This is a genomic window from Azospirillum sp. (assembly GCF_035628975.1).
Lineage (GTDB): Bacteria > Pseudomonadota > Alphaproteobacteria > Azospirillales > Azospirillaceae > Azospirillum.
On record NZ_DASPIS010000047.1, the window covers coordinates 1 to 106,103 of the forward strand.

A 106,103-nucleotide genomic window follows, 5' to 3' on the forward strand; every position below is an offset into this window, starting at 1 on the left:
TCCTTCTCAGCGTCGCTCAGGCGATAGCGCGGCGGAACTGTCATTCCGCCTTTGGCTCATGTCAGCCCCCGCAACGCAACACCAGATCGTCACCCCACCCCCAATGCGCCCGACGCCGAGCCGGCCCGAGCCGGCATCACATGCGCAGCCAGCCCGGTGAGCAAATACTAGCATATTACCCTAACCCAAGATTGAGTGGTTCCACTGACGCACTACACACGTTTTATGAACTGGAGAAGGAGCGCGACAATGGGGATTTGACCGCAGATGAGTTCGATGAACTTGTCGCCTGCATGCCTGCCCGTGGATATATCCCTCGAGTGCGCTTCGAATATAGTGAGAAACAGTATCGGCCGGTTCGGCATCCCGGTGCGCATTTTCACATCGGTATGTCGGGGGAAGATCGCTGGTGCTCTGGACGAAAGCTGTCGCCAAAGAGCTTTGGTTTCCTGATGACAAAATTTTACTATCCAGATATTTGGTGGAGTGGATCGCGCTTCTCCAAGCCAGAAAATGAGCAGGAAACTCTAACTGCGCTATCTACATGTTTCGACGAGCGTCTGCTGACGTCTATCAAAGGTGATGGAGTTTCACTTTTTCTAACAGACTATGAAAAGATGGGCTTCCACATGTCGGCCCTGCTCGGACAACAAGGCATAAAGTTGCCAGCATAAGCGGGTGCTCGATGTGCGATAGCCATGGAATAGATGTAGAGAGGATTTTTGAGCCTTGGATTGCAGTTTCTGAACGAAGAAGATAGGCGCTAGGCGATTGCGTTTTTTGGACGATGGCAGTATCCGTTCCGACACGGAAGCGTGCGTCCCCACTTCCACGTTAAAGGGGCAAAGGCCTGGGCATTGCCTTGGCCGTATGCGACGGCAGGATCTTGCAAATCGATGATTCGCAACGGTCTCACCGAACGGCTCTCGGGCTTGAGCGTAGCGCTTGCCTAGAGTTTGCCCCTATTACCTTTTCACAAAAATCCCCCAAACCAGGACCAAATTCCTATACCCTCTCCGCCCAGGTCCCACCCCTTCGCGGAGCCCCACCATGCCCCTCGACAGCCGCACCTTCCAGAACGACCGTTTCCCCGCCTGGGCCGAAGAGCCGCCGGTGCCGTCCGAAGGCTCGCTGGTCCCCGGTTCGCAGTTCCATGACGAGCAGTGGATCATGGCCGCCGGCATGCTGGCGCGCGGCAACAGCTTCCTTCAGGTCTCCCGCGCCATGGGGTGCAGCCGCACCACGCTCTGGCGGGCCTATTACGGTTCCAAGGATTTTCGTCACAGGGTGTGGTGGGAGCGGCAGGCGCTGAACCGCGAGGCCGAGCTGCGCCTGTCCTCGCTGCGCATCCTGGTGGCCGAGCAGATCGAGCGGCTGGTCACCTCCGGCGATCCCACCACCGTCCGCTGGATGGCCGAACGGCTCGGCCTGTTTGACGGTCTCGACCGCCCGGCGTCCAGGCGGCAAGCCGCCGAACAGGCCGAGCCGCCCGCTCCCCGGCCCGCCCCCAGACCGGCCCCCAGACCCGAGGATCCGCCCGCCGTCACCATCCCCGAACTGGACGACGACATCCCCGGCGACCTGCGCGAGCGGATGGCGCCCGATCCCGCCATGGTCGCCGCCATACTGGCCCGGCCGGAGGGCGAAGGTCCGAAGGGCGTCTTCCCCTGGACCGTCAACGAGTACGAGCATTTCCCCAACCTCAACCCCGGCCCGGTCAGCCGCCGCGCCGCCGGTCCCTTCTCCCATCCCCTCTGACGGCTCCGCCGGCCGATGCAACATCCGCCTAAACCTGTTCCACGCCGTTCCAACCCCCGATGAGGCCGCCGATACCCCCACCCTGACCGGCCCCGCCGGACTGTCTGACCGGGATGCTTGATCGCGCCGCCGATCTGTCCGACCCTGCGTGTCCGTTCGAACACCCGAGGATCACGCGATGACCGCCGGCCCCGCCTTCACCACAGGCTTCACCTGTGTGCTCGACGCCCGTGCCAGGCTGGGGGAGGGGCCGGTCTGGTCGGTGGACGATCAGGCGCTCTATTGGGTCGACATCAAGGGCCGGGCGCTGAACCGCTTCGATCCGGCCACCGGGACCAATCTTGCGATGGCCCTGCCGGAGGAGATCGGCTGCGTCGCCCCGCGCAAGGGTGGCGGCTTCATCGCCGGCCTGCGCTCCGGCCTGTGGCAGCTGGACGGGGAGGGGAGACCGGTCGCCTGCCTCGCCGCCAATCCGGAGGACCAGGGCGCCAGCCGCTTCAACGACGGCAAGACCGATCCCGCCGGCCGCTATCTGGCCGGCACGCTGGACGAGCCCAAGGCCGGCGGCAAGGCGCATCTCTACCGCTACGACCGGCGCGGGCTGGCGGTGCTGGCCGGCGGGCTGCTGACCTCCAACGGTCTGGCCTTCAGCCCGGACGGGCGGATCCTGTACCATTCCGACACCCCGACCTTCACCGTCTACCGCTACCGCTACGATCCCGCCACCGGCGCCGTCTCCGACCGCGAGATCTTCGTCCGGCTGGAGCCGAAGGACGGCGACCGCGGCCGGCCGGACGGGGCGGCGGTGGATGCCGACGGCTGCTATTGGACCGCGCTCTACGAGGGCGGGCGGGTCGCGCGCTTCTCCCCCGCCGGCGAGCTGCTGTCGGAACATCCGGTGGCGGCGCGCTGCCCGACCATGGTGGCCTTCGGCGGTCCCGACCTGCGCACCCTCTACGTCACCAGCGCCAGCGCCGGCCGCCCCGCCGACGAGCTGGAGCGCCTGCCGCAGTCCGGCGGCCTGTTCGCCATGACGGTCGATGTGCCGGGCCTGCCGGTCCCGCCCTTCGACCCGGAAGCCTGAGCATGTTCCGGAAGTTCGTCTACCTGCTGGCCCTGGCGCGCGAGAAGCATTTCGGCCGCGCGGCGGAAAGCTGCCACGTCTCGCAGCCGACCCTCTCCAACGCCATCCGCCAGCTGGAGGAGGAGCTTCAGGTCCCCATCGTCGAGCGCGGCCAGAAGTTCGAAGGCTTCACGCCCGAGGGGCTGACGGTGCTGGAATACGCCCGCCGCATCGTCGGCGAGCGCGACAACCTGCGCCACGAGCTGCTGGCCCTGGCCCAGGGCGTCACCGGCCATCTGCGGGTCGGCGCCATCCCCTCCGCCCTGCCGGTGGTGCCGCATGTGCTGACGCCCTTCACCACCCGCTTCCCGCACATCCGCTCCACCGTCGTCTCGCTCAGTTCGCGCGAGATCCAGCGCGGCCTCGACGAATTCGAACTCGACGCCGCCATCACCTATCTCGACAACGAACCGCTGAACAACGTCCGCACCCTGCCGCTCTACACCGAGCGCTACCACCTGCTGGCCCACCGCGACGACTTGGCCGAGGAGCTGATCGCCGAGGGTGCCGTGACGTGGGAAACGGCGGCCGGTCTCCGGCTCTGCCTGCTGACCCCCGACATGCAGAACCGCCGCATCGCCGACACCGCCTTCCGCATGACCGGGCGGACGGTGCAGCCGGCGATGGAGACCAACTCCATCGTCACCCTCTACACCATCGTCCGCGCCGGCAGCTGCGCCAGCATCGTCCCCGGCCAGCTGCTGACCTTCGTGCCCCCGCATCCGGACATCGTCGCCCTGCCGCTGGTCGATCCGGAACTGAGCCACGTCGTCGGCCTCGCCTATGCCGACCGCGACCCGCCGCCGCCGCTGGCCAAGGCCCTGGCGGTGGCGGCATCCGACGCCGACATCGCCCAGCGGGTGGCGATCAGCGTCGCCGAGGCCATGATCCCCTGGCGGCTGGCGATCCGCTGAAGGGCCGTTCTTGATAGCGAAAAGCTATCAGCCCATCGGAAAATACAATTTGCTGGCATACCGTATCCTCCGCCACTCTGACGGTGTGGGGCGCTGAGAGACGCCCGGAAAAAGCCAACAGAGCCAAGCCAGAACGACGCCGACCCCAAGTGCGGCGCGGACGATCGCAAGGAGGGATACCCGTGAACGCAAGCCATCCGTGGAGCGCTGAGCGCGCCATGACGATTGTCGATAGCAATCGGCATCTGCGCGGCGCCCTGCTGCCGATCCTTCACGCGCTGCAGGAAGAGTTCGGCTATATCGACGAACAGGCCATCCCCCTGCTGGCGACGGAGCTGAACCTCTCGCGCGCCGACGTGCATGGCGTGGTGTCCTTCTATCACGAATTCCGCCGCGAAAAGCCCGGCCGCCACATCATCAAAGTCTGCCGGGCCGAAGCCTGCCAGTCGATGGGCGCCAACGCCCTGGTCGACCACATCAAGAGGCGGCTGCAGGTCGATTTCCACGGCACCACCGCCGATGGCGCCTTCACGCTGGAACCGGTCTTCTGCCTCGGCAACTGCGCCCTGTCCCCCGCCGTCATGATCGACGAGAACCTGCACGGCCGCGTCTCGCCGGACCGCTTCGACGAACTGGCGGCGGAGACGCGGACCAACCCGCAGGCCCACCAGCAGATCCCCCGCGCCCTCAGCCACTCCCACAAGGGTCACGCGCAATGAGCGGCCATCTGATCACCGTCTTCGTCCCGCGCGATTCCGCCGCCCTGTCCGTCGGCGCCGACGCCGTGGCCGCCGCCATCCGGGCCGAGGCCGCCAGGCGCGACCTGCCGCTGCGCATCGTCCGCAACGGCTCCCGCGGCATGCTCTACCTGGAACCGCTGGTCGAGGTCGAAACCCCGGACGGCCGCGTCGCCTACGGCCCGGTCACCCCGGCCGATGTCCCGGGCCTCTTCGACGCCGGCTTCCTGACCGGCGGGGAGCACGCGCTCGGCCACGGCCTGACCGAGGAAATCCCCTACTTCAAGAAGCAGGAGCGGCTGACCTTCGCCCGCTGCGGCATCATCGATCCGCTGTCGGTCGAGGACTACCGCGCCCATGGCGGTTTCCGGGGCCTCGAGAACGCGCTGGCGATGTCCCAGGCGGAGATTGTCAAGGTCGTGACCGACAGCGGCCTGCGCGGCCGCGGCGGCGCAGGCTTCCCCACCGGCATCAAGTGGAACACGGTGATGCAGGCCAAGGCGGACGAGAAATTCGTCTGCTGCAATGCCGACGAGGGCGACAGCGGCACCTTCGCCGACCGCATGATCATCGAAGGCGATCCCTTCTGCCTGATCGAGGGCATGACCATCGCCGCCATCGCGGTGGGCGCCACCTCCGGCTACGTCTACATGCGCTCGGAATACCCGCACGCCACGGCGACCCTGCGCCACGCCATTAAGCTGGCCTATGACGAGGGCTGGCTCGGCGACAACATCCACGGCACCAACCGCAGCTTCCATCTCGACGTCCGCGTCGGCGCCGGCGCCTATATCTGCGGCGAAGAGACGGCGATGCTGGAAAGCCTGGAGGGCAAGCGCGGCATGGTCCGCTCCAAGCCGCCGCTGCCGGCGCTGGAGGGACTGTTCGGCAAGCCGACCGTGGTCAACAACGTGCTGTCGCTCTGCTCGGTGCCGATCATCCTCGACAAGGGCGGCGAGTATTATCGCGACTTCGGCGTCGGCCGCTCGCGCGGCACGCTGCCCTTCCAGCTTGCCGGCAACATCAAGCATGGCGGCATCGTCGAAAAGGCCTTCGGCATCACCCTGCACGAGCTGCTCTACGACTTCGGCGGCGGCACCATCACCGGCCGGCCGATCCGCACGGTGCAGGTCGGCGGCCCGCTCGGCGCCTATCTGCCGCCGTCGCAGTTCGATCTGCCCAAGGATTACGAGGCCTTCGCCGCGCAGGAGGCGATGGTCGGCCATGGCGGCATCGTCGTCTTCGACGACAGCGTCGACATGGCCCAGCAGGCCCGCTTCGCGATGGAGTTCTGCGTGGCGGAATCCTGCGGCAAGTGCACCCCCTGCCGCATCGGCTCGACCCGCGGGATGGAGACGCTGGACAAGATCATCGCCGGCAAGAACGTCGACGCGAATCTCGAACTGCTCGCCGACCTCTGCGACGTGATGGTGGACGGCTCGCTCTGCGCCATGGGCGGCATGACTCCCTATCCGGTGCGCAGCGCGGTGAAGCATTTCCCGGAGGACTTCCGCAAGAAAACGCACGCCGTCCGCGTCACCCACATCGCCGCCGAATAACGAGCGACCCAGGAGCCCCCGAGATGACCCTCATCCACGAGACCGACTACGGCACCCCGGCCCGCGTCTCCGAGACCCTGGTGACGCTGGAGATCGACGGCCGCGCCATCACCGTTCCCGAAGGCACCTCCGTGATGCGCGCCGCGATGGACGCCGGCATCACCGTGCCGAAGCTCTGCGCCACCGACAGCCTGGAACCCTTCGGCTCCTGCCGCCTCTGCGCGGTCGAGATCGAAGGGCGCCGCGGCACTCCGGCCTCCTGCACCACCCCCGTCGCGCCGGGCATGAAGGTCCACACCCAGACCGACAAGTTGGCGAAGCTGCGCCGCGGCGTGATGGAGCTCTACATCTCCGACCATCCGCTCGACTGCCTGACCTGCGCCGCCAACGGTGACTGCGAGTTGCAGGACATGGCCGGCGCCGTTGGTCTGCGCAACGTGCGGTACGGTTTCGACGGCGAAAACCATCGCGCCGCCGCGAAGGACGAGAGCAACCCGTATTTCACCTTCGACGCCTCCAAGTGCATCGTCTGCTCGCGCTGCGTCCGCGCCTGCCAGGAAACCCAGGGCACCTTCGCGCTGACCATCGACGGGCGTGGCTTCGCGTCGTCGGTGTCGCCGGGCGCCAAGGAAAGCTTCATGGAAAGCGAGTGCGTGTCCTGCGGTGCCTGCGTCCAGGCCTGCCCGACCGCGACCCTGACCGAGAAGTCGATCATCGAGCACGGTCAGCCGGAACACAGCGTCATCACCACCTGCGCCTATTGCGGCGTCGGCTGCTCCTTCAAGGCGGAGATGCAGGGGACCACCGTGGTCCGGATGACTCCGTGGAAGAACGGCGGCGCCAACGAGGGGCATAGCTGCGTCAAGGGCCGCTTCGCCTGGGGCTACGCCACCCACAAGGACCGCATCATGAAGCCCATGGTGCGCGAGCGGATCACCGACCCGTGGCGCGAGGTATCGTGGGAGGAGGCCATCGCCTATGCCGCCGAGCGGCTGCAGGCGGTGCAGGCCAAGTATGGCCGGGGCTCCATCGGCGGCATCACCTCGTCGCGCTGCACCAACGAGGAGGTCTATGTCGTCCAGAAGATGATCCGGGCCGCCTTCGGCACCAACAACATCGACACCTGCGCCCGCGTCTGCCATTCGCCGACCGGCTACGGCCTGTCGCAGACCTTCGGCACCTCGGCCGGCACGCAGGACTTCCGCAGCGTCGACAAGTCCGACGTCATCCTGGTCATCGGTGCCAACCCGACCGACGGTCACCCGGTGTTCGGCTCGCGCATGAAGAAGCGTCTGCGCGCCGGGGCCAAGCTGATCGTCATCGACCCGCGCCGCATCGATCTGGTGCGCAGCCCGCATGTCCAGGCCGAATACCATCTCCAGCTCCAGCCCGGCACCAACGTCGCCGTGGTCAACGCCATCGCCCACACCATCGTCACCGAAGGGCTGGTGAACCGCCCCTTCGTCGAGGAGCGCTGCGACCCTGCGGCGTTCGCGAAGTGGGAGGCGTTTATCGCCGAGCACCGCAACTCGCCGGAATATCTGGAATCGCGCACCGGTGTCCCGGCCGATCAGGTCCGCGCCGCCGCCCGCCTCTACGCCACCGGCGGCAACGCCGCGATCTATTACGGCCTGGGCGTGACCGAGCACAGCCAGGGCTCCAGCACGGTGATGGCGATCGCCAACCTTGCGATGGCGACCGGCAACATCGGCCGCGAGGGCGTCGGCGTGAATCCGCTGCGCGGCCAGAACAACGTGCAGGGCTCCTGCGACATGGGCTCCTTCCCGCACGAGCTGCCGGGTTACCGCCATGTGTCGGACGACCTCGTCCGCCAGGAGTTCGAAGCCGCCTGGGGCGTCACGCTCGATCCGGAACCGGGCCTGCGCATCCCCAACATGTTCGACAGCGCGCATGACGGCAGCTTCCGCGGCCTGTTCGTGCAGGGCGAGGACATCGTCCAGTCCGATCCCAACACCACCCATGTCACCTCGGCGCTGGAATCGCTGGACATCGTCATCGTCCAGGACCTGTTCCTGAACGAAACGGCGGCCTTCGCCCACGTCTTCTTCCCCGGCACCTCCTTCCTGGAAAAGGACGGCACCTTCACCAACGCCGAACGCCGCATCAACCGCGTCCGCAAGGCGATGCCGTCCAAGGTCGGCAAGGACGAGCATTGGGTGGCCTGCGCGCTGGCGACGGCCATGGGCTATCCGATGCACTACAACAGCACGTCCGAGATCATGGACGAGATCGCGAGGCTGACCCCGACTTTCCGTGGCGTCAGCTTCGAGAAGCTCGACCGCGTCGGCAGCGTCCAGTGGCCCTGCACCGGCTTGGAGGACGACGACACCGGCATGGCGATCATGCATGGCGAGAGCTTCGCCCGCGGTCTCGGCCGCTTCGTGATCACCGAATATGTGCCGACCGACGAGCGGACCACGCGGATGTACCCGCTGGTGCTGACCACCGGCCGTATCCTCGCCCACTACAATGTCGGCGCCCAGACCCGCCGCACCGCCAACGTGGCCTGGCACCCGGAGGATGTGCTGGAGATCAACGCGGTGGATGCCGAGATCCGGGGCGTCAAGGACGGCGATATGGTGTCGCTCGCCAGCCGCATGGGGGCGACGACGTTGCGCGCCGTCATCTCCGACCGCATGCCGGCCGGCGTCGTCTACACCACCTTCCACCACCCCGTGACCGGTGCCAACGTCATCACCACGGAGAATTCGGACTGGGCGACCAACTGCCCCGAATACAAGGTGACGGCGGTGCAGGTCGCCCGCAGCAACCAGCCGTCGGACTGGCAGGTCGACTACGCGAAGAACGATGTCGAGCGCAAGCGCATCGCCGCCGCCAACGTCCTCGCCGCCGAATAACGTCCTGAGGAGTGGGAAGCATGACCGCGATGCCTTCGGGTTCCATCCGTCCTGACGACAGCCTCATGTGCTCCATCGCCGTCACCGGCACCGGCTTTCCCGCCGGTGTCGGGGTGGAGGAGGGCGCGGACGTCGAATGGCAGGTGCCGGAGGAAACCGCGGTCGCCTTCGAATACAACGGCCGCTCCCATGCCGTGATGATGGCGACCCCCGCCGATCTGGAAGACTTCGCGCTGGGCTTCAGCCTTGCCGAGGAGATCGTCGGGTCCGCCGCGGATATCGAGAAAATCTCCGTGCGGGAAACGCCGCTGGGCTTCGTCGTCAACCTGACGGTCGACCCTTTGCGTCTCCTGCGCGGAAGTCTGCGCAGCCGCTCCATGGAGGGGCGGAGCGGCTGTGGCCTGTGCGGCGTGGACAGTCTTGTCCACGCCGTTCGGGAGCCCCGCAAGATCGAAACCTCGCTGGAGGTGGACCCGGCCGCGGTGGCCGCCGCCTTCCGCGCCCTGCCGGATCACCAGCCGATGAACCGGGCCAACCGCTCGGTCCATGCCGCGGCGTGGTGCGCGCCGGACGGGACCATCCGGCTGGCCCGCGAGGATGTCGGCCGCCACAACGCGCTGGACAAGCTGATCGGCGCCGTCGTCCGCTCGGGCGCAGACCCGGCCACCGGCTTCGTGGTGATGACCAGCCGCTGCAGCTTCGAACTGGTGCAGAAGACCGCGGCGGTGGGCATCCCGCTGCTGGCGACCATCTCGGCCCCGACGGCTCTGGCGCTGGAACTGGCGCGCAACGCCAACCTGACGCTGGGCGCGCTGTCGCGCCGCGACACCGTCATCCTGTTCCGTTGATTTTCAACCCATTCCGGAGACACCGATGAGCCACACGAACCATGCCAAGGATCTGGTCCGGATGGCGAACCAGATCGCCGTCCATTTCGCCACCTACCCGCATGAGGAAGCGGTGACGGAGACGGCGACCCACATCCGCAAATTCTGGGATCCGCGCATGCGCGCCGGCCTGTTCGCCCATGTCCAGTCCGGCGGCGCAGGCGATCTGCACGAGGTCGCGCGCGGTGCGGTGGGGGTGCTCCAGGCGCGGTGAGGAGACACCGATGATAACGGACCAAATCCCCTCTCCCCCCGGGGAGAGGGGGATTCGCCCAATTTCACATTCCCGTCGGTGCCGGCAGCGGCTTGGCCGGGGCCGGCACCGAGGCGGAGGACAGCGGCGTCGGCGCATGGGCGGCCGGGACCGGCAGCGGCGCCGGCTTGGACAGCGGGCGCGGCGTCGACACCGGGGTGGCGGCAGTGTTGCCCGCCGGATTGGCCGACATCGCCGGAGCCGCCGAACCCGACTGGCCGGCCGGGGTGGAAAGGGTGGGCGGATCCTCGTAGATGTCGGGATGGACGCGCACCACGCCCGCGGTGTCGACCGAGGCGTTCCAGTAGACGAAGCGCACGGGGATGGCGTTCGGCAGCCGGATCGTCTTGGTCTCCCCGGTGTCGAGTTGCTGGCCTATGCTGGCCGGCGTGATCTTCGCCGCACCGAGCAGCGTTTCCGCCATCATCCGGGCATCCTCCAGCCGCACGCAGCCGGAACTGGCGGCGCGCAGGTCGCGGCTGAACAGCCGCGGGTCGTTGGTGCCGTGCAGGAAGATGCCGTCGCCGTTGGTCAGGTTGAAGCGGAAGCGGCCCAGCGCGTTGTCGTCGCCCGGCTTCTGGACGATGCGGACGCGGCCGGGATCGACCCCCCACCAGTTGACCGACTGCGTGTTGACCACCTCCGTCCCGTCCAGATAGACGGCGGCGTTCTTGATGCCGGTGGTGCCCTTCTTGCGCAAGGCCGGCAGCTTGTCCTCGCTCAGCACCGTCGGCGGAACGGTCCAGGTCGGGTTGATGGTGACGCTGGTGACCTTGTCCTGCAGCAGCGGCGTCTTGCGCGACGGCCGGCCGACCACCGCGCGCATGGTGAAGCTCGGGCGGCCATGCTCGATCAGGGTGACCGACTGACCGGGCAGGTTGACCAGGATGGTGGTCTCGGGGATGGAGGCCTGTTGCGCCCGCATCGCCGTCGCGGCACGGCGCAGAAGCGCGACGGTCTGGGCCGGCGTACGGTCCATCGCCTGGCGCGTCACCTCGCCCACCTTGCCGTCGGGCTGCAGCCCTTCCGCCAGCTGGAAGGCGCGCACGGCGGTCTCGACATCGTCGTTGAAGCTGTCGGTCCACTTGTCGGCGGGCAGGAAGCCCAGCTCGATCAGGCGGCGCGACACACGGCCGACCCGATCGGCCAGCGGCGAGCGCACGGTGATGACCACCGGCGGCGCCGGCTCCACCGGTTCCAGGCCGGGCAGGGTGGGGGCCTGGGCCTGCTGGACCTCCGCCGGCGGCAACTCCACCGCCGGGGCGACGCTCTCGATCATGCCGCCGTCGCCCTTCTTGACGACGGCGCCATAGCCGATGCGGGTGGCCTGCGCCTTGGGCGCATTCTGGATTTCCAACGCGCGCCGTTCCAGCGCCGCCGCCCAGCCCGCGACCAGCGGCGGCTTGGCAGCCTGCGCCCCTTCCTTCTGCGGTGCGGCCAGCGCCGGACCGCTCAGGATGACGCCGACCAGCCCGCCGACCATCAGCAGGGCGGCGGAGCGGCGGGAGATCAGGCGGCGGTGATCATGCATGGCGATGGGACCGGAACGTGAACGGATAGGATCGAGCGCTGTATCCTTCAGCCAGCCATCCGGGATCCGCAAGCGACATTTGGTGTCGTCAGCTCTGCTGTTCACACTGTTGCTCCCGTGCATCGCCGCGTCACTCGCGGGAGGCCATCGTCGTTACACGCGTTCATCAGACAGGTGGACGCCGCCGCACCGGATTTATTCCGAACCGTCGCCGGTGGTACCGCCGGAAATGCTGGGGCGTGGCCGTATGTGTCATTTGACGTAGATACGGTCTTTCGCATGCGCGGTAGCCTTTCTTCCGACGATGTGGCGAAGCCCCGGAGCAACCGGGGCGCCAAAGGAAGGGGGCAACTTCATGCGGACCAAGCAACTGACGTCGAGCTTCGGGATCAGCGCGCTGGCCGGTCTGGCCATGGGTGCGATGGCTGCGATGTCCGCGCCGGCGATGGCGCAGGACACGATCAAGGTGGGCATCCTGCACTCCCTGTCCGGCACGATGGCGATCAGCGAGACGACGCTCAAGGACGTCATGCTGATGCTGATCGACGAGCAGAACAAGAAGGGCGGCCTGCTGGGCAAGAAGCTGGAGCCGGTGGTGGTCGATCCCGCCTCCAACTGGCCGCTCTTCGCCGAGAAGGCGCGCGAGCTGATCAGCAAGGACAAGGTGTCGGCCGTGTTCGGCTGCTGGACTTCGGTCAGCCGCAAGTCGGTCCTGCCGGTGTTCGAGGAGCTGAACAACATCCTCTTCTACCCGGTCCAGTATGAGGGCGAGGAGTCCTCCCGCAACGTCTTCTACACCGGCGCCGCCCCGAACCAGCAGGCAATCCCGGCCGTCGATTACCTGATGCAGAAGGAAAAGGTCCAGCGCTGGGTGCTGGCCGGCACCGACTACGTCTATCCGCGCACGACCAACAAGATCCTCGAAGCCTATCTGAAGGGCAAGGGCGTCAAGCCCGAGGACATCATGATCAACTACACGCCGTTCGGTCATTCCGACTGGCAGTCGATCGTGGCGGACATCAAGAAGTTCGGGTCGGCCGGCAAGAAGACCGCCGTCGTCTCCACCATCAACGGCGACGCCAACGTCCCCTTCTACAAGGAGCTGGGCAACCAGGGCGTGAAGGCGCAGGACATCCCGGTCGTCGCCTTCTCCGTCGGCGAGGAAGAGCTGGCCGGCATCGACACCAAGCCGCTGCTGGGCCATCTGGCCGCCTGGAACTACTTCCAGTCGGTCGAGACTCCGTCGAACAGCGACTTCATCAAGGCCTGGAAGGCCTACACCAAGAACGACAAGCGCGTCACCAACGACCCGATGGAAGCCCATTACATCGGCTTCAACATGTGGGTGAAGGCGGTCGAGGCGGCCGGCACCACCGAGCCGGACAAGGTCATCGACGCCATGGTCGGCGTTGCCGTGCCCAACCTGACCGGCGGCTATTCGGCGATGCTGCCGAACCACCACATCACCAAGCCGGTCCTGATCGGCGAAGTGCAGGAGAACGGCCAGTTCGACGTCGTCTCCAAGACCTCGGGCCTCGTCCCGGGCGACGAGTGGTCGGACTTCCTGCCGGACAGCAAGGACCTGATCGCCGACTGGCGCAAGCCGATGTCCTGCGGCAACTTCAACGTGAAGACCGGCAAGTGCGGCGGCAAGGGGTCGTGAGGGTTAGCGTTCCCTCGCTGATCTGAGTGGTTGCGACGCTTGCCCTTTCCCCTTTCCCGCCGGGCGGGGGAGGGGAGAGAGCAAGCGTTTCGCGTTGTTAGCACCCCCTGCACCGAAGGACCCGCGATGCGACGCGCTCTCCGCTGGCTGATGGCGCTCTGTGTGGTGGTCGCCACATCGACCGCCGCATTCGCCGCCGACCTCCGTCCTCTCGTCCAGGCCCTGGGCAGCGGCGGCTATTCCGGAACCGAAAAGGCCCTGGCGCAACTGTCGGAGGCCGGCGACCCGGCCGCCGTGCCGGTGATCGAGGCGCTCCAGGCCGGCGACCTCTTCGTGCGCAAGGCCGACGGCACCGTCGTCATCGCCCGCAAGGCCGGCGACGCCTATACCCTGACCGATCCGCTGACCCGCGCCGCGCTCGGCGATGCGCCGGCCGCCGCGGTCGAGAAGATTCGCATCAACAATGCCCTCCGCCGCGCCATCAGCGCCTCTCTGGGCGCCCTCACCCTGATGAGCCCCGATGCCGGCGTCCGCCGCTCCGCCGCCGATGCGGTGTTCAAGAGCCGTGACGCCCAGGCGCTGGAGACGCTGAACGCCGCCATCGCCAAGGAGCAGGACAAGGGCGTGCGCGCCGCCATGGAGCAGGCACGCGCCGCCATCCTGCTGACCGGCGAGGCCGCGTCGAAGATGTCCGACGCAGAAATCCAGTCGGCGACCGACACGCTCACCGCCCGCGGCGACCGCGACGCGCTGGTGCTGCTGAACATGGTCGCCGGCTCCGGCGCGTCGGACGTCACCAAGCGGTCGGCCGCCGCCGCCGTCTCCACCCTGGAGCAGAAACTGGCCTTCTGGGCCGCTCTGCAGAATCTCTGGTACGGGCTGTCGCTGGGCTCGGTGCTGCTGCTGGCCGCCATCGGGCTCGCCGTCACCTTCGGCGTGATGGGCGTCATCAACATGGCCCATGGCGAAATGGTGATGATCGGCGCCTACACCACCTTCCTGGTGCAGGAGGCCTTCCGCGCCTACGCCCCCGGTCTGTTCGACCTGTCGATCCTGGTGGCGCTGCCCGCCGCCTTTCTCGTGTCGGGCGGTGTCGGCATCATCATCGAGCGCAGCGTGATCCGCTGGCTCTACGGCCGTCCGCTGGAAACGCTGCTCGCCACCTGGGGCCTGTCGCTGGCGCTCCAGCAGGCGGTGCGCAGCATCTTCGGCCCGACCAACCGCGAGGTCGGCGCGCCCAGCTGGATGTCCGGCGCCTTCGAACTGGGCGGCCTGACCATCACCTACGGCCGGCTGTGGATCGTCATCTTCGCCTTTGCCGTCTTCGCGGCCCTGCTGGTGGCGCTGAAGCGCACCTGGTTCGGCCTGTCGATCCGGGCGGTGACGCAGAACCGGCCGATGGCCAACGCCATGGGCATCCGCACCGCGCGGGTCGATGCGCTGACCTTCGGTCTCGGCTCCGGCATCGCCGGTCTGGCCGGGGTGGCGCTGAGCCAGATCGACAATGTCAGCCCGAACCTGGGGCAGGGCTACATCATCGACAGCTTCATGGTCGTGGTGTTCGGCGGGGTGGGCAACCTGTGGGGCACGCTGGTCGGCGCCCTGACGCTGGGCTCCATCAACAAGTTCCTGGAACCCTATGCCGGTGCGGTGCTGGGCAAGATCCTGGTGCTGATCTTCATCATCCTGTTCATCCAACGGCGTCCGCGCGGCCTGTTCGCGCTGAAGGGCCGCGCGGTGGAGGCCTGATCCGATGCTGCTGCGCTTTTTCCTGATGGGGCTGGACCGCAAGGCCGGGATCGTTCTGACGATCCTCGCGTTCCTGGCGGTGGCGGTCCCGGTGATGACGCTGTGGGTGCCGGCGGACTCGCCCTTCCACCTGTCGGTCTTCACCGTCTCGCTGCTGGGCAAATACCTGTGCTTCGCGCTGCTGGCGCTGGCGCTCGATCTGGTGTGGGGCTATTGCGGCATCCTGTCGCTCGGCCATGCCGCCTTCTTCGCGCTCGGCGGCTATGCCATGGGCATGTACCTGATGCGGCAGATCGGCCCGCGCGGCGTCTACGGCAACCCGGAGCTGCCCGACTTCATGGTGTTCCTGAACTGGACGGAGCTGCCCTGGTACTGGTGGGGTTTCGACCAGTTCTGGTTCGCGGCGCTGATGGTGCTGGTGGTGCCGGGCGCGCTGGCCTTCGCCTTCGGCTGGTTCGCCTTCCGCAGCCGCGTCACCGGCGTCTACCTGTCGATCATCACCCAGGCGCTGACCTTCGCCCTGCTGCTGGCCTTCTTCCGCAACGACATGGGCTTCGGCGGCAACAACGGCCTGACCGACTTCAAGGACATCCTCGGCTACGACATCCAGGCCGACACCACCCGCGTCGCGCTGTTCGTGGCGACGGTGGCGGCGCTGGCGCTCTCCTACATGATCGCGTCGGGGGTGATCGCGTCCAAGCTGGGCAAGGTGCTGGTGGCGCTGCGCGACGCGGAAAGCCGCGTGCGCTTCATGGGCTACGACACCGAAAGCTACAAGCTGTTCGCCTGGACCCTGTCGGCCTGCATGGCCGGCGTCGCGGGTGCCCTCTATGTCCCGCAGGTCGGCATCATCAACCCGTCCGAATTCGCCCCGGCCAGTTCGATCGAGGCGGTGATCTGGGTCGCCGTCGGCGGGCGCGGCACGCTGGCCGGCGGCATCCTGGGCGCGGTGCTGGTCAACATGGGCAAGAGCTATTTCACCGGCGCCCTGCCGGAGCTGTGGCTGTTCGCGCTCGGCGGCCTGTTCGTGGCGGTCACCCTGTTCCTGCCCAAGGGCCTGCTGGGGCTGTGGGGCCAGCTGACCGCCAAGCTGCCCCGCCGCAACAAGGCCTCGCCCCTTCCCAACGCCCAACCTGCAAACCAGACCGCTGGCCAGAAGGGAGCCTGACCCATGAGCGCGGAATCGACCCTTCTCTATCTCGACGGCGTGTCGGTCAGCTTCGACGGCTTCAAGGCGCTGAACAGCCTGTCGCTGGTGATGATGCCCGGCGAGATGCGGGCGATCATCGGCCCCAACGGCGCCGGCAAGACCACCATGATGGACGTCATCACCGGCAAGACCCGCCCCGACACAGGCACCATCCTGTTCGAGGGCCAGACCGACCTGACCCGCCTGCGCGAGGCGGCCATTGCCAATCTCGGCATCGGCCGCAAGTTCCAGCGCCCGACCGTCTTCGAACCCCACACGGTGTGGGACAACCTGGAACTGGCGCTGAAGGCGCCGCGCCGGCCACTGAAGACGCTGACCTACGCCATCAGCCGCGACGACCGCGCCCGGATCGAGGAGATCCTCAACATCACCCGCCTGTCGCCCTTGCGCGGCCGTCAGGCCGGCAGCCTGTCGCACGGGCAGAAGCAGTGGCTGGAGATCGGCATGCTGCTGGCCCAGGATCCCAAGCTTCTGCTGGTGGACGAGCCGGTCGCCGGCATGACCGACGCCGAGACCGAACAGACCGCCGAGCTGCTGTGCAGTATCGCCGGCAAGCATTCGGTGATCGTGGTGGAGCATGACATGAGCTTCGTCCGCGCGCTGGGCGTCAAGGTGACGGTGCTGGCCGAAGGCTCCGTCCTGGCGGAAGGCTCGCTGGATTCGGTCAGCGCCAACGCCCAAGTCATCGACACCTATCTCGGCCGCTGACGGGAGACCCCACGATGTTGGACGTTCGTTCCCTCGATCTGCATTACGGCGCCGCACAAGCCCTGCGCAGCGTTTCCATGAAGGCCGAAATCGGCAAGGTCACCTGTCTGGTCGGCCGCAACGGTGTCGGCAAATCCAGCCTGCTGCGTGCCATCGTCGGATTGAAGCCGGTGTCCGGCGGCTCCATCGGTTGGGACGGCGCCGACGTGACCAAGTTGGCTCCGGCCGACCGGGCGCGCCGCGGCATCGCCTATGTTCCGCAAGGGCGCGAGATCTTCCCGCTGCTGACGGTGCGGGAAAACCTGCTGACCGGCTACGCCCCGCTGCCGCGCTCGCAACGCTCGATCCCCGACGAGGTGTTCGAGCTGTTCCCGGTCCTGAAATCCATGCTGGACCGCCGCGGCGGCGACCTGTCCGGCGGTCAGCAGCAGCAGCTCGCCATCGGCCGCGCCCTGGTGACCCGCCCACGCCTGCTCGTTCTGGACGAGCCGACCGAGGGCATCCAGCCCTCCATCATCAAGGACATCGGCCGCGCCATCTCCTACCTGCGCGACAAGGGCACCATGGCGATCCTGCTGGTGGAGCAATACTTCGATTTCGCCCGCGACCTTGCCGACGACTGGGTGGTGATGGAACGTGGCGAGGTGATGCTGTCCGGCCCGCGCAGCGGCCTGGACGAGCAGGAGGTGCGCAAGTACCTGACGGTATAACACTGCTTGCGGTAATTTTCTGTGGGCGAGCTGCGGAATAACCGGACGGTCATTGCGTCTTTGATCCATCGGGCCTGCCATCCGGCGGGCCTGCTTTGGGAGGAACCGCGCAATGAAATCCGCAATCCGTGTCGCCGCAGTCGCCTTTCTGGGGATCGCCCTGTTTGGCGCGCCTGCCTTCGCTCAGGATAAAGAACCGGCCATGATGGGGAAGACCGCGATGGGTCCCGTCCTGACCGACGCGAAGGGAATGACGCTCTACGTCTTCGACAAGGACAGTGCCGGCAAGTCGGCCTGCAACGGGCCTTGCGCAACGAACTGGCCGCCGCTGATGGCTTCTGCCTCCGCCAAGCCGATGGGCAAATACACCGTGGTCACCCGCGACGATGGATCCAAGCAATGGGCGTATGACGGCAAGCCGCTCTACACCTGGGCCAAGGACGCCAAGCCCGGCGACACCACCGGTGACGGTGTGAACAACGTCTGGCACGTGGCGAAGCCGTAACATCCGTTCCATCATGGCGCCGCGGCGGCTGTCGCTCAGCGCCGCGACGCCGCGTTCGCCGGGAGTATACTTATCCGGTCGAGGTAATGCACAAACGTCGACTTGGCAGGCGGTGCTCTTTAAAGGTCGTTAAGGATCGAAACCGCATGATGGCGTCACCGTCATCTTGCTCATGGAGCAGCAGGCCATGTCGATCTACAACGCCACCTCTTTCGAAGCCGCCCCGTCCGCCGAGCCGAAAATCCGCAAGATGCGCGGTTTGCCGCGTCTGGCCGTGTGGACGGTGATGATCGGCGCGCCGTGGGTAGTGATCGTGCAGGCGGTGCGCCTGATCTTCTGAGAGTTCGTCTCAGACCGGCGCACCCCCCATCCTTCACGTGCTTACTGGGCCGGCGCCACCCAGGGTTCCAGCGCACCGACCTTCTTGGCCCGCTTCTCGTCGGCCGAGAGTTTGAAATTGTGACCGTAGGGCGCGCTCTCGAACGAGCCGTAGCCGGGATTGGCCAGCATCAGCCAGTCGCGCCCGAAACGCTCCTTCGCCGACTCATAGGCCTTCAGCCTCTCCGCGTCGCTGCCGTTGTAGGCGTCGCTGAAATCGCCGAAATTATCGCCGAACAGCAGGACGATCCGGTAATCCTTGGCGATGGCCGCGCGCCGCGTGCTCTTCGCCGAACCCCAGTCGGGCTTTTCCTTGGACATCAGGAAGGTATCGACGTTGCCGCCCATCGGGAATCCCAGCGCCTGCGCGTTGCGGCGGGTCGGCTCTTCCTGGTCGGCGCTGCGGTTGGTGACGTAGAAGACCTTGACGCCCTTCGACTCGGCATATTGGGTGAACTCCACCGCGCCCGGCACCGCTGTCGCCTTCTCCGCCTTCACCCAGGCGTCCCAGGTCTTGGGCGAGAAGTCGGTGCCGGTGGTCACGAGGCCGGTCTGATAGGCGGAGTTGTCCATCGCCGTCTCGTCCAGGTCCAGCACCACGGCCGGCGGCAGGTCCTGGTAATTGCCGGTCTGTTCGGTCGCCGCCGTCCAGGTCTTGTCGGCCAGCGCCTTGTCCAGCTGGATCCTGCCCAGCGCATAGACCGCCAGCGCGTTGGCCTTGTATTCGACCGAGCGCTGCATCCACAACTCGGCGTTCAGCAGGTCGTTCTGGGGCACCGGACCCTGTTGAGCCGGGCTCTGAGGAGCAGGATCGGCCGCCAGGGCAGGCCCGGCCAGAAGGGAGAGGGCAACCGCACCGGACAGCAGCGACCAGCGCCCGGAACAGGCGGATTTGCGCATCGACACACCCATCCATCAAGTGTCATGGAACCGTCATCGAAGCACAGTTTCGGGTGCTTGGCGATGGTCCAGTGACGCTTGCGTCAGGGTGTCCCGCTACCGTCCTCCAATCGGGTCCAGCGCAGCGGGATCGCGGCCTTCCGCCGCCACCCGCGCTCCACATGGAGGCTCCAGCTTCGCTGGGCATTGGGCAGGGCAGGGTCGGGGTGCCAATCGATGCCGACCGCCCCGGTCAGGTGCAGCACGTCGCCGCTGGCGGCCTCGACCAGCAGCAGCCCGGCGCGGGGGTTCAGCAGCATGTTGCCCAGCGTGTTGAAATAGCGGTTGCCGGCATAGTCCGGAATGATCAGCCGGTCGCCGTCGATTCGGATGAAACCCGCCGGCCCTCCCCGGTGCGACATGTCCAGCCGGCCGTCATGGCCAGCCGACGAGGCGGAGGCGACGAAGGCGGTGTCGGCCGTACCGATCAGGCGCCGGGCCTCACCGTCCAGGCCGACCAGCGCCTCCACCGCTCCGGCGGGGGAGGGGGGTACGGCCTCCGCCCGGCGGACATGGATGTATTGCGGGCAGTTGCCGAAGCTCTCCTCCACCGCGATGGCGAATGCCACCCCGTCGCGTGCCGCCACCCGTCCGTTCACCCGGTTGCGGCGGCGGGTGCCGAGGTCGATGCCCAGCGCCGCCACCGGATCCCCCACCGCCGGTCCGGTCGGCCAGGGCTGCCACGCGCCGTGGTCGGGCCGCACCCACAGCGTCCGCGGGTCGGCTGCGGCGACGAAGCCGGGGGCGCCGGTCAGCACCCCGGCCGCCGGGTCACCGGCCTCGTCCCGTGCGGCGACCAGCAGCCAGGGCAGCAGCGGATAGAAGTCCTGGTGCTGCGGGATCAGCCGGTCGCGGATCGGCGCCGACGGCACGCGGAACCCGGCCCGCGCCTGCGCCTCCCGCTCGCCGGGATGGAAGGGATCGGGGATGCGGTCCTGGTCCATGGCCGTGCTCCTTTGTTCGGAATGGCGGGAGAATGTTCAGGCGTGCTGCGGAATGGCGCTTGGAATGGCGCTCTGGGGCATCGGTGTCAGCGCCGGGATCGCTTCCACCCGTTCCAGCCAGCGGCGGACCGCCGGATAGGGATCGAGCGGGATGCGGCCTTCCGGGGCGCGGGCGACATAGGCGTAGCAGGCGATGTCGGCGATGGTCGGCCGCTCCGCCGCCAGCCAGTCGCGGCCGGCCAGATGACCGTCCATGAAGCGCAGGACGCGCTCCGCAATTCTCTGTGCATCGGTCAGCGAACCGGCCCCGCCCCACAGCGTCAGGATGCGCGCCAGCGCCGGCCCGAAGCGCAGGTCGCCGGATGCGATCGACAGCCAGCGCTGCACCTGCGCCGCCTCTTCCGGCGCCTTCGGTTTCCAATGGCCGGAACCGTCGTAGCGGTCGGCGAGATAGACGAGGATTGCGACGGAGTCCGGCAGGACGAGGTCGCCGTCGACCAGCACCGGGATCTGCCCGAAGGGATTCAGGGCGAGGAAGGTCTCCGATTTCCGCACCTCGGCATTCGCATCGACGTAACGGTATGGCAGGCCGAGGATGTTCAGGAATGCCTCCACCCGGTGGGCATGGCCCGACAGCGGCGTGCCGTAGAGCGTGATGGCGGGTTGGGTGCTGATGCTCATGACAGAGCTCCTCTCTCTCGGATCGCGGATGCCCATAGCCAACCACTTGCACCCCGGCGCAGGAATGCGCTTTGATCAAAAGGCACTCTTTCGGAAAACGGAATAATCGTGGACCGGCTGGACGAACTGGCGATCTTCGTCGCGATCCTGGAGGCCGGCAGCCTCGCCGGGGCGGCCAAGCGGCTGCGGCGGTCGGCGCCCGCCGTCACCCGCGCCCTGTCGGGGCTGGAGGAGCGGCTGGGCCTGCGGCTGATCGAGCGGACCACCCGCAACCTCGCCCCCACCGACGCCGGGCGTCGGCTGGCGGAGCAGGCGCGCCGGCTGCTGGCCGACTATGACGAGGCGCTGGCTGCCACCGGCACCGACCGGCCGTTGCGCGGGCGGTTGCGCGTCACCGCTCCGGTGATGTTCGGGCGCAAGCATGTGACGCCGCTGGTCCTCGACTTCATGCGAGCCTTCCCCGACATCCGGGTCGAGCTGGTGCTGTCCGACGGCAATCTCGACCTGATCGAGGAGGAGTTGGACGTCGCCATCCGCATCGGTCCGCTGCCCGACTCCGGCCTCGTCGCCCGGCGGGTGGGGCAGGTCGCGCGCTATCTGGTCGCCAGCCCCGGCTATCTGGAGCGTCGCGGCACGCTCTCGATGCCGGAGGATCTGGCCGGCCACGACATCATCCTGTCGACCGCCCGTCCCGGTCCGCCGGACTGGCGCTTTCTGGTCGACGGGCGGGAGCGGGTGGTGCGGGTCACCCCGCGGCTGGCGGTCAGCCACATCGAGCCGGCCCTGCTCGCGGCGCGGGACGGGCACGGCATCGCCCGGCCGCTGTCCTACCAGGCGGCCGACGACATCGCCGCCGGAACCCTTGTGCGCCTGATGCCGCATGCCGAACCGGCGCCACTGCCGGTCCATGTCGTGGTGCCGACGGCCCGGCTGATGCCCGGCCGGGTGCGCGCCTTCCTCGACCATGCGGTGCAGGGGCTGTCGGCGCTGGCCGTGCTGCACCCTTGACCGCGGGGCTTCGGCAGGAAGACCCTCAGGGATCGCGGACGACGCGGAATCCGTAGGCGGCAAAGCCGATTTCGGCCTCGTTCTCCCGCTGCACGGCGGAGCGGATGTAGCGCGGGTGGCTGTGCCACGACCCGCCGCGCATCCGCCGCCGCGGGCAAGCCTCTCCGGCCTCCGCGGACCCGTCCGTCGCGCAATCCTCCACCCACTGCCAGACATTGCCCAGCATGTCGTAAAGGCCGAAGCCGTTGGGCCGATAGCTGCCGACCGGGGCGGTGAACAGGGCGCCGTCGCGGCAGGCCGCCACCTCCCAGTCGGTGAAGCGGTCCTTGGCGGTCAGGTCGGCGCCGTTCGCCGCGCCGCATCCCGTCGCCGGGTCATCGCCCCACCAGCGGGCGGTCGCGGAGCCGGCACGGGCCGCATACTCCCACTCCTCCTCCGTCGGCAGGCGATAGGCGTGGCCGGTGCGGCGGCTGAGCCAGTCCACATAGGCCTTGGCATCGTACCAACTGACGCAGACCGCCGGGTGGGCGTTCGTCTGGTCGAATCCAGGCCGGCGCCAGGAAAAATGCCAGCGCGGCAGCAGTTCGGTTTCGCCGGCATAGCCGCGGCAGATGGTCTGCGACCGGTATCCGCTGTCCTCGACGAAGCGGGCGTACTCGCCACGGGTGACCGTGTATTTGCCGAGCGCGAATGCGTGCCGGATCGTCGCCGGCCGCTGTATCGCTTCTCCCGGAAAACGCTCCGCCTCCGTCTCCGGCGAACCCTGGAGGAAGCTGCCGGCCGGCACCGTCACCAGCACCGGCGCGTCGGGATGGTCCCAGATCTCGCGCGCCGCGCCTCCGGCCTGCCAGACTTGGAAGGCGGCCAGCCGTTCGGCGCGCCAGCCGGTCAGGTCCACCGGCTCGGCCCGGCGCCAGGCGGTCAGACCGGTCAGCAGAAGGATCAGGACGGCCACGGCGCCCAGCGAACCGGGCAGGGCGCATCTCATGGTGCGGATGTCTTTTGCAAGAGAGGTGCAGTGGGTCATCCCGTCATTTCCCCGGTGCAACCCGTTCCCGGCAACCGTGCGTCCGTGTCCTGGTCGGGGCACCTCCCGCCCGGTCCGGCAGCCGAGGGACCGTCCGCCTGTGCCATCGGGGTAGGTCGAAAGCGGTGGGGCGTCGAAAGCGTGGCCGCCCTGTTGGTGCGGGCAGACGTTCAACGGAACTTTGACACCACAGGAGCATACTCATGGCCGCCTATCCCGCGGATCTCACGCGCGCGCTGTTCGTCACCGGTCTGCGCAACGCCCATGCGGTCGAACAGCAGGCGCTTGCGCTGATGGACCGCCAGCTTGACCGTCTGGTGAATTACCCGGAAGTCTCCGACCATCTGCGCATGCACCGCGGCGAGACCGAGGCGCAGATCACCCGTCTCGACCAGATTCTGGACCAGTTGCAGGAAAGCCATTCCGGCCTGAAGGACACCGCCCTGTCGATCATGGGCAATCTGGCGGCGCTGGGCCACAGCTTCGCCGAGGACGAAATCCTCAAGAACTCCTTCGCCAACTACGCCTTCGAGAATTTCGAGGTGGCGAGCTACCGGTCGCTTCTGACCGTGGCGGATGCCGGCAACTTCGCCTTCGCCGTGCCGCTGCTGCAGACCTCGCTGCGCGAGGAGGAGGCGATGGCGTCCTGGGTGATCGAGAATGTGCCGACCCTGACCCTGAAATACCTGTCGCTGAAGGCCAGCGACCAGACCGCCGGCCGCTGACGCCGGACTCGATTTGCCCGCATGGAAACGGCCGGGGAAGACAGGCTCTTCCCCGGCCGTTTCCATTGCACCCCGCCCGTGGCGCCGGGGGGATCAGACGTCGTAGATGGGCCCCGGGGTCTTCTTGTTGGCGCCGCCGGCCTTTTCCTCCGATTTCTCGGTCAGGGTCTTGTCACGGTCCTGGTCGGTGCCGGCGGTGGACGGTTTGCCGGACTTGGCCGTATCGTTTTCCGGTTTCCCCTGCTTGGACGCTTCGTTCATCGTGGTTGCTCCCGGTTGTGACGATGCCTTCCCAACAGCGCAGGGGCGCAGCCGTTGCCAACGATCCGTCACCGGGCATCGCCGCACCGCAATGCAGCCTTCCGGCCTTGTCCGGATTTTGCCCGGTGACGAGCAGGCTTGCTTTGCCGTAAGAGACAGGACGGGTCTCAAAACGGATGGATCCCCCGTGCTCAGATCGGTTTCCCTTTGCCTGTTCGTCGCCGTGGCCGGCGGTCTTGCGGGCTGCACCTCCGACTATTCGCCCAACACCTACTCCTCCAGCGCGGTCCAGCAGGCTAACAAGGTGGAGCCGGCGGTCGTGGTCGGATTTCGTCAGGTGGCGATCAGCGCCAACGGCACGGTCGGCGCCGTCAGCGGCGGCGCGGCCGGCGGCATCCTGGGCGCGCAGGTCGGCTCCGGCGGCATGAACGCCGCGCTGGGCACCGTCGGAGGCACGGCGATCGGCGGACTGCTGGGCACGGCGATGGAGCACATCGCCGGCGACACCACCGGCTGGGAATACATCGTCCGCAAATCCAACGGCGACCTGCTGTCGCTGACCCAGAAGGAACCGCAGCCGCTGCCCATCGGCCAGAAGGTTCTGGTCATCACGGGCAGCCAGGCCCGCATCGTGCCCGACTATTCGTCGCCCGCCGAGTCCGCGACCGCCAAGGCCGATTCGGCCCAACCGAACTCTGCCAGGACAGACGCCGCGGCGGAGCCCCCGAAGCCGGAAACGCCGAAATCGGACATCAAGGCGGTGCCGCTCGCCCCGCCTGCAGCACCGGCTCCGTCGGAATCCGCCGCTGGCCCTGCGCCGTCCAGCGGCGGCGGTCCCATCCGCCTGACCGCCCCCACCGACAACGTTCCGGCGCCTGCGGCCTCCACCCCGTCCGCCGCCCCCGTCCCGGCGGAAGAGAAACCGGCCGAATAGCTCCATACTTGCCCGAATGGACGGGATGGCGCACAGTCCGGTGGTCCAATCGTAAGATCACCGGCCGAGGGTCCATGTCCGCCGTCGATTCCGCACACAGCGCCGCTCCCGCCCCTACTCCGGCCCCTACCCCGGCAATGACCAGGGAGGAGTTGGAGGAACTGATCCGCGAGGGGGTTCCCCTGGTCGGAAACTTCGGCATCGTCGTCGACAGCCTCGGCGCCGGCACGATCCGCCTGCGCCTGCCCTACAAGGACGATTTCGTCCGGCCCGGCGGCACGGTAACCGGTCCGGCCATGTTCGGGCTGGCCGATGTGGCGCTCTATGGCGCGGTGCTGAGCCTGATCGGGCGGGTGGAACTGGCGGTGACCACCAGCATGACCATCAACTTCCTGCGCCGCCCACCTCCCGTTGCCATCATCGCCGAGGCGCGCGTCCTGAAGCTGGGCAAGCGGCTGGCCTATGGCGAGATCCTGCTGTTCTCGGAAGGCGATCCGGAGCCGGTCGCCCATGTCACCGGCACCTATTCCATCCCCCCGCACGATCCCGTCACCGTTGCGGTATCTCATTACCGCGTAGATGGAGCCTCATAAAAACCTGTTTATTATCAATAGGTTTGGCGGAGCGGTACCTAATTACCGCTCTCGCAAGACATTGATTTCAAAGGGAAATTTTTCGGTTGACAGAGGTGTGCCGCTGCCCGTAGAAAGCCGTCCGCTTCGGCGCCCCGGATTCGGCGGCCTGCCGATCCGTATTCGAAGAAACGAGTGTGGCGATGAAGACCTTCAATCTGAAGCCGACCGAAATCGAGAAGAAGTGGTACGTCGTCGACGCCGACGGCCTCGTTCTCGGCCGGCTCGCCAGCATCCTGGCGAACATCCTGCGTGGCAAGAACAAGCCGACCTACACCCCGCACATGGATTGCGGCGACCATGTCGTCGTGATCAATGCTGAGAAGGTGAAGCTGACCGGCAACAAGCGCGATGCCGACATCTTCTACTGGCACACCGGCTATCCGGGCGGGATCAAGGGCCGTTCCAAGGGCCAGATCCTGGACGGCAAGTATCCGGAGCGTGTGATCGAGAAGGCCGTGGAGCGTATGGTTCCGCGCGGTCCGCTCGGCCGTCAGCAGATGACCCATCTCAAGGTCTACAAGGGCGCCACGCATCCGCACGATGCGCAGCAGCCGGTCGCCCTCGACATCGGCGCCCTGAACCCGAAGAATAAGCGGAGCGCGTAAGCATGGCTCAGGTCACCACCACCCTCTCCAGCCTTAAGGATCTGACGGGCGCCGCCGCCACCGCGACCGTCACCGAAGAGCTGGCCGCTCCGAAGCTGGACGCCCAGGGCCGCGCCTACGCCACCGGCAAGCGCAAGGACGCCGTCGCCCGCGTGTGGATCAAGCCGGGCACCGGCAAGGTCACCGTGAACGGCCGCGACCAGACGGTCTATTTCGCCCGTCCGGTGCTGCGCATGATGATCGCCCAGCCGTTCGGCGTGACCGAGCGTCTGGACCAGTTCGACGTCGTCGCCACCGTCGCCGGTGGTGGTCTGTCGGGCCAGGCCGGTGCCGTCCGCCACGGCATCTCCAAGGCGCTGACCTACTTCGAGCCGGCCCTGCGCCCGCCGTTGAAGGCCGCCGGCTTCCTGACCCGCGACGCCCGTACGGTCGAGCGTAAGAAGTACGGCCGCGCCAAGGCCCGCCGCAGCTTCCAGTTCTCGAAGCGCTAATCCCTACACGGGCCCGCGGCTTTACGGTACAAGCGAGGGGCGTCCCGAAAGGGGCGCCCCTTTCTTTTTGTCCCGATACCACCAATCAAGCGTTCCTCCCGTCAAGCGAAGGACATCGCCTCCATGGCCTCGATCAGCATTCCGGGCAGCACTCCCGGCGGTTCGAAAATCCGCGTCGGCATCCTGGGCGCTTCCGGTTACACCGGCGCCGAACTGGTGCGCATGCTGCTGCGCCACCCGAATGTCGAGATCGCCGCCCTGACCGCAGAACGACAGGCCGGCAAGCCGATGGCGGAGGTGTTCCCGCATCTGGGCGGCTATGGCCTGCCCGATCTGGTGAAGATCGAGCAGCTGAAGTGGGACGGCCTGGACTTCATCTTCTGCGCCCTGCCGCACGGCACCACGCAGGAGGTGATCGCCGGCCTGCCCAGCGGGCTGAAGGTGGTCGACCTGTCCGCCGATTTCCGTCTGAGCGACCCGGCCGAATACGCCACCTGGTACGGGCATGAGCACCGCGCCGTCGGCCTGCAGAAGGAGGTCGCCTACGGCCTGACCGAATTCAACCGCCAGGGCGTGCGCAAGGCGCGGGTGGTGGCGAATCCCGGCTGCTACCCGACCTGCTCGCTGCTGCCGCTGCTGCCGCTGCTGATGGAAAACCAGATCGAGCCGGGCGGCATCATCATCGACGCCAAGTCCGGCGTGTCGGGCGCCGGCCGCGACGCCAAGCAGGCCAACCTGTTCACCGAGGTGTCGGAGGGCTTCAACGCCTATGGCGTCGGCCACCACCGCCACATGCCGGAGATCGAGCAGGAGCTGCGGCTGGCCGCCGGCCGGCCGGTCACCGTCTCCTTCACCCCGCATCTGGTGCCGATGAACCGCGGCATGATGGCGACCATCTATGTCCGCATGGCCGATGGCGTCACCGCCGACGACCTGCGCACGACGCTGGCCGCCCGCTATGCCGACGAACCCTTCGTCGGGGTGACGCCGGCCGGCGTGGTTCCGGCGACGCGCCATGTCCGCGCGTCCAATCACAATCTGATCGGCGTGGTCGCCGACCGCACCCCGCGCGGCGCCATCATCGTGTCGGTGATCGACAATCTGGTGAAGGGCGCCTCGGGCCAGGCCATCCAGAACATGAACGTCATGATGGGTCTGGGCGAGACCACCGGCATCGATCAGGCGCCGCTTTTCCCGTAACAAGTCCGCACGAGGGGGCTGTGACAGCGTTGTGGCCCCCTATCCGCACTGTTGCACGGAGGCACCAATCGGGATTTGCTTTGCCCTGTCAATGCGAAATCAGGTGGTGCCTTAAGCCTTACGGTGCTTCAATCCGGCCCGTCATGCACGACTTCGGTACGACCTGATGACCGGCCTTGTCCGCGCCTTCAACGGCATCCTGCCCACCATCGACCCGACCGCGTTCATCGCGGAAACGGCGGCGGTGATCGGTGATGTCGTGATCGGGGCGAACAGCAGCATCTGGTACGGCTGCACCGTGCGTGGAGACGTCAACGAGGTCCGAATCGGCGCTCGCACCAACATTCAGGACGGCACCGTGATCCACGTGGCCTCTGAAGGGCAGGGCACCTACATCGGAGACGACATCACCGTCGGCCACATGGCGTTGCTGCACGCCTGCACGCTGGAAGACGGCTGCTTCATCGGCATGAAGGCCTGCATCCTGGATGGGGCCTATGTCGAGTCGCGGGCGATGGTCGCCGCCGGTGCTCTGGTGACGCCCGGAAAGCGGGTGACGTCCGGATTCTTGTGGGCCGGCAGCCCTGCTAGACCGGTTCGCGAGCTGACGGAGCGCGATCTCGCGGTTTTTCCGGTTCTCAGCCACCGTTACACGGATTTGGCGGAAACCTACCGGAAAAGCTGCTATGGAAGTGGAGCATAGGTCCAAGAACAGGTACGGTTCGGCCAATCGGCTGAGGTGTCGGAACACCACCGCACACCACATGTTGGGATGGTCGCTGCCGCGCTTGCACATGGGCGGATGCTTCGATTGATAGGTTCATCCCCCGCAGGCACTCTGATGGGGAAGGGTTCTGGAAGGGAGTGAAGACAATGAAGACTATTGTTCGCGCGGGTCTGGCTGCCATCCCGGCCGCCATCGTCGCTTTCGGTCTGTCGGCGGCCGCCAATGCCCAGGACGCGAGCCTGGTCGGCAAGGGCACCGAGTGGTGCAACCCGGTCATCGGCTGGGGCAACGTCGCCGCCCGCACCGGTGACGGCGGCTACGTCATCCATCAGGGCAGCTATCCGTGCCCGCCGGCCGCCGCTGCTCCGGCTCCGGCCGCCGTCGCTGCGGTCCAGAGCGAATATCTGGTGTTCTTCGACTGGGATAAGTCGACCATCACCCCGGCCGCCGATCGCGTGATCGGTGACGCGGTGTCGGCCATCCTGAAGAACGGTGGCGCCAAGATCCACGTCGTCGGCCACACCGACACGTCGGGCTCGCCGGCCTACAACCAGAAGCTGTCGCTGCGTCGTGCCGACGCGGTCAAGAAGGCTCTGGTCGCCAAGGGCATCCAGACTGCCAACATCACGACCGAAGGCAAGGGCGAGAGCCAGCTGCTGGTCCAGACCGGCCCGAACGTGCGTGAGCCGTCCAACCGTCGTGCGCAGATCCTGCCGCGCCTGCTGAACGCTCCGTCGTCCTAAGGACGGCAGGCAGGGGGCCGCTCCGGGGGTTTCGGATCGGCCTTCCCGCCAGCGGAAGACTCCGCAAGAAAAAGGCCGCGCCGGGTTCCCCCGGTCGCGGCCTTTTTCCGTTCCCGCCTGTTCTCAGGCCCCGGTTTGGGCCTGGGCTTGGTCCTGCTCCGGCTCCCCGGCGGTCAGCCGCAAGGGCACCACGCCCGCCCACACCGGGTGGTCCATATCCTCCGGATCGTCGCTTGGCGGGCCGGAGCGCCGCTTGGCCGACGCCTCGGCGATCGGGAAGGCCAGCACGGAAGTGGCCTTCAGTTCCTGCACATTGGGCGCCCGCACCTTGGCGCTGCGGCCGGGTTCGATCTTTTCCATCAAGGCATCCAGGGCGGCGCGCTTCTCCGCCTCCTCCATCACCAGCCGCGGCCGGCCGAACAGCATGACCGAGCGGTAGTTGACGGAGTGATGGAAGGCCGAGCGCGCCAGCACCCATCCGTCGATCAACGACAGGGTGATGCAGGCCTCGCCTCCCTCCTGCAGCCGTCGGATCATCCGGCTGGAGGATGCGCCGTGGATCATCAGTTCGTCCCCCACGCGCCAGGGAACCGTCGGGATCACCATGGGGGAGGGCGCGCCATGGCCCTTGATGGCGTCGTCGACGAAGCCGACGTGGCAGATCGGCGCCTCGTCGATGATGGCGTGGATCAGCGCGACGTCATGGCTGCCGCGGTCGCCCAGCCGCACAGGCCGGGTGCGCGGGGTCTGGGCCAGGGTGGTGGCGGAGTCGGCGGGGGTATCGGCGAGAAGGCTAGTCATGGTCGTGCTCAAGGTCGGGACTGTTGCGATGACCCAGAATTGCCCACAGAATGGCTCTCTCGAAAGGTCCGGAATGTCGATTTCATAGGGACCAATTTGCCTGCCCCTTTGGAGGATCGCCATGGCCCGTGCGGCAGTTCCGGTTCTGTCCAGCCTTGGACCGGTGGCGCTCGACCGTGACGGGGCGGAGCCGCTGCATCGCCAGCTCTACGGTGCGCTGCGCCAGGCGGTGCTGGACGGCCGGCTGCGCCCGGGAGAGAGGCTGCCGCCCAGCCGGGCGCTCGCCACCGACTGGGGGCTGTCGCGCAACACCGTGGTGACCGCCTACGACACGCTGCTGGCGGAGGGGTATGTCACCGGCCGGGTGGGGTCCGGCACCTTCGTCGCCGCCTCCCTTCCCGATGCGGCGCCCGGCAGCCTTCCCGCCCGCGACGAGGTCCGCCGGGGTGTCGGCCTGTCCTTCCGCGGCCGTGTGTTGGCCGAGGCGCCGGCCATCGCCCGCGACCGGGTGGGGCGGCCCTTCGCGCTCGGCACGCCGGATCTCGGCGTCTTTCCCTTCGCCCTGTGGGCGCAGCTTCTCGGCCGCTGCTGGCGCCAGGGCGGGCGGACGCTGGCGACCGAGCCGGACCCGCTGGGCTACGCTCCCCTGCGAGCGGAGATCGCCTCCTATCTGCGCGCCGTCCGCGCCGTCCGTTGCGATCCGGAGCAGGTCGTTATCGTTTCCGGCGCGCAGCAGGGGCTGGCGCTGTTGGCGCAACTGCTTCTCGACCCCGGCGATGAAGCCTGGGTGGAGGAGCCCGGCTGGCCCGGCAACCGCGCCGCGCTGCTGGGGGCCGGGGCACGGCTGGTCCCGGTGCCGGTGGACGGGGAGGGGATCGACGTCGCCGCCGGCATGGCCCGTGGGGCCGGCGCCCGGCTGGCACTGGTCACCCCCTCCCACCAATTCCCCTTGGGCGTGACCATGAGCCTTGCGCGCCGCCTGCGCCTGCTGGACTGGGCGGCGGCCCGCGACGCCTGGATCGTCGAGGACGATTACGACAGCGAGTTCCGCTATGCCGGCCCGCCGTTGGCTGCCCTCCAGGGGTTGGACGGCGCCGGCCGGGTCATCTATGTCGGCAGCTTCAGCAAGGTGATGTTCCCGGCGCTGCGGCTGGGCTATGTCGTGGTGCCGCCCGATCTGGTCGAACCGGTGCGCGCCGCGCGGCGCCATTTCGACGGCGGAACCAGCGTGGTGCCGCAGGCGGCGCTGCACCGTTTCCTGGCCGATGGCCATTTCGCCTCGCACCTGCGGGCCATGCGCTCCCTCTACGCCGCCAAGCGTACCGCCATCCTGGAGTCGATCGCAGGCGCCTTCGACGGCTTCGCCACGGCCGAGGCGGGGGAGGCCGGCATGCATGTGCTGCTCCGCCTGCCGCCGGACTGCCCCGACCATGCCCTGGCCGAGCGCGCTGCCCGCATCGGCCTGACCACGCCGGCCCTGTCCAGCTACCACCGTGCCGCCGACGGCATCGCCGGCAACGGCCTGCTGCTGGGCTTCGCCGCCCACGACCCGGCGACGCTCGACCGAGCGGTGCGCGATCTGGCACGGTTGGCGGCCGGGTGAGGTCGTTTTTACGACAGGTATTGGCTTTCCGGCACGCGGATGTAACCCTTTATGCTCTCATCGGGTGTCCGCACGCAGATCTGAACATGCGTCTTGGACATGATCATCGAGTTATCGAACACCGGAGGCTCTTCCTGATATAGGCCACGCACGGTGTTGAACGGCTGGAGAGGTTCCGGCCAACTGGTCGCCCGGTAATCGTGAAGTGCGTTGATTACAGCGCAATCAAGGGCATGGGAGGGTCCACGCATGGTGCGCCTGTTCTCCGGCAGAGGCGTGCCTGCTTTTTCATAGATACTGACCAAGCTTTCATAAGCGGGCTTCAGAAGGTCGATTGGTCCACGCGACATCAGGTCGAGACAATAGCCGAGATGGATGACAGCGCCGATGACGAACGCCTCACTGGCACCGTAGCGGTCAAGCGCCCACTCGTATCCCCGCCGTGGGTCGGCTTCCCAAAAATACACTCCTGACCCAAGCCAATCCCACTTGTTCCTGCTGTCCAGCAGATGGGGAACCCTCCCGGCGAGAATATCCTCACCGACTGCCCTTCGGCATCCGTGATAGCCGAGAACGAACGGATTGGAGAGATCGGTCATTGCGCAGGATCAGTCTGCGTCGCCTTGATGGTTTGCCGGAGGAGCGGAGATCCGTTCGATGAATCGGCGGGCAGCTTCCGGCGATTCCAACGCACGTTCCGTTGCCTGCCGGATCGCCTCCTTCATCGCTTTCAGATCTTCGTCGGTCATCGCCGTCCCCCTGTTGAAGGTCGCCATCTCGTTTTCTCCACCCAGGTCGCATCTGGAAACCGACCGGCACCTGACAACAAGATAACATGAAACTGCACGAACAGGATTGCCAAACCGCTAAACCGCCTCCGCCACCCGCTCCACCGCCGGCAGGTCCCAGGCCGGGTAGCGCAGGCTCATCTGGTGCGTGCGGTCCTGCATGTCCAGCACCGGGCGCAGCACCGACGGGTCGGCGCGCATGGCGTCCTCGCCGGCCATGTGAACGATTCCCAGGCGACGGTTGGGCAGGTAATACTCCACCAGTTCCCCCCGCTCCGGGTCGAAGCGCCAGGGGCCGATGTAATTGCACCATTCCGGCAGCAACTCGACCGGCAGTCCGTCCAGATAGATGGCTCCCGCCATCGCCAGCTGGTCGGAGGTGAACAGGCGCCCTTTGCGCAGCACCCGCTTCTGCCAGCGCTGGAAGGCCTCCCAATGGGGAGCGTCGGCCTTCAGCGCATAGGCGCCGGCATTCAGGGTCGGGCGGGTCGCCAGTGCGCGGCATTCCGCCTTGCTCAGGCCGGCGCGGCAGGAGTTCTTGAACAGGATGGACCGCACCCGGGCGAAGCGGCCGAACAGCCAGTCCAGCCGCAGCTCCGTCTCCGAAAAGCGGCCGAACTGGGCGACGATGGCGAAGCGGTTCAGCGCCGCCCCCCGCCGCAGCATCTCCACCGCCTCCCAATCCTGCACCCAGGCGTCGGCGTCGATCCAGATCAGCGTGTCGTAGCCGGGGAAGTAGGTCGGCAGGTGCAGCTTGGCGAGGTTGGCCTTCAGGTGGATGCGGTTGCGCAGCTTGTGCGCCGGGATGCCGACCGGCCAGGGCGGCGTCACCACCGCGGCGCCTTGGGCCTTCAGCTCCGTGATCTGCTCCTCGGTCAGCCCGGCGTCGATTACGCCGACGGGGCAATCCGCCGCCGGCCTCAAAGCCCGCAGCGAGACGATCAGTTCGCGAATCAGCGGATGGTAGCGGGAATCGCCGCCGGTCACGACGATAAAGGAACCCAGTATGGTCTATCCAATACGCCTTAGGCGTAAAGTTGTATGTAGGCCTACCCTGCCCGGATAACCCTTCGGCGTCAATCCATGTCCAGTCCGGATTGCTGCGCATTTGGATTGTGGGCCCGAAAGCCCGTCCAACCGTTGCGGCCCCTGACTTTCGCCGTCGAGCATATCCGGAAGTCAGGGGTTGCCTGATGGCTTGCCGGGTGAAACCTTCGACCCGGTGGCTTGTTTCCGTCCCGTGTTCCCGCGACACGTGTTCCGTCAATCGCTTGCGAAAGTGCTGGACCCATGATCGATCGGCAGGACCGGCTCTGGTACAAGGACGCCGTCATCTACCAACTGCACATCAAGGCGTTCTTCGACGCCGACAACGACGGCATCGGCGATTTCGCCGGCCTGACCCAGAAGCTGGACTATATCCAGGATCTGGGTGTCACGGCGGTGTGGCTTCTGCCCTTCTATCCGTCCCCGCTGCGCGACGACGGCTATGACATCGCCGACTACACCTCGGTCAACCCGACCTACGGGAACCTGGACGACTTCCGGCGCTTCATGGAGGAATGCCACAACCGCGGCCTCAGGGTGATCACCGAGCTGGTCATCAACCACACCTCCGACCAGCATCCCTGGTTCCAGCGCGCGCGGGAGGCGCCTCCGGGCTCCAACCACCGCGACTATTATGTCTGGTCCGACAGCGACCAGAAATACCAGGGCACGCGCATCATCTTCTGCGACACGGAAAAGTCCAACTGGACCTGGGATCCGGTCGCCAACGCCTATTACTGGCACCGCTTCTATTCGCACCAGCCCGACCTGAACTTCGACAATCCCGAGGTTCTGGAGGAGGTGCTGAAGGTCATGCGCTTCTGGCTGGACATCGGGGTGGACGGGCTGCGGCTCGACGCCATCCCATACCTGAAGGAACGCGAGGGCACCAACAACGAGAATTTGCCTGAAACGCACGACGTCCTGAAGGCGATCCGCACCGCGCTGGACGCCGAGTATCCCGACCGCATGCTGCTGGCCGAGGCCAACCAGTGGCCGGAGGATGTGCTGCCCTATTTCGGCGATCCGGAGAAGGGCGGCGACGAATGCCACATGTCCTTCCACTTCCCGCTGATGCCGCGCATCTACATGGCGGTCGCGATGGAGGACCGGCATCCCATCGCCGACATCATGCGCCAGACTCCGGACATCCCGGCCGACTGCCAGTGGGCCATCTTCCTGCGCAATCATGACGAGTTGACGCTGGAGATGGTCACCGACAGCGAGCGCGACTATCTCTGGAACTTCTACGCCGCCGACCGGCGCATGCGGATCAACCTGGGCATCCGCCGCCGCCTGGCTCCGCTGCTGGAGAACGACCGCCGCAAGATCGAGCTGCTGAACAGCCTGCTGATGTCGATGCCCGGCACGCCGGTGCTGTATTACGGCGACGAGATCGGCATGGGCGACAACATCTATCTCGGCGACCGCGACGGCGTGCGCACGCCGATGCAATGGTCGATCGACCGCAACGGCGGCTTCTCGCGCGCCGACCCGGCGCGGCTCTACCTGCCGGCGGTGCTCGACCCGATCTACGGCTTCATGGCCGTCAATGTGGAGGCGCAGGCCCGCAACCCCTCCTCGCTGCTGAACTGGATGAAGCGGCTGGTGGCGGTGCGCAAGCAGCGCCAGAGCTTCGGCCGCGGCAGCTTCTCGCTGCTCTATCCCGGCAACCGCAAGGTTCTGGCCTATGTCCGCTGCCTGGAGACGGAAAACGGGTCGGAGATCGCGCTGTGCGTCGCCAACCTGTCGCGCTCGGCCCAGGCGGTGGAACTGGACCTGAAAAACTGGAAGGGCCGCATCCCGGTCGAACTGCTGGGCCGGACGGTCTTCCCGCCGATCGGCGACCTTCCCTACCTGCTGACCCTGCCGGCCTACGGCTTCTACTGGTTCGCGCTGACCGCCGAGGCGGAACTGCCGACCTGGCATGAAACCCCGCCGGAACCGGTGCCGGACCTGCTGACCGTGGTGGTGCGCGACGGCTGGCACAGCCTCACCACCGGCAAGGCGGCGGACGAGCTGGGCCGCGATGTCCTGCAGGCCTTCCTGCCCAAGCAGCGCTGGTTCTCCGCCAAGGATCGCCGGATCACCCGCTCGCACGTCACCATGGCCGCCCAGCTGCCGGGCCCCGGCGACGGCTTCATGCTGGTCCGCACCCAGGTGGGCCTGAGTGGAGTCGGTGTAGATGGTGACGCGGCCGACCAGAGCTATTTCCTGCCGATGGCGATGAGCTGGGAGAACGGGGCGGGCGGCACCGGCTGGCCGCTGCTTCCCTATACGCTGGCCAAGGTGCGGCGGGGTCCCCGGACCGGCGCCATCTATGACGCGGTGCAGGCCGACGGCTTCGCGCTCGCCTTGATCGAGGCGCTGCGGCGCGGCGAGACGCTGCAGGCGATGTCCGCGCCGGGGATGGCCGGCAGCGGCAGCATCCGCTTCACCGCCACCGATGCGCTGGCCGCCATCGAGCTGTCGGAAGAGACCGAGGTGAGGCGGCTGGGCGTGGAGCAGAGCAACACCTCCGTCCTCGTCGACAGCCAGATCGTGCTGAAGGTCCTGCGCCGGCTGGTGGAGGGCGAGCATCCGGAGGTCGAGATGGGCCGCTTCCTGACGGAGGTCGGCTTTGCCAACACCCCGGCCCTGCTGGGCACCGTGGAGCAGGTTGCGGCCGACGGCACGCCGACCGCGCTGGCGGTGGCGCAGGCCTTCGTCCGCAACCAGGGCGACGGCTGGGCCAGCACGGTGGAGGAGTTGGAGCGCCAGCTGGAAGACATCCGCCTCGGCGTCGCCGGCACCACCGAGGACGCGGCGGAGGCGGGCGAGCCCTTCGGCATGCATCTGGTGATGATGACCACGCTGGGGCAGCGCACCGCCGAACTGCACCGGGCGCTGGCGCAGGCCACCGGCAAGCCCGCCTTCGATCCGGAGCCGATCTCGGCCGAGGATGTGGCGGGTTGGGCCGCCGCCGCCCGCGCCCAGGCGGAGGCCGCCTTCGCCGCCCTGCCCGGAACGCTGGACCGTCTGCCTGCCGACGTGCGCGCCGACGCCGAACAGCTGCTGGCCCGCCGGGCCGAGGCGATGGGGCGGCTCGACGCGCTGGCGGGGATGCGGATCGACGGCGTCAAGACCCGCATCCACGGCGACTATCACCTGGGTCAGGTCGTGCGGGCGCAGAACGACTGGTACATCCTGGACTTCGAAGGCGAGCCGGCGAAGACGCTGGAGGAGCGCCGCGCCAAGTCCAGCGCCCTGCGCGACGTGGCCGGCATGCTGCGCTCCTTCAACTATGCCGCCTGGGCGGCGCTGTTCCGGCTGGACAGCGCGGGCGAGGGTGCCAACAGCGGTGACAGCCCGGCGCTGGCCGCCGCCCTCGACTGGGAACGCCGCAGCATCGACTCCTTCCTCGACGGCTACCGCACGGCGATCGAGGGCTGCCCGGTCTGGCCGGCGGAGAATGGGGTGGGGGACGAGGCCGCGCGCGGCCTGCTGACCCTGTTCCTGCTGGAAAAAGCCTTCTACGAGATCGGCTACGAGGCGGCGAACCGACCCAACTGGATCGGCATCCCGGTCAAGGGCGTGCTGGGCCTGCTCGACGATGCTCGGGAAGAGGGCGCGAAGGGGTAAAATGGCGAATCCGCGGCGGGCATGGTGTGACGAAACCGCCGCGGGTATGTTCACCTCCGGAGAAGGCGACCGGGGGGCTTTGCACGATGCGCCCTCCGTCGGCGGTCATTCCCGCGAAGGCGGACTGTGCCAAACCGGCCCCCACCCCGACCCTCCCCCGCTCACGCGGGAGAGGGTGCCTTATGCGAAGAGGCGGCAGTCCCCTCCACCGCCGAAGGCGGGGGAGGGTTAGGGAGGGGGCAAAGCCGACGCAGTGATCCGGCTGGACGGTGAACGATCAACGGTCCATGAAGACGATAGGGCCTCCACGAAGAAGGGCACTTGGCCAATGGCGAGCGACATGACGACGGACACCCGCAAGGACCAGGCGCAGACCGGCGTCTCCGAAAGCCGTTCCAACGAACAGCGCTCCACCGACCGGCGGGCGGAGGTCCTGCGCGCGGCGGCGGACGCCGTCGCGCGGGCCGACCATGGGGATCCCTTCGCCGTGCTGGGCATGCAGCAGGAGGCACCCGGCCGCCCGGTGGAGGTCCGCGCCTTCGTGCCCGGCGCCGAGCGGCTGTGGGTGATCGACAGCGCCACCGGCGAACCGGCGGGCGAGGCCGAGCGCATCCACCAGGACGGCTTCTACCTTGCGGTGATGCCCGACCGGACGGAACGCTTCCGCTACCGCCTGCGCGCCCAATACCCGCTGGCAACCCAGGAGTTCGAGGACGCCTACCGCTTCGGCAACATGCTGGGCGAACTGGACGTCCATCTGCTGGCCGAGGGCACCCACCTGCGCAATTACGAGAAGCTGGGCGCCCACCCGCGCGAGGTCGACGGCATCGCCGGCGTGTCCTTCGCCGTCTGGGCGCCGAGCGCGCGCAGTGTCAGCGTCGTCGGCGACTTCAACAACTGGGACGGCCGCCGCCTGCCGATGCGCCGGCGCGTCGAGGTCGGCGTCTGGGAGATCTTCGTCCCCCACGCCCATGCCGGCCAGCGCTACAAGTTCGAGATCCGTGGTCCCAACGGCAACCTGATGCCGGCCAAGGCCGATCCCTACGCCTTCCAGGCGGAGATGCGCCCGGCCACAGCCTCGGTCGTGCACGGCCTGCCGTCCTACGAGTGGCGCGACCAGGAGTGGCAGAGTCGCAAGGTCGCCACCTCCGACCGCACCGCGCCGATCTCCATCTACGAGGTGCATCTGGGCTCCTGGGCGCGGGTGCCGGAGGAGGACAACCGCTTCCTGACCTATCAGGAGTTGGCGGAGCGGCTGATCCCCTACGCCAAGGACATGGGCTTCACCCATATCGAACTTCTGCCGATCACCGAGCATCCGTTCGACGGCTCCTGGGGCTACCAGCCGATCGGCCTCTATGCGCCGACCGCCCGCCACGGCTCGCCGGAGGATTTCAAGGACTTCGTCAACGCTTGCCACCGCGCCGGTCTGGGCGTGCTGCTGGATTGGGTGCCGGGCCATTTCCCGACCGATCCGCATGGGCTGGGCGATTTCGACGGCACGCATCTTTATGAGCACGCCGACCCGCGCCAGGGCTTCCACCAGGACTGGAACACCCTGATCTATAATTTCGGCCGGACGGAGGTTCAGAACTTCCTGCTGGGCAACGCGCTGTTCTGGCTCGACCATTACAAGCTGGACGGGCTGCGCGTCGATGCCGTCGCCTCCATGCTCTATCTCGACTACAGCCGCAAGGAAGGGGAGTGGGTCCCCAACAAGTTCGGGGGGCGGGAGAATCTGGAATCCATCGCCTTCCTGAAGCGCATGAACGAGCTGGTCTATGGGCAGCAGCCGGGCGCGATGACGGTGGCGGAGGAATCCACGTCATGGCCGATGGTGTCGAAGCCGACTTATCTCGGCGGTCTCGGCTTCGGCTACAAATGGAACATGGGGTGGATGCACGACACGCTGCACTACATGCAGAACGACCCGATCCATCGCCGCTACCATCACCACCAGATGACCTTCGGGCTGATCTATCAGTTCTCCGAAAACTTCGTGCTGCCGCTCAGCCATGACGAGGTGGTCCACGGCAAGGGCTCTCTCATCAACAAGATGCCGGGCGACGACTGGCAGAAATTCGCCAATCTGCGCGCCTATTATGGCTTCATGTTCGCCCATCCCGGCAAGAAGCTGCTGTTCATGGGCGGCGAATTCGCCCAGTGGAGCGAGTGGAGCGAGGCGCGCAGCCTGGATTGGCATTTGCTGGACCAGCCCATGCACCGGGGCATGCGCGACCTCGTGCGCGACCTGAACGGCGTCTACCGCGAGCTGGAGCCGCTGCACAAGACCGACTGCGACCCGTCCGGCTTCGAGTGGATCGAGTCGAACGACAACGAGAACTCGGTGTTCACCTTCCTGCGCAAGGCCGACGACCCCGAGCACATCGTCATCGCCGTCTGCAACTTCACGCCCATTCCCCGGTACGGCTACCGCGTCGGCGTTCCGCTGCCCGGACGCTATGTGGAGCGGATCAACACCGACGACGGCAAATACGGCGGCAGCGGCGTCGGCAATCCCGGCGGCGGCGTCTATGCCGAGGAAACCCCCTGGCACGGCCGCACCCACTCGCTGGACCTGACCATCCCGCCGCTGTCGACGCTGATTTTGGAGCGGAAGGCGGAGTAGGAGGGCGGAAGGCGCGCTGGGCCCGGCTGGATTGACGTGTCGGGCTTACTGCCGCCGCCCATCCGTGGTAGGAAGAATCCCCGATGGGACAAGTCCGATCCCGGATGAAGGAGGCTTCCGCATGTCCAGCCAGACGACCGAATGCCGGATGCGCCGCTCTTCCGCCGGGACGAAGGATGGAACAGTGAAACAGGGGCTGGAAACATGTTCCATCCTGTTCCAATCCTCCATCGCGACTCCATCGACCCAACCCGACGGATCACGGTGGCGCCCATGAACGACTATTGCATCGCAAGCGGTTACCGCCACCGGGTCGACCCCGCCTACACCGAGGATACCGCCGGCAGCCGGGTAGTCTGGCAACCTGATGTCTATGCCACGGCCGCGGTGCTGGCCGACCGGTATGGCGCCGCCACGATCATCGATATCGGCTGCGGCGGTGCCAAGAAGCTGGGACTGCTTGCCGGACGATTTTCGGTGGTTGGCATCGATTACGGCAGCAACATCGATTATTGCCGCGCCACCTATCCATTCGGCCGCTGGTTGGCGGTCGATATGGATGGGGAGGAGGTGCCGGCGCTGGCCGAAGCCCTGCGGTCGCTTGGGCCGGAAATCCTGGCCGGCGCCGTCGTCGTCTGTTCCGACGTGATCGAGCATCTGGTCCAGCCTGACGGGCTGCTGAAGGTGCTGGCCGGCATTGCGCCCGCAGTGCGGGCCTGTGTGATTTCGACCCCGGAGCGCGAGCGCACCCATCACCCCGGCCATGCCGGGCCGCCGCCCAACCCCTGCCATGTGCGGGAATGGACTCTGGCGGAGTTCCGCGCCCTGCTGGACCGCTTCGGGCTGCCGGTGATGTATGCCGGGCTGACCGCTTCGCACAACCGCGGCCGGCCGAAGAACACCATTCTGACGGTGATCGACCGCAATGCCCGGACGGCCGCGACGGCCCTGCAGGAGCGCCCGGTGACCGCGGTGCTGGTGGCCCGGGACGATGCCGAGCATGTCGAGGGGTTGGTCGGCCGGTTGCACGCCGACGGCATCCGCATCCACGCCATTGATCTGGGATCGACCGACGGCACCCATGAATTGCTGGTCGGCCAGTCGGCAAAGCTGGCGGCGTTGGAACGCATCGCCACCCCACGGGTCGCCGATGACGGCAAGCTCGACAGTTTCTGGCATCATGTCGAGGATGTGGCGATGTCCTGCCCAGGCCATTGGATGCTGCTGCTGGAAGGCAACCAGCGGGCGGCTCCGACCGGCTTCGGGCCATCCTTGCGGGCGGCCCTTGCCGGGGTTGAGGCCAGCGGCTTCAACGCGGTGAGCTTCACCGGGCTGGATTTCCATCCCGTCGACGGCGGCTTTAGCCGGGCGCTCGATACCGAGGCTTATTTCGGCATCTGTTCCTTCGCCCGCTCGACGGCCTCCCGCCACTTGACGCGTGCCTGGATCCAGCCGGATTCCCATCCCGTCGGGTTGGCCGATACTGGCGGCTGTGCGCCGCTGTTCATCGGCCGGCGTGATTTCCCGTACCGGTTCCTGATGAAATCCTATCCGAAGCGACGGTTCCTGCCGGAGGATCCCTGGCTGCCCGCTCGCATCGCACACAATGCCACCTGGGGCTTTCCGCCGGGCGGGCTGGAACTGATCGATTTCCACCAGCCCGATTTCATGGACCGCCATCTGACCGAATGCGTGTTCGGCGTCGGAGTGCTCCGCCATGATTTCGGTCTTTAGCCAGGACCGGCCGATCCGTTCCGCGGGCGCCATTGACTGCGGAATTTTCGGGACCCGGCAGTGTCGGGTCGCGTATCCGCTTGAACCGGCTGTGGTTTTCCCGCCATCTTCTTCCGTCTTCCCACACCGGTAGTCCGCATGCCCCCCACCCCCGCACGCACCCCGGTCTGGCCCGGCAAGCCCCATCCGCTCGGCGCCACCTGGGACGGGTTCGGCGTCAATTTCGCCCTGTTCTCCGCCAATGCCGAGCGGGTGGAACTCTGCCTGTTCGACAAGACCGGCCAGCGCGAGGTGGAGCGGGTCACGCTGCCCGAACACACCGACGAGGTCTGGCACGGCTACCTGCCCGACGCCCGGCCCGGCCTGCTCTACGGTTACCGCGTCCATGGTCCCTACGAGCCGGAGGAGGGGCACCGCTTCAATCCGAACAAGCTGCTGATCGATCCCTATGCCCGGGCTCTGTTCGGCGGCTTCAAATGGTCGGACGCCCATTACGGCTACCGGGTCGGCTCGACCAAGGAGGACTTATCCTTCGACCGGCGCGACAATGCCCGCGGCATGCCGAAATGCCGGGTGGTGGACGGCGCCTTCACCTGGGGGCACGACCGCCACCGCCGGGTGCCCTGGACCGAGACGGTCCTCTACGAGACCCATGTCCGCGGCTTCACCATGCGCCATCCGGAGGTGCCGGCCCATCTGCGCGGCACCTTCGCCGGCATGTCGACCCAGAACGTGATCGAATATCTGCGGGCGCTCGGCATCACCTCGGTGGAGTTCCTGCCGGTCCAGGCCATCGCCGACGAGCAGCATCTCGTCACCCGCAACATGACCAACTACTGGGGCTACAACACCATCGGCTTCTTCGCGCCGGAGCCGCGCTACATGACCACCGGCGTCCTGTCGGAGTTCAAGACGATGGTCGCCCGCCTGCATGAGGCGGGGATCGAGGTCATCCTCGACGTCGTCTACAACCATACGGCCGAAGGCAACCATCTGGGGCCGACGCTGTCCTTCAAGGGCATCGACAATCTCAGCTATTACCGGCTGATGCCGGACAACCCGCGCTACTACATCAACGACACCGGCACCGGGAACACCCTGAACCTCAGCCACCCGCGCGTGGTGCAGATGGTGATGGACAGCCTCCGCTACTGGGTGACGGAGATGCATGTCGACGGCTTCCGCTTCGACCTCGCCACCGTGCTGGCGCGGGAGCCCTACGGCTACGACCCCGGTTCCGGCTTCCTCGACGCGGTGCGCCAGGACCCGGTGCTGGCCGACGTGAAGCTGATCGCCGAGCCGTGGGACGTCGGTCCCGGCGGCTATCAGGTCGGCAATTTCCCGCCGGGCTGGGCGGAGTGGAACGACCGCTACCGCGACACCGTGCGGCGCTACTGGCGCGGCGACGACGGCATGCTGCCGGAACTGGCCGGCCGCATCGCCGGCTCCGCCGACCTGTTCGAGAAGCGCGGGCGCCGGCCCTGGGCCAGCGTGAATTTCATCACTGCCCATGACGGCTTCACCCTGCACGATCTCGTCGCCTACAACGACAAGCACAACTGGGCGAACGGCGAGGAGAACCGCGACGGCCATTCCGCCAACTGCTCGTGGAACCACGGGGTGGAGGGCGAGACCGCCGATCCGGGCATCAACGAGCTTCGGGCCCGGCAGAAGCGCAACCTGCTGGCCACGCTGATGCTGTCGCAGGGCACGCCGATGATGCTGGCCGGCGACGAGCTGGAGCACAGCCAGGACGGCAACAACAACGCCTATTGCCAGGACAACGACATCACCTGGCTGGACTGGGCGAAGCGCGACGGGGCGCTGGTGTCCTTCGTCCGCCGGCTGATCGCGCTGAGGCGCGCCCACCCGGTCCTCCGCCGCCCCACCTTCCTGCATGGGCGCGAAACCGCGGCCAACGGGCTGAAGGACATCGTCTGGTACAATGCCCAGGGCGTCGAGAAGACCGCCGAGCATTGGCGCAACACCCAGGCGCGCTGCATCGTCCTGCTGCTGAACGGCCGTGCCGGCACCCATGCCGGGCCGGACGGGCAGCCGCTGTCCGACGGCGTGATGCTGATCGTGCTGAACGCCCATGCCGACATCCTGACCGTGACCCTGCCGGACGTGCCGGGCGGCCGGGGCTGGCGCTGCCTGCTCGACACCCGCGTCGCCGACGGGGCGGGGGACGAACGCCTGCATCTGGCCGGCCGGTCGGTGCTGGTCGACGGGCGGACGGTGCTGGTCTTCACCCTGGTGGAACAGGCGGGGATGTGAGCAACGGTATGGCTTTGGCTGAGCGTGCTCCGCCCCTGCGATCCTTTGCCCAATGGTATTTTCCCCGGTGAAGATGCTACCGCGACGGGCGGAGACAATGCGTGTTACCCTGCGGGACGTGTTGCCGTCACGATCGCAGCGGAGCTTCGGGTAGGGCGATGCCGGATTACGATTTCTCGCAGGTCGACGCCGCGATCATCGACAGCCAGCTCAACACCGCGCGCGTGTTCCGCGACGTGTTGATCCGCCTGGGCTTCCGCCGGGTGGAGCTGTTCGATTCGGTGAAGGCCGCCGCCGGGCTGCTGACCGCCGGCATGCCGGATCTGGTGCTGCTCGACGCCGATGGCGAGGATTCGGAAGCCTTCCGCTTCATCCGGTCCCTGCGCAACGAACCGGCCGTGCCGAACCCCTTCGCCTGCGTCATCGTCACCACCTGGGCGCCGACCCCGGCGCTGCTGACCCGCGTCACCAATGTCGGGGGCGACGATCTGCTGATGAAGCCGGTGTCGCCCAAGCAGGTGCGCGACCGGATCGTCAGCCTGATCGAGGCGCGCAAGGGCTTCGTCGTCACCGCCGACTATACCGGCCCCGACCGCCGCAAATCCCCGCGCGAGGGCGCACAGGTGCCGGTTCTGGACGCCCCCAACACGCTCCGCCTGAAGGCTGTCGGCCAGTGGACCCAGTCCGCCGCCCGCATGCTGCTGAACGAGGCGATTTCGACCGTCACCACCCAGAAGCGGCTGCGCGCCAGCATCCAGGTCGCCTTCCTGGTGGAATTCGCCCTGGACGGGCTGGCACGGCCGGCGCCGGACCGCATGGCCATCGACCATGTCGGTCGCATCGGCGGCTTCCTGGACGACCTTCTGCGCCGGCTGGGCGAGGACGGCGACCACGCCCCGGTGGAGGCGGTGGCCCGCGCCATCAAGACGCTGGCCGACAAGGTCCGCACCGCCGCGGAAGCCGGACCGGTCCCGGTCGACGACCGGGAGCAGCTGCAGGCCCTGTCGCGCGCCCTGATGCAGGCCGTCGATCCCGACCGTCCGTTGGAGGCGATGACGCGCGAGGTGTCCGCCGCCGTCACCGGCTACCGCAGCCGGCTGGAGCAGATCGCCCAGGCCAAGGCGGCCGCCGCCCTGCCGGCGGTTCCCGCCGACGACGCTTCCACCTCCTCTTCCTCCGCCCCGCCACCGGGTGCCGGAGGGCTGGCGGCATCCGCTCTTCCGGCCGGGTGACGGGGGAGGCGCCGATGGCATAGGCCGCCGGTCTGCATTGACGCCACGCACCGCGCCCCCCAATCCCTTAGCCCCACACCCTTTCCGTACAACCCGCGGGGACCCTGCATGAGTGATCTCGACCGGCTGGCCGATCTGCTTGGACTAGAACCCCTTTATCATGACATCTGGGGCAACCGGCGCGAGACCTCCGCCGCCACCAAGCGGGCGCTGGTCGCCGCCATGGGGTTGGCGGCCGCCACGGACGAGGAGGTCGCCGCCAGCCTGCGCACGGTGGAGCGGCGGTCCTGGAGCCGCCCGCTGCCGCCGGTCCTGGTCACCGGGGAAGGGCAGGGGATCGGGCTGGGCGTCGCCCTGCCGGCCGGCCTCGAAGACGCCACGCTGGTGTGGGAACTGACACCGGAGGGCGGGGTCGCCCAGGGCGGCCGCGTCGCGGTCCGCGATCTGCCGGTGGAGGAGCGGGCCACGGTGGACGGCAAGGCCTATGAGCGCCGCGCGCTCGGGGGCCTGTTGCCGGTCTCGCTGCCCATCGGCTATCACCGGCTGGCGGTGCATGTGGAGGCCCCTGGCCGCGCCGGTCCATCCGATGCCACCACCCTGATCGTGGCGCCCGACCGCTGCGTGACAGTGGAGGAGATGGTGCCGGCCGGCCGCTGCTGGGGCATCGGGCTGCAGGTCTATTCCCTGCGGTCCGCCGTCGATTGGGGCATGGGGGATTTCGGCGATCTTTCCGGCTTCGCCGAGGTCGCCGGCCGGCTGGGCGCCGGGCTGGTCGGGCTGAACCCGCTGCATGCCCTGTTTCCGGCCGACCCGAACCATATCGGCCCCTATTCGCCGTCCAGCCGCCAGTTCCTCAACATCCTCTACATCGACCCGGCCTCCGTTCCCGAGTTGGCGGACGCCGACGACCTGCGCGCCCGGATCGCCGACCCCGCCTTCCAGGCCGCCCTGACCGCCGCAAGGCAGGCGGAATTGGTCGATTACCCCGCGGTCGCCGCGCTGAAGCTTCCGGTTCTGGAGGGGCTGCACGCCCGCTTTCGCAGCCTGCCCGATGGCCATCCGCGCAAGGCTGCCTATGCCCGCTTCCGGCAGGAGATGGGGGCGGCCTTGGACCGCCATGCCCTGTTCGACGCCCTGCACGAGCATTTCTTCCGCAAGGACCCATCGCTGTGGATGTGGCGCAGCTGGCCGGCAGCTTTCCAGGACCCGGGGAGCGCCGAGGTTGCCGCCTTTGCCGCCGATCATGCCGACCGCATCGATTTCTTCGCCTGGACTCAGTTCGAGGCCGACCGCCAGTTGGGGGAGGCGGCGGCGCGCGGTCGTTCCGCCGGGCTTGCCATGGGCTTTTACCGCGACCTCGCCGTGGCCGTCCATCCCGGCGGCGGCTCCGCCTGGGCCGACCCGTCGATGCTGGTGCAGGGCGCCAATGTCGGCGCGCCGCCCGACCAGTTCAATCTGAAGGGCCAGAACTGGGGTTTGGCGCCGCTGTCGCCGCTGGGCCTGCGCGAGGCCTCCTACCGCCCCTTCGTCGAGCTTCTGCGGGCCAACATGCGCCATGCCGCGGCGCTGCGCATCGACCATGTGATGGCGCTGCAGCACCTGTTCTGGATCCCGGAGGACGGCAGCGACGGCGCCTATGTCGCCTATCCCTTTCACGACCTTCTGCGCATCGTGGCGCTGGAGAGCCGCCGCAACCGTTGCGTCGTGATCGGCGAGGATCTGGGCACCGTTCCGGAGGGCTTCCGGCCGGCTCTGGAACAGGCCGGCATCCTCAGCTACCGCGTGCTGTATTTCGAACGCACTGCCGATGGCGGCTTCAAGTCTCCCGGCGAGTATCCCGCCGGTTCCATGGCGACGGTCAGCACGCATGACCTGGCACCCTTCAAGGGGTTCTGGACCGGCCGCGACCTCGATTGGCGGCAGCGGCTCAGTCTCTATCCCGACGATGCCAGCCGGGACAAGGACCGCTGGGACCGCGGCGTCGACCGCTGGCGCCTGTTGCAGGCGCTGTCCCGCGAGGGGCTGCGCCCGGACAGCTATCCCACCGACGACGGCGACCAGCCGTTCCGCGTCGAACTGTCCGCCGCCGTCCACGACTATTTGGCACACACCCCATCGCGCATCGTGATGGTTCAGATCGAGGACACGCTGGCGGACGACGAGCAGCCCAACCTGCCCGGCACCGTCGACCAGCATCCGAATTGGCGCCGCCGCCTTCCCCGTATGCTGGAGGAATTGGAGGCCGACGATGACCTCCGCCGGATCATCGCGCCCATGGCGAACGCTGTCCCACGCTGAATGAAAGGCGCCGCCGGTCCAGGGGAAAACCGGACCGGCGGTCAGCGCCCAAAAAAAAGTGCATCGGAAGCGAAAAAAGCTCTTCACAGCCCGGCACGTGGTCGCTATAAACCCGCCCACACCACGGGGCACGGCAAGCGAGCCGCCCCGGTGACGGTCTGGGGGATCGTCTAGCGGTAGGACAGCGGACTCTGACTCCGCCAGCCTAGGTTCGAATCCTAGTCCCCCAACCAACTCTCACGACTTCCCTTTGGAAACAGCCACTTGGTTCCGCCGCTCCTGCAATGACCCGCAGGTGGTGCCCATGGCTGTAGCCCAAAGCTGCTGCCCAACGCACCGCCCGGTCCCGTCAGAGTACCGAGCATGGGCCAAGCCGCGCACCTCGTCCTCCGCCACCAGACCTGGTACTGGCGTCACCAAGCTAGCCATGCTGGCTGTCAGTGGTTCGCTTGTACCGGTGCCTTTGGTAGGCCTTCAGGTGGTTGTCGCGCATCAGGCGGGCGACGCGATGGCGACAGACCGTCAGCCTTCAACTCGGCATGCATCCGTGAGCTGCCATAAGATTCGCGCGACGCTGTGAACCGGCTGCGGATATGGGCCAACAGCACCAGGTCGGTTCATTGCCGAACACTGGCCTTGCGCGTCTTCTACACATAGTAACCGCTGACGCTCACACCCGAGAGCTGGCAAAGCCGGGAGACCGGAGCACCCGCTTTCTCTGCATCGATGATGCTGAGATCTCATCGACTTGTCTCCTGCCCCAAGAAAGCGGCTGCCTTCTTTAACAAGTCACGCTCCTGGCGTTAAACCTCATTCTCACGACGCAGACGGACCAGTTCCTTTTGCACATCGTCATGTGGACCGCACAGAAGTTCAGCTTCCTGGTGGCGCGCTTTCCATCGCGTCAGTGTCGATTTGCCGATACCCTAATCAGCCGCCACGTTCCCGACCATCCGGCCGCTCGTCGCGATAAGCCGAACAGCTTCCCGCTTGAGTTCTTCCGTCAGCTTACGCCGATGCCCGTCACCCATGCCAAAACTCCTGGTTTCTCGGACCATAGATGGAGGCGCTCCACCTTCTCCCGGCAAGTCCACCTCCCCATACCAGCCGGATAATGGAACCACTAAATTGTACGTACTGCAAACTTGACCGCGCCGTCCGTCCGGCGCATGATGGCGACCGTGATGGATGGTGCCGAAAATGCATTGTTCCCACGACGCCGACCGGCTTGACGGCCGGCCGGAACCACGGCTGGAGTTCCAGAGGCAACGCCCTGCGGCCGCTGTCATGCGCGCCGTTACATGACCTGTTGCCCGTCCGGCTGAGCGGCGGCGGAGCCATACCCGGGTGGCTCCGCCGCCGATTGTTTTTTGGGCTTCGGCCCACGACGGCCCCATTCCCGTCCGATCCCGGCCATCCTCCTGCCTCATTCCTGTCACGTCCTGTCGCCCTCCGCAGGCGCCCCCACGACGTGGTCGATGTAGAATGGGTTTAACCGAATTGAGTACCACCTTTGAGAAAAGCGCGGGGAGTCCCCCGATGCATTCGCTCGAAATTCAAACGAAAATTCGCAAAATATTGGTAGGTTTTCGCAAAATGGGGGTATCTGCTGTGGCTTTAACGCGCCATTAACCAGGATGGACTGAGTTTAGGCTCATCAGACGCGGTCAACTCCAACTCAGACGCGAAGTAAACTTTGCGGCCAGATGGAAACGGCCGGTTCCGTGTTAATGCCGCTATAGCCGACCATCTCGTGTTTGTCCCTCCAGTGTTTGCCCTCCAGCATTTGAAAGGCTCGCCCCCATGACCGTGCCGGCAGTCCTCCGCGATGTGGCGCAGTTCGGCGCCTACGCCGCCGGCCGGGGCCGACATGCGGGCCTGCTGGTCGCGGTCCTGCTGCTGGCCGGCTGCCCGGCCAACACGGTCGGACCGGGATGGGGCGGACCCGATGTATCGGCCGCCAACCCGAACGCCCGTCCGGCTTCCCCGCCGGTGCCCAGGCAGAAGCCGGTCCGCAAGATTGCCGACGCCGCATCGCTGGCGCCGACCCTGCCGATGCCGCAGCCGGGCCCGCCGGTGACGAACGGCGACGTGGCGGCGGCCAGCACCGACGCCAACGCCGCCGCCACCCAATTGGCGGCCATCGACCCCCGGACGGCGAACGCCTCGGCCATGCCGGCCGTGGGGCCGGCCGTGGGGCTGACGCCCACCCCTCCCGCAACCACCAACGCCGACCCCGACAGTCTTGTCGGGCTGGACGAAGTCCAGACTCTCAACCTCCTGGGGTCCCCTGTTGCAAGGGAAGAGGCGCCTCCCGCCAAGATCTGGCGGTATTCCAAGGGTGACTGCACCCTCAAGGTCTTCTTCTTCATGGATATGACCTCGTCCCAGGACTTCCGCGCCCTCTCCTACGATATGAAGAGCAGCCAAAATGTCCCTGACGCCGACCACCGATGCTTCGCCCAACTCCTCGCTCACGCTGACGCAGGGCGCCCTGTCCGCCCCGGGATTCAGTAAGGCGGAGTCGAACAAGGGAATGTCCGCAATGACCGAACCGACCATTGCCCGCATCGCTCTGGTGGACGACGACGATCTGTTCCGTGAGTCGCTCAGCCTCAACCTCGGCGACGAGGGATACGAGGTCATCACCTTCGACCGCGGCGAGCCGGCGCTCGATTTCTTCGCTGCCGACGGATCGGTCGACATCGTCCTGCTGGACTGGCGCATGCCCAAGCTGGATGGCATCGACGTCTTGCGCCAGATGCGTGCCCGCGGCATCGCCACCCCGGTGATCTTCCTGACCGTGCTGTCCGACCAGATTTATGAAGAGGCGGCCCTGGCCGGCGGCGCGCTGGACTTCGTGGAGAAGTCGCGCAGCCTGTCGATCCTGCTGAAGCGCATGCGCCTGATCCTGGACGGCACCAAGGGCGATGCGGTCAAGGGTGCCGAGGAGGCGGAGGCCGGCGGCAACGCCACCATGCATCGCCTGGGCGAGCTGGAGCTGCGCCTGGACAACAGCCGCGCCTTTTGGAAGGGCAAGCGCATCGACCTGACGCTGACCGAGTTCAACATCGTCAAGCTGATGTCGACCCGTCCGGAAGAGGACGTGTCCTACCGCGAGATCTACGACCTCGTCCACGGCAAGGGCTTCGTCGCCGGCTACGGCCCGTCGGGCTACCGCGCCAACGTTCGCGCCTTCATCAAGCGCATCCGCCAGAAGTTCCGCTCGGTCGACGCCAACTTCGCCTGCATCGAAAACTATCCGGGCTTCGGCTATCGCTGGGGCAAGGGCGAGAACCCGGCCCAGGGTGGCGACGAGGACGGCCTCGACACAGGCACGCGCAATGGAATGAGCGAGGACATGCTGATCAATGGCGCTGCTGCCGAGTGACCTCGCGATGCGGGCGCCCAGACAAGCGTCCGCCCGCCTGCTTTGGCTGTGGCGTTCGATGGCGAGCCGCCTGGTGCTGCTCACCGTCGTCTTCGTCGCCGTGCCGGTTCTGCTCTACGACCAGTTCCAGCGCGCCGACGAGGCCTCGCAGCAGCTCCTGCTGAAAAGCGCCCAGCGCCAGGGTGAACTGATCGCCCGGGCGTTGGAACCGGAACTTCTGGGCGTCGACCGCACGGCCCTCCCCAGCCTCAGCAGCGCGCTGGCCCGCTACGGCGACGACCGCACGCGGCTGAAGCTGCTGGTGCGTCCGCGCGTGGCGGCCACCGGGGCCGCGGCGCTCAGGACCGGACCGGAACCCTTCTTCTATGTCGCGGCGGCGCCCAGCCTGTCGACGGCCGACATCGATGCCGAACGGCGCCTGCTGCTCGAACAGGGCGTGCTGGACCGGTTGGGGTCGAGCTGTGCCGGCAACTCCACGCTGGCGATGCGCGTTCCCCATGCCGAAGGCGGGGAGGAGGTGCTGTCCTCCATCACCCCGATCAAGACCAGCTTCGGCTGCTGGGCGCTGGTGACCAGCCATGCGACCGAGGCCTACATCTCCTCCTCCATCGGCCGTCCCTATTGGAGCACGCCGGCGGTCCAGGCCGCCGCGGCGATCTATCTGGCGATGGCGGCCCTGGTGCTGGCCGTGCTTGCCGGCGTCTGGCGCAACCTGAACCGTTTCGGCGAACTGGCCCGCCGCATCGTCGGCGGCGAGGATACCCCCGACCATGAGGGCCGCAGCGCCTCCTTCGCCGCGCGCAACACCGTGCCGGAGCTGGCCGGGGTGGCGGAGGATTTCGACCGTCTCGTTTCCACGCTGCGCGACAGCGCCCAGTCGCTGCGCCGTGCGGCGGAGGACAACGCCCACGCCTTCAAGACGCCGATCGCCGTCATCCGCCAGTCGGTGGAGCCGCTGCGCCGCGCCCTGCCGGCGGAGAACGCCCGCAGCCAGCGCGCGCTGATCATGATCGAGAAGTCGCTGGACAAGTTGGACGGCATCGTCTCCTTCGCCCGCCGCATGGACGAGGCGGCGGCCGACCTGTTGGCCCCTGCGCGCCGCCGCGTCGACCTGTCGGCGCTGGTTGAGCGGATGGCCGGCGGCTACACCGGCCTGCTTGCCGAACAGAGCCTGCACATGCGCTCGCGCATCGATGCCGGGCTGGTGGTGCGTGCCAGCGAGGAGACGCTGGAGACCATCGTCGAGAATCTGGTGGAGAACGCCGTTAGCTTCTCGCCGGCCGACTCCGCCGTCAGCGTCCGCCTGACCCGCAACGGCCGCTGGGCCGAGCTGGTGGTGGACGACGAGGGACCGGGCGTCGATCCCGCCAACCTGGAACGCATCTTCGAGCGCTATTTCTCCCACCGCGAACCCGGCCGCGGCATGCCGGAGGACGAGGCGGCCGCCCATCAGGCGGGGGCCGCGCATTTCGGCATCGGCCTGTGGATCGTCCGCCGCAACATCGAGGCCTTCGGCGGCCGCGTCAGCGCCGAAAACCGCCCGACCGGCGGGCTGCGCATGACGGTGATGCTGCCGCTGGCGGCGTGACCGGGTCCGCCGTCACCGTCAAACAGGCTTCGGAGTGGCGCGGTCGGCGCCGTTCCTGCTATGGTTGGTTCCGGGGTGGCCCCGTTCTTTGTCCGAGGATCGGGGCAGCCTGCCGAACAGCATTCCGAGCCACCGATGGACCGCAGCCTCGATTCCACCGACATCAAGATCCTGCGTGAACTGCAGGAGGATGGACGCCTCAGCAATGTCGAGCTGGCCCGCCGCATCAACCTGAGCCCGGCCGCCTGCCTGGAGCGGGTGAAGCGGCTGCAGACGGACGGCATCATCCAGCGCTATGTCGCGCTGCTCGACCCGCACCGGCTGGAAGCGGGGATGCTGGTCTTCGTGGAAGTGGTGCTGGACCGCACGACGCCCGACAATTTCGACGACTTCAAGGCCACCGTGCTGCGCATGCCGCAGATCATGGAATGCCACATGGTCGCCGGCGGCTTCGACTATCTGGTCAAGGCGCGGGTGCGCGACATGAACGAATACCGCCTGTTCCTGGGCGAACTGCTGTCCACCGCGCGCGGCGTGCGGGAAACCCACACCTATGCCGTGATGGAAGAGGTCAAGAGCGTCACCGCCATCCCGCTCGACGGGTTGTCCGGAGGCTCGTTGCGCGGCTAAACAATTAGACCATATAGCTTTTTTCAGTTTGCACCGTCCGCCGCGCCCGCCATTCTTTTCCGGACGCATTTTGCGACGAATTCGGCGGGAGGAGATCGCCCCTCCGTTGTATTCTGCCATGCAAATTGTTCGACTGCTAACAATCCATCGCGGCATGACGCTTGCAGCATGACCTCCGGTTCGGGGGTGCGACCGATGTGGTTGTCCGGCGCTGCAGTTTTCGCCTCCACGCCCGACCGTTTCCTGCGAGACTTTGGCTGGAGCGGAACCGCGTCATGCGCGTCAACACCCCGATCACCGACCGTGAGATCCATCTGACCGACGGCGTTCCCCTGGTGTCGCGCACCGACACCGGCGGGCGGATCACCTTCGTGAACCAGGCTTTCGTCGAGATCAGCGGTTTCGACGAACATGAGCTGATCGGCGCTCCGCACAACCTCGTCCGCCATCCCCATATGCCCAGGGAGGCCTTCGCCGACCTGTGGGCGACCGTGAAGTCGGGGCGGCCCTGGGAAGGGCTGGTGAAGAACCGGACCAAGTCCGGCGATTTCTATTGGGTGCGCGCCAACGTCACTCCGGTGATCGAGAACGGCGCCGTCACCGGCTATATCTCCATCCGCTCCAAACCGTCGCGGGACGAGATCTCGGCGGCCGAGTCTCTGTATGCGGCCATGCGCGACGGACGGGCGGCGGTGGCGCTGGAACAGGGCGCGCTCGTTCGCCGCAGCCGCGCGGGTCGGGCCGCCGCCATGGCGTGGTCCAGCCTGTCGGGGCGTCTGGCCGGGGTGATGGTTCTTCTGATCCTGGCGATGCTGGCGGCCGGCTGGCTCGGGCTGGACGGCATGGAGGCTTCCAACCGCTCGCTTCGCACGGTGTATGAGGACCGGACCGTTCCCGCCTATCAGATCGGCGAGATCCAGAATCTCGCCCGCGACAGCCGGCAGCGCCTGACCGATTTCGCTGCCGATCTTCAGGCGGGCAATCTTCAGGCCAGCAATCTTCAGGCGGGTAAGGGAGCCGGCGATTTCGCTGCCGTCGAAGCGGAGGTTTCCAACAACACCGCAGCCATGCAGCGGCTGCTGACCGCCTATCTCGCCACTTACCTGACGCCGGAGGAGGCGGTCCTCGCCGACCGGTTCAAGCCGCTGGTCGGCTCCTATCTCCAATCCGGCATCGGCCCGGCCCTGGCCCTGGCGCGGGAGAAGAACGGAGCCGCGCTGGACGCCCATCTGCGCGGCACCGTCCGTCCCGCCTTCGCCGAACTGCGCCGGGTGTCGGACGCGCTGCTGGAACTCCAGATCCGGGTGGCGCGGGAGGAGTTCGACAAGGCCGAAACCGACCACGGGCGGCGCATCGCCGCGGTCGCCGCGGCGGTTCTGCTGAGCTGTCTGTTCGCCGCCCTGTTCGGCTGGCTGATCCTGCGCACGGTGCGCCGTCCGCTGTCGGTCCTGGAACAGACGTTCGAGCGCATCGCCCGCGGCGCTCTCACCGATCCGATGACGCCGATCGCCGTGCCGGAATTCGCCCGTGTGGCGTCCGAACTGAACGCGATGAAGGCGAAGCTGGCCTATGCCGCCCACGAGAAGCACGAGACCGAAGTGAAGCAGAAGGCGCTGACCCGCCAGGCCCTGCTGGAGACCTGCAAGTCGATCGAAAGCGACCTGGACTCCACCTGGATGGGGGTGGAGCTGACCAGCAACCGCGCCGGCGACGGCATCCAGCATCTGATGCAGGCCCTGGGCGTGGTGCGGGAGAACACGATGGTGGTGTCGGCGGCTTCGGAGCAGGCCAGCGCCAATGCCCAGTCGGTCGCCGCCGCGACGGAGGAGCTGAACAGCGCCGGGCACGAGATCGCGCGGCAGGCGGCCCGGTCCAGCGAGGTGGCCCGGCGGGCGGTGGACAGCGCCCGCGGTTCCGCCTCCGCCATCGGCCAGATGGAGGTGGCGACGGAAGAGATCGCCAAGGTCGCCAATCTGATCAACGAGATCGCCGGCCAGACCAACCTGCTGGCGCTGAACGCGACCATCGAGGCCGCCAGGGCAGGGGAGGCCGGCAAGGGCTTCGCCGTCGTCGCGTCGGAGGTGAAGGCGCTCGCCAACCAGACGGCGCGGGCGACCGACGACATCGCCCGCCAGATCGACCAGCTGAAGCAGGCGGTCGGCGGCAGCGTCACGGCGATCCAGACCGTCATTTCCGTGATCGAGGAGATCGACGAGGCCGCCGCCGCCACCGCCGCCGCGGTGGAGGAGCAATCCGCCGCCAACGGGGAGATCGGGCGCAGCGCCACCAACTCGGCCGGCGGGGCATCGCAGGTGTCGGTCAGCGTCCTGCATATCCGCGATCAGGCCGACGGGATCACCGGCATCGCCACCGACGTCAGCCGCCGGATGGCCGATACCCAGACCGCCGTCGCCGACCTGAAGCGCCGGCTGGTCATCGCCCTGCGCCAGTCGGTTGCCGGCGACCGCCGCATGTCCGACCGGATCCCCTGCGAAGAGCCCGTCACGCTGGTCCTGGCCGGCGAACCCCGCACCGCCACCATGCTGGACCTGTCGCTCGAGGGGATGCTGGTGGAGGGCATGGGGCTTCCTTCGCTTGCCGAGCAGACGCGGCTGACCGTAACGCTGTGCGATGTCGGCGACCTGCCGGCCGTCGTCGCCGGGATCAGCGACCTTGGCCTGCATCTGGCTTTCGAAGAGTTGTCCGGCGGTCAGGCGGACCGGCTGGGCCGGGCCTATCGCGCGATGGTGGAGGCCGATTCCGACGTTATCCGCACCGCGCAGGACACCGCCGCGGCCCTGTCCAAGGCTCTGGAAAGCGCTCTTTCCAGCGGCAGCATCGGTGAGGAGGCGCTGTTCTCCACCGACCTCTCCCCCATTGCCGGCAGCGACCCCGAACAGGCGCTGGCCCCCTTCACCGAGTTGACCGACCGCCTGTTCCCGGCGATCCAGGAGCCGGTGCTTGCCTCCAACCCCCGCTTCCAGTTCTGCGTGGCGGTCAACAGCGTCGGTTACGTGCCGACCCACAACAGCCGCTATTCCGAGCCGCAGCGGCCGGGCGACCCCGCCTGGAACACCGCCAACTGCCGCAACCGCCGGGTCTTCGCCGACCGGTCGGGCCTTGCCGCCGCGCGCAACGCCCGGCCGTTCCTGCTGCAGGCCTATCGCCGCGACATGGGTGGCGGCAGGATGGTGCGCCTGAAGGAGGTCGATGCTCCGATCACCGTGCGCGGCCGCCACTGGGGCAATGTGCGGCTGGCCTATACGCCGTGACGGGCCTCACCCGCTCCGGGCCAGCAGGGCTTCGTAACGTCGGACGGTTTCGCGCATCTCCTCCAGCAGTTGACGCTGCTCGTCGGCTGCCGCGCGCGCCCGTTCGGCATCGATCCGCGCCTGCTCGGCATAGGATCGGGCCTCCTCGGCGGACAGGCGGGCCTGCTCGTGGAGCCGCCGTGCCCGCTCTTCGGCCTGGCGGCTCTCTTCCGCCGCGCATCTTGCCTCTTCCCTGGATCGGCGATGGTCCTCGTCGTCGATCCGCCAGTCTTCGGCTTCGCGCCGTTGCGCCTCGCCCGTGATCCGTCCTTCCTCGGCCATCAGGCGGGCGTCTTCGGCCTCCATATGGCGGTCGAACGCCGCGGTCCGTTCCGCATCGGCCTTCTCGCGCCCCCGTTCCGCATCGTTGCGGGCCTCTTCGGCCTTGGATCGGCGCGTTTCGCTACGTCGCCGCCAGTCTTCGGCATCGACGCGTCGATCCTCGGCATAGTCCCCTGGGGGGGGGTCTGGGACATGGTGATTTCCCTCCATCAGGCGGTGAGAAGCGGCCAGCGTCCTTTCGGAGGAGCGCAGCGCGCGTCCGACCGGTCCGGAAGGCGCCGCCTCCGCATCAGCATGTCGCGGAGCTTCACCTGCAATGCCTCGATGCGATCCAGGGTTTCCATTCCACCGTCAACAGGCCGTTCTGGCAATCTGCCATAACAGCATAGTCGCGGGGCCGGATCGCTCCACCGTGCGGGAGGTGCGTCAGGCGTGCGTCTGCGCGTCCGGCACCAGCACGTCGGCGCAGATCGCCCGCACCACCTCGGCGCGGTCGGCCGCCGCGCCGGGGGCGAGCAGCCCCTGGCCGAAGGCGAAGGCGTAGAACAGATAGGCGCGGGCGAATGCCTGATCGGGCGGCAGACCCAAGGCCACGAACAGGCCGGCGACGCTGTGCAGGCGCTCGCGGTCGACCTCGGCGATCACGCTTTCCGCCTCGGGATCGCGCCGGGCCCAGTCGCGCACCGCCAACTCTATCGCCATGCCCCGCGGCTTGCTGCCGCCATAGAGCGCCAGCAGGTCGCGCAGCTGGCGGGCCGGCTCGCGCCCGTCCAGCCGGGTCTGTTCCTTGATGGCGGCGATGCGGCCCAGCTTCCAGCTGTCGAGCAGGGCGTTCATCAGGTCGGTGCGGTCGCGGAAATGCCAATAGAAGCTGCCCTTGGTGACCTTCAGGGCTTTCGCCAGCACCTCCACCCGCACCTTGTCGACGCCGCCTTCGGCCAGCGCCGCGAAGGCGGCGGCCAGCCAGGATTCGCGGTTCTTCGTCTTGGATTCCATACCCGTCCTTCGCGCTCCCCCGGCGTCCGCCGCCGCATTCCGCCGCAGCGTTCTCAAGGGCGATCTATACCCGAAAACCGGGGCCGCTGCCTATTCGCCCTGCTGCATCTGGATCGCGTCGGATGCCCGGCCGCGGTAATGGATGTTGCCGTCGCCGTCCAGGAAGGCGCGGTCGCCGGTCAGGTAATAGCGCCGGCCGTGGCGGAAGCGCTGGGCGGTGCGCTCCGGGTTGTTGGCGTAGGATTCGAACCAGAACAGCGGCGAATGGTCGACGTCGATGGCGATCTCGCCGGCGCCGCCCACCGGCGCCTCCCGGCCGTCGGGGTCGAGGATGACGACGCGGAATCCCGGCATCGGCCGGCCGAGCGAGCCGCTGGGCGGCTGGGCGGACTCGGCACCGTCCGCCCCGTCGGATTCGTAACGGCCGATTCCGTCGGGATCGTAGCGGTTCACGATGAAGATGCCGGTCTCGCGCTGGCCATACTGGTCGAGCAGCGGGACCTTGACCGTCCGGTTGGCCCAGGCGATCAGGTCGGGCGGCAGCGGTTCGCCCACCACCGACAGGATGCGCAGCGCGAACTGGTGCGACACGCCGGGATCGGCGCCGTGCCAGGCGCGGATCTGCGATGGGGCGGCGGTCAGGTTGGTGACGCCGAACTTCGTCAGCATGCGGTAGCCCTGCCGCACGTCGTAGGGGCCGTCGCAGAAGATCGTCGTCCGCCCCAGCAGCAGCGGCCCGACCAGCCCGTAATAGGCGCCATAGGCCCAGCCGGGATCGGCCATGTTCCAGTAGATGTCGTCGTCGCGCAGGTCCAGGCCGATGCGCATGTACTGCTCGATCCCCGACAGCGCCTTGACCGGAAGCGAGACGCCCAGCGGCGTCGGCTCGGATTCCGACGTGTAGATCAGGGCGAAGGCGTCGCCTTCCCGATAGCGCGCGACCTCGGCCAGCGGTACGGCCTCGTGCAGCGACGACCAGAAGGGCACCGCGTCGGGACCGAAGGCCTCGTCGCCCTCCACCGTCACCACCGGCCGGGTGTTGTCGCGCGGCACCTTGCGGCGCAGGAAGCCGTTGGTGACGATGGCCCGCGCATCGCTGTCGGCCAGCCGGTAGGCCACCGAAGAGGCGGTGTAGGTGGTGAACAGCGGCATGTAGACCCCGCCCAGCCGCCAGATCGCCAGCGCCGTGATCAGCAGCTCCGGCCCCTTGGGCAGCAACACCGCCACCCGGTCGCCCTGTCCCACCCCCATGCCGGCCAGCACGGTGGCGAAGCGCGCCGAATCATGGGCAAGGCGGGCGAAGCTCAGTTCCGTGGTCTGTCCCGCGACGCTTTCATGCAGCAGCGCCGCCCGCGCGCCGTCGGCGGCGCGGACATGACGGTCGCACAGCAGCGACGCCAGCGCGATGGACAGGCCGCGATACTCCGGCCGCAGGAAGGCCGACGGCCTCACCATCAGGACCGGCGGCGGCTCGGCGGCGGCCGCCGCCGCTTCCGGCGGCTGGGGCAGGGCAGGGGTAGGGGAAGCCGGCCGGTGCCGCAGCGCCGCCAGATCGCCCAGCGCCACCAGATCCGGCCCCAGGTGGTAGCGCTTGCTGCGCCCGTCCTGCTCGACCAGCCCTTCGCGTGCCAATGCCATCAGCAGCCGGTGGGCGGTCGCCTTCGAAAGACCGACTCCGGCCATCAGGTCGGCCAGCCGCGCGCCGTCGGTGCCCGCGTCGGCGACCGCGCGCAGCAGGGCGATGGCGCGTTCCAGGCTTTGGGTGCCGCCTGCCGCGTTCGGAGCGGCAGGGGGAGTGGCAATGTCGGCGTGACGGCTCATGAGGTCCATCATATGGACCGAGCGGCGGCTTGTCGCGTCAAAAAACATGCAATAGCGGAATGTCAGTGTTGAAAACAGAAAGGAACCCGGTATATAGTGCGGAAGTTGCTCATGAAACGGTCCACAATATGGACCTCGCCGGCCACCAAAGAGCCGGGTCGTGACCCCGAGAAGCGGTACCAACAGCAACGGAGGAGGAAATGTCAGGCGCGCCCGTCGCACCACACCCCGGCCCTGCCAAAACGTCGCCCACCACCCAGGCGGAGACCATCTTCGAGGCTCGGGGCGTCAATCTGCGCTTCGGGGGCGTCCATGCGCTGACCGACGTCAGCTTCGGCATCCGCAGGGGCGAGTTGTTCTCGATCATCGGCCCGAACGGGGCCGGCAAGACCTCGATGGTCAACTGCATCTCCGGCCGCTACCGGCCGACGGACGGCAAGGTCTATTTCAAGGGCCGCGACGTGACGGGGATGACCCCGAACCATCGCGCCTCGCTCGGCATCGGGCGCACCTTCCAGAATCTGGCGCTGTTCGGGCACATGACCGTGCTCGACAACATCATGGTCGGCCGCCACCACCTGCTGAAGAACAACTTCCTGACCGGGTCGCTCTACTGGCTGACCGGCGCCAGGAAGGAGGAGCTGTCCCACCGCCGCGAGGTGGAGGAGATCATCGACTTCCTCGAAATCCAGCATGTGCGCAAGGCCACCGCCGGCACCCTGTCCTACGGCCTGCGCAAGCGGGTGGAACTGGCCCGCGCCATGGCGCTGAAGCCGGACCTGATCCTGCTGGACGAGCCGATGGCCGGCATGAACCTGGAAGAGAAGGAGGACATGGCCCGCTACATCGTCGACCTGAACGAGGAGTTCGGCATGACCGTGGTCATGATCGAGCACGACATGGGCGTGGTCATGGACATCTCGCACCGGGTGATGGTGCTGGAATTCGGCAAGAAGATCGCCGAAGGCAGGCCGGAGGAGGTCCTGGCCGATCCCCGCGTCCGCCGCGCCTATCTGGGCGAGGACGACGAGGAAGAGGCGCCGGCGGCTTCTGCCGCGGTCGTGCCGCCGCGCAAGGAGGTCGCGTGATGTCGAACCTCACTCTGCCCGATCTGGCCCTTCCCGATCTGGCCGTCTACGACACCCTGCCGAAGCTGGTGGCATTGCACGCCCGCGACCATGGCGGCGACATCGCCATGCGCGAGAAGGATTTCGGCATCTGGCGGACCTTCACTTGGGGCCAGGTGCATGCCCGCATCCGCGCCTTCGCACTGGGCATGACCAAGCTGGGCGTCGTGCCGGGCGAGGTGGTCGGCCTTCTCGGCGACAACCGTCCCGACTGGGTGATGGGCGAGATCGCGACCCATGCGGTGCGCGGCTACAGCCTGGGCATCTATCGCGACGCGCTGGACGAGGAGGTCGCCTACCTCATCACCTATGCCGACGTGAAGGTGGTGTTCGCCGAGGACGAGGAGCAGGTCGACAAGCTGCTGAACCTCGCCGACCGGCTGCCGACGCTGCAGCACATCATCTATTCCGACCCGCGCGGCATGCGCAAATACCACGACCCCCGCCTGATGCCGGTCACCGACCTGATCCGCATGGGTGAGGAACTGCTGGCGCAGCAGCCGGACCTCTACGACCGCATGGTGGCCGAGACGAAGGGCGAGGAGGTCGCCATCCTCTGCACCACCTCCGGCACCACCTCGAACCCGAAGATGGCGATGCTGCCGGCGGGTCGCCTGATCCGCCATGTCGCCAGCTATCTGTCCGCCGATCCCAAGGGTCCGGAGGACGAGTATGTCTCCGTCCTGCCGCTGTCCTGGATCATGGAGCAGGTCTATGCCGTCGGCATGGGCGTGGTATCGCGGATGCGCGTGAACTTCGTCGAGGAAGCCGAGACGATGATGCACGACTTCCGCGAGATCGGGCCGACCTTCGTCCTGTTCGCCCCGCGCCTGTGGGAGGCCATCGCCGCCGACGTGCGCGCCCGGATGATGGATGCCTCGCCCTTCAAGCAGAAGATGTACGAACTCGGCATGAAGCTGGGGCTGGAGGCGCTGTCGAAGGGCCAGCGCTCGGCGATGGCCGACGCGATCCTGTTCAAGGCGCTGCGCGACCGGCTGGGCTTCACCAACCTGAAATCGGCAGCGACCGGCGGCGCGGCGCTGGGGCCGGACACCTTCAAGTTCTTCCAGGCACTGGGCGTGCCGCTGCGCCAGATCTACGGCCAGACCGAAACGATGGGCGCCTACACCGTCCATCGCGGCAACGACGTGGATTTCGACACGGTCGGCGTGCCCTTCGACGGCGGCATCGAGGTGAAGGTGATCGACGCCGACCACAACGGCGTCGGCGAGATCGTCACCCGCCATCCCAACATGTTCGCCGGCTATTACCGGAACGAGAAGGCGACCGTCGCCGACATGCGCGACGGCTGGATGCACACCGGCGATGCCGGCTTCTTCGACAAGAAGGGGCATCTGGTCATCATCGACCGCATCAAGGACATCGCCACCACCGCCCAGGGCGACCGCTTCAGCCCGCAATACATCGAGAACAAGCTGAAGTTCAGCCCCTATGTGGCCGAGGCGGTGATCCTGGGCGACAAGCGCGAGTATCTGTCGGCGATCATCTGCATCCGCTTCTCCATCGTGTCGAAATGGGCGGAAAAGAACCGCATCGCCTTCACCACATACTCCGACCTGTCGTCCAAGCAGGAGGTCTACGACCTGCTGCGGGCGGAGGTGGAGCGGGTGAACCAGACGCTTCCCGAGTTTCAGCGCATCTCCAAGTTCCTGCTGCTGTACAAGGAGCTGGACGCCGACGACGGCGAGCTGACCCGCACCCGCAAGGTGCGCCGCGGCGTCGTCGCCGAGAAATACGGCACCATCATCGACAGCATCTATGCCGACCAGCCGAAGATCGACGTGGACACCACGATCGCCTTCCAGGACGGCACCAAGCAGCGCATCCGCACCACGCTGACCGTCATCGACCTGGCTCCCGCCGCCGCCACGGCGCCGCGGCAGCCGGTTGCGGCGTGACGCTTATGCAAACAGGAAAAACCCCTCTCCCCCTCGGGGAGAGGATGGGTGAGGGGGATCCGCCTGCCGGACGCTCCTCGCCGTGCTTCCCCCTCACCCTGACCCTCTCCCCGCCTTTCGGCGAAGCTGCGCTTCGCCTGTCGGCATCGCAAGCGCAGCTTGCGATGGGGGGGATCGGGGGATTTGGATCCCATCTCGGCGAGGCCACGCCATGACCCTTCTGTTTCAGCTTCTCGTCAACGGCCTGATCGTCGGCGCGCTGTATGGCGTGGTCGCCATGTCCTTCGTGCTGATCTACAAGGCCAGCCGCATCGTCAACTTCGCCCAGGGCGAATTCCTGCTGATCGGCGCCTGGACCTGCTGGTGGCTTCTCACCAGCTGGCAACTGCCCTTCTGGATCGGCTTCCCGATCACGCTGGTCTTCATGCTGGCCTTCGGCGTCATCCTGCAGATCGTCGTCTTGAGGCCGATGATTGGCGAGCCGATCATCTCCGTCATCATGGTGACGATCGGCCTGTCCATCGTCTTCCAGGCGGCGATGAAGTGGATGTTCGGCGTCTTCGCCAAGCCCTTCCCGCCGATCTTCGCCAGCCCCACCATGAACCTGTTCGGGCTGGAGGTGCAGACCGTCTACGTGATGTCGCTGCTGATCTCGATCCTCATCATGGCGGGCTTCGGCTGGTTCTTTAAATACTCGCGGACCGGTCTCGCCATGCGGGCCACCGCCTTCGACCAGCAGGTGGCGCAGTCGCTCGGCATCTCGGTCCGCCACATGTTCGCGATGAGCTGGGCGATCTCCGCCATGGTGTCGGCGGTGGCCGGCGTCACGGTGGGCGTGGTCAACGGCGTGTCGTCGGCCTTGTCCTTCTTCGGCATCAAGGTGTTCCCGGCGGTGATCCTGGGCGGTCTCGACAGCGTCATCGGCGCGGTGGTCGGCGGCCTGATCGTCGGCGTGCTGGAGAACATGGCGCACTACCTGGACAGCCAGTGGCTGAACTGGGGCAACATGTACGAGATCGCGCCCTTCTACGTCCTGATCGCCATCCTGATGATCAAGCCCTACGGCCTGTTCGGCACCAAAGACATCGAGCGCGTGTGAGGCCCCAATGGCGAACATCAGCATCATCCCGAGCGGCGATTTCAAGACGTCCTACGGGACCGACACCACCATCTTCCCGACCAGGACCAGCCGCAACTTCGCGATCCTGGGCGTGGTCCTCCTGCTGGCCTGCCCGGCCTTCATGGACCGCTACTGGCTCAGCCTGCTGATCCAGATCAGCTATCTCGGCATCGCCGCGCTCGGCCTGAACATCCTGGTCGGCTTCACCGGCCAGATTTCCATCGGCCATTCCGCCTTCTTCGGCTTCGGCGCCTTCGCCTCGGCCTGGCTGAACAACAGCCTGGGCGTTCCGGTGGCGCTCGCCATTCCGCTGGCGGGCGTGGTCACCACCATGGTCGGGCTGCTGTTCGGCATGCCGGCGGCGCGGCTGAAGGGCCTGTACCTCGCCATCGCCACGCTGGCGGCGCAGTACATCCTGCAGGACTTCTTCGCCCGCGCCGACTGGTTCACCGGCGGCACCGCCGGCACCATCGCCGAGCCGCTGACCATCTTCGGCTTCGCCTTCGATACCGACGAGCGCTACTTCTACGTCGCGCTGGTGGCGATGGTCGTGATGTACATCCTGGCCACCAACCTGATGCGGACCCGCGACGGCCGCGCCCTGGTGGCGGTGCGCGACCATTACCTGTCCGCCGAGATCATGGGCATCAACCTGACGAAGTACCGGACGATGTCCTTCGGCATCTCCGCCTTCTACGCCGGCATCGGCGGTGCCCTCTACGCCCATTACCTGCAGTTCGTGTCGGTGGAGGGCTTCACCATCCTCTTCTCGATCCAGTTCCTGGGCATGATCATCATCGGCGGGCTGGGCTCGATCATGGGCACGCTGATGGGCACCGCCTTCATGGTCTTCCTGCCGGAGGCGATGCAGGCGCTCACCAAACTGGTCAGCGGCACCGCCATCGACACCGCGCTGAACCTGAAGGACAACATCGCCTTCCTGCGCGAGATGTCGATCGGCCTCGTCATCATCCTGTTCCTGGTGTTCGAGCCCGACGGGCTGGCCCACCGCTGGAAGCAGATCAAGGCCTACTGGAAGCTCTATCCCTTCTCGCACTAAGTCCCGACGCTTTGCCGGTCAACAAACAGAACAGAATGGGGAGTCAACGCACCATGTCGATCAAGACCGCGCTTTTCGCCACCACCGCCGTTACTGGCGCGCTCCTGCTGGCGACCACCGCCACGGCTTACGCCGACATTCCGGTCGGCCATCTGGCGGACCAGTCCGGCGCCACCTCCGACGTCGGCGTGCCCTATGCGCAGGGCGTGGCGGACGCGCTCGCCTACATCAACGCCAAGGGCGGCGTCAACGGCACCAAGCTGGCGGTCGACACCGTCGACTACGGCTATCAGGCGCCGCGCGCCATCAGCCAGTATAAGAAGTGGTCGTCGGGCAGCGACAAGATCGCAGCATTGCAGGGCTGGGGCACCGCCGATACCGAGGCGCTGACCGGCTTCGTCGGCAAGGACGAGATCCCGGCCTATTCCGGCTCCTACTCCGGCCACCTGACCGACCCGACCGGCAAGGGCCCGCACGGCTCCAAGCCGGCGCCCTACAACTTCTTCTACGGCCCGTCCTATTCCGACGCGCTGCGCGGCATGCTGATGTGGGCGGCCGAGGACTGGAAGAAGCAGGGCGGCCAGGGCAAGCCGAAATACGTCCACATGGGCGCCAACCACCCCTATCCCAACGCGCCCAAGGACGCGGGCGAGCAACTGGCCAAGGAGCTGGGCTTCGACGTTCTGCCGGCCGTGCAGTTCGCGCTGACCCCCGGCGACTACACCGCCCAGTGCCTGACGCTGAAGCAGTCCGGCGTCAACTACGCCTATCTCGGCAACACCGCCGGCTCCAACATCTCGGTGCTGAAGGCCTGCCAGACGGTCGGCGCCAAGGTGCAGTTCATGGGCAACGTCTGGGGCATGGACGAGAACGCCGCCAAGGCCGCCGGCGCGGCCGCCGACGGCGTGGTGTTCCCGATGCGCACCGCGGTGACCTGGAACGCCGAGGTGCCGGGCATGAAGACGCTGAAGGACATTTCCAAGATGTCGGACGCGGCCGGCACCGCCTATCGTCCGGTGCACTACATGGCCGGCGTCTGCACCGCCTTCTACATGAAGGAGGCGATGGACTGGGCGTCGAAGAACGGCGGCGTCACCGGTCCGAACATCCGCAAGGCGATGTACCAGAAGAAGGACTGGGTCCCGGCCGGGCTGGAGGGCGTCTGCGTTCCCTCGACCTGGACCGAGAACGACCACCGCGGCATGACGGCGGTCAACATCTACCGCGCCAAGGTCGGCGGCGACACCGGCGCCGGCGTGGACGAGCTGGTCAAGGCCGGCACCATCAAGCTGGACAAGCTGACCACCGTCGACGTCCCGCGCAAGCCGGAATGGCTGGGCTGGTAAGTCGATAAGCACGCGGCGCCTCCGCTTTTTTCGCGGCGGGGGCGCCCCCCTTCTTCCGAACAGTTCAGGTGCTGCATGCAGACCACCGCCACGGCCGCTTCGACCAACGCTCCCGTCCAAGCCGGAATGCCGCCCGTCACGGCTGCGAAGCGGATGATGCTGTCCGTCAACAACATCGAGGTCGTCTACAACGACGTGATCCTCGTGCTCCGCGGCCTTAGCCTGGAGGTGCCGGAGGGGGAGATCGTGGCATTGCTGGGCGCCAACGGCGCCGGCAAGTCGACGACGCTGAAGGCGATCTCCGGCCTGCTGAAGACCGAGGACGGCGAGGTCACCCGCGGCGACATCACCTTCAATGGCGAGCGCATCAACGGCATCGACCCCGACCAGATCGTCCGCAAGGGCATCTTCCAGGTGATGGAGGGCCGGCGCATCATCGCCGACATGACCTGCCTGGAAAACCTGCGCCTGGGCGCCTACACCCGCCGCGACAACGGGGTGAAGGACGACCTGGACATGGTCTTCAGCTATTTCCCCCGCCTGAAGGAGCGCACCGGCCTTGCCGGCTATCTCTCCGGCGGCGAGCAGCAGATGCTGGCGATCGGCCGCGCGATGATGGCCCGGCCGAAGCTGATCCTGATGGACGAGCCCAGCATGGGCCTGTCGCCGCTGATGGTGAAGGAGGTGTTCAGCATCGTCCAGCAGATCAACAAGGATCTGGGCGTCACCATCCTGCTGGTGGAGCAGAACGCCCGCATGGCGCTGCAGGCGGCATCCCGCGGCTACATCATGGAAAACGGCAAGGTCGTGCTGGACGGCACCGCCGAAGAGCTGCGCAACAACGAGGACGTGAAGGAATTCTACCTCGGCGGCGGCAACGAAGAGCGCAAGAGCTTCAAGAATTTGAAGAGCTTCAAGCGGCGCAAGCGCTGGATTTGAGGGGAGCGTCGGCTTCGATGCCCCCTCCCTAACCCTCCCCCGCTTCGCGGGAGAGGGAACTCCGCCGCACTCCTGCAAAGCTCCTACCCCCTCCACCGCGAAGCGGGGGAGGGATGGGGAGGGGGCACCGGCGCAAGCACCTGCACCCCCCGCGTCACCTCGGCCGACCCCTGAACGGACGAACGACCATGACCGATTTCTACGACGACCTCGAAACCCGTTCCTCCGACCGGCGCGAGGCCGAGCAGTTCGCGGCGCTGCCTGCCCATCTGCACCACGCCAAGGACGCGGCCCCCTATTTCCGCCAGTTGCTGGCCGACATCGACCCGGCGTCGATCCACGACCGCGCGTCGCTCGCCACCTTGCCGGTGACGCGCAAGGCCGACCTGATCGCGCTGCAGCAGGCGAACCCGCCCTTCGGCGGGCTGGCGGCGGTGGAGATCGGGCGGCTGGCCCGCGTCTTCGCCTCGCCCGGCCCAATCCATGATCCGGAGCCGCATGGCGTCGATCCCTGGCGCAGCGCCCGCGCGCTGTTCGCCGCCGGCTTTCGTGCCGGGGACCTCGCCCACAACTGCTTCGCCTATCATCTGACCCCCGCCGGCTCGATGTTCGAGACGGGCGCGCATGCCGTCGGCTGCGCCGTCATCCCCGCCGGCACCGGCAACACCGAGATGCAGGCGCAGGTCGTCGCAAGCCTCAAGCCGCGCGGCTATATCGGTACCCCCGACTTTCTGAAGATCATCCTGGAGAAGGGCGACGCGCTGGGGCTCGACGTCTCCTCCATCCGCATCGCCGCCGTGTCGGGCGGTCCCTATCTGCCCGACGCCCGCGCCTTCTACGAGGCGCGCGGGCTGGAGGTCTACCAGAGCTACGGCACCGCCGACCTCGGCATCGTCGCCTACGAGACCGAAGCCCGCTCAGGCCTGGTGGTGAACGAGGGCTGCATCGTCGAGATCGTCCGCCCCGGCACCGGCGACCCGGTTCCCGACGGCGAGGTGGGCGAGGTGGTGGTGACCATCTTCAACCCGGCCTATCCGCTGATCCGTTTCGCAACCGGCGACCTGTCGGCGGTTCTGCCGGGAACCAGCCCCTGCGGCCGGACGAACATGCGGCTGAAGGGCTGGATGGGCCGCGCCGACCAGACCACCAAGGTCAAGGGCATGTTCGTCCATCCCGGGCAGGTCGCCGAGGTGCTGCGCCGCCATCCCCAGCTCTCCCGAGGCCGCCTTGTCGTCGGGCGCCAGGACGCCAGCGACACCATGACCCTGCGTTGCGAAGCGGAGGAGACCGGGGACGATCTCGCCGCCGCCATCCGCGAGACGCTGTCGTCGGTGACCAAGCTGAAAGGCGCGGTGGAGTTCGTGCCGCCGGGGAGTTTGCCAAATGACGGCAAGGTGATCGACGACACGCGGGGGTGAGAGTGTCGCGGCAGTTGCCCCCTCCCTAACCCTCCCCCGCTAACGCGGGAGAGGGAACTGCCGCTTTACCCCAGCAAAGCTCCTGCCCCCTCTCCCACCGAAGGTGGGGGAGGGATGGGGAGGGGGCGCCCGCTGCAACAACCTACCTCAGCACTCCGCGTCCGCCGACGGCATCAGCTCGTACTGCGGCTTGTAGCCCGGCTGCGCGCGGATGCGGTCGGCCCAGGCCTGGACGTTGGGGTAGTCCTTCGCCTCGATGGCGGATTCGTTCAGCAGGTCGATCCAGGGGAAGGCGAAGATGTCGGCGATGGTCAGCCGTTCGCTCTGGATGAAGCTGTGGCCGGCCAGATGCTCGTCGAACAGCTTCATGCCGCTGGCGGCTGAAGCGTCGAGCCAGGGCAGGGCGTTGGCGTCGCCGTTGAACTTGCGCACGGCCCGGGCGCGCTGGACCGGCAGAAGCACGTCGGCCAGCCAGCTCAGCCATTCGGCGATGCGCAGCTTCTCGGCGTCGTCGCGACCGCCGAACTTGCCGGTCTGTTCGGCCAGATAGGTCAGGATCACGCTGGATTCGGAAATCGAATGGTCGCCATGCACCAGCGTCGGCACCCGGCCGAACCGGTTGATCGCCTGGTATTCCGGCGACTTCTGCTGCCCATTGCGCAGGTCGACATGCCGGTACTGGAACGGGATGCCGGCCAGCCGGAAAAACAGCGCCACGCGGGTCGCCGGCTGGGAATTCACGTTGCCGTAGAGGATGAAGGGCGCTGTCACGATGCTCTGTCTCCCTGGTTTGCGGACCCGGATGGTCCCCCCCCGGATGATCGTGCGGAAGATCGATCTCCGGCTTTGCCGGGAGGATGGCCTCAACCGGACCGGTCGCGCCAGCGGAAAGCGCAGCTCCACTATTCATGGCACTACTGCAGCAAGTTTTACACAACATCGGTGAAAGTGCCCTTCTCCAAAGCTGTGGGCTGCTTGACCGGCGAAACCAAAAGCCGTAGACACTGAGTTACATGTGAAATACCGCGTGGATATGCCGTGTGTGGTCCTGTGCGCCGGTTGGCGCCGCATGGCCGGCGGCACGGGGCGCGGAACCAAGGTCCGGATGACGAGATGGTGGACACGGTCGAAAAGACGCGGACGATCCTGGTGGTCGAAGACAATGTGCTGATGCGCAAGCTCTTCGTCCGTTGCCTGGAGGAAGGCGGCTTCGCCGTGGTCGAGGCGTCCGACGCCACCTCGGTTCTGTCGCTGATGCGCGAGATGGTTCCTGACCTGGTGGTGATGGACATCGTCATGCCCGGCCTGTCGGGGCTGGAGTTGATCAAGCTGATCCGCGCCGATGGCGATCTCGCCGCGACGCCGGTGCTGGCCGTGACCAACCTCGCCACCCCCGCCGACAAGCGTCGGCTGGCGGATGCGGGCTTCGACGGTCATGTCTCCAAGCCGATCAAGCCCAAGGAATTCCAGGCCGCCGTCGCCGGTTTCCTGACTGCCGCCTGAGCCTCGCTGGGCCGGAGGGGAGCGTCCTCCTTGCGCGATTTTCGCGCAAGCACGGGATCCGGGGCCCCGGTCCTCGCGTATTTTCCACCATGGACCCAAAAGCGGAGGGAGCCGCAGCGATGGCGCGTTATCTGGTCACCGGCGGTTGCGGCTTTATCGGCTCGCACCTGATCGAGCGGCTGCTGGCCGCCGGGCACGAGGTCCGGGTTCTGGACGACCTGTCCACCGGCAAGCGCGAGAACCTGCCCCCGACCGTGCCGGTGATGGTCGGCGATGTCGCCGACGCCGCGGCGGTCGAGGCGGCGATGGCCGGCCCCGAAGGTGAGGGCGTGGACGGCTGCTTCCATCTGGCCGCCGTCGCTTCCGTCGACCGCTCGCGCGAAGCGTGGCTGGAAACCCACCATGCCAATCTGTCCGGCACCATCGCCGTGTTCGACGCCGCCCGCCGCGCCAATCCCAAGGGGCCGGTGCCGGTGGTCTACGCCTCCTCCGCCGCCGTCTATGGCGACAATCCGGCCATGCCGCTGACCGAGGACGCGGCGACCCGCCCGCTGTCCGCCTATGGCGCCGACAAGCTGGGCTGCGAGTTGCATGCGCGGGTGGCCGACATCGTGCACGGCGTGCCGACCACCGGTTTCCGCTTCTTCAACGTCTATGGACCGCGCCAGGACCCGAAATCGCCCTATTCCGGCGTCATTTCCATCTTCGCCGGCCGGATCGTGAGGGGAGAGCCGGTCACCATCAACGGCGACGGCGAACAGGTCCGCGATTTCATCTTTGTAAAGGACTTGGTGCGATACCTGACCGCGGCGATGGATAACCCAAGGTCCGGCCCAAGGTCCTGCGCACCGGTCTTCAACGTCTGCACCGGCCGTCCGACTTCGGTCAATCGGCTGGCGGAGGTGCTGGCGGAGCTGTCGGGCCGGGCGCTCGACCGCCGGCACGGCCCGGCGCGGCCGGGCGACATCCGGGTGTCCATCGGCGATCCGTCGCGCCTCGTCGCCGCCTTCGGCATGAGCTGCGACACGCCGTTGGAGGACGGGCTGCGCGAGACGCTGGCGTGGCTGGGATGACCGCTCAGGTCGGGTAAGCGTCGGGAAGGGTTCGGCTGGCGTGATCGGTGGTCTGATCGGGCGGCGCGCTGTCGCCGTGGGGCTGGTTTCGGGTGCGGCGTCTCTGGCGCTGCCCAACTGCCCCTTGCGGGCCGCCGAGGCCGGCCAAGCTTCCGGCCCTGCATCCTCCGCCACTCAATCCCCGAATTCTCCCTGGGCGGTCTATTACGCCGATGCCGCTCCGCTGTCGGCCTTCCAGTCCTACCGGCTGCTGGTTCTGGACAGCCGCACCCATCCGCCGCTCCAGCCGCTGGCCGACCGCGGCAAGACCCTGTTCGGCTATCTCAGCGTGGGCGAGGTGGAGACGCACCGCCCCTGGTTCGGCCGGGTGAAGGGCTGGGGCATCCTGGACCAGGAGAACCCCAACTGGCCCGGCAGCTTCTATGTCGACGTCCGCGACCGCCGCTGGGTCAAGCTGGTGGTGGAGGAGCTTGTGCCGGCGATCCTGCGCGAAGGCTTCCACGGCGTCTTCCTCGACACGCTCGACAACCCGCCGCATCTCGAGCGCACCGAGCCCAAGCGCTGGCGCGGCATGACCGATGCCGCGGCGGCCCTGGTGCGGGCCATCCGCCGCAACTGGCCGGACATCGGCCTGATGCAGAACCGCGCGTATGAGATCCTGCCGCAGACCGCGCCGCTGCTGAGCCATGTGCTGGGGGAGAGCGTCTATGCCGGCTGGGACTTTGCCGCCAAGCGCCCGCACCGTCAGAGCGCCGAGGATTACCGGTTCCAGGTGGAGGCACTGAAGGCCGCCGGCGCGTCGAACCCGCGGCTCGGCCTGCTTACGCTCGACTACTGGGACCCGGCCGATACGGCGGGAGTCCGGACGATCTATGCTCTGCAGCGGGCCAACGGCTTTTCCCCCTATGTCTCGACGGTCGAACTCGACCGCCTGATCCCGGAGCCGCCCCGGTGATGCGCATCGCCAAAGCGACAGCGGCGGTGGCGGCGCTGGCGTTCGGCCTGCTGCTGCCGTTGGCCGTGCCCGCCGCGGCGGCCGGCGCGCAGCCCGCGGCCGCAAGCGCCCGGCAGGAGGTGCCGCGCACCATCCTGGCGCTGGTCGACCTGCGCGAAGAGGAAACGATTCGCCTCAGCCGCATCCACACGATGGCGGAATTGCCGCTGAACCATCTGGGCCTGTCCGTCATCTATTGGAACGTCGCCGACGGCCTTCCCGACCTGTCGCGCTATCCGGGCTTGCGCGGCGTCGTCACTTGGTTCGCCGGCGAGCCCTTCGCCGACGTCGGCGCCTACATCGACTGGGTGGGGCGGGCGATGGACCGCGGCGTCCGCTTCGCCGTGCTGGGCCAGCCGGGGGTTCGGCTGGAAAGCGGCGGCAGGCAGGTGCCGCTGGCGCTCGCCAACCGCTTCTTCGCCCGCTTCGGGCTGCGCGACGACGACGGCTTTTCCGACCTGACCTATAAATCCAAGCCGGCACTGGCCGACGGGATGATCGGTTTCGAACGGCCGCTGTCGGGCGTGCTGCCCGGTTACCCGCTGTTCCGCAAGACTGATGCGCGCGTCGCCTCCCATCTGGTGATGCGGCGGGCGGACGATCCGGCCAGCGACAGCCATCTGGTGGTGACCGGTCTGGCCGGCGGGCTGGCGGCCGAAGGCTACAGCCGCCATTTCGACGCCGAGTACAACCGGCGCCAATGGATCATCGATCCCTTCGCCTTTTTCGGCGACGCCTTCGCCACCGACGACCTGCCGAAGCCCGACGTCACCACCCTGTCCGGCCGGCGGCTCTATTTCAGCCACATCGACGGCGACGGCTGGCGCAACGTGACGGAGGTGGCGCCCCATGCCGTCAAGCGCGTCCTGTCCGCCGACATGGTGCGCATCGCCGGTATCGAGCCCTTTCCCGACCTGCCGGTGACCGTCGCCCCCATCGTCGGCGACCTCGACCCGACCTGGAACGGCACGCCGCAGTCGGTGGAGGCCGCCAAGAAACTGTTCGCCCTGCCGCAGGTCGAACCGTCCAGCCACACCTGGACCCACCCCTTCCAGTGGGCCTTCTTCAAGGACTACAGCCGGCAGAAGGAAGCGCCGTTTCTCGACCGCGACGGCACCTACCGCCCCACCAGGGGCGACGACCATGCGGCGGAGACGGCGGGCGAGGTGTCGGACATCGGCCGCTATGCCCTGCCGCGCGCCTATCTGCAGCAGCCCTTCGACCTCGACCAGGAGATCGGCGGCGCGCTGGACTACTTCACCCGGCTGGCCCCCACCGGCAAGCGGGCAGTGCTGGTGCAGTGGTCGGGCGACACCTCTCCGTTCGAGGCGGCGCTGGCGGCGGTCCGCAAGGCGGGCGGCGTCAACATGAACGGCGGCGACGCCCGCTTCGACGCCGATTTCCCCTCCATCACCGGCCTGCCGCCCGTCGGCCTGCCGGTGGGGGCGGAGCGCCAGATCTACGCCGCCGGCAGCAACGAGAACACCTACACCGACCTGTGGACCAGCCGCTTCTACGGCTACCGCAATCTGGTCAACACCATGCGGCATGCCGGCGGCCCGATCCGGCTGAAGCCCTTCAACGTCTACTACCACATGTACAGCGGCCAGAAGGCGGCCAGCCTGAACGCGCTGGTTTCGGTGCTGACCGCTGCCCGCGGCCAGGAACTGGCGCCGGTCGCCGCCTCCACCTATGCCCGCATCGCCGAGGGCTTCTACACCGCGCGGTTCGAGCCGTTGGAGGATGGGCGGCGCTGGCGCGTGCGCGACCGCGGGGCGCTGAACACGCTGCGTTTCGACCGGGCTAGCGCCAGCGCGGTCGATTTCGCCCGCTCAACCGGGGTGCTGGGCCAGCGCCACAGCCAGGGCAGCCTCTATGTCGCGCTCGACCCCACGGTGGCTGAGCCGGTGGTGGCGCTCGCCGAGATCGACCGCGCCGACCGCGATCCGCCCGCGTCCTTGCCCTATCTGGTGGAGGGGCGCTGGGCCTTCTCGGCGCTGGCCGGCGAAGGGCAGGGCTTCCGTGTCGCCGCCACCGGCTATGGCGAAGGCGCCATGGTCTGGCGGGTTCCCCGTCCCGGTCCCTGGACGGTCACGGCGGAGCGCGACGGCGCCGTTCTGTGGACCGGCAGCGCGACAGCGGATGAGGATGGCCGGTTGGCGCTGACCGTTCCGGTTTCCGGCATCGCTCCGCTGCTTCTGCGGCTTCGCCCCATCCTTCGTCCCACCGGCGGCGTGGCGGGGTAGGGCGGCGATGCGTGCGAACATCCTGGTCGTCCTGCTGGTGCTGCTGGTGGGCATCGGCGCCAGCCTGCTGCTGATTCCGCGCGGCGGCGAGCTTGCCCTGCAGAAATTCCGCGACCGCGATTACGACAGCGCCCGCGCCGTCTACGAGGAGCGCTATGCCGCCGGCGACCGCGGCGGCGCCACGGTGATGCCACTGACCCGCCTGTCGCTGGCCCAAGGCGACGTGGAGCGCGCCATCGCCCTGACCGAGGAGTTCATCGTCGCCGAACCGTCCTCGATCGAGGCGCGCGAACTGCTGAACCGCCTCTACCAGGATGCCCAGCGGCCGGGCGACTACCTGGAAAACCTGACGGTCCTGGCGGAGCTGCGGCGCAGCGCCGACCTTTACCGCGAACTGGCCTATGCCGCCGGTTTCCGCAACCGGATGGCGCTGAAGGCCGATGCGCTAGCCCGTTACTGCGCGCTGGCGCCCGAGGATGCCGAGGCGCAGCAGGAACTGGCCGCCCTGCTGGCGGCGCGCGGCGACCATGCCGGCGCGGTGGATTGGCTTCTGCGCGCCGACGACCGCGCCCAGGGCAACATCGGCGCCGACAGCCGCGAATTGTTGATGAGCCTGCTGATCGACCTCGGCCGGGCTGAGGATGCCTTCGGCCGCGCCCGGCGCTGGCTCGGCGAGCAGCCGACCGTCGCCGCCATGATCGGTCTGGCGAGCCAGCTGGCGGCGGCCTCCCGGCCGGACCTGGGCCTGCGGCTGATTGAACCGCAGGTTTCCGGCCCGCAGGTGATCGGGCCGCAAGCAACCGGCCGAAAGCCCGCGCTGGCGCTGGAACTGACCTACATCGACCTGCTGATCGCCGCCGACCGCCGGGAGGAGGCGCGGACCCGCCTGTCGGCGCTGTTCGGCCCGGTGGAGGATGTCCAGTTCGGCCGGCTGCTGGCGCTGAAGATGAATGCCGGGCAGGCGCAAGAGGCCTTGCGGAACGCCAAGGGACGCGATCTGCGTCTGGCGCCCGATTGGGTGCTGGCCGGGCTGGCCGAGACGGCTCTGCGCGACGGCGACCGCCCCTTCCTCGACCGCCTGCATCGTGAACTGGGCGAAGGGTTCCTCGCCGATTACCCGGTTCTGGCGGCGAACATCGCGCTCGGCCGCGGCGACGCCGATTCCGCGGCGCGCTGGGCGGAGCGCGGTCTGGCCGGGAGAGCGCTGACCCTCGGCGACCGTCTGGCCGCCATCCGCATTCTCGACCGCGCCGGGCGTCGTGCCGCCGCGTCCGCTGCCTTCGACCGTCTGGCGCTGTCGGACTCTCTCCCCGACGACCAGCTGCCCGACGACCAACTGGAGGAATTGGCAGCCCTGTTCATCGACCTGGACCGTGCGCCCGCCGGTCTTGACTGGTTCGTCGCGCACCGGCAGGGCAAGCCCTCTCCGGCGGTCGAGCAGGGGTGGGCGAGGCTGGCGGCCAAGGCCGGTGATCCCGCCGCCGTCGCCGATTGGCTGGCCACCCGCCCGGTGCTGCCCGCCGCCCTGTTGCAGGACATCGCCGGCAGCGCCGCCGAGCGGGCTGTCGCTGACCGGCGTGCCGCCCCGCTGGCGCTGGCCGCAGCACAGCGCGCCTTTGCGCTCGACCCTTCGCCGCGCAGCCGTCTGGCGGTTGCCGCCGCCCTGACCGCAACCGGAAAGCCGGCGGAGGCGCTGCCGCTGCTGGCCCCGCTGCTCGACCAGGGCGGTGCGGAGGTGGAGGCCGCCTACATCGCGGCGCTCGACGGCGCCGGCCGGTCGGAGGAACTGGCCCGCCACCTGACCGCCAAGCTGGCGAAGGGCGGCCTGACGGATGCGGAGGAGCAGGGCATCGCCTATCTGCTGCTCGACCACAAGGCCTACCGCGCCGCGCTGCCGCTGCTGCGCGCGCGGGCGGAGCGGCTGGGCGGCGACTGGCTGGCGGCTTATGCCGATGCCGCCGCCAAGGCGAACGCACTGCCCGATCTCGCAGCCCTGCTGCAACGGCAGGCCGCCGCGGCGCCGCTGGCCGAGGCGGAGGATTCGCTCTACCGCGGCACGCTGGAAAAGCTGGGCCGCAAGGCCGACCTGCGCCGCTACCTTCTGGCCCGCGCCAGCGATGATCGCCTGCCGGTGGAGCGGCGGCGGGAGCCGGCCTCCGCCCTGCTGGCGCTCGGCGACAAGGCAGGCACGACGCAGGCTTTGCAGCGGCTTGCCGCCGGGCAGGGGCCGCAGAGCGACGATTTCAAGCAACTCGCCTATCTATGGGGGCCGCGCCCGCCGCCGGCTGCGCTGGAATGGCTGGAGGCACGGGCCAAGGCGGCAACCGGCCCGGCGGAGCAGGCGGCATGGTACGATCGTCTGGCCGAACTCGGCGGCAGCGCCCGCGTCACCGCCGGCCTTGCGACGCAAGCCGGTCCGCCGGCCCAGTCCGCGCTGAAGGCGCCCTACATCGAGGCGCTCGCGTCGGCCGGCAAGGGAAAGGAACTGGCGGTCGCCGTGCGCGCCGCCCTGCGCGAGGAGACCGCGCCGGACCGGCTGCGCCGCTATGCCCGCCTCGCCGAACAGACTGGCCAGCGCACCGCCGCCGCCGAGGCCTGGACAGCTGTGCTGGCGCGGATGCCGGAGGATGCCGACGCGCTGCGCCAGCTTGGCATGCTGGCCTATGATGAGAACCGCCTCGCCGATGCCGAGCGCCTGCTGCGCCGCTACACCGCGCGTGGTCCCGACGATTACGAGGCGCATTACTTCCTGGGCGAGGCACTGACCGCCCTGAAGCGCCCGGCCGCCGCCGCACCCTTCTACCGTACTGCGCTGGCCCAGCTCCGCGCCCGCGGCAGCCGGGGCGACGCGGCGGTCCTGACGGAGGCGAACCTGCTGAACCGGCTGGGCAAGGTGGATGATGCCGTCACCCTGTTCGAATCCTTGCGCAAGCGCCGTCCCGGTGACCGGCAGCTGAAGGCGGACTATGCATCGATGCTGATCGAAAACGGACGACTGCCGGAGGCCCGCCGTGTCCTGGCTCTTCCGTGATGAATTCCGCGCCTTGACGCATTCCACCCCCTCTCCCCCCCGGGGAGAGGGTCGGGGTAAAAGGGATTCACTGCGTGACTTCCCGAGAATACTCGCCACGCATCCCCCTCACCCTAACCCTCTCTCCGGGGGGGAGAGGGGATTCTGGGTGCTTCTCCTCGCCCTCCTCCTCGCCGCCACCCCCATCCATGCTCAACCGGCGCCATCCGCCGCACGCTTGGAAACGATGCGGGAGGACCGCGCCGCCCGCTTCACCCTGGGCTGGACCGCTCCGGTCGCCACCGAGGTGGAGCGCCAGGGCCGTGAAATCGTCCTGCGCTTCAGCCGGCCGCTTGGCGAGGTCGCCCTCGACCGCGTGCCGGAGCGGCTGGAGTCCTGGATCGACAACATCCTCTACGGCTACGACAGCGTCGTGCTGGTCCTCGCCGCCGACGTCAGCGCCGACATCGCGGCGGACCCCAGGGGCGTCACCGTCGCGCTGGCCCGCGCCCCTGCCGCGCGCCCGACGCCGCAGGCCGAGGCGGCCGACCGTGCCGCCCAACGCCGCATCGACTATTTCCGTGCCCTGGCCCTGATCGAGGGCGGCGAGGTCCGGCCGGCGCGGGTGCTGCTGCGCGACCTGCTGGCGCAGGATCCACGTGACGCCCAGTCCACCGCCCTGCTGGCCCAGGCGGAGGAACGGCTCGGCCGCTGGCGCGAAGCGGTCATGGCCTATGACAGCGCGCTGGAGCTGACGCCCGGCGAACCGTCGCTGGTCCAGGGCAAGGCACTGCTTCTGCATGCCAATGCCGACCGTATCCGCCTCGATGTCGATTGGCAGCAGGTGCGCAACGCCGACATGCAGCGCATCGCGCGGCTCAGCGGCGTGCAGGAGCTTGGCCGCTCCACCAGCCTGACCTGGGGGCTGGAGCGGCGCGAGGTGGATGTCGACGCCGCCCAGCGAGCCGACGGCCGGCTGGAGCCCTTCCACGGCGCACGGTCGCGGCTGGAGGTCGGGCTGGTCCATGACTGGCCCGAGTTGCAGCGCTCCACCCTGTCCGTCTACGCCGCGCCGCGGACGCTGGGCGCCGGCTACACCCATGGCTGGCGCGACGAGGAGTCGGAGACCCGCGCCGGCTTTGCCTGGAGCGAGCCGAACTTCGCCTTCCTTGAGGGCATCGTCGGCGGCGGGCGGCGCGACCGGGTTTTCCTGCAGCATGAGGAACGGCTGTCGGAGCGCTGGTCCCTGTCGCTCGGTGCCGGCTACCACCGCTATGGGCTGGCCGGCGCCGCCGATCTGGCGCGCAGCGCCACGCTGGAAGGCTCCTTGCGTTACACCCTGAACACGGCCGGGCCGCTCGCCAGCGTCGCCTATGTGCTGGATGCCGAGTATGTCGGCCACCGCGAGGAACGGCAGAACGCGGACGGACAGACTTACGTCCCGCTGCCGGCCGCGACGCGCGAGGTCCACGCGCTCCAGATCAATGTCGAGGACTATGTCACCGATTATGTCCGCTATGCCGCGCAGCTCGGCTACGCCTACGACCGGCGGGGGCGCAGCGGCCCGCAGGGCGCTGTTTCCTTGGGTTGGGAGCCGGCGGACGGGCTGGAACTGGGGATTCGCGCCGCCCACGCCCGCTCCACCGCCCGCGGCACGGCCAGCGCGGTGAACAGCGCAGGCGTCACTCTGGTCTGGCGATATTGACGGTGTGTCAACGTCTTCATGGTTAAAGGAAGGGAAACAGCGGAATGGGGATGCGTGACGCGATGGGGCCGACGGGTATGGGGACGAAAACCAAGGGAATGCGGGCTTGCGGCGCGCTGCTGCTGGCCGGGATGCTGCTGGCGGGCTGCAGCGTCGGGCGGATCAACAGCCGCGACTTCGCCCAGGCGGGTGCCGCGCTGCCGGCCGGCGCCACCGTCGCCGTTCTGCCGTTCGAGAACCTGACCAACCACCCCAACGCCGGCCAGATCGCCGCCGATCTCGTCTCCACCGAACTGTACGGCGTCGGCAGTGTCCGCACCGTGGAGGCCGGCCGGGTCCGCAGCCGCCTTGCGACCCTGAAGTCCGTCGACGCCGGTGCCGCCGAGGTGCCGGAAGCCCCCGCCGATGCCCCACTCGACGTGCAGGCCGCCGGCCGGGCGCTGGCGGTGGATGCGGTGCTGGCCGGCAGTGTGTCGGAATACGGCTATCAGCACGGCCTGCGGGAGGAGCCGGTGGTCGGGCTGAACGCCCGGCTGGTGCGGGTGTCCGACGGCGCCGTTCTGTGGACCTCCAGCCAATCGGAGGCCGGGCGTGGCTATTTCAGCCGCGACAGCGTCAACAACGTCGCCCAGCGCGTGGTGACGCGCATGATCGGCAGCCTGCGGCCGGTGGTCGCCGCCACTCCCTGAGGCTCGGTCCGACGATGAGCAGCCCGCCCCCCACCGCCCAGCCGGATCCGATCCCCGCCGACGGTGCGCCCCGCCGCCGCTGGCTCGGTCTGCGTCCGGTGGCGCTGCTGGAACTCGTGCTGTTCTTCGCCGTGGCGCTCGGGCTGGATGTTTGGCTCGGCTCCGGGCTGCGGTTCGAGGGGGTGCAGCCGCATCCCTTCTGGATCCCGGTCCTGCTGCTGGCGATCCAGTACGGCACCAACGAGGGCGTGCTGGCGGCACTGGCCGCATCGGTGGCGCTGCGGCTGGGCAACGTGCCGGACGCCGGCATCAGCCAGGACCTGTACGACCATCTCTTCACCCTGACGCGCGAACCGATCCTGTGGCTGGTCGCCGCGGTGCTGTTCGGCGAGCTGCGCATGCGCCAGCTGCGCGAGCGGGAGGAGCTTCGCGCCGGCCTTGCCACCGCCCGGCAGGAGGCGGAGGCCATTGCCCGGTCCTACCGCGCGCTGAAATCGGTCAAGGAGAGCCTGGAGACCCGTGTCGCCGGCCAGCTGCGCACCGTCTTCACCCTCTATCAGGCCGCCAAGTCCATCGACCGGCTGGACGAGGGGGAGGTGATGCTGGGCGTCGCCGACCTCGTGCGCACGGTCATGAAGCCTGAGAAGTTTTCGCTGTTCCTGCTGAACAACGACGTGCTGGAATCGGTGACGAACGAGGGCTGGGACGACGACAACGACACCTATGCCCGCTGGTTCGACAGCGGCACCGCCCTGTTCCAGCAGGTGATCGCCCGCCAGCGTCAGGTCTGCGTCAGCCGCGCCGAGGACGAGCGCATCCTGGCCGGCGAGGGCGTTCTGGCCGGTCCGCTGGTCAGCAGCGACACCGGCGAGGTGGTCGGCATGGTGAAGATCGAAAGCCTGGGCTTCACCGACCTCAGCGTCAACACGGTCGAGAATTTCCGCATCCTGTGCGAATGGATCGGCACCGCGCTGGCCAAGGCGCGCCAGTACCGCGCCGCCAACGAACAGCGGGTGTTCACCGACGACGCGCTCTATTCCTCCAGCTACATCGGCCGTCAGGCAGAGTTCCTGGCGCTGCTCGGCCGCCGCATGGGGTTCGAGACGACGGCCATCACCATCCGTCCGACCGGCATCGCCCGCCTGTCGGTGGGCCAGCGGGCGGAGCTTGCCGCCGCCATCGGCGAGGCTGTGCGCGGCAGCCTGCGCGACACCGACCTCGCCTGCGACTTCGGCCATCAGGGAACGTCCTTCGGCGTCGTGCTGGCCGGCACGCCGCTGGACGGCGCCCGGCTGGTGGAGGCGAAGCTGGAACGGGCCGTCCGGCAGGCGCTTCCCGCTGCACTGGCCGACATCACCATCGGCTTCACCACGCGGCGGATCGAAGCCCCCGCGGATGGCCGGGTAGAGAACCGGCTGGACGGGCAGGAGGTGCGATGAGCGCCCCGACCCCCGCCGCTTTCGATGGTCTTCCCGGCGACCGGCCGTCCGCCGGCGTCGGCGAGCTGCTGCTGGTGGCGCCGGCCGCCGGCCTGCTCGACGCCGCGGTGGCGGCATTTGCCCTCTCGGGACCTCCCTTCGCCCTGCCGATCGGCGCGGCGCTGCATCTGGCGCTCTGCGGTCTGGTCGGGCTGTGGGTGCGTGGTCTGGTGCGGCGCGGGCGGGACCTGCGGCTGGCCGGGCTTCTGCTGGTCACCATGGTGCCGCTGGGGCCGGTCGGAGCCGCCTGCACCGTGGTGACCGCGGCGCTGCTGGCGCTGTTCAGCCGCTATGCCACCGGGTTCCAGGACTGGTATCTCTCCCTCTTCCCCGACAGCGAGACCGGACCCGCGCGCGAGCTGTACGAACTGATCGTGACAGGGCGGGAGAACGCGCATCTCGCCGCCGGCGATTCCTTCACCGACGTAATGTGGATCGGCTCGCCGCAGCAGAAGCAGGCGGTGATCGCGCTCGTCGCCCGCCATTTCCGCCCCGCCTTCACGCCCGCGCTGAAGGCGGGTCTTGCCGACGCCGACCCGTCCGTCCGCGTCCAGGCCGCCACCGCCACCGCGCGGGTGGAGCATGAGTTCAACGAGCGCTGGCTGGCGCTGGACCATGCGGCACGCGACCGGGCGGAGGACCCGGACGCCCTGGCCGCACTCGCCCGCCATCTCGACGACTATGCCTTCTGCGGCCTGCTGGACGCCAACCGCGAGGCGGAGATCCGGGAGAAGGCGTTGGAGGGCTATCGCCGCAGCCTGGATCTGGCCCCCGAGGACGACACCATCCGCCTCGACCTCGGCCGGCTGCTGCTGCGCTGCGGACTGGCGGCGGAGGCGGCGGCGCGGCTGGAACCGCTGGTCGACCGCACGCCCGACCGTCGAATCCTGTACTGGTTTGCCGAGAGCCTGTTCCGGCTGGGCCGCTTTGCCGAGCTGCGCGCGCTGCCCGGCCGCCGGCCCGACCTGTTGGGCGACGAGGAGGCGCTGCCCCACACGTTGCGCGACGTGTTCGCCCTCTGGCGCGACGATCCGCCATCGACACCGCCGGAGGCCGTTCCCCCGGTGGCCGGCGCGAAGGAGCTTGCCGCATGAGCCGCAGCACGTCTCTGCCGGAAGCACCCTTTGCCCCCAAGGCCGACGTCTGCCTGCTGATGGAGGGATCCTATCCCTATGTCGCGGGCGGCGTGTCGACCTGGACCCATGACCTGATCCGTTCCCACGCCGATCTGACCTTCCATGTCGTGGCGCTGGTCGCCGATCGCAGTGCGCGCCGGCTGGCCTACGAGCTGCCGCCCAACGTCACCGGCCTGACCCATGTCTATCTCCAGGATCCGCCCGCCGGCTGGCGCTGGCAACCCGGCACCGCGCGGCTGGTGGCGGCGCTGGAGAAGCCGCTCGGCCGGCTGCAGCAGGGCGGCGGGCTGGCGGAGGTGGCCGAGGTGCTGCGGCTGCTGGCGCCGCGGCGCGGCCGGGTCGGCAAGCGGGCACTGCTGAATTCCGAGGACGCCTTCCAGATGGTGGTGCGCATGTGCAGGGCCGCCCTGCCGGACGCCTCCTTCCTAGAATATTTCTGGGGCAGCCGCGCGCTGATGAGCGGGCTGTTCGCCACGCTGCTGGTGCCGATGCCGCAGGCCTCCGTCTACCATGCCGTCTCCACCGGCTATGCCGGGCTGTTCGCCGCGCGGGCGAGGCTGGAGACCGGACGGCCGGCGCTGCTGACCGAACACGGCATCTACACCAACGAGCGGCGCATCGAGATCCTGATGGCCGAATGGCTGTTCGAGGGCGGCGACACCTCGCTGGTGCTCGACAGGAAGAAGCGCGATTTGCGGGATCTGTGGTTGGACACCTTCGCCAGCTACTCCAAGGCCTGTTACGACGCCTGCGACCGCATCATCACCTTGTACGGCGGGAACCAGGAGTTCCAGCGCCGCCAGGGCGCCGATCCGGCCAAGCTGATGATCGTGCCCAACGGCATCGATTACGCCGGCTATTCCCAGGTGCAGCGCGATCCGGCGCCGCGCCCGCCGACCATCGCCCTGATCGGCCGCGTCGTGCCGATCAAGGACGTGAAGACCTACATCCGCGCGGCCGCCATCCTGCGCGAGGACATCCCCGAGTTGAAGGCGATGATCCTCGGACCGCTGGAGGAGGATCCCGGCTATGTCGAGGAATGCCGCACCATCGTGACCCATCTGGGGCTGGAGCAGACGGTGATCTTCGCCGGCCGGGTCAAGCTGACGGACTGGCTGGGCCGGGTCGACGCCATCGCGCTGACCAGCGTCAGCGAGGCGCAGCCGCTGGTGATCCTGGAGGCCGGCGCGTCCGGCGTGCCGACGGTGGCGACCGACGTCGGATCCTGCGCCGAACTGCTGCTGGGCCGCCCGGACGAGGTTCCGCCGCTGGGGCCGGGCGGGGCGGTGACGCCGCTGGCGAGTCCGCTCGACACCGCGCGGGAGCTGCGTGCGCTTCTGCTCGACCGCCCCTGGCGCGAGCGTTGCGCCCAGGCCATCGCCCGGCGTGTCGCCCAATCCTACGACAAGGTCGCCATCGACCGAATCTACCGCGCCATCTACGACGAGCACATCGCCATGCCGACACGGCCGACGCTTGACGAGTCCGAAGCGGGTCTGCCCGGCTCCGCCCTGAGCGGGGTGGCCTGAGATGGCCGGCATCGGCTTTGCGCTCCGCCGGCTGGCCCGGCGCGACGATTTGCTGGGCGTGCTGCAGGGCTACGCCCATTCCGCCTTCATCACGTCGGGTCCGTGGATGTTCACCATCCTGGCGCTGGCCGGCATCACCCTGATCGGCCGCGATCTGGTGGGGGTGGAGCAGTTGACGCTGTTCCGCGTGGTGGTGATCTACAATTTCTGCTTCTCGGTGGTCTTCACCGGACCGCTGGTGATGGTCGCCACCCGCTATCTCGCCGACGCGATCTATGCCAAGGAGGTGGAGGCGGCGCCCGGCATGCTGCTGGCGACGCTGGGGCTTGCCTACACCATCGCCGGGCTGACCGCCGGACCCTTCTATCCGCTGTTCAGCGGGCTGCCGCTGCCGGTGATGCTGGGCGGGCTGGCGAACTTCTTCCTGGTCTGCGGCATCTGGGTGGTGTCGATCTTCCTGTCGGCGCTGAAGGACTATCTGGCGGTCACCGTCGCCTTCGGCGTCGGCATGGCGGTTGGCGTGGCCGCCACGCTGCTGCTGGGCGACCGCTATGGCGCCGCCGGCATGGTCTGGGGCTTTTCCGCCGGTCTGGCAGCGATCCAGTTCGGGCTGATTGCGCGGGTGCTTGCCGAATATCCCTATCCCGTCGGCCGGCTGTTCGATTTCCTGACCTATTTCCGCCGCTACTGGGACCTAGCCCTGATCGGCCTGTTCGCCAACGCTGCGGTGTGGACCGACAAATGGATCATGTGGTTCGCGCCGGAACGCGAGATCGTCTCGGGCGCCATGGCGATCTACAGCGCCTATGACGGCGCCATGTTCGTCGCCTACCTGACGACGCTGCCGGCGCTGACCCTGTTCACGGTGAACATCGAGACCCGCTTCTTCGAGCATTACCAGGGCTTCTACCGCGACATCCAGAAGCACGCGACCTTCGACCAGATCGCCCGCAACCACCGCGCCATCATCGCCGCCCTGCTGGACAGCAGCCGCAATCTGGTGATCCTGCAAGGCGCGGTCTGCGCCGTCTGCATCTTCCTGGCCCCCACCATCGTCGGCGCCATCGGCCTGCAGTACCAGCAGATCGGCATGTTCCGCTTCGGCGTGCTGGGCGCCTTCTTCCAGGTGCTGTTCCTGTTCTGCACGGTGATCCTGGCCTATTTCGACCTGCGCGTGCGGAATCTGACGGTGCAGCTGGTCTATCTGGCCGCCAACGCCGGCTTCACCCTGCTGTTCAGCCGGATGGGCTTCCCGTGGTACGGCTACGGCTATTTCCTCAGCTCGCTGATCGCCTTTGCGGTCGCCTATCTGATGGTGGCGGACGCGGTGCGGCGACTGCCCTATTTCGCCTTTGTCGCCAACAACCCGTCGGTGCGATGACCCGCCTCCTCCTGACCGTCGCGACGCTGACCGCCCTCCTGCCTCATCTGTCCGCCGGAGCGCAGGAGGTGCTGCCGACCGACCGCACCGCTCCAGGCCATCTGCGCCCGCCCTTCCGCGCCTATGAGGCCCCGCCGCCGGGTCACGAGCCGCGCCCGCGCCGCACCGAAAGCCGCCGGGTCTACGGCCTGCCGCAGGGATTGAAGGGCCTCGCCACCTTCGACCGCACCCTGTCGCACCTGTGCCGGCGCGGCGCCTTCCTGCAGGAGATCGACGGCCTCTTTTGGGCGGCGACGCCGGAGTTCCGCTATGGCGTCGCCTTTTCCGGCGGCGCCAACCTGTTGGATCCGCAGAACCGGCGCCAGCCCGGCAAGGTCTATTTCTTCCGCAACCAGGACAGCCGCTGCAGCGTCTGGATCGGCGATCAGGCGAAGCTGATGCCGCACTACATCGGCGGCTGACAGTCGGCGCCGCTCAATAACGCAGCGACAGCTTGAGTTTGGAGCCGGATGCCGGGAGCGCGAAGGCCGACGCCTCGAAGGAGGGTGGGCCGGTCACCTCGGGATCGTTGCTCAAGGCATAGCCTTCCGTAGGGATCATGCCGAGGAAGCGGTTCATATCGCCGCTCGCGTCCTCGTCGTGATAGGCCATGATCGCATAAGTGCCGGCGGGGAGATCGCGGAAGACCACCTCCACCATGCCGGGCACCGCCGGAACCGCCTGGATGGCGCGGCTCTGCGCCTCCTTGCGGAAGCTGTCCGGGCGATCGTACAGGACGACCTTCACCTGCCCCGCCGCGTCCCGCACGGGGCCGACCGAAACGGCGAGGTCGGCCGCCGCCGCCGTGCCGCCCGCGAACAGTGCGGCGGCGGCGAGGAGAAGCGCGAGGTGTTTCATGGTCGTCCCTGTTCCGTCGATCAGGCCGTGACCTTAGCCTTTTCCGCGAACTGGTCATAGGCTTCCAGCGCCTGCGCCGCATACATGACGGAGGGGCCGGCGCCCATGTAGACGGCCATGCCCATGGTCTCCATGATCTCCTCGCGGGTGGCGCCCTGCTTCACCGCGGCCTCGGCGTGGAAGGCGACGCAGCCGTCGCAGCGGATGGCGACGGCGATGCCCAGCGCGACCAGTTCCTTGGTCTTGGTATCCAGGGCGTTCGCCTTCAGCGCCGCCTGGGCCATGCCGGAAAAGGCCTTCATCACCTCCGGCGCGCCGCCGCGCAGTTCGCGGATGGCGCCGGACAGTTCGACCGTCATGTCGGGCCAGTTCTTGTGCATGATCCGTATCCTTCTGTGAGCGGTGGAGATCAGTTGAAGGCGCAGCCGGGGTGGGCGCCGGCCTTCTTCAGCACGATGGCCAGCGGGCAGAAGCCGGTGAAGGCGGCCTGCAGCATGTTCGCGCCGACGAAGGCGGGCAGCCACAGCCACGCGATGCTGTGAAGCTGCGACAGGGCGAGGCCGGCCAGGATGACGGTTCCAGCGAAGGCCATGACGATGCGGTCGATGTTCATGTGTCCACTCCGGTGAAAGTCCAACCGGGGCGTCGCCTTGCCCGGCGAGCCGCCAATGCATTCGTTGACGCTAAATTAGATTTATCTTATTAAATGGTCAAGCGTCAAACCGAGAGCCATAGGCCAGGGCTTCCCATCATGAGCACCCGCAAGAACGCCCTTCCGGCGCTTTCCATTCTCGCCCTCCTGCTGTGTTGCCTTTCCACTCCGCTTGCGGCGGAGGAGGGCCGCGTGACCGTCGAAAGCCGCCCCGTCGAGGATCTGAAATCCGTGTTCGCCACGGTGGACAGCGTCCGTCAGGCCAAGGCACGCACGCGGATCGGCGGCACGCTGTCCGGCCTGACGGTGCGGGAAGGCGACCGGGTGGCGGTGGGGCAGGTGATCGCCACGGTCGGCGATCCGAAGCTTCCGCTGCAGATCGCGGCGCTCGACGCCCGCCTGCAGTCGCTCCAGGCGCAGCAGCGTCAGGCGGAGATCGAGCTCGACCGCGCCCGCCAGCTGCGCGCCACCGGCATCGGCAGCCAGCAGAAGCTCGACGACGCGACGACCGCGCTCGATGTGGTCCGCGCCCAGATGGCCGCCATGAAGGCCGACCGCGCCGTAGTCGAACAGCAGCTTCGTGAGGGCAACGTGCTGGCCCCCGCGGCCGGCCGGGTGCTGCAGGTGCCGCTGGTCGACGGCGTCGTCGTGCTGCCGGGGGAGGCGGTGGCGACCATCGCCACGGAAAGCTACGTGCTGCGCCTGCGCCTGCCCGAGCGGCATGCCCGCTTCATGAAGCAGGGCGATCCCGTGCTGGTCGGCGCCCGCGGCCTCGCGCCGGATTCGGCGACGGGCCTTTCCCGCGGAACGGTGCGCCGGGTCTATCCCGAACTGGAGGACGGGCAGGTGGTGGCGGATGCCGAGGTCTCGGGTCTCGGCGACTATTTCGTCGGCGAGCGGGTGCGGGTTCTGGTTGCCACCGGCAGCCGCGAGGCGATCCTCATCCCGCAGGATTACCTGACCCGGCGGACGGGCCTGGACGTGGTGCGCTTCGCCGACGGGTCGGAGATCCCGGTGCAAGCCGGGCGGCCGGTTTCCGGCGACGATACGGGCGCCATCGAGATCCTGTCCGGCCTGCGGCCCGGCGACGTGATCGTCAAGGCGGGGGCGGCGCGATGAGGCTCGGCCTGTCCGGCTGGCTGACGCGGACCTTCATCCGCTCGCCGCTGACCCCTCTGCTGCTGCTGGCCTCGCTGGTGGTCGGGACCGTCGCCCTGCTCTCCCTCCCGCGCGAGGAGGAACCGCAGATCAGTGTGCCGATGGTCGATGTCCATGTCCGTGCCGACGGGCTGCGCGCCGACGACGCGGTGGAACTGGTGACCAAGCCGCTGGAGGAGATCGTCAAGGCGATCGATGGCGTCGAGCATGTCTACAGCCAGACGGTGGACGACGGCGCCGTCGTGACGGCGCGCTTCGTCGTCGGCACGCCCTCCGACAACGCCATCCTGCGCGTGCATGAGAAGCTGCGCGCCAATTACGACCGCATGCCGCTCGGCATTCCGGAACCGCTGGTCGTCGGCCGCGGCATCGACGATGTGGCGATCCTGACGCTGACCTTCTTTCCCCACGCAGAGGCGGCGGCGCGCTGGGACGACAACGCGCTGTGGACGGCGGCCGACTGGATGCTGGCCGAACTGGTGAAGACCGACGACGTCGGCCTGACCTACATCGTCGGCGGCCGGCCGGACCAGATCCGGGTGGAACCGGACCCGGAACGTCTGGCGCTGGCCGGCGTCACGCTGAACCAGCTGGTCGAGAAGGTGAAGAACGCCAACCGCTCCTTCCAGGTCGGGCACCTGCGCTCGCGCGGCGGCAGCCTGCCGGCGGTGGCCGGCCAGACCCTGCAGGGCGTACCCGACATCGGCCTGCTGCTGCTGACCACGCGCGACGGGCGCCCGGTCTATGTGAAGGACGTCGCCGACGTGATCGTCGGCGCCTGGCCCGACGAGGCGCGGGCCTGGCACATGACGCCGGACGGCAAGGGCGGGCTGGTCCGCGTGCCGGCGGTCACCATCGCCGTCGCCAAGCGGGCGGGGGCCAATGCCGTGGTCATCGCCGACCATGTGCTGGACCGCCTGGACGCCCTGCGCTCCACCGGCCTGCCCAAGGATCTGGAGGTCGCCGTCACCCGGAACTATGGCGAAACGGCGGACGAGAAGGTGGACGAGCTGCTGTTCCATCTGGCGCTCGCCACCCTTTCCATCGTGCTTCTGGTGGCACTCGCCATCGGCTGGCGCGAGGGGGCGGTGGTCTTCGTGGTCATCCCGACCACGATCCTGCTGACCATGTTCGCGTCCTGGGCGATGGGCTACACCATCAACCGCGTCAGCCTGTTCGCGCTGATCTTCTCCATCGGCATCCTGGTGGACGACGCCATCGTGGTGGTGGAAAACATCGACCGCCACTGGTCGATGCGCGACGGCCGATCCCGCATCCAGGCCGCCGTCGAGGCGGTGGCGGAGGTCGGCAACCCCACCATCGTCGCCACCCTGACGGTGGTCGCCGCCCTGCTGCCGATGATGTTCGTCTCCGGCCTGATGGGGCCGTACATGAGCCCGATCCCGGCCAACGCGTCCGCCGCCATGCTCTTCAGCTTCTTCGTCGCCATGGTGCTGACTCCCTGGCTGATGGTGAAGCTGCGGCGCGGCGAGATGCCGCCCGCGCATGGCCATCATGGGGGCGGGGAGAGCCATGGCGGGCGTCTCGGCCGGCTCTATCTGGCGGCGGCGCGGCCGGTGGTGCGCAGCAGGCGGTCGGCCTGGGTCTTCCTGCTGGCGGTGGGCGTCGCCACGCTGGCCTCGCTCCTGCTGTTCTACAGCAAGGACGTGACCGTCAAGCTGCTGCCCTTCGACAACAAGTCGGAGCTGCAGGTGGTCGTCGACCTGCCGGAGGGCGCCTCGCTGGAGGATACGGAACGCGCGCTGTTCGCCGCCGCCGACCGCATCGCCGGCCTGCCCGAGCTGACCGGCATCCAGGCCTATGCCGGCACCGCCTCTCCCTTCAACTTCAACGGTCTGGTCCGTCATTCCTATCTGCGCCGCCAGCCGGCTCAGGGCGATCTGCAGGTCAATCTGGCACCCAGGGCGGAGCGTGCGCGCGCCAGCCACGACGTGGCGATCGACCTGCGCCGGCGCCTTGCCGCCGTTCCCTTGCCCGCGGGAACCGTGGTGAAGGTGGTGGAGGTCCCGCCGGGGCCGCCCGTGCTGTCCACGCTGCTGGCCGAGGTTTACGGCCCGGATGCGGAGACACGTCGCGAGACCGCCGCTCTGGTCCGGGACGCGTTCCGGCAGGTCGATTTCGTCGTCGACATCGACGGCACCGTCCGCCAGCCGGGGAAGCGCCTGCGCTTCGCACTCGACCACGGCAATCTGGAGTTCTTCGGCGTCGAGGAGCAGGCGGTCTACGACACGCTGCAGGCGCTGCTCGGCGGCGTGCCGGTCGGCTATTCCCATCGCGGCGCCGGACGGCTGCCCATGGAAATCTCCGTCCGCCTGCCGAAATCGGACCTGTTCCTGTCGGAGCGCGTGCTGGCGACGCCGGTGCCCGGCCGGCGCGGGTCGGTGGAACTGGGCAACCTCGTCACCATGACCAGGGAGCCCGCCTCGTACACCGTCTTTCGGCGCGACGGGCGCTTTGCCGAAATGGTGCAGGCGGAGCTGGCCGGCAGCTTCGAAGCGCCGATCTACGGCATGTTGGCGGTGCAGGACCGCTTGTCGGAGATCGACTGGCGCGCCGTCGGGCTGGACCGCCCGCCGGAGGTGCGGCTGCACGGCCAGCCGGCGGACGAAACCCGGCCCGTCATTCTGTGGGACGGCGAATGGGAGATCACCTATGCCACCTTCCGCGACATGGGGGCGGCCTTCGCCGTCGCCATCCTCGGCATCTATCTGCTGGTGGTGGCCCAGTTCGGCAGCTTCAAGCTGCCGCTGGTCATCCTGGTCCCGGTGCCGCTGACGCTGATCGGCATCCTGATCGGCCACTGGCTGTTCGCCGCACCCTTCACCGCCACCTCGATGATCGGATTCATCGCGCTGGCCGGGATCATCGTCCGCAACTCCATCCTGCTGGTCGATTTCATCCGCCATCTGCAGGCTGGCAGCGGCCCGATCCGCGACATCGTGCTGGAGGCCGGGGCGATCCGCTTCAAGCCGATCCTGTTGACGGCGCTGGCCGCGATGATCGGGGCGGCCTTCATCCTGACCGACCCGATCTTCCAGGGGCTGGCGATCTCCATGCTGTTCGGGCTTGCCAGTTCCACCCTGCTGACCGTGCTGGTCATCCCCGCCATCTACGTCGCGCTCCGCGGCGGCACCGCCCGCTAAGCGGGCACCGCCGCCGCGACGACCGCGAGCGCACGGTCGAGGTCGGCACGCGGGATGGTCAGCGGCGGGGAAAGCGTCAGCACCGTTCCCTGCGAGATCTTCAGGCTGACCCCGCCCTCCAGCGCCGAATAGAAGGCGGCTTCCGCCCGGTCGGCTGCGCTGCGGCCGTCATGGTCGGCCAGTTCCACCCCGATCAGCAGCCCCGCGCCGCGGATGTCGGCGATGCCGGGCAGGGTCGCGGTGTGGTCGCGCAGGCGGTCCAGCGCATAAGCGCCCAACTCGGCGGCGCGCTCCACCAGCCCTTCGTCGCGGATGATGTCCAGCGTGGTCAGGCCGGCGCGGGCGAGCAGCGGGTTCTTCTCGTGGGTGTAGTGACCGAGCGCGCGGTCGGCGGCCACGTCCAGCCCGGCGCGGGCGATCACCGCGGACAGCGGCAGCATGGCGCCGCCCAACGCCTTGCCCAGCACCAGGATGTCCGGCCGCGCGCCGAACGGCTCGTGGCTGAACAAGCTGCCGGTCTTGCCGAGGCCGGTCGGGATCTCGTCGAAGATCAGCAGGGCGCCGGCCGCGTCGCAGGCCCGCCGCACCTCCGCCCAGAAACCCGGCGGCGGCACATAGGGCACGGCCCGCACCGGTTCCGCCACCACGGCGGCGACATCCCCCTCCTTCTCCAGCACATAGCGCAGCATCCGCGCGCAGATCATCCGGCAGGCATCCAGGTCGGGACCGCCGCCGGGGGCGGGGGCGAAACCGTAGGGGCAGCGGGCGCAGGCGAAAGGCGCCACATGCTCCGCCCCCGGCAGCAGCGGCCCGATCCCGTGGGAGCGGAACAGCGCCTCGCCCCCAACCCCGGACGCGCCGAAACCGGCGCCATGGAAGGCGTCCCAGAAGGAGACGGTCTTGAAGCGGCCGGTGGCGACACGGGCCAGCTTCAGCGCGATCTCGATCCCCTCCGACCCGCCGGGCGCGAACAGCACGCGGCTGCCGGGGCCGGTCGGGGCCAAAGTGGCCAGCCGCTCCGCCAGTTCGGCCGCCGGCTCGCAGGCGAAGCGGCGCGGGGCGAAGCTCAGATCGTCCATCTGTGCCTTCAATGCCGCCACCAGCCGGGGGTGGGCGTAGCCGATGTGATGGACGCTGTTGCCATGGAAATCCATGAAACGGCGGCCGTCCATGTCCTCGATCCAGATGCCGTCCGCCTTGCGGATCGCCGACAGGCAGGGGGTGGACAGCGACTGTCTCAGGAAGGCGGCGGCATCGCGCTCCACCAGGGCGCGGGAGCGGGGGCCGAGCGCGTCGGCCATCCAGCGCGCGCGCCGTGGGCCGAGGTTGATGTCGCCTTCGGAACGGTCGGCCTGCATCGGGTCTTCCTTTCGTCAGCCGGCGGTCTTGCCGGAGCGTGCGGCGGCGCAGGCCTCGCGCAGCGCCGGGGAAAAGGGGTCGAGCGCGCCGAGCCGGCCGGGCGCGAAGGGGGCGAGGTTTACCGGTCCCGGCTGGCCCAGGACGGCTGCCGCCACCGTTCGGCCGATGCCCCCTGACGCGGCGATGCCGGCACCGCAGCAGCCCGTCGCCATGAACAGCCCCTCCACCTCCGGAACCGGGCCGAGCACGAAGCGGCCGTCGGCGGTGTAGGTGGACAGGCCGGAGACGTAATGGGCGATACCGGCCTGGAGCAGCGGCGGACAAAGCCGCGCCAATGCCTGCCAGCCTTCCTCCAGCGTCTCCAACCCGCCGTCCGAATCGTCGAGGTCGAGCCCGCCCGTGTCGTGGGGAAGCCGTGCCGGGTCGAGCGCCAGCGACCGGCGCCCGCGCAGCCCGAACAGCAGCGCCCCAAGTTCCGGCCGGGCATAGGCACCGGCATCGGGCATGACCAGCACGGGCAGGTCGCGGGGAAACAGGTCGGGGCGTGGCTCGGTGATCCAATACTGGCTGCGCACCGGCGCCTGCGGCAGTCCGACCCCGGCGGACCAGGCCAGCCCTGCCGCCCAGGCTCCGGCGGCATTCACCACCACCGGTGCGGCGATGAAGCCCCGGTCGGTACCGATGCCCGCCACACGACCGCGCTCCACCCGGATCGCCTGCACAGACAGGCCGGTGCTGATCCGGACACCGGCATGTCGGGCCGACCGGCGGTAGGCGTCGGCCAGCCGCACCGGATCGATGAAGCCGTCCAGCGGCATGAAGGCGGCACGCTCGACGGTCTCCGCCGACAGGCAGGGAGCGAGGCGGGCGGCGCCGTCGCCGTCCAGCCAGTCCACCGGATCGGCGCCGGCGGCGACCAGTGTGCGCAGGGCATCGACGCGCGCGGCGCTGGCGGCGACATGCAGGGTGCCGACCCGGCGCAGGCCGAGATCCTCGCCCAACTCCTCTTCCAGGCTCGTGATCGCGGTGTAGGTGTTCCGCACCAGCGCCGCCGTCGCCACGTCGCCGCGGGCGCGGGTCAGCAGGGCGGCGGCCCGCGCCGTGGCCTGGGTCGAGGGCGGGTGACGGTCGACCACCAGAACCGACCGTCCACCGCCGGCCCCCAGCGCCCGCCCCAGCGCCCAGGCGACCGCCAGCCCCAGGATGCCGGCGCCGACCACGACGATGTCTGCGCTGTCGACAGGGGCAGGGCTTGCGGTCACGGCTTCTCGCCGCGCGCCAGCCGCGCTTCGATGGCGTCGAGCAGCGGCAGAGCCTCGGCCAGCGAGCGGACCACATAATGGGCGCCGCCCCGCGCCAGCCGGTCGGCCGCCGCGGCGTGCAGCGCGTCGCGCCGGTCCTGTGCCAGCGCCTGCCAGTCGGCGAGCGGCAGGCCGACCTCGTTGCCGGTGTCGGCGATCGCGATGGTCCACATGCCGGCGTTCAGCCCCTCTTCCACATCGACGACGGTGTCGCCGATCTTCACGCAGGCTTCGACCGGTGAGACCGACAGTTCGACGACGCAGCGCAGAGCCATCGCCGGACCAGGGCGCCCGGCCGGCGTCTCCCCGGCGCAGACGGTGATGTCGGGCTGATAGCCCTGCGCGGCCGCCACGCGCTGCACCACATCCATCACCGGGCGCGGATAGCCGGTGGTCGAGCCGATCTTCAGCCCGCGTGCCCGCATGGCGGCGACCGTCTCCGCCGCACCGGGGATCAGGTCGGAATGCTGCGCCACCACATCCACCTGCAGGGGCAGGAAGGTCTCATAGAGCCGGTCGACGTCCGCGTCGGTCGGGGCGGCGCCATGCACCGCGGTCCAGGCCTCGGCCACCGGAGCCATTCGGGTGATCGCCTGGATGTGGTGCCATTTGGCCATGCCCATGGGGGCGCGGGCCTGCTCCAGCGTGATGGTGACACCGGAGCGGCGGAAGGCCTCCATGAAGGCGCCGGCCGGGGCGAGGCAGCCATGGTCCACCGTGGTCCCGGCCCAGTCGAGGATGACGGCCTGCAGCGGGCCGGTGTAGCGGCGCGAATAGACGAAGCTCATCGGATCTGGCTTTCGAGCGGAAGGGGAGGGTCAGGGGGTGCCGGAGGCGACGCCCATCTCGGACAGGGTGGCGCGGATGGCGGCGATGGCGGCGGTCATCTCCTCCGCGCCCAGCCGGCCGATGCAGCCGATGCGGAAGCTGTCGGCCACCGTCAGCTTGCCGGGATAAATGACGAAGCCGCGCTGGCGCAGCCGGTCGTAGAACTCGGCGAAGACGAAGGCCGGGTCGGCCGGCATGCGGAAGGTGACGATGATCGGCGCCTGCAGGTGGTCGGGCAGCAGAGTCTCGAAGCCCAGCGCCCGCATGCCGTCGATCAGGATGGCGGCATTGGCGCGATAGCGGGCGCCGCGCCCCTCGACGCCGCCTTCCGCCTCATGCTCGTCCAGCGCCTGGGCGAAGGCGGCGACCACATGGGTGGGCGGGGTGAAGCGCCACTGCGCGTTCGCCTCGAACCCGCGCCACTGGTCGTGCAGGTCGAGCGACAGGGAATGGGCGTTGCCCTTGGCGGTTTCCAGCGCATCGCGGCGGGCGATGACGAAGCCCATGCCCGGCACCCCCTCCAGGCACTTGTTGGAGGATGCGGCGACCGCCGCGGCGCCCAGCGCCACCATGTCGAGCGGCAGCGCGCCGAAGGCGCTCATGGCGTCGATCAGCAGGGCGCGGCCACGCGACCGGACGATCTCGGCCACCGCCTCGATGGGGTTGAGGATGCCGGAGGTGGTTTCGCAGTGGACGACGGCGACATGGGTGATCGCCGGATCGGCGTCCAGCGCGTCGGCGAGCGCGGCGGGCGACACCGGCCGGTCCTCCGCCGTTTCCAGCGCGGTGACGGACCGGCCGGCCACCTCGGCGATGCGGACCATGCGGGTGCCGTAGGCGCCGTTGACCAGCACCAGCAGCCGGCCGTTGCGCGGCACCAGCGTGCCGATCATCGCCTCCACCGCGAAGGTGCCGGAGCCCTGGACCGGAACCGCGACATGGCTGTCGGCGCCGCCGCCGGCCAGATGCACCAGCCGGTCGCGGATGCCGGCATTCAGCGCGATGAAGCGGCCGTCCCGCGATCCCCAGTCGCGCAGCATCGCCTGCTTGACGGTGGCGGAGGTGGTCAGCGGGCCCGGGGTCAGCAGATAGGGCACAGGGTCGGACATCTGGGAAAATCCCGAAGAGAAGAAGGGAGCCGTGACGGACGGAATGGCCCCATGACGCCGGTTCGCCTATCATAAATCCAATCCATTCGACCTATGGGTCCATAGATGAAATCAATGAACTTCGCGCAGCTTCGCGCCTTCCATGCAGTGGCGACGGAGGGGGGATTCACCAAGGCCGCCCGCCTGCTGAACGTGACGCAGCCCACCTGTTCGCAGGAGGTGAAGGCGCTGGAGGAGACCTATGGCGTCACACTGTTCGACCGCGGCAATCGTCAGGTGGTGCTGACGGAGGTCGGCACGGCGCTGTTCGCCGTCACCCGCCGCCTGTTCGCGGCGGAGCAGGAGGCGATGGAACTGCTGGCCGGGGTCCGGCATCTGGATGGCGGCACGCTCGCGGTGGGGGCCGACGGGCCGTTCCATGCGGTGCCGCTGATCGCCCGCTTCACCCGCGCCCATCCGGGGCCGACGGTGACGCTGGCGGTCGGCAACTCGCGGACCATGCTGGAAGGGCTGATGGAGACGCGGATCGATGTGGCGGTGCTGGCCGACGTGCCGGGGGACTCCCGGCTCTATGTGCTGCCGCTGCGGCGCGACCCAGTGCGGGCGCTGCTGCCGAAGGCGCATCCGCTGGCGCGGCGCCGGGCGGTGGCACTGACCGATCTGGCGGCGGAACGGCTGGTCCTGCGGGAACCGGGATCGATGACCCGCCGGCTGATCGAACGGGCGCTGGCGGCGGCGGAGGTCACGCCGGCCGCCGTCATCGAGATTCAAAGCCGCGAGGCGGTGGTGGAGGCGGTGGCGGCGGGGCTGGGCATCGGCTTCACCTCCGCCGCCGAATTCACCGGCGACGGGCGGCTGGTCCTGCTGCCGATCGCCGGGGCCGAGATCGAGATGGACGAATATGTGGTCTGCCTGCGCGAACGCCGCCGGCTGGCGGTGGTGCGGGCGTTCCTGGATCTGGCGCGGGAGGTGGCGGCGGAGGCGGGCGGGCCCTTGTCGTCCGGACTCAGCGCCGCCGCCACGCCTGCGTCCGCCGCTGCAGCGCCCAGGACAGCAGGGCGTGCAGCGCCCGGACCACGGCGGAGGTGAGGACGATCATCATCGCCATGGCGGCGGCCCCCGCCACCTCGCCGGCGTCGTCCATGTTCAGCACCGCGACCGACGCCGGCTTGGTGTCCGGCGAATAGAGGAAGACCACCGCCGACACCGTGGTCATGGCGTTGACGAAGAAGTAGATGGCGATGTCGAGGATGGCCGGCAGGCACAAGGGCACCGTCACCCGCAGGAAGGTGGACCACACCGGCACCTTCAGGCTGGCCGACACCGCTTCGAATTCGGCATCCAGCTGCTTCAGGGCGGTGACGGCGGTCAAATGGCTGACGGTGTAGAAATGCGCCACCGTCGCCAGCACCAGGATCGCCATGCCGTGATAGAGCCAGCCCAGCGGGTTCCACGGCGCGTTGAAGAAGAAGATGTAGGCAAGCCCCAGCACCATGCCCGGCACCGCCAGCGGCAGGATCGCCATCAGCCGCACCGTGCCCTTCATCACCGCGCGCCCCGGCGCCCGTTCCACCAGCCAGGCGCCGGTGAAGACGATGGCGGTGCCGGCCAGCGCGGTCCAGAAGGCCAGGGTCAGGCTGTTGGCGTAGCTGCTCCATCCTGCCGCGTCCAACTGGGCAAAATCGTAGTTCGCCAGCGTCGGCGTCAGGTTGTAGGGCCAGAAGGTGACGATGGAGGCGAAACCCGCCACCCCCAGCAGCCCCAGCAGCAGGCCGCCGACCAGCGCGCAGAACAGGAAGGCCAGCCGGTCGCCGACCGGGTTCGGGCGCGGCTGGAACGGCACGGAGCGGGCGGACAGCAGCGCCATCTGCCGGCGCTGGCCGAACCAGTCGGCGACGAAGGCCAGCACTGCCGGCAAAAGCAGGACGATGCCCACCACCGCGCCCATTCCGAAATTCTGAAGGCCGACCACCTGCTTGTAGACGTCGGTCGCCAGCATGTTGGTGGAGCCGCCGATCACCTTGGGCACGCCGAAATCGGTGACCACCAGCGTGAACACCACGAAGACGGCGGAGATCAGGCCATAGCGAACGCCGGGCAGGGTGATGGTGACGAAGCGTTTCCGCGCTCCGGCCCCCAGCGCCTCCGCCGCCTCGTAGAGCCGGGCGTCGGAGGTCGACAGCGCCACGGTCAGGATCATCACCGCATGCGGGAAGGCGTAGAAGACCTCGCCCATCACGATGCCGATGGGACCGTAGATGCTTTCCCCCATCAGCAGGCCACGCAGGATGCCCTTGTTGCCGAAGAGATAGACCAGCGCGATGGCCGGCAGCAGCGATGGCGCCAGCAGTGGGATCTGCGCCAGCAGCCTGAACACCCCTTTGCCCGCCATGGCGGTGCGGGTCAGGCAGAAGGCGTAGAGGAAGGCCAGCGTCACCGTAATGGCCGTGGTCAGCAGCGACAGCGTGAGGCTGTTCACCACCGACCGCACCAGCGTCGGCGTCTCCAGGAAAGCAGCGAAATTGGCGAGCCCGACGAAGGCGCCGTCCCGATCATAAAGGCTGCGAAGGAACAGCGCGCACAGCGGCAGCAGGACGAACAGCGCCAGGAACAGCGCGATCCCGCCCATTCCCAGCCCGAAAAGCCAGCGCTCGCCCCGATCCACCGGCCTGCCGGATTGCCGGGCAGCGAAGAAGGACGGCTTCAGCGCATTTGCCCTGAGCGCGCTCATTGCGTCGCCTCGAACACGCGCAGCCGCTCGCGCGGCAGGGTCACCGCCAACCGGCGGCCGGGATCCAGCGACAGGTCGCGCACCAGATTGGCCGACAGGTCGGCGGTGACGCGGGCGTCGCCCAGCCCATCGGCGGCCAGCCGGGCGCGGTGGAAGGGGCCGAGGAATTCCAGGCTTTCGATCACCGCGTCGAGCGTGTTGGCGCCGCCGGCCGCGCGCACCTGCACATCCTCCGGCCGCAGGCAGACGGTGACGGCGGCACCGGGAGCCGTGGCGGACAGATGGTCGGCGTCGCAGTCGAAACCGTGGTCGCCCAGCCGCACCCGGCCCGGCGCCTCAAGCACGCCCGGCAGGAAATTCATCGCGCCCACGAAATCGGCGACGAAGGGGCTGGCCGGCCGGTGATAGACCTCGTTCGGCGCGCCGACCTGTTCGATCACGCCGTTGTTCATCACCACGATGCGGTCGGCCATGGTCAGCGCCTCCTCCTGGTCGTGGGTGACCATGATGGTGGTGATGCCCAGCCGGCGGTGCAGGTCGCGGATCTGGCGGCGCAGATGCAGCCGCACCCGCGCGTCGAGCGCCGACAAAGGCTCGTCCAGCAGAAGCAGGCCGGGGGAGGGCGCCAGCGCGCGGGCCAGCGCCACCCGCTGTTGCTGCCCACCGGAAAGCTGGCCCGGGTATTTCGGTCCGGCGTCGGGCAGTCCGACCAGCGCCAGCAGTTCCTCCACCCGCGCCCGTTCGGCGGCCCGGCCCAGCTTCAGGCCGTAGGCGACGTTCTTGTAGACGGTCAGGTTCGGGAACAGCGCGTAGGACTGGAAGACGATGCCGTAATCGCGCGCCGACGGCGGCAGGCGCGACACGTCGCGGTCCCCCAGCCACACCGTCCCGCCGCTCTGCGGGTCAAGGCCGGCGATCACCCGCAACAGCGTGGTCTTGCCGCAGCCGGACGGCCCGAGGAAGCAGACGAACTCGCCGCGCCGGATGTCGAGCGACACGCCCTTCAGCGCGGTGAAGGCGCCGAAGGTCTTGACGATGGAGTCCAGGCGGAGATGGGGCTTGGCGGCTGTCATTGGCGGCATGTCCCGGCAGGAAACGGAAAGGACGGGCGGGCGCGCATGGCACCCGCCCGCCGGCTCGATACGGGTCGGCTCGGCTTTTGCCGGCGTCAGCTCTTCGGTTCGGACTTGGCCCCGTAACGCTTTTCCCAATCCGCCAGGATGCGGTCGCGGTTGGCGGCGGCCCAGGCGAAGTCGTTGGTCTTGTTCATCGCCGCTTCCGCGTTCTTCGGATAGTTCGGCGTCTCCTTGGTCACGCCCGGATGCGCCGTGACCTGATAGAAGTTCACATACTGCTCGTTCGCCTTGCGGCTGGCCGCCCAGTCCGCGAGCGCCTTCGCGGCCTCGACATGGCGGGTGCCCTTGACGATGGCCGTTGCCTCCATCTCCCAGCCCACGCCTTCTGACGCCAGGATCACGTCGATCGGCGCGCCCTTGGTCTTCTGCTGGGCGCCGGTGTATTCGATGGAGATGCCGATCGGGTATTCGCCGGCCGCCGCCATCTTGCAGGGCTTGGAACCCGAATGGGTGTAGAGCGCGATGTTGTCGTTCAGCCTGTCCATGTAGCCCCAGGCCTTGTCGCCGCCCATCGTCTGCAGCCAGCCCGACACGGCGAGGAAGCCGGTGCCCGACGAGGCCGGATTCGGCATGACGATCTGGCCCTTGTATTCCGGCTTCAGCAGGTCGGCCCAGGAGGTTGGCTTCGGCAGCTTCTTCTTCTCCGCCTCCACCGTGTTGAAGCAGATGGCGGCCATCCAGGCATCCATGCCGACCCAGGCCGGCGGGGTCTTGGCGTCGCGGAAGCTCGGCTTCAACGCGTCGACACCCTTGGGCTGGTAGGGCATCAGCATGCCCTGCGCGTCCAGGATCATCAGGCTGGAGGCGGCGAGGCCCCACACCGCATCGGCCTTGGGATTGTCCTTCTCGGCCAGCAGCTTGGCGGTGACGACGCCGGTGGAATCGCGCACCCAGTCGATTTCGATGCCGGGATTGTCGGCCTCGAACGCCTTCTTGTAGGGGGTGAGCTGTTCGTTCTCCAGCGCGGTGTAGACGGTCAGGCGGGTGGCGGCCCCGGCCGGGGAGGCGGTCGGAACGGCGGCCAGCAGCGCCAATGCGCAAGTGCCCAGCAGAATGGTGCGGCGGATCATCATGGTGCTCCCGTGGTCCAAAGGGCGGAGTGAAAGGGCGTCCTGGAACAGCCTGTCGGCCGTAGAGGCCGGCCTGTCTGTCGCCGCCGCCCCGGCACGGGAAATTTCTCTACGCCGAAGCCGCCGGTTACTCCCGTTAAGCTTTGGTGACTCGAGCGCCGCCGGGATCTTCGCCGGGATCGCCGGTTCCAGAAAAACCGGAACCCGACGTAACCCCGGCGGGCTGCCGTTGTTTCATGAGCTGAACTTATAGGCTCTATCGCAAATTGGGGGCTAATCGTCCGACCGGCGCGACCCAGCTTGTGGGGGTACGCGTTGGTGGAAGCGAAGCGGGGCGCCCCTTGCGCGCTGCCGACGGGCATGGCTTTGACGACAGGAGGGAAGCACGCGATGCACCAGCCCGGCGACCTGGACGTGACACGGCGCGGAGTCCTGATGGGAACCGCGGCGACCATCGCGCTGACGGCGGGAAGCTTCCCGGTGCCGGCCGAAGCGGCAATCGGCGACGCCACCCCGCAACAGACGCTGAGCCCCGTCACCTCGACGGTATCCTTCACGGTGAATGGCCGAATCCATGACCTGACGCTGGACACGCGGACCACGCTGCTCGATGCGTTGCGCGAGCAGTTGCATGTGACCGGCCCGAAGAAGGGCTGCGACCATGGGCAATGCGGCGCCTGCACCGTGCTGGTCGAGGGGCGGCGGATCAATTCCTGCCTGTCGCTGGCGGTGATGCACCAGGGCGACAGCATCACGACCATCGAGGGGCTGGGCATGCCCGACCGCATGCATCCGATGCAGGCCGCCTTCGTGAAGCATGACGGCTATCAGTGCGGCTATTGCACCCCCGGCCAGATCTGCTCGGCCGTCGCCGTGCTGAAGGAGATCGAGGCCGGCATCCCCAGCCATGTCAGCGCCGACCTGATGGCGCCGCCGAGGCTGACCGCCGACGAACTGCGCGAGAGGATGAGCGGCAACATCTGCCGCTGCGGCGCCTATTCCAACATCGTCGATGCGATCACCGAGGTCGCCGGGAGGGAAGCATGAGGCCCTTCAGCTACGAACGCGCGGGCAACCCGGCCGAAGCTGCCGCGGCCGCGGTCCGCACCCCCGGCGCCAAGTTCATTGCCGGCGGCACCAACCTGCTCGACCTGATGAAGCTGGAGATCGAAACGCCGGTCCATCTGATCGACGTCAACGGCCTGTCGCTCGACAAGGTGGAGCCTACCGCGGACGGGGCCTTGCGCATCGGCGCGCTGGTGCGCAACACCGACCTCGCCGCCGACGAACGGGTGCGGCGCGACTATGGGGTGCTGTCGCGGGCGTTGCTCGCCGGGGCTTCGGGCCAGCTGCGCAACAAGGCGACCACCGCGGGCAACCTGCTTCAGCGCACCCGCTGCCCCTATTTCTACGACACGGCGCAGCCCTGCAACAAGCGCCGGCCCGGCAGCGGATGCGCCGCCATCGGCGGTTTCAGCCGCCAGCTGGCGGTGATCGGCGGCAGCGAGGCCTGCATCGCCACCCATCCCAGCGATATGGCGGTTGCCATGCGCGTGCTGGACGCGACGGTGGAGACGGTGCGGCCGGACGGCGCCACCCGCAGCATCCCGATCGCCGACTTCCATCGTCTGCCCGGCGACACGCCGCATATCGAGACGGCGCTGGAACCCGGCGAGCTGATCACCGCGGTGACGCTGCCGCGGCCGGCCGGCGGCACGCACCTGTATCGCAAGGTGCGCGACCGCGCCTCCTACGCTTTCGCGCTGGTCGCGGTTGCGGCGGTCGTCCAGCCGGATGGCAGCGGACGGGTGGCGCTGGGCGGCGTCGCGCACAAGCCGTGGCGCGTGGAGGCGGCGGAGGCCGAAATGCCCAAAGGGGCCAAGGCCGTCACGGCGCAATTGATGTCCGGCGCCAAGCCGACGCCGGAGAACGCCTTCAAGCTGCCGCTGGTCGAGCGAACGCTCGGCTCCGTCCTGGCCGAAGCGAAAGGCTGAGCCATGAAGTTCGACACCCCCGCGACCACCAACCCGATCGACCAGCTGAAAATTATCGGCAAGCCGACCAGCCGCATCGACGGGCCGCTGAAGACCACGGGAACGGCCCCTTACGCCTATGAGCGCCACGACGTGGTGCCGGATCAGGTCTACGGCTATGTCGTCGGCGCCGGCATCGCCAAGGGGCGCATCGCCGCGCTTTCGGTGGAGGAGGCGAAGGCCGCGCCGGGCGTGCTGGCCGTCGTCACTCATGAAACCGCGGGCAAGCTCGGCAAGGGCAAGCGCAACGCCGCCCCGCTTCTGGGTGGTCCGGAAATCGCCCATTACCATCAGGCCGTGGCGCTGGTCGTCGCCGAGACCTTCGAACAGGCGCGCGCCGCGGCTCAACTCGTCCGGATCGAGTACCGGAAGACTGACGGCGCCTTCGATCTCGCCCGCGCCAAGGACGCCATGGGCGATGCGGCCGAGCACAAGAAGGAGGACTCCGTCGTCGGCGACTTCGCCGGGGCCTTCGCTTCGGCGCCGGTCAAGCTGGACGAGACCTACAGCACGCCCGACGAGACCCATGCGATGATGGAACCGCATGCCAGCATCGCCGCCTGGCAGGGCGACCGGCTGACGGTGTGGACCTCCAACCAGATGATCGACTGGGCGGCGACCGATCTGGCCGAGACGCTGGGGATGCCGAAGGAGAAGGTCCGCGTGATCTCTCCCTTCGTCGGCGGCGGCTTCGGCGGCAAGCTGTTCCTGCGTGCCGACACGCTGTTGGCGGCGCTGGGCGCGCGGGCGGCCGGGCGGCCGGTCAAGGTGGCGCTGCCGCGGCCGATGATGGCGAACAACACCACCCACCGGCCGGCGACGATCCAGCGCATCCGCATCGGCGCCACCGCGGACGGCAGGATCACCGCCATCGCCCATGAGAGCTGGTCCGGCAACCTGCCCGACGGCAAGCCGGAGACCGCGACCGACCAGACCCGCCTGCTCTATGCCGGGGCCAACCGGCTGACCGGGACGCGGCTGGCCCATCTCGACCTGCCGGAAGGCAATGCCATGCGGGCGCCGGGCGAAGCGCCGGGCCTTATGGTGCTGGAAATCGCCATGGACGAGATGGCGGAGCGGCTTAAGCTCGATCCCGTCGAGTTCCGCATCCTCAACGACACCCAGGTCGACCCGGAAAAGCCGGAGCGCCCCTTCTCCCAGCGCCAGCTGGTGCAATGCCTGCGCACCGGCGCCGAACGCTTCGGCTGGAACAAGCGCAACGCCGAGCCGGCGCGGGTGCGCGACGGGCGCTGGCTGGTCGGCATCGGCATGGCCGCGGCCTTCCGCAACAACCTGCTGACCAAATCGGCGGCGCGGGTGCGGCTGGACAAGCGGGGCGTGGTGACGGTCGAAACCGACATGACCGACATCGGCACCGGCAGCTACACCATCATCGCCCAGACCGCGGCGGAGATGATGGGCGTCGGGCTGGACCGGGTGGTGGTGCGGCTGGGCGATTCCAGCTTTCCGGTGTCGGCCGGGTCGGGCGGGCAGTGGGGCGCCAACAACTCCACCGCCGGCGTCTATGCCGCCTGCGTGAAGCTGCGGGAGGCGGTGGCGCAGAAGCTGGGCTTCAATTCGGCCGACGCGCGGTTCGCGGATGGGCAGGTGCTGTCCGGCAACCGCCGCGTGCCGCTGGCGCAGGCGGCCGGCGATGGCGAGTTGTCGGTAGAGGACGGCATCGAATATGGCGACCTCGACAAGAAGGCCCAGCAATCGACCTTCGGCGCGCATTTCGTCGAGGTCGGCGTCGATGCCGCGACGGCGGAAATCCGCGTGCGGCGCATGCTCGCCGTCTGCGCGGCGGGCCGCATCCTGAACCCGCTGTCGGCGCGCAGCCAGGTGATCGGCGCCATGACCATGGGGGTTGGGGCCGCGCTGATGGAGGAGCTGGCGGTGGACACCCGCGGCGGCTTCTTCGTGAACCACGACCTTGCCGCCTACGAGGTGCCGGTCCATGCCGACATCCCGCACCAGGAGGTGATCTTCCTGGACGAAACCGACCCGATGTCGTCGCCGATGAAGGCGAAGGGTGTCGGCGAACTGGGCCTGTGCGGCGTTGGTGCCGCCATCGCCAACGCCGTCTACAACGCCACCGGCGTGCGCGTGCGCGATTACCCCGTCACGCTGGACAAGCTGATCGACCGCATGCCGCCGGTGGGCTAGCCGTCCGGGGTCAATCACCCGCGGCGGGCGTCCCCAGGGAGGACAGATACTGCTCCTCCCACTGGCGGCAGGCGTCCAGTTCGCCGAACAGCCATTGGCGGAACAGCCTGATCTTCGGCAGGTCGGCGGTCGATTTCAGCGTGACGAAACCATGTCCCTGCGCCCGCAGGCCGCGGGTGGGGAAGGGGACGACCAGCCGGCCGGACTGAAGCTCCTGCCGGGCGAGCAGCAGGCTGTCCAGGCACACCCCCATCCCGTCGGCCGCCGCGCTGATCGCCATGAAGGAGCGGTCGAAGCGCAGGCCGCGATCCATGTCCAGCTGCACGCCGCGATGTCTGCGCGCCCAGTCGCGCCAGCCCACGATGTTGACCTCGGAATGGATCAGGATGTGTCGGCTGAGATCCTTCGGCTCGCGGATCGGGATCAGTCCGTTCGCCAGCGCCGGCGAGCACATCGGCACGATGACGTCCTCCGGGAACTGCTCCAGCACGCATCCGGCCGGCGGTGGGCCGGGGTTGTAGCGGATGTCGACGTCCACCGCGCCCGTCGTCAGGTCGATTGGCGAGACCGAGGCCTGCAGCCGGATGTCGATGGCGGGGTGCAGCGCCTTCACCCGGTTCAGCCGCGGCATCAGCCATTGGGTGGCGAAGCTGGGCATCGAGCGGACGGTGAGGATCTCGGTGCCGCTGCTCGACGTGGTGACGTTGCGGATGGCGGTCTCCATCCGGGCGAAGGCGCCGATGATCTCGGTGGCGAAGCTGCGCCCGGCGTCGGTCAGCGCGACCGAGCGGTGAACACGATGGAACAGCGGCAAGCCAAGCTGCTCCTCCAGGATTTTCACCTGATGGCTGATCGCCGAGGGCGTCAGCCCGAGATCCTCCGCCGCAGTCGCGAATGATCCGAGCCGCGCGGCAGCCTCGAACGCCTGCAAAGCCTTGATTGAGACCCGTTTCCGCATTGCGCCATTCACATGAATTCGGCTCATCAATGCGCGATCTTATTCGTTTGTCGAATTCATCTCAAGATCATAGGATCACATCAATCATCGGCTGAACGAATCATCTGTCAGCCAGAGCGAAATCACCACAACCGAGCGAAACCGACGCTCCGTCGCGGCATCCACCGGGCCGCCACGGCGGAGCCTGCTTCGACAAAAGGGAGCGAGCATGCTGCTGTCCAACAAGGTCTGCGTGATCACCGGCGCCGCGTCGCGCCGCGGCATCGGCCGGGCGACCGCGAGGCTTTTCGCGCTGCATGGCGGGCGCGCGATCATCCTGGACCTCGACGCCGGGC

87 protein-coding genes, 1 tRNA gene and 1 pseudogene are annotated in these 106,103 nt (G+C 68.1%); 63 read left to right on the plus strand and 26 right to left on the minus strand.

What is annotated here, in order from left to right:
* The first annotated feature begins 140 nt into the window (after positions 1 to 140).
* The 9 genes from VD964_RS10090 (at position 141) to VD964_RS10130 (ending at position 10,071) form a co-directional block, all read left to right on the plus strand.
* Positions 141 to 674 (plus strand): DUF2290 domain-containing protein, encoded by a 534-nt coding sequence (locus VD964_RS10090; protein WP_324868159.1) that lies wholly within the window; start codon positions 141 to 143, stop codon positions 672 to 674.
* A 376-nt stretch (positions 675 to 1,050) separates the two neighbouring features.
* The gene (locus VD964_RS10095; protein ID WP_324868161.1) at positions 1,051 to 1,758 is read left to right on the plus strand and encodes a hypothetical protein; all 708 of its coding nucleotides are present in this window, start codon (positions 1,051 to 1,053) and stop codon (positions 1,756 to 1,758) included.
* Between the two features lie 178 nt (positions 1,759 to 1,936).
* The gene (locus VD964_RS10100; protein WP_324868163.1) at positions 1,937 to 2,842 is read left to right on the plus strand and encodes an SMP-30/gluconolactonase/LRE family protein; all 906 of its coding nucleotides are present in this window, start codon (positions 1,937 to 1,939) and stop codon (positions 2,840 to 2,842) included.
* A 2-nt stretch (positions 2,843 to 2,844) separates the two neighbouring features.
* Positions 2,845 to 3,795 carry a LysR family transcriptional regulator gene (locus VD964_RS10105; RefSeq protein ID WP_324868165.1) on the plus strand — a complete coding sequence of 317 codons (951 nt, stop codon included), beginning with the start codon at positions 2,845 to 2,847 and terminating at the stop codon, positions 3,793 to 3,795.
* A gap of 182 nt (positions 3,796 to 3,977) precedes the next feature.
* On the plus strand, positions 3,978 to 4,514 hold the full coding sequence (locus VD964_RS10110) for a formate dehydrogenase subunit gamma (protein ID WP_324868167.1): 537 nt from the start codon (positions 3,978 to 3,980) through the stop codon (positions 4,512 to 4,514).
* Positions 4,511 to 6,091: an NADH-quinone oxidoreductase subunit NuoF gene (locus VD964_RS10115; protein WP_324868169.1), complete on the plus strand. Its 1,581-nt coding sequence runs from the start codon at positions 4,511 to 4,513 to the stop codon at positions 6,089 to 6,091. The genes VD964_RS10110 and VD964_RS10115 overlap by 4 nt, the downstream gene beginning before the upstream one ends.
* Positions 6,092 to 6,114: 23 nt before the next feature.
* Positions 6,115 to 8,970 (plus strand): formate dehydrogenase subunit alpha, encoded by a 2,856-nt coding sequence (gene fdhF / locus VD964_RS10120; RefSeq protein ID WP_324868171.1) that lies wholly within the window; start codon positions 6,115 to 6,117, stop codon positions 8,968 to 8,970.
* A 20-nt stretch (positions 8,971 to 8,990) separates the two neighbouring features.
* A complete protein-coding gene (gene fdhD, locus VD964_RS10125; protein WP_324868173.1) occupies positions 8,991 to 9,818 on the plus strand; it encodes a formate dehydrogenase accessory sulfurtransferase FdhD in 828 nt (275 codons plus the stop codon).
* Between the two features lie 25 nt (positions 9,819 to 9,843).
* Entirely contained in the window at positions 9,844 to 10,071 is a 228-nt protein-coding gene (locus VD964_RS10130) for a formate dehydrogenase subunit delta (protein ID WP_324868174.1), read from the plus strand.
* A 64-nt stretch (positions 10,072 to 10,135) separates the two neighbouring features.
* On the opposite strand, the gene VD964_RS10135 is transcribed toward VD964_RS10130, so the two are convergent.
* Positions 10,136 to 11,641: a L,D-transpeptidase family protein gene (locus VD964_RS10135; RefSeq protein ID WP_324868176.1), complete on the minus strand. Its 1,506-nt coding sequence runs from the start codon at positions 11,639 to 11,641 to the stop codon at positions 10,136 to 10,138.
* Positions 11,642 to 11,996: 355 nt separating this feature from the next.
* On the opposite strand from VD964_RS10135, the gene urtA reads away from it, so the two are divergent.
* The 7 genes from urtA to VD964_RS10170 all read left to right on the plus strand — a co-directional run bounded on the left by urtA (position 11,997) and on the right by VD964_RS10170 (position 18,526).
* On the plus strand, positions 11,997 to 13,304 hold the full coding sequence (gene urtA, locus VD964_RS10140; protein ID WP_324868179.1) for an urea ABC transporter substrate-binding protein: 1,308 nt from the start codon (positions 11,997 to 11,999) through the stop codon (positions 13,302 to 13,304).
* Between the two features lie 126 nt (positions 13,305 to 13,430).
* On the plus strand, positions 13,431 to 15,053 hold the full coding sequence (urtB, locus tag VD964_RS10145; protein ID WP_324868181.1) for an urea ABC transporter permease subunit UrtB: 1,623 nt from the start codon (positions 13,431 to 13,433) through the stop codon (positions 15,051 to 15,053).
* 7 nt (positions 15,054 to 15,060) lie between these two features.
* A complete protein-coding gene (urtC, locus tag VD964_RS10150; RefSeq protein WP_414637121.1) occupies positions 15,061 to 16,221 on the plus strand; it encodes an urea ABC transporter permease subunit UrtC in 1,161 nt (386 codons plus the stop codon).
* 3 nt (positions 16,222 to 16,224) lie between these two features.
* Positions 16,225 to 16,971, plus strand: a complete 747-nt coding sequence (urtD, locus tag VD964_RS10155) for an urea ABC transporter ATP-binding protein UrtD (protein ID WP_324868185.1) — start codon at positions 16,225 to 16,227, stop codon at positions 16,969 to 16,971.
* Between the two features lie 14 nt (positions 16,972 to 16,985).
* Positions 16,986 to 17,681: an urea ABC transporter ATP-binding subunit UrtE gene (gene urtE, locus VD964_RS10160; protein WP_324868187.1), complete on the plus strand. Its 696-nt coding sequence runs from the start codon at positions 16,986 to 16,988 to the stop codon at positions 17,679 to 17,681.
* Between the two features lie 202 nt (positions 17,682 to 17,883).
* A complete protein-coding gene (locus VD964_RS10165; protein WP_349255954.1) occupies positions 17,884 to 18,186 on the plus strand; it encodes a hypothetical protein in 303 nt (100 codons plus the stop codon).
* Positions 18,187 to 18,373: 187 nt separating this feature from the next.
* Positions 18,374 to 18,526, plus strand: a complete 153-nt coding sequence (locus VD964_RS10170) for a hypothetical protein (RefSeq protein ID WP_188092578.1) — start codon at positions 18,374 to 18,376, stop codon at positions 18,524 to 18,526.
* A 41-nt stretch (positions 18,527 to 18,567) separates the two neighbouring features.
* Here VD964_RS10170 and VD964_RS10175 read toward each other — a convergent pair whose 3' ends face one another.
* The 3 genes from VD964_RS10175 to VD964_RS10185 all read right to left on the minus strand — a co-directional run bounded on the left by VD964_RS10175 (position 18,568) and on the right by VD964_RS10185 (position 21,128).
* A complete protein-coding gene (locus VD964_RS10175; protein WP_324868191.1) occupies positions 18,568 to 19,464 on the minus strand; it encodes a 5'-nucleotidase, lipoprotein e(P4) family in 897 nt (298 codons plus the stop codon).
* Positions 19,465 to 19,547: 83 nt separating this feature from the next.
* Positions 19,548 to 20,447 (minus strand): pyridoxamine 5'-phosphate oxidase family protein, encoded by a 900-nt coding sequence (locus tag VD964_RS10180; RefSeq protein WP_324868193.1) that lies wholly within the window; start codon positions 20,445 to 20,447, stop codon positions 19,548 to 19,550.
* Between the two features lie 36 nt (positions 20,448 to 20,483).
* Positions 20,484 to 21,128 (minus strand): glutathione S-transferase, encoded by a 645-nt coding sequence (locus VD964_RS10185; protein WP_324868195.1) that lies wholly within the window; start codon positions 21,126 to 21,128, stop codon positions 20,484 to 20,486.
* Positions 21,129 to 21,236: 108 nt separating this feature from the next.
* Between VD964_RS10185 and VD964_RS10190 the strand changes: the two genes are divergently transcribed.
* Positions 21,237 to 22,136 (plus strand): LysR family transcriptional regulator, encoded by a 900-nt coding sequence (locus VD964_RS10190; protein ID WP_324868197.1) that lies wholly within the window; start codon positions 21,237 to 21,239, stop codon positions 22,134 to 22,136.
* 25 nt (positions 22,137 to 22,161) lie between these two features.
* Here the strand turns inward: VD964_RS10190 and VD964_RS10195 are convergent, their stop codons facing one another.
* On the minus strand, positions 22,162 to 23,124 hold the full coding sequence (locus VD964_RS10195) for a formylglycine-generating enzyme family protein (RefSeq protein WP_324868199.1): 963 nt from the start codon (positions 23,122 to 23,124) through the stop codon (positions 22,162 to 22,164).
* A gap of 242 nt (positions 23,125 to 23,366) precedes the next feature.
* On the opposite strand from VD964_RS10195, the gene VD964_RS10200 reads away from it, so the two are divergent.
* Positions 23,367 to 23,888, plus strand: a complete 522-nt coding sequence (locus tag VD964_RS10200) for a ferritin-like domain-containing protein (protein WP_324868201.1) — start codon at positions 23,367 to 23,369, stop codon at positions 23,886 to 23,888.
* A gap of 93 nt (positions 23,889 to 23,981) precedes the next feature.
* Here VD964_RS10200 and VD964_RS10205 read toward each other — a convergent pair whose 3' ends face one another.
* A complete protein-coding gene (locus VD964_RS10205; protein WP_324868203.1) occupies positions 23,982 to 24,149 on the minus strand; it encodes a hypothetical protein in 168 nt (55 codons plus the stop codon).
* A 187-nt stretch (positions 24,150 to 24,336) separates the two neighbouring features.
* On the opposite strand from VD964_RS10205, the gene VD964_RS10210 reads away from it, so the two are divergent.
* From VD964_RS10210 to VD964_RS10240, 7 genes are all read left to right on the plus strand, one after another.
* Complete coding sequence (locus tag VD964_RS10210) at positions 24,337 to 25,083, plus strand: glycine zipper 2TM domain-containing protein (protein ID WP_324868205.1); 747 nt, start codon at positions 24,337 to 24,339, stop codon at positions 25,081 to 25,083.
* 74 nt (positions 25,084 to 25,157) lie between these two features.
* Complete coding sequence (locus VD964_RS10215) at positions 25,158 to 25,676, plus strand: PaaI family thioesterase (protein ID WP_324868207.1); 519 nt, start codon at positions 25,158 to 25,160, stop codon at positions 25,674 to 25,676.
* 182 nt (positions 25,677 to 25,858) lie between these two features.
* Entirely contained in the window at positions 25,859 to 26,323 is a 465-nt protein-coding gene (gene rplM, locus VD964_RS10220) for a 50S ribosomal protein L13 (RefSeq protein ID WP_014187880.1), read from the plus strand.
* A gap of 2 nt (positions 26,324 to 26,325) precedes the next feature.
* The gene (gene rpsI, locus VD964_RS10225; RefSeq protein ID WP_324868211.1) at positions 26,326 to 26,814 is read left to right on the plus strand and encodes a 30S ribosomal protein S9; all 489 of its coding nucleotides are present in this window, start codon (positions 26,326 to 26,328) and stop codon (positions 26,812 to 26,814) included.
* Between the two features lie 123 nt (positions 26,815 to 26,937).
* Complete coding sequence (gene argC, locus VD964_RS10230; RefSeq protein ID WP_324868213.1) at positions 26,938 to 28,014, plus strand: N-acetyl-gamma-glutamyl-phosphate reductase; 1,077 nt, start codon at positions 26,938 to 26,940, stop codon at positions 28,012 to 28,014.
* A 166-nt stretch (positions 28,015 to 28,180) separates the two neighbouring features.
* Positions 28,181 to 28,717, plus strand: a complete 537-nt coding sequence (locus VD964_RS10235; protein ID WP_111068422.1) for a gamma carbonic anhydrase family protein — start codon at positions 28,181 to 28,183, stop codon at positions 28,715 to 28,717.
* A 170-nt stretch (positions 28,718 to 28,887) separates the two neighbouring features.
* A complete protein-coding gene (locus VD964_RS10240; RefSeq protein WP_149228278.1) occupies positions 28,888 to 29,484 on the plus strand; it encodes an OmpA family protein in 597 nt (198 codons plus the stop codon).
* Positions 29,485 to 29,607: 123 nt separating this feature from the next.
* Here VD964_RS10240 and VD964_RS10245 read toward each other — a convergent pair whose 3' ends face one another.
* Positions 29,608 to 30,285 (minus strand): pyridoxamine 5'-phosphate oxidase family protein, encoded by a 678-nt coding sequence (locus VD964_RS10245; RefSeq protein WP_324868217.1) that lies wholly within the window; start codon positions 30,283 to 30,285, stop codon positions 29,608 to 29,610.
* Positions 30,286 to 30,406: 121 nt separating this feature from the next.
* On the opposite strand from VD964_RS10245, the gene VD964_RS10250 reads away from it, so the two are divergent.
* The gene (locus tag VD964_RS10250; protein WP_324868219.1) at positions 30,407 to 31,888 is read left to right on the plus strand and encodes a PLP-dependent aminotransferase family protein; all 1,482 of its coding nucleotides are present in this window, start codon (positions 30,407 to 30,409) and stop codon (positions 31,886 to 31,888) included.
* 8 nt (positions 31,889 to 31,896) lie between these two features.
* Here VD964_RS10250 and VD964_RS10255 read toward each other — a convergent pair whose 3' ends face one another.
* From VD964_RS10255 to VD964_RS10265, 3 genes are all read right to left on the minus strand, one after another.
* Positions 31,897 to 32,487: a hypothetical protein gene (locus VD964_RS10255; protein ID WP_324868220.1), complete on the minus strand. Its 591-nt coding sequence runs from the start codon at positions 32,485 to 32,487 to the stop codon at positions 31,897 to 31,899.
* Positions 32,488 to 32,496: 9 nt separating this feature from the next.
* Complete coding sequence (locus tag VD964_RS10260; RefSeq protein WP_324868221.1) at positions 32,497 to 32,664, minus strand: hypothetical protein; 168 nt, start codon at positions 32,662 to 32,664, stop codon at positions 32,497 to 32,499.
* Between the two features lie 90 nt (positions 32,665 to 32,754).
* Positions 32,755 to 33,663, minus strand: coding sequence for a glycosyl transferase (locus tag VD964_RS10265; protein WP_324868223.1), 909 nt, complete (start codon positions 33,661 to 33,663; stop codon positions 32,755 to 32,757).
* Between the two features lie 303 nt (positions 33,664 to 33,966).
* Between VD964_RS10265 and treS the strand changes: the two genes are divergently transcribed.
* From treS to VD964_RS10300, 7 genes are all read left to right on the plus strand, one after another.
* Positions 33,967 to 37,344 carry a maltose alpha-D-glucosyltransferase gene (gene treS / locus VD964_RS10270; protein WP_324868225.1) on the plus strand — a complete coding sequence of 1,126 codons (3,378 nt, stop codon included), beginning with the start codon at positions 33,967 to 33,969 and terminating at the stop codon, positions 37,342 to 37,344.
* 340 nt (positions 37,345 to 37,684) lie between these two features.
* The gene (gene glgB, locus VD964_RS10275; protein WP_324868227.1) at positions 37,685 to 39,973 is read left to right on the plus strand and encodes a 1,4-alpha-glucan branching protein GlgB; all 2,289 of its coding nucleotides are present in this window, start codon (positions 37,685 to 37,687) and stop codon (positions 39,971 to 39,973) included.
* A gap of 273 nt (positions 39,974 to 40,246) precedes the next feature.
* Positions 40,247 to 41,707: a hypothetical protein gene (locus VD964_RS10280; protein ID WP_324868229.1), complete on the plus strand. Its 1,461-nt coding sequence runs from the start codon at positions 40,247 to 40,249 to the stop codon at positions 41,705 to 41,707.
* 138 nt (positions 41,708 to 41,845) lie between these two features.
* Entirely contained in the window at positions 41,846 to 43,984 is a 2,139-nt protein-coding gene (gene glgX / locus VD964_RS10285; protein ID WP_324868231.1) for a glycogen debranching protein GlgX, read from the plus strand.
* 158 nt (positions 43,985 to 44,142) lie between these two features.
* Positions 44,143 to 45,216: a response regulator gene (locus VD964_RS10290; protein ID WP_324868233.1), complete on the plus strand. Its 1,074-nt coding sequence runs from the start codon at positions 44,143 to 44,145 to the stop codon at positions 45,214 to 45,216.
* A gap of 108 nt (positions 45,217 to 45,324) precedes the next feature.
* On the plus strand, positions 45,325 to 47,514 hold the full coding sequence (malQ, locus tag VD964_RS10295; protein WP_324868235.1) for a 4-alpha-glucanotransferase: 2,190 nt from the start codon (positions 45,325 to 45,327) through the stop codon (positions 47,512 to 47,514).
* A gap of 159 nt (positions 47,515 to 47,673) precedes the next feature.
* Positions 47,674 to 47,747: transfer RNA gene (locus tag VD964_RS10300), tRNA-Gln, on the plus strand.
* Between the two features lie 191 nt (positions 47,748 to 47,938).
* On the opposite strand, the pseudogene VD964_RS29900 reads toward VD964_RS10300, so the two are convergent.
* A pseudogene (locus VD964_RS29900) lies at positions 47,939 to 48,545 on the minus strand (transposase); the annotation flags it as partial.
* 772 nt (positions 48,546 to 49,317) lie between these two features.
* Between VD964_RS29900 and VD964_RS10305 the strand changes: the two are divergent.
* From VD964_RS10305 to VD964_RS10325, 5 genes are all read left to right on the plus strand, one after another.
* The gene (locus VD964_RS10305) at positions 49,318 to 50,031 is read left to right on the plus strand and encodes a hypothetical protein (RefSeq protein ID WP_324868237.1); all 714 of its coding nucleotides are present in this window, start codon (positions 49,318 to 49,320) and stop codon (positions 50,029 to 50,031) included.
* 28 nt (positions 50,032 to 50,059) lie between these two features.
* Entirely contained in the window at positions 50,060 to 50,905 is an 846-nt protein-coding gene (locus VD964_RS10310; RefSeq protein ID WP_324868239.1) for a response regulator transcription factor, read from the plus strand.
* Positions 50,886 to 52,493, plus strand: coding sequence for a HAMP domain-containing sensor histidine kinase (locus VD964_RS10315; protein WP_324868241.1), 1,608 nt, complete (start codon positions 50,886 to 50,888; stop codon positions 52,491 to 52,493). Before VD964_RS10310 ends, VD964_RS10315 begins: the two co-directional genes overlap by 20 nt.
* Before the next feature lie 135 nt (positions 52,494 to 52,628).
* Positions 52,629 to 53,123 (plus strand): Lrp/AsnC ligand binding domain-containing protein, encoded by a 495-nt coding sequence (locus VD964_RS10320; protein ID WP_324868243.1) that lies wholly within the window; start codon positions 52,629 to 52,631, stop codon positions 53,121 to 53,123.
* A 275-nt stretch (positions 53,124 to 53,398) separates the two neighbouring features.
* Positions 53,399 to 56,395 (plus strand): methyl-accepting chemotaxis protein, encoded by a 2,997-nt coding sequence (locus VD964_RS10325; protein ID WP_324868246.1) that lies wholly within the window; start codon positions 53,399 to 53,401, stop codon positions 56,393 to 56,395.
* 6 nt (positions 56,396 to 56,401) lie between these two features.
* Here VD964_RS10325 and VD964_RS10330 read toward each other — a convergent pair whose 3' ends face one another.
* The 3 genes from VD964_RS10330 to VD964_RS10340 form a co-directional block, all read right to left on the minus strand.
* The gene (locus tag VD964_RS10330) at positions 56,402 to 56,740 is read right to left on the minus strand and encodes a hypothetical protein (protein WP_324868248.1); all 339 of its coding nucleotides are present in this window, start codon (positions 56,738 to 56,740) and stop codon (positions 56,402 to 56,404) included.
* A 402-nt stretch (positions 56,741 to 57,142) separates the two neighbouring features.
* Positions 57,143 to 57,712: a TetR/AcrR family transcriptional regulator gene (locus VD964_RS10335; RefSeq protein WP_324868250.1), complete on the minus strand. Its 570-nt coding sequence runs from the start codon at positions 57,710 to 57,712 to the stop codon at positions 57,143 to 57,145.
* 90 nt (positions 57,713 to 57,802) lie between these two features.
* The gene (locus tag VD964_RS10340) at positions 57,803 to 59,533 is read right to left on the minus strand and encodes an AMP-binding protein (protein WP_324868252.1); all 1,731 of its coding nucleotides are present in this window, start codon (positions 59,531 to 59,533) and stop codon (positions 57,803 to 57,805) included.
* Between the two features lie 200 nt (positions 59,534 to 59,733).
* Between VD964_RS10340 and VD964_RS10345 the strand changes: the two genes are divergently transcribed.
* The 7 genes from VD964_RS10345 to VD964_RS10375 all read left to right on the plus strand — a co-directional run bounded on the left by VD964_RS10345 (position 59,734) and on the right by VD964_RS10375 (position 68,462).
* Positions 59,734 to 60,621 carry an ABC transporter ATP-binding protein gene (locus VD964_RS10345; RefSeq protein ID WP_324868255.1) on the plus strand — a complete coding sequence of 296 codons (888 nt, stop codon included), beginning with the start codon at positions 59,734 to 59,736 and terminating at the stop codon, positions 60,619 to 60,621.
* Positions 60,621 to 62,579, plus strand: a complete 1,959-nt coding sequence (locus VD964_RS10350; protein WP_324868257.1) for a long-chain fatty acid--CoA ligase — start codon at positions 60,621 to 60,623, stop codon at positions 62,577 to 62,579. The genes VD964_RS10345 and VD964_RS10350 overlap by 1 nt, the downstream gene beginning before the upstream one ends.
* Before the next feature lie 211 nt (positions 62,580 to 62,790).
* Positions 62,791 to 63,678 (plus strand): branched-chain amino acid ABC transporter permease, encoded by an 888-nt coding sequence (locus VD964_RS10355; protein ID WP_014187949.1) that lies wholly within the window; start codon positions 62,791 to 62,793, stop codon positions 63,676 to 63,678.
* A gap of 7 nt (positions 63,679 to 63,685) precedes the next feature.
* On the plus strand, positions 63,686 to 64,759 hold the full coding sequence (locus VD964_RS10360; protein ID WP_324868260.1) for a branched-chain amino acid ABC transporter permease: 1,074 nt from the start codon (positions 63,686 to 63,688) through the stop codon (positions 64,757 to 64,759).
* Positions 64,760 to 64,812: 53 nt separating this feature from the next.
* Entirely contained in the window at positions 64,813 to 66,105 is a 1,293-nt protein-coding gene (locus tag VD964_RS10365) for an ABC transporter substrate-binding protein (protein WP_310116035.1), read from the plus strand.
* A gap of 126 nt (positions 66,106 to 66,231) precedes the next feature.
* A complete protein-coding gene (locus VD964_RS10370; RefSeq protein ID WP_414637122.1) occupies positions 66,232 to 67,044 on the plus strand; it encodes an ABC transporter ATP-binding protein in 813 nt (270 codons plus the stop codon).
* 188 nt (positions 67,045 to 67,232) lie between these two features.
* Entirely contained in the window at positions 67,233 to 68,462 is a 1,230-nt protein-coding gene (locus VD964_RS10375; protein ID WP_324868264.1) for a phenylacetate--CoA ligase family protein, read from the plus strand.
* Positions 68,463 to 68,609: 147 nt separating this feature from the next.
* Here the strand turns inward: VD964_RS10375 and VD964_RS10380 are convergent, their stop codons facing one another.
* Complete coding sequence (locus tag VD964_RS10380; RefSeq protein WP_324868266.1) at positions 68,610 to 69,233, minus strand: glutathione S-transferase family protein; 624 nt, start codon at positions 69,231 to 69,233, stop codon at positions 68,610 to 68,612.
* A 342-nt stretch (positions 69,234 to 69,575) separates the two neighbouring features.
* Between VD964_RS10380 and VD964_RS10385 the strand changes: the two genes are divergently transcribed.
* The 12 genes from VD964_RS10385 (at position 69,576) to VD964_RS10440 (ending at position 85,667) form a co-directional block, all read left to right on the plus strand.
* Positions 69,576 to 69,965 carry a response regulator gene (locus VD964_RS10385; protein ID WP_324868268.1) on the plus strand — a complete coding sequence of 130 codons (390 nt, stop codon included), beginning with the start codon at positions 69,576 to 69,578 and terminating at the stop codon, positions 69,963 to 69,965.
* 119 nt (positions 69,966 to 70,084) lie between these two features.
* Positions 70,085 to 71,038: an SDR family oxidoreductase gene (locus tag VD964_RS10390; RefSeq protein ID WP_324868270.1), complete on the plus strand. Its 954-nt coding sequence runs from the start codon at positions 70,085 to 70,087 to the stop codon at positions 71,036 to 71,038.
* 40 nt (positions 71,039 to 71,078) lie between these two features.
* Positions 71,079 to 71,993, plus strand: coding sequence for an endo alpha-1,4 polygalactosaminidase (locus tag VD964_RS10395; RefSeq protein WP_324868272.1), 915 nt, complete (start codon positions 71,079 to 71,081; stop codon positions 71,991 to 71,993).
* A complete protein-coding gene (locus VD964_RS10400; RefSeq protein WP_324868274.1) occupies positions 71,993 to 74,278 on the plus strand; it encodes a hypothetical protein in 2,286 nt (761 codons plus the stop codon). Before VD964_RS10395 ends, VD964_RS10400 begins: the two co-directional genes overlap by 1 nt.
* A gap of 7 nt (positions 74,279 to 74,285) precedes the next feature.
* Positions 74,286 to 77,309 carry a tetratricopeptide repeat protein gene (locus tag VD964_RS10405; RefSeq protein ID WP_324868277.1) on the plus strand — a complete coding sequence of 1,008 codons (3,024 nt, stop codon included), beginning with the start codon at positions 74,286 to 74,288 and terminating at the stop codon, positions 77,307 to 77,309.
* A 148-nt stretch (positions 77,310 to 77,457) separates the two neighbouring features.
* Complete coding sequence (locus VD964_RS10410) at positions 77,458 to 78,993, plus strand: hypothetical protein (protein WP_324868279.1); 1,536 nt, start codon at positions 77,458 to 77,460, stop codon at positions 78,991 to 78,993.
* A gap of 44 nt (positions 78,994 to 79,037) precedes the next feature.
* Positions 79,038 to 79,682, plus strand: coding sequence for a hypothetical protein (locus VD964_RS10415; protein WP_324868281.1), 645 nt, complete (start codon positions 79,038 to 79,040; stop codon positions 79,680 to 79,682).
* 14 nt (positions 79,683 to 79,696) lie between these two features.
* The gene (locus VD964_RS10420) at positions 79,697 to 81,121 is read left to right on the plus strand and encodes a GAF domain-containing protein (protein WP_324868283.1); all 1,425 of its coding nucleotides are present in this window, start codon (positions 79,697 to 79,699) and stop codon (positions 81,119 to 81,121) included.
* Positions 81,118 to 82,254, plus strand: a complete 1,137-nt coding sequence (locus VD964_RS10425) for a tetratricopeptide repeat protein (RefSeq protein ID WP_324868285.1) — start codon at positions 81,118 to 81,120, stop codon at positions 82,252 to 82,254. The genes VD964_RS10420 and VD964_RS10425 overlap by 4 nt, the downstream gene beginning before the upstream one ends.
* Positions 82,251 to 83,825: a GT4 family glycosyltransferase PelF gene (gene pelF, locus VD964_RS10430; protein WP_324868287.1), complete on the plus strand. Its 1,575-nt coding sequence runs from the start codon at positions 82,251 to 82,253 to the stop codon at positions 83,823 to 83,825. The genes VD964_RS10425 and pelF overlap by 4 nt, the downstream gene beginning before the upstream one ends.
* A 1-nt stretch (position 83,826) precedes the next feature.
* Complete coding sequence (gene pelG / locus VD964_RS10435) at positions 83,827 to 85,206, plus strand: exopolysaccharide Pel transporter PelG (RefSeq protein ID WP_324868289.1); 1,380 nt, start codon at positions 83,827 to 83,829, stop codon at positions 85,204 to 85,206.
* A complete protein-coding gene (locus VD964_RS10440) occupies positions 85,203 to 85,667 on the plus strand; it encodes a hypothetical protein (protein WP_324868291.1) in 465 nt (154 codons plus the stop codon). The genes pelG and VD964_RS10440 overlap by 4 nt, the downstream gene beginning before the upstream one ends.
* Positions 85,668 to 85,680: 13 nt before the next feature.
* Here the strand turns inward: VD964_RS10440 and VD964_RS10445 are convergent, their stop codons facing one another.
* From VD964_RS10445 to VD964_RS10455, 3 genes are read right to left on the minus strand one after another with little or no spacing between them, the layout of a single operon-like run.
* A complete protein-coding gene (locus VD964_RS10445; RefSeq protein ID WP_324868293.1) occupies positions 85,681 to 86,103 on the minus strand; it encodes a DUF2141 domain-containing protein in 423 nt (140 codons plus the stop codon).
* Positions 86,104 to 86,123: 20 nt separating this feature from the next.
* Positions 86,124 to 86,483, minus strand: coding sequence for a carboxymuconolactone decarboxylase family protein (locus VD964_RS10450; protein WP_324868295.1), 360 nt, complete (start codon positions 86,481 to 86,483; stop codon positions 86,124 to 86,126).
* 29 nt (positions 86,484 to 86,512) lie between these two features.
* Entirely contained in the window at positions 86,513 to 86,716 is a 204-nt protein-coding gene (locus VD964_RS10455; protein ID WP_324868297.1) for a DUF2892 domain-containing protein, read from the minus strand.
* Positions 86,717 to 86,854: 138 nt separating this feature from the next.
* Between VD964_RS10455 and VD964_RS10460 the strand changes: the two genes are divergently transcribed.
* Entirely contained in the window at positions 86,855 to 87,874 is a 1,020-nt protein-coding gene (locus VD964_RS10460; protein WP_324868299.1) for an efflux RND transporter periplasmic adaptor subunit, read from the plus strand.
* A complete protein-coding gene (locus VD964_RS10465; protein WP_324868301.1) occupies positions 87,871 to 91,077 on the plus strand; it encodes an efflux RND transporter permease subunit in 3,207 nt (1,068 codons plus the stop codon). The genes VD964_RS10460 and VD964_RS10465 overlap by 4 nt, the downstream gene beginning before the upstream one ends.
* Here the strand turns inward: VD964_RS10465 and VD964_RS10470 are convergent.
* The 4 genes from VD964_RS10470 to VD964_RS10485 are packed head-to-tail and all read right to left on the minus strand — an operon-like array spanning position 91,074 to position 95,674.
* Entirely contained in the window at positions 91,074 to 92,435 is a 1,362-nt protein-coding gene (locus VD964_RS10470; protein WP_324868303.1) for an aspartate aminotransferase family protein, read from the minus strand. The two genes, VD964_RS10465 and VD964_RS10470, sit on opposite strands and share 4 nt — an antisense overlap.
* A gap of 15 nt (positions 92,436 to 92,450) precedes the next feature.
* Entirely contained in the window at positions 92,451 to 93,698 is a 1,248-nt protein-coding gene (locus VD964_RS10475) for an FAD-binding oxidoreductase (RefSeq protein WP_324868305.1), read from the minus strand.
* The gene (gene phnX / locus VD964_RS10480) at positions 93,695 to 94,525 is read right to left on the minus strand and encodes a phosphonoacetaldehyde hydrolase (protein ID WP_324868307.1); all 831 of its coding nucleotides are present in this window, start codon (positions 94,523 to 94,525) and stop codon (positions 93,695 to 93,697) included. Before phnX ends, VD964_RS10475 begins: the two co-directional genes overlap by 4 nt.
* Positions 94,526 to 94,555: 30 nt before the next feature.
* The gene (locus VD964_RS10485; RefSeq protein ID WP_324868309.1) at positions 94,556 to 95,674 is read right to left on the minus strand and encodes a 2-aminoethylphosphonate--pyruvate transaminase; all 1,119 of its coding nucleotides are present in this window, start codon (positions 95,672 to 95,674) and stop codon (positions 94,556 to 94,558) included.
* A gap of 114 nt (positions 95,675 to 95,788) precedes the next feature.
* Here VD964_RS10485 and VD964_RS10490 point away from each other — a divergent pair, with 114 nt between their 5' ends.
* Complete coding sequence (locus VD964_RS10490) at positions 95,789 to 96,763, plus strand: LysR substrate-binding domain-containing protein (RefSeq protein ID WP_324868311.1); 975 nt, start codon at positions 95,789 to 95,791, stop codon at positions 96,761 to 96,763.
* Here the strand turns inward: VD964_RS10490 and VD964_RS10495 are convergent.
* The 3 genes from VD964_RS10495 to VD964_RS10505 form a co-directional block, all read right to left on the minus strand.
* A complete protein-coding gene (locus VD964_RS10495; RefSeq protein WP_324868313.1) occupies positions 96,681 to 98,405 on the minus strand; it encodes a putative 2-aminoethylphosphonate ABC transporter permease subunit in 1,725 nt (574 codons plus the stop codon). The genes VD964_RS10490 and VD964_RS10495 overlap by 83 nt on opposite strands.
* The gene (locus VD964_RS10500; RefSeq protein WP_324868315.1) at positions 98,402 to 99,478 is read right to left on the minus strand and encodes a putative 2-aminoethylphosphonate ABC transporter ATP-binding protein; all 1,077 of its coding nucleotides are present in this window, start codon (positions 99,476 to 99,478) and stop codon (positions 98,402 to 98,404) included. Before VD964_RS10500 ends, VD964_RS10495 begins: the two co-directional genes overlap by 4 nt.
* A gap of 95 nt (positions 99,479 to 99,573) precedes the next feature.
* A complete protein-coding gene (locus tag VD964_RS10505) occupies positions 99,574 to 100,614 on the minus strand; it encodes a putative 2-aminoethylphosphonate ABC transporter substrate-binding protein (protein WP_324868317.1) in 1,041 nt (346 codons plus the stop codon).
* 387 nt (positions 100,615 to 101,001) lie between these two features.
* Here VD964_RS10505 and paoA point away from each other — a divergent pair, with 387 nt between their 5' ends.
* From paoA to paoC, 3 genes are read left to right on the plus strand one after another with little or no spacing between them, the layout of a single operon-like run.
* A complete protein-coding gene (gene paoA / locus VD964_RS10510; protein WP_324868319.1) occupies positions 101,002 to 101,658 on the plus strand; it encodes an aldehyde dehydrogenase iron-sulfur subunit PaoA in 657 nt (218 codons plus the stop codon).
* Complete coding sequence (locus VD964_RS10515) at positions 101,655 to 102,605, plus strand: xanthine dehydrogenase family protein subunit M (protein WP_324868322.1); 951 nt, start codon at positions 101,655 to 101,657, stop codon at positions 102,603 to 102,605. The genes paoA and VD964_RS10515 overlap by 4 nt, the downstream gene beginning before the upstream one ends.
* A 3-nt stretch (positions 102,606 to 102,608) precedes the next feature.
* The gene (paoC, locus tag VD964_RS10520; protein ID WP_324868324.1) at positions 102,609 to 104,810 is read left to right on the plus strand and encodes an aldehyde oxidoreductase molybdenum-binding subunit PaoC; all 2,202 of its coding nucleotides are present in this window, start codon (positions 102,609 to 102,611) and stop codon (positions 104,808 to 104,810) included.
* A 10-nt stretch (positions 104,811 to 104,820) separates the two neighbouring features.
* On the opposite strand, the gene VD964_RS10525 is transcribed toward paoC, so the two are convergent.
* Positions 104,821 to 105,795 (minus strand): LysR substrate-binding domain-containing protein, encoded by a 975-nt coding sequence (locus tag VD964_RS10525; RefSeq protein ID WP_324868326.1) that lies wholly within the window; start codon positions 105,793 to 105,795, stop codon positions 104,821 to 104,823.
* Positions 105,796 to 106,103 lie beyond the last annotated feature (308 nt).

What these genes read in the sequence shown, in the direction of transcription:
- VD964_RS10090 (WP_324868159.1), top strand. Translation starts at nt 141, where the DNA reads ATGCGCAGCCAGCCCGGTGAGCAAATACTAGCATATTACCCTAACCCA.
- VD964_RS10095 (WP_324868161.1), top strand. Translation starts at nt 1,051, where the DNA reads ATGCCCCTCGACAGCCGCACCTTCCAGAACGACCGTTTCCCCGCCTGG.
- VD964_RS10100 (WP_324868163.1), top strand. Translation starts at nt 1,937, where the DNA reads ATGACCGCCGGCCCCGCCTTCACCACAGGCTTCACCTGTGTGCTCGAC.
- VD964_RS10105 (WP_324868165.1), top strand. Translation starts at nt 2,845, where the DNA reads ATGTTCCGGAAGTTCGTCTACCTGCTGGCCCTGGCGCGCGAGAAGCAT.
- VD964_RS10115 (WP_324868169.1), top strand. Translation starts at nt 4,511, where the DNA reads ATGAGCGGCCATCTGATCACCGTCTTCGTCCCGCGCGATTCCGCCGCC.
- fdhF (WP_324868171.1), top strand. Translation starts at nt 6,115, where the DNA reads ATGACCCTCATCCACGAGACCGACTACGGCACCCCGGCCCGCGTCTCC.
- fdhD (WP_324868173.1), top strand. Translation starts at nt 8,991, where the DNA reads ATGACCGCGATGCCTTCGGGTTCCATCCGTCCTGACGACAGCCTCATG.
- VD964_RS10130 (WP_324868174.1), top strand. Translation starts at nt 9,844, where the DNA reads ATGAGCCACACGAACCATGCCAAGGATCTGGTCCGGATGGCGAACCAG.
- VD964_RS10135 (WP_324868176.1), bottom strand. Translation starts at nt 11,641, where the DNA reads ATGCATGATCACCGCCGCCTGATCTCCCGCCGCTCCGCCGCCCTGCTG.
- urtA (WP_324868179.1), top strand. Translation starts at nt 11,997, where the DNA reads ATGCGGACCAAGCAACTGACGTCGAGCTTCGGGATCAGCGCGCTGGCC.
- urtB (WP_324868181.1), top strand. Translation starts at nt 13,431, where the DNA reads ATGCGACGCGCTCTCCGCTGGCTGATGGCGCTCTGTGTGGTGGTCGCC.
- urtD (WP_324868185.1), top strand. Translation starts at nt 16,225, where the DNA reads ATGAGCGCGGAATCGACCCTTCTCTATCTCGACGGCGTGTCGGTCAGC.
- urtE (WP_324868187.1), top strand. Translation starts at nt 16,986, where the DNA reads ATGTTGGACGTTCGTTCCCTCGATCTGCATTACGGCGCCGCACAAGCC.
- VD964_RS10165 (WP_349255954.1), top strand. Translation starts at nt 17,884, where the DNA reads ATGATGGGGAAGACCGCGATGGGTCCCGTCCTGACCGACGCGAAGGGA.
- VD964_RS10170 (WP_188092578.1), top strand. Translation starts at nt 18,374, where the DNA reads ATGTCGATCTACAACGCCACCTCTTTCGAAGCCGCCCCGTCCGCCGAG.
- VD964_RS10175 (WP_324868191.1), bottom strand. Translation starts at nt 19,464, where the DNA reads ATGCGCAAATCCGCCTGTTCCGGGCGCTGGTCGCTGCTGTCCGGTGCG.
- VD964_RS10180 (WP_324868193.1), bottom strand. Translation starts at nt 20,447, where the DNA reads ATGGACCAGGACCGCATCCCCGATCCCTTCCATCCCGGCGAGCGGGAG.
- VD964_RS10185 (WP_324868195.1), bottom strand. Translation starts at nt 21,128, where the DNA reads ATGAGCATCAGCACCCAACCCGCCATCACGCTCTACGGCACGCCGCTG.
- VD964_RS10195 (WP_324868199.1), bottom strand. Translation starts at nt 23,124, where the DNA reads ATGAGATGCGCCCTGCCCGGTTCGCTGGGCGCCGTGGCCGTCCTGATC.
- VD964_RS10200 (WP_324868201.1), top strand. Translation starts at nt 23,367, where the DNA reads ATGGCCGCCTATCCCGCGGATCTCACGCGCGCGCTGTTCGTCACCGGT.
- VD964_RS10205 (WP_324868203.1), bottom strand. Translation starts at nt 24,149, where the DNA reads ATGAACGAAGCGTCCAAGCAGGGGAAACCGGAAAACGATACGGCCAAG.
- VD964_RS10215 (WP_324868207.1), top strand. Translation starts at nt 25,158, where the DNA reads ATGTCCGCCGTCGATTCCGCACACAGCGCCGCTCCCGCCCCTACTCCG.
- rplM (WP_014187880.1), top strand. Translation starts at nt 25,859, where the DNA reads ATGAAGACCTTCAATCTGAAGCCGACCGAAATCGAGAAGAAGTGGTAC.
- rpsI (WP_324868211.1), top strand. Translation starts at nt 26,326, where the DNA reads ATGGCTCAGGTCACCACCACCCTCTCCAGCCTTAAGGATCTGACGGGC.
- argC (WP_324868213.1), top strand. Translation starts at nt 26,938, where the DNA reads ATGGCCTCGATCAGCATTCCGGGCAGCACTCCCGGCGGTTCGAAAATC.
- VD964_RS10235 (WP_111068422.1), top strand. Translation starts at nt 28,181, where the DNA reads ATGACCGGCCTTGTCCGCGCCTTCAACGGCATCCTGCCCACCATCGAC.
- VD964_RS10240 (WP_149228278.1), top strand. Translation starts at nt 28,888, where the DNA reads ATGAAGACTATTGTTCGCGCGGGTCTGGCTGCCATCCCGGCCGCCATC.
- VD964_RS10245 (WP_324868217.1), bottom strand. Translation starts at nt 30,285, where the DNA reads ATGACTAGCCTTCTCGCCGATACCCCCGCCGACTCCGCCACCACCCTG.
- VD964_RS10250 (WP_324868219.1), top strand. Translation starts at nt 30,407, where the DNA reads ATGGCCCGTGCGGCAGTTCCGGTTCTGTCCAGCCTTGGACCGGTGGCG.
- VD964_RS10255 (WP_324868220.1), bottom strand. Translation starts at nt 32,487, where the DNA reads ATGACCGATCTCTCCAATCCGTTCGTTCTCGGCTATCACGGATGCCGA.
- VD964_RS10260 (WP_324868221.1), bottom strand. Translation starts at nt 32,664, where the DNA reads ATGGCGACCTTCAACAGGGGGACGGCGATGACCGACGAAGATCTGAAA.
- treS (WP_324868225.1), top strand. Translation starts at nt 33,967, where the DNA reads ATGATCGATCGGCAGGACCGGCTCTGGTACAAGGACGCCGTCATCTAC.
- glgB (WP_324868227.1), top strand. Translation starts at nt 37,685, where the DNA reads ATGACGACGGACACCCGCAAGGACCAGGCGCAGACCGGCGTCTCCGAA.
- VD964_RS10280 (WP_324868229.1), top strand. Translation starts at nt 40,247, where the DNA reads ATGAACGACTATTGCATCGCAAGCGGTTACCGCCACCGGGTCGACCCC.
- glgX (WP_324868231.1), top strand. Translation starts at nt 41,846, where the DNA reads ATGCCCCCCACCCCCGCACGCACCCCGGTCTGGCCCGGCAAGCCCCAT.
- VD964_RS10290 (WP_324868233.1), top strand. Translation starts at nt 44,143, where the DNA reads ATGCCGGATTACGATTTCTCGCAGGTCGACGCCGCGATCATCGACAGC.
- malQ (WP_324868235.1), top strand. Translation starts at nt 45,325, where the DNA reads ATGAGTGATCTCGACCGGCTGGCCGATCTGCTTGGACTAGAACCCCTT.
- VD964_RS10305 (WP_324868237.1), top strand. Translation starts at nt 49,318, where the DNA reads ATGACCGTGCCGGCAGTCCTCCGCGATGTGGCGCAGTTCGGCGCCTAC.
- VD964_RS10310 (WP_324868239.1), top strand. Translation starts at nt 50,060, where the DNA reads ATGACCGAACCGACCATTGCCCGCATCGCTCTGGTGGACGACGACGAT.
- VD964_RS10315 (WP_324868241.1), top strand. Translation starts at nt 50,886, where the DNA reads ATGGCGCTGCTGCCGAGTGACCTCGCGATGCGGGCGCCCAGACAAGCG.
- VD964_RS10320 (WP_324868243.1), top strand. Translation starts at nt 52,629, where the DNA reads ATGGACCGCAGCCTCGATTCCACCGACATCAAGATCCTGCGTGAACTG.
- VD964_RS10325 (WP_324868246.1), top strand. Translation starts at nt 53,399, where the DNA reads ATGCGCGTCAACACCCCGATCACCGACCGTGAGATCCATCTGACCGAC.
- VD964_RS10330 (WP_324868248.1), bottom strand. Translation starts at nt 56,740, where the DNA reads ATGGAGGCCGAAGACGCCCGCCTGATGGCCGAGGAAGGACGGATCACG.
- VD964_RS10335 (WP_324868250.1), bottom strand. Translation starts at nt 57,712, where the DNA reads ATGGAATCCAAGACGAAGAACCGCGAATCCTGGCTGGCCGCCGCCTTC.
- VD964_RS10340 (WP_324868252.1), bottom strand. Translation starts at nt 59,533, where the DNA reads ATGAGCCGTCACGCCGACATTGCCACTCCCCCTGCCGCTCCGAACGCG.
- VD964_RS10345 (WP_324868255.1), top strand. Translation starts at nt 59,734, where the DNA reads ATGTCAGGCGCGCCCGTCGCACCACACCCCGGCCCTGCCAAAACGTCG.
- VD964_RS10350 (WP_324868257.1), top strand. Translation starts at nt 60,621, where the DNA reads ATGTCGAACCTCACTCTGCCCGATCTGGCCCTTCCCGATCTGGCCGTC.
- VD964_RS10355 (WP_014187949.1), top strand. Translation starts at nt 62,791, where the DNA reads ATGACCCTTCTGTTTCAGCTTCTCGTCAACGGCCTGATCGTCGGCGCG.
- VD964_RS10360 (WP_324868260.1), top strand. Translation starts at nt 63,686, where the DNA reads ATGGCGAACATCAGCATCATCCCGAGCGGCGATTTCAAGACGTCCTAC.
- VD964_RS10365 (WP_310116035.1), top strand. Translation starts at nt 64,813, where the DNA reads ATGTCGATCAAGACCGCGCTTTTCGCCACCACCGCCGTTACTGGCGCG.
- VD964_RS10370 (WP_414637122.1), top strand. Translation starts at nt 66,232, where the DNA reads ATGCCGCCCGTCACGGCTGCGAAGCGGATGATGCTGTCCGTCAACAAC.
- VD964_RS10375 (WP_324868264.1), top strand. Translation starts at nt 67,233, where the DNA reads ATGACCGATTTCTACGACGACCTCGAAACCCGTTCCTCCGACCGGCGC.
- VD964_RS10385 (WP_324868268.1), top strand. Translation starts at nt 69,576, where the DNA reads ATGGTGGACACGGTCGAAAAGACGCGGACGATCCTGGTGGTCGAAGAC.
- VD964_RS10390 (WP_324868270.1), top strand. Translation starts at nt 70,085, where the DNA reads ATGGCGCGTTATCTGGTCACCGGCGGTTGCGGCTTTATCGGCTCGCAC.
- VD964_RS10400 (WP_324868274.1), top strand. Translation starts at nt 71,993, where the DNA reads ATGCGCATCGCCAAAGCGACAGCGGCGGTGGCGGCGCTGGCGTTCGGC.
- VD964_RS10405 (WP_324868277.1), top strand. Translation starts at nt 74,286, where the DNA reads ATGCGTGCGAACATCCTGGTCGTCCTGCTGGTGCTGCTGGTGGGCATC.
- VD964_RS10415 (WP_324868281.1), top strand. Translation starts at nt 79,038, where the DNA reads ATGGGGATGCGTGACGCGATGGGGCCGACGGGTATGGGGACGAAAACC.
- VD964_RS10420 (WP_324868283.1), top strand. Translation starts at nt 79,697, where the DNA reads ATGAGCAGCCCGCCCCCCACCGCCCAGCCGGATCCGATCCCCGCCGAC.
- VD964_RS10425 (WP_324868285.1), top strand. Translation starts at nt 81,118, where the DNA reads ATGAGCGCCCCGACCCCCGCCGCTTTCGATGGTCTTCCCGGCGACCGG.
- pelF (WP_324868287.1), top strand. Translation starts at nt 82,251, where the DNA reads ATGAGCCGCAGCACGTCTCTGCCGGAAGCACCCTTTGCCCCCAAGGCC.
- pelG (WP_324868289.1), top strand. Translation starts at nt 83,827, where the DNA reads ATGGCCGGCATCGGCTTTGCGCTCCGCCGGCTGGCCCGGCGCGACGAT.
- VD964_RS10440 (WP_324868291.1), top strand. Translation starts at nt 85,203, where the DNA reads ATGACCCGCCTCCTCCTGACCGTCGCGACGCTGACCGCCCTCCTGCCT.
- VD964_RS10445 (WP_324868293.1), bottom strand. Translation starts at nt 86,103, where the DNA reads ATGAAACACCTCGCGCTTCTCCTCGCCGCCGCCGCACTGTTCGCGGGC.
- VD964_RS10450 (WP_324868295.1), bottom strand. Translation starts at nt 86,483, where the DNA reads ATGCACAAGAACTGGCCCGACATGACGGTCGAACTGTCCGGCGCCATC.
- VD964_RS10455 (WP_324868297.1), bottom strand. Translation starts at nt 86,716, where the DNA reads ATGAACATCGACCGCATCGTCATGGCCTTCGCTGGAACCGTCATCCTG.
- VD964_RS10460 (WP_324868299.1), top strand. Translation starts at nt 86,855, where the DNA reads ATGAGCACCCGCAAGAACGCCCTTCCGGCGCTTTCCATTCTCGCCCTC.
- VD964_RS10465 (WP_324868301.1), top strand. Translation starts at nt 87,871, where the DNA reads ATGAGGCTCGGCCTGTCCGGCTGGCTGACGCGGACCTTCATCCGCTCG.
- VD964_RS10470 (WP_324868303.1), bottom strand. Translation starts at nt 92,435, where the DNA reads ATGCAGGCCGACCGTTCCGAAGGCGACATCAACCTCGGCCCACGGCGC.
- phnX (WP_324868307.1), bottom strand. Translation starts at nt 94,525, where the DNA reads ATGAGCTTCGTCTATTCGCGCCGCTACACCGGCCCGCTGCAGGCCGTC.
- VD964_RS10485 (WP_324868309.1), bottom strand. Translation starts at nt 95,674, where the DNA reads ATGTCCGACCCTGTGCCCTATCTGCTGACCCCGGGCCCGCTGACCACC.
- VD964_RS10490 (WP_324868311.1), top strand. Translation starts at nt 95,789, where the DNA reads ATGAACTTCGCGCAGCTTCGCGCCTTCCATGCAGTGGCGACGGAGGGG.
- VD964_RS10495 (WP_324868313.1), bottom strand. Translation starts at nt 98,405, where the DNA reads ATGAGCGCGCTCAGGGCAAATGCGCTGAAGCCGTCCTTCTTCGCTGCC.
- VD964_RS10500 (WP_324868315.1), bottom strand. Translation starts at nt 99,478, where the DNA reads ATGACAGCCGCCAAGCCCCATCTCCGCCTGGACTCCATCGTCAAGACC.
- VD964_RS10505 (WP_324868317.1), bottom strand. Translation starts at nt 100,614, where the DNA reads ATGATGATCCGCCGCACCATTCTGCTGGGCACTTGCGCATTGGCGCTG.
- paoA (WP_324868319.1), top strand. Translation starts at nt 101,002, where the DNA reads ATGCACCAGCCCGGCGACCTGGACGTGACACGGCGCGGAGTCCTGATG.
- VD964_RS10515 (WP_324868322.1), top strand. Translation starts at nt 101,655, where the DNA reads ATGAGGCCCTTCAGCTACGAACGCGCGGGCAACCCGGCCGAAGCTGCC.
- paoC (WP_324868324.1), top strand. Translation starts at nt 102,609, where the DNA reads ATGAAGTTCGACACCCCCGCGACCACCAACCCGATCGACCAGCTGAAA.
- VD964_RS10525 (WP_324868326.1), bottom strand. Translation starts at nt 105,795, where the DNA reads ATGAGCCGAATTCATGTGAATGGCGCAATGCGGAAACGGGTCTCAATC.